Below are 111,308 nucleotides of genomic sequence, written 5' to 3' on the forward strand. Positions count from 1 at the left end.
TGCGGATATGCTCCATGAAGTCGATGTTGAACTTCTGGGCGATGTCGCGCGTCAGCTCCAGGTGCTGCTTCTGGTCGTCACCGACAGGAACATGGGTGGCGCGATAGACGAGGATGTCGGCCGCCATCAGGCTCGGATAGGCGAGCAGACCGAGCGAGGCGTTCTCGCGGTCCTTGCCGGCCTTGTCCTTGAACTGCGTCATGCGGTTCATCCAGCCGATGCGGGCGACGCAGTTGAAGATCCAGGCGAGTTCCGCATGCTGCGGCACGGCCGACTGGTTGAAAACGATGTGCTTCTTCGGGTCGATGCCCGAAGCGATGAAGGCGGCGGCGATCGAGCGGATCTGCCCCTTCAGATCCTCATGCACGAGCTGCGCGGTGATCGAGTGCAGGTCGACGACGCAGTAGATGCAATCGTTGTTTTCCTGCAGCGCCACGAACTTGCGGATCGCGCCGAGATAATTGCCGAGATGGAGATTGCCCGTCGGCTGAACGCCGGAAAATACGAGCGGCTTGAATTCGTTCATGTCGTCCTCAATAGGCTGGTGGAGGGCCCCAGGGCCGGCTGGCCCATGTTGCTAACGGCATGGCTTATGCACGCAGGATGCAAGGCAATCAAGGGGCCCGGCGAGGCACCCTCATGCCGCCGGCTGCAGCAGATCCCAATGGTTGCCGAACGGGTCGCTGAAGACCGCCACGGTGCCATAGGGCTCGTGGCGCGGCGCTTCGAGAAAGACGACGCCTGCGGCCAGCATCGCCGCATGGTCGCGGGAAAAATCGTCGGTGAACAGGAAGAAGCCGACCCGGCCGCCGGTCTGGTTGCCGATCGCCGCCTGCTGGCGCTCGCCGTCCGCCTTGGCGAGCAGCAAAGCCGTCTCGACAGCACCCTTGGGACGAACGACGACCCAGCGTTTGGTCGCATCGAGGACGGTGTCTTCGACGAGATCGAAACCGAGCTTGCCGCAATAGAAGGCGATGCCGGCATCGTAATCCGGCACGACCAGGGCAATGCGTGCGATGGTCTGGCGCATCAGTCGCTCGCCTCAGGTGCTGCGTCGGGCGCTTTCGCCCCGCGCTTGATGTTGCGGCGGATCATCCCGAGGCTCGCGCCACCGAGCCCGAAGGCAAGCGCAAAGTAGATCACCATGGCGACCGCGACGAGACCCGTCAGCGTCGTTGCCCGCGTGAAGAGCGAGGCTGCCGAGGACAGCTCGAAGGCGAACCAGTCGACAGCATAATACAGCGCCGCCGCCATGCCCGCCGCGGCGAGGACGAGACGCGGGATACGGGTCAGAAGCGGGATGTCCCTGCCCCAATGGCCGCGCCAGACAAGCGTTGCGAACAGCAGCACGGCATTGACCCAGCCGGCAACGATCTCGGCGGTAGCGATGCCGCTGGCGCCAAGCCGTGGAAACAGGGTGAGCGCCAGGGACACGTTCACGACGACGGAAATCGCAGCGAAGATCATCGGCGTGCGCGTATCTTCACGCGCGAAGAAGCCGGGAATGAAGGCTTTGATCAGCACGAAAGCCGGCAGGCCGAGACCGTAGATCGCCAGAATATGACCGACGATGACGGTCGAATCGGCCGAGAACTTGCCGCGCTCGAACAGCAACCGGACGATCGGCTCGGACATGACGAGCAAGGCGGCCGCGGCTGGCAGTGTCAGGAACAGCGTGAACTCGACCGAGCGGTTCTGCAGGTTCGAGGCCTCGTTGACGTTGCCCGAACGCAGCGCCCGGGCAAGTTCCGGCAGAAGCACGGTTGCGACAGCAATGCCGACGACACCGAGCGGAAGCTGATAGATGCGGTCGGCATAGACGAGCGATGACACCGCACCTTCCTGCGCCGAGGCGATGTTGGTGTTGATCAGGAGGTTGATCTGGGTGATGCCGCCGGTGATCGCCGCCGGAAGCGCCAGCACCAAAAGACGCCGGACATTGGCGGTCATCTTCGGGCGGCGAAGGCCGATCTTGATACCGGCGTCGCGCACGGCGATCCAGACGATCGCAAGCTGAACGAGACCGGCGGCCATGACGCCCCAGGAAAGTCCGTAGCCGACCGCGATCGGATCCTGACCCGCATACCAGGCATAGCCGAGCACGCCGATGAGGATGAAATTGAGGAAGACCGGTGCGATCGCCGCTGCGAAATAGCGGTGTAGCGAATTCAGCATGCCCGCCATCATCGCCGCCAGCGACATGCAGGCGAGATAGGGGAACATGATCGCCGCAAAGACGATGGTGCTGCCGAGCTTTTCCGGGTCGTCGGCAAAGCCGGGCGCAATCAGGTTGCTGACGATGAAGGGCATCGTCAATTCCATCGCGATCGTCAGGAACAGGAGCACGGTGAAGAGGACGCCGAAGACCTCCTCGGAGAAACGCCGGGCGCCGTCCATGCCGTTCGCCTCGATCTCCCGGGCAAAGAGCGGCACGAAAGCGGAATTGAAGGCGCCTTCGGCAAAGAGGCGCCGGAAGGTGTTGGGCAGGCGGAAGGCGGTGTTGAAGGCGTCGGCAACGGGGCCGGTGCCAAGCGCTGCCGCCATGAAGGTTTCGCGGATGAAGCCGAACAGGCGGCTTCCGAGCGTCGCGCCGCCGACGGTTGCAAATTTCTTGACCAGACTCATGTTTCGGCTTTTGTCGTTCTGTGAGCGGAGGAAACGCCCGGGGGCGGCGCGATGATGCCCGAGGGCATGCGGTCGCGCGCTTCGTCCCCCTCCCCGGCCATGACGGCCTTGAGGCGTGCGGCAATGTTCATCTGACGGTTTTCACTCGTCACCTTCTGGCCGACGAGGTCGGTGACGTAGAAGGTGTCGATCACCTTCTCGCCGAAGGTGGTGATGTGCGCCGAGGCGATGTCGAGCGAAAGATCGGACAGCACCGCGGTGATCTCGGACAGGAGGCCCGGACGGTCGAGGCCTTCGACCTCGATCACCGTGAACTTGTTCGACAGCGTGTTGCTGATCGTCACTTCCGGCGTGACGGTAAACGCCTTGGTGCGCTTCTTCATCTTGGTGCGGCTGGCAATCACTTCCGGCAGGCGCTTGCGGCCCGAAAGCACGTCCTCGATCAGCTTGCCGATGCTGGCAGCCCGGCGCATCTCGTCCTCGTCGACGGCGAACTCGCGGTTGACGAGAATAGTGTCGAGAGCGCGTCCGTCCGAGGTCGTGAAGATCTGCGCGTCGACGATGTTGGCGCCGGCGGCCGCACAGGCCCCGGCAATGACAGTCAGAAGTCGCGGATGGTCCGGCGAAAGCACGGTGATTTCGGTGATCGCATGGAACTGGTGGGTGCGCACCATGGTCGCGAGAGCCTTGCCGGCGGCATCCGCCTCGCGGATGAAGCGCGCATGCCGGATCTGGTCTTCCAGCGCCACCGTCAGGAGATAGGGCTGGTAGTGCAGGCGCACATAGTCGTCGCGCTCCTTTTCGGACCAATCCGTCAGGGCCTCGCCGAGCATGATCGCGGCATGGGCCGCACGTTCCTTGCGCGACAGTTCCGAGAAGCCGCCCGACAGCAACAGCTCGGTCTCGTAATAGAGCGTGCGCAGGAGCTGGCCCTTCCAGCCGTTCCAGACACCCGGGCCGACGGCGCGGATATCGCAGACGGTCAGGACGAGCAGCATCTTCAGCCGGTCGAGCGACTGCACTCGCTCGGCGAAATCGACGATCGTCTTGCGGTCGTTGAGGTCGCGCGTCTGGGCGACCATCGACATCAGCAGATGCTCCTCGATCAGCCAGGCGACCAGTTCGGTCTGCTTCGGCGACAGTCCGAAGCGCGGGCAGAGCTTGCGCGCCACCTTGGCGCCGGCGGTCGAGTGATCCTCGGGCCGGCCTTTGGCGATGTCGTGCAGCAGCACGGCGACATAGAGCGCCTCGCGATCCTCGATCCCCGGCATCAGCTTGGCAACGAGCGGATGGGCCTCCTCCTCGATGCCGCCCTCGATGCGCGACAGCACATCGACGGTGCGCAGCAGGTGCTCATCGACCGTATAGTGATGATACATGTTGAACTGCATCATCGAGACGATCTTGCCGAAATCCGGAATGAAGCGGCCGAGCACGCCCGCCTCGTTCATGCGGCGCAAGATCAGTTCCGGCTTGCGGCGCGAGGTGAGGATCGACAGGAAGAGCCGGTTCGCCTCCTCGTTTTCGCGTAGCGCCGGCTTGATCAGGCTCAGCGAGCGCGTCACCTGGCGCAGTGCCGCCGGATGGAATTCCAGTCCGTTGATATCGGCGATGTGGAAGAAGCGCAGCAGATTGACCGGATCGCGCTTGAAGACATCGGGGCTTGCAAGCGCGATGCGACCGCCGTCGTCGACGAAATCGAGCGTACCGGCGATCTTGCGGCTGCGATGGGTGAAACGGCCGATGATGCCGGAAATGCCGGGCGCGTCCTTGGCCTGCTGGTCTTCGAGCGCTGCGCAGAAGATGCGGGTGAGATCGCCGACGTCCTTGGCCACCAGGAAGAAGTGCTTCATGAAGCGTTCGACGGCGGACAGGCCAGGGTGGTCATGGTAGCCGAGCGCCTCGGCGATCTCACGCTGGATATCGAAGGAAAGCCGCTCCTCGGATTTGCCGGTGAGGAAATGCATGTGGCAGCGCACCGCCCAGAGGAAGTCCTCGGCTTTCTGGAAGAGTTGGTACTCCTGCCGCGACAAGACGCCGAGCTTGACGAGGTCGGCAGTGTCCTTCAGCCGGTAGAAGTACTTGGCGATCCAGAACAGCGTGTGCAGGTCGCGGAGCCCGCCCTTGCCTTCCTTGACGTTCGGCTCGACGAGATAGCGCGTGTCGCCGGCCTTGCGGTGACGCTCGTCGCGCTCGGCCAGCTTGGCGGCGATGAAATCCGGGCCGGTGTTGCGGACGATCTCGTGGTCGAAGCGGGTTTCCAGTTCGGCGCAGAGCGTCTGCGAGCCGCAGATGTAGCGTGTCTCGAGGATGGCCGTGCGGATCGTCATGTCGGCGCGTGACAACCGGATGCACTCGTCGATGGTGCGGGTGGCGTGGCCGACCTTGAAGCCCAGATCCCAGAGAATATAGAGCATGAACTCGATCGCCGGCTCGGCCCAGACGGCCTTTTTCACCGGCAGCAGGAACAGAAGGTCGATGTCGGAACCGGGCGCCAGCGTGCCGCGGCCATAGCCGCCGACCGCCGTCACGGCGATCCGCGACGCCGGCGGTGCATTGGCGGCATCGAAGATCTCGTTCAGCACGAAATCATGCAGGACCGTGATCAGCTGATCCTGCAGCCAGGAAATACGCTCGGCGCAGAGAATGCCGGCACCGTCGGCATTGAACAGTTCACGGGCCTTTGCCCGGCCAGCGACGTTTGCCTGCTTGAAGGCCGCGAGCAGCGCCTGACGCATCGGGTCGCGCTGTTCGGCATGGGCCGAGGCGATGAAGTCGCATTTCGCCCGGAGCGCTGCGACGTCGAGAATTTCGGGAAAGGAAATGTCTTGTCTGCCCATGAAGTGCCGAGGGGCGCCCTGTCCGACTGGTTGCGTGGTCGTTCGCTGTCAAGCGCTCCTGCATGATCCTTGCGACCGAGGCCGAATAAAGACCAAACAGCAATCAAGCGCCGCGCCGGCAAAGGCGCGCGGCGCTGTATAGCCTTTTTACCGACGGCTTGCACAGGAAAAAGGCGCAGCGCATAGGCCAAGGTTGGAATGCGGGCGGGAAACCGCACGCACGTTCCTCACCCCGCCTTGGTCGCGCTCAATTCCTTCTTCAGCGCATAGAGCGCATCGAGCGCCTCGCGCGGCGTCATGTCGTCGGGGTTCAGCGCCTTCAGCGCCTCGTCGACCTTGGAATTTCCGGTGGGCTTCACCTCTTCGCGGCGGATCGCCACCTGGAACAGCGGCAGATCGTCGATCAGCTGGCTCGCCGGGTTCTTGCGGTCCGCATCCTCGAGCTTGGCGAGCACGTCCTTGGCGCGGGCCACGACCGAGGCCGGCAGGCCGGCGAGACGGGCGACCTGAATGCCGTAGGAGCGGTCGGCAGCACCCGGACCGACCTCATGCAGGAAGATCACGTCGCCGTGCCATTCCTTGACACGCATCGTCGCATTCGAGAGACGGCCGAGCTTTTCCGAAAGCACGGTCAGCTCATGGAAGTGGGTGGCGAAGAGACCGCGGCAGCGGTTCGCCTCATGCAGGTGCTCGACCGCCGCCCAGGCGATCGACAGGCCGTCGAAGGTGGCGGTGCCGCGGCCGATCTCGTCGAGGATGACCAGCGAGCGGTCGGTTGCCTGGTTGAGGATCGCGGCCGTCTCGACCATCTCGACCATGAAGGTCGAGCGGCCGCGCGCCAGATCGTCGGAGGCGCCGACGCGGGAGAAGAGCCGGTCGACGATGCCGATATGGGCGCTCGCGGCAGGCACGAAGGTGCCCATCTGCGCCATGATCGCGATCAGCGCGTTCTGGCGCAGGAAGGTCGACTTACCGCCCATGTTCGGACCGGTGAGCAGCCAGATCGCGCCGCCCTCCTCGCCTTCGGGCGGAGAAAGATCGCAGCCATTGGCGACGAAGGCATTCGACGCCTGACGCTTCAGCGCCTGCTCGACCACCGGATGGCGGCCGCCGTCGATCGCAAACATGCGCGAACGGTCGACCGTGGGGCGGGCATAGGCCTGTTCCTCGGCGAGAACCGCAAGACCGACGGAGACGTCGACGGTCGCAAGCGCCAGTGCCGCCGCCTTCAGCGTCTCGGCAGCAGCGACGACCTCTGCCGTCATCCGGTCGAAGGCTTCGAGCTCGATCGACAGCGCGCGGTCGGCGGCGTTGGCGATCTTGCTTTCAAGCTCGGCCAGTTCCGTCGTGGTGAAGCGCATCGCGTTCGCCATCGTCTGGCGATGGATGAATCGGGCGCGACCGGCATCCGTGTCGGTCATCGAACCGGCATTGCCCGCCGTTACCTCGATGAAGTAGCCGAGCACGTTGTTGTGCTTGATCTTCAGCGACTTGATGCCGGTCTCTTCGGAATATTGCAGCTGCAGCCCGGCGATCACCCGGCGCGACTGATCGCGCAGGCCCCGGACCTCGTCGAGCTCGGCATTGGCGCCTTCGCACACGAAACCGCCGTCGCGCTTCAGAAGCGGCAGCTCGTCGCCAAGCGTCGCATCGAGCAGGCCGAGCAGACCGGCAGGCAGCGCCTCGATCGAAGCGCGCGCACCTTTCAGCTCATCAGACAGCGTGCCGGTCGCCATCATCCGCGCAATCGACGCGGAGGCATGCAGGCCGGCCCGGATGGCGCCGAGATCGCGCGGGCCACCACGGCCAAGGGCCAATCGCGACAGGGCACGCGGCATATCCGGCGCGCGACGCAGCGCATCGCGCAGCTCGCCGGCAAAGGACGGCTGGTCTGCCAGGATCTCGATGGAATCGAGACGCTCATTGATACGGTCCGGGTCGGTCAGCGGCGACATCAGCCGCTCGGCCAGAAGCCGGGCGCCGCCGCTTGTCACGGTGCGGTCGAGCGCCTTCAACAGCGTGCCTTCGCGTGCGCCGGACAGCGTCTTTACCAGTTCCAGATTGCCGCGGGTCGCCGGGTCGATGAAGAGCGTCGAGGCGGCACTTTCGCGCTCGGGCGTACCGAGCGCCGGCCGCTCGGCAAGCTGGGTCTTTTCGACATAGGAGATCGCCGCAGACGCCGCCGCGAGTTCGGCGCGCGAGAAGGTGCCGAAACCGTCGAGTGTCTTGACGCCGAAGTAGCGGCTGATGCGGCCCTCGGCCGTCGCGCTATCGAACAGCACCGCCGGCTGCGGCACGGCCACGCGGCCGAGCACGTCGAAGACGGGCCTTAGTTCCGGGTCGTGAAAGACCGTATCGGCCAGGATCAGTTCGCGCGGCTCGATGCGCAGGATATCGGCAAGCAGCCGGCTCTCGGCGGTCTCGGCCAGCCGGAAGATGCCGGTGGAGATGTCGATCCAGGCAAGCGCGTAGGCAGGCTCCGAGCCGCTCTTGATCCGCGCCAGCGCCATCAGATAGTTGGTCTCGGACGGCGAAAGCAGTTTCTCTTCGGTGATCGTACCCGGTGTGACCAGGCGCACCACGTCGCGGCGCACCACTGACTTGGCTCCGCGCTTCTTGGCTTCCGCCGGGTCTTCCACCTGCTCGCAGACGGCGACGCGGAAGCCGAGGCCGATCAGCTTCTGCAGGTAATCATCGGCCGCATGCACCGGCACGCCGCACATCGGGATCTCCTGCCCCATATGCTGGCCACGCTTGGTCAGCGTGATGCCGAGCGCGCGCGAGGCTTCGACCGCGTCCTGGAAGAACAGCTCGTAGAAGTCGCCCATGCGATAGAACAGCAGCGAGTCCGGGTTGTTCGCCTTGATCTCGATGAATTGTTCCATCATCGGCGTCGCGGTGGAACGGCTTTCCTCGCTCGCCAATTCGGCTGCGGATAAAACCTCCCCCGCGCGGGTCGAATAGTCTGTCACGAAATTCATGATTGTTCCGAAAAAAGAGATGGCACACTATCGCCAAGCAAATATAGACGACAACCATAAAGAGGCGCGCCGCAAGGCTCGCCCACAGGAGGATAGAGGAAACATGCCGGCCACCGACAAGACCGATCGCACAATGACGAGCGTCACCGCGCAGGAAGCGCTTGATTTTCACTCGCAGGGTCGCCCCGGAAAGCTGGAGATTTCCCCCACCAAGGCGATGGCCACCCAGCGCGACCTGTCGCTCGCCTATTCACCGGGCGTTGCAGTCCCCGTGAAGGCGATCGCCGAGGATCCCAACACCGCCTATGACTATACGACCCGCGGCAACATGGTGGCCGTGATCTCGAACGGCACGGCCATCCTTGGCCTCGGCAATCTCGGCGCGCTTGCCTCCAAGCCGGTCATGGAAGGCAAGGCCGTGCTGTTCAAGCGCTTTGCCGACGTCGATTCCATCGACCTTGAAGTCGATACCGAAAACGTCGACGAGTTCATCAACTGCGTGCGTTTCCTCGGGCCCTCCTTCGGCGGCATCAATCTTGAAGACATCAAGGCGCCGGACTGTTTCATCATCGAGCAGAAGCTGCGCGAGGTGATGGACATCCCGGTGTTCCACGACGACCAGCACGGCACAGCGATCATCGCCGCGGCCGGCCTCATCAACGCGCTGGCGCTGACCGGCCGCGACTTCAAGACGACGAAGCTCGTCTGCAACGGCGCAGGTGCCGCAGCCATCGCCTGCATCGAGCTCATCAAGTCGATGGGCTTCAATCCGGAAAACGTGATCCTGTGTGATACCAAGGGCGTGATCTTCCAAGGCCGCACCGAGGGCATGAACCAGTGGAAGTCGGCCCATGCGGTCAAGACCGACCGCCGCACGCTGGCCGAAGCGATGGACGGCGCCGACGTGGTCTTCGGTCTGTCGGCCAAGGGCGCGCTTTCGGAGGACATGGTGCGCTCGATGGCGCCGCGGCCGATCATCTTCGCCATGGCCAATCCGGACCCGGAAATCACGCCTGAGGAAGTCGCCCGTATCCGCGACGACGCCATCGTCGCCACCGGCCGTTCGGACTATCCGAACCAGGTCAACAACGTGCTCGGCTTCCCCTACATCTTCCGCGGCGCGCTCGACGTGCGCGCGACAACGATCAACGACGAGATGAAGATCGCCGCAGCGGAAGCGCTCGCAAGCCTTGCCAAGGAAGACGTGCCCGATGATGTCGCCGCCGCCTACCAGGGCAACCGGCCGCGCTTCGGCCCGCAATACATCATCCCGGTCCCCTTCGACCCGCGGCTGATCTCGGCGATCCCGATGGCGGTCGCCAAGGCAGCGATGGAAAGCGGCGTCGCCCGCAAGCCGATCACCGACCTCGAAGCCTATGGCCGCCAGCTTTCCGCCCGCCGCGACCCGATCGCCTCGACGCTGCAGCGCATCTACGAGCGCGTCCGGCGCCAGCCGAAACGCATCGTCTTTGCCGAAGGCGAGGAAGTGCAGGTCATGCGCTCGGCCATCGCCTATGCCAACCAGCAGCTTGGCACCGCCATCCTGCTCGGGCGCGAAGAGCGCATGCGCGAGACGGCGGAGCGTGAAGGCATCGACCTCGACCGCCCCGGCATCCAGATCGTCAATGCGCGGCTTTCCAAGCGTGTCGGCGCCTATACGGACTATCTCTATGCCCGCCTGCAGCGGAAGGGTTTCCTCTTCCGCGACGCCCAGCGTCTGATCAACAACGACCGCAACCACTTCGCCGCCTGCATGGTGGCGCTCGGTGACGCCGACGGCATGGTGACGGGTCTCACCCGCAACTATTCGACGGCGCTCGAAGACGTGCGCCGCTGCATCGACCCGAAGCCCGGCCACCGCGTCATCGGCGTCTCGATCGCGCTCTGCCGCGGCCGTACCGTGCTCGTCGCCGACACGGCGGTTCACGACATGCCCTCTTCGGAGGAGCTTGCCGATATCGCCGAGGAAGCGGCCGGCCTCGCCAAGCGTCTCGGCTACGTGCCGCGCGTGGCGATGCTTGCCTATTCCACCTTCGGCCATCCCCAGGGCGAGCGTTCCGAGCGGGTGCGCGAGGCGGTCAACATCCTCGACAAGCGTCGCGTCGATTTCGAGTATGACGGCGAAATGGCCGCCGACGTCGCGCTCAATGCCCGGGTCATGGAGCAATACCCGTTCTGCCGACTTTCGGGCACGGCCAACGTGCTCGTCATGCCGGCGTTCCACTCGGCATCGATCTCGACCAAGATGCTGCAGGAACTCGGCGGCTCGACGGTGATCGGTCCGCTGCTCGTCGGCTTCGACAAGTCGATCCAGATCGTCTCGATGTCGGCCAAGGATTCCGACATCGTCAATATGGCGGCGATCGCGGCCTATAACGCCGGCATGTAGGACCGGAACCGGTCCGGCGGCTGCTCCATTTCAGTGCAGCCGTCTCCATTCGGATCAACGCGCGACCCCGATTGGTAGCAATTCGAAACAACTATAAAGAAGAAAAGCCCGCCTTCCGAAAAGGAGGCGGGCTTAATAACATGTAATGCATTTATGTTTAAGGTAATGAAAGACGGAGTCTTGGGAACCCTATGCCTGTCGATCCCCGGAAGATCGGCAGTTTCTCCATTTATTTTCTCTATTCGTTCGTCATGAAACTAGAGAAGAACATGACAATACATGTCTCTCTTTCGACCCTGAAAGTCAAACCCATCATTAATAATTGGTTAACCCCACCGGGACCCGGTCAGGAGGCGGCGCCACCGAAACGTCCGGCATCCGCGCCGTAGTAGTTGAGGTAGCGGCCCGAGATGTTGCTGATCGGCAAAACGATCAGAACGTCGGTGGTGCGGAACGCATGATCGACCACCGCTCCGTCGCCGACCATGGCGCCGAGCCGCATATAGCCCTTGATCAAGGGCGGCAGAGCGGCAAGCGCCTTCTTGGCATTGATCGCCTCGGCCGGCATCAGATCCATCGTCCGGTGCAGCTCGGGCCGTGCGCTGACGGCCCAGTCGTCGCGGGCGCGGATATTGTGGTGCAGGAAGGATAGCGCCAGCGCATGTTCGGCCGGAACGACACCGGGGAACGAACCGCAGCCGAACATCGCGTCCATGCCGTATTTGAGCGCATAGGCCCAGTTGCCCTGCCACAGGAGTTCGACTGTGCGCTTGGTCCGGTAGTCCGGCAGGACGCAGGAACGGCCGAGCTCCATGAAGCGCTTGGTCGGATGACGGGCGAGAAGCGCATCGATCGCGAATTCGGAAGACGAGTAGAAGCCGCCCGAGCGCTCAGCCACATCCTGGCGCAGCAACCGGTATGTTCCGACGATCTGATCCTCGGCGTCGCCTTCGATCGAGGTATCGAGAACCAAAAGATGGTCGCAGATCGCGTCCCAGCTGTCGACGTCGCGCTTGCGCCGATCGGCCTCGGGGCCGACCTGCGCCTTCATCTCCTCGACGAAAACCTTGTAACGCACGGCCTGAGCGGCATCGATTTCCGACGCCGTTCGGGCAAGCCGCGTCTCGAGATTGGCGATCCTGCCGAGAACGTCGGACGCCGGAGCGGCGGCTTTCTTGCCGATGCAAGCCTGAGAAGTGTCAACCACGTTCGCCGAATCCAGTAGCTCGATGGCCATCCGCGTAATCCCGAATCAAATCTGTCTGCGGGGGCTTAGACCACGTTTCTGCAACAACATAGTGACATGAACATTGCGTACAACCCCCGCTGTCCGATCAATACCGTAACCACCGCAAGAGTTACCGTTTGCGCAGCAGACGCGCGATCTCGGCGGTCAGCACCTGTGGTTCCACGGGCTTGGCGAGCACGACATCGGCACCGGCGGCAAGCAGGCGGTCGCGCATGTCCTCGCGGATATCCGACGTCAGAACGATCACCGGCAGCCGCGCCAGCGCGCGCGACGCCTCGTCCGCGCGTATCTGCCGTATCATGGAAAGCCCGTCGCCACCCGGCATGTTGAGGTCGGTGACGAGAAGCTCCGGCGATGTGTTACCGGCGGGCGCCCGTAGCGTCTCGGCGACCCCCGCGAAATCGCTGACCAGTTGAACCGCATGTCCCGAGCGCTGCAGCAGGGTGCGGATGATCAGTGCATTGATCGGGTCGTCCTCGGCCAACAGGATGCCGTGTCCCGGTCGACGGTCGGGTTCGACGACCGGCTCCTCGCGCAGGACCGGCCTGTTGTCGTTGATCGCGTCGCGCTTTTCGATGCCCTTCAGGCGGCCGAGCAGCACTTCGACCAGCGACTTTTCGCGCAAGGGCCGGATCAGCCAAGCCTCGTAGCCATCCATCTGGTTGACGGGATGACTGTTGCGCTCCTCCGGATTGATCAGATAGGTGCGGCGAACCTCCAGCCGCCCGATGGCCGGCTGCAGCGCCAGAAGCTGCTCGTACTGCTGTGCGTGCCGGTGATCGACGATCACGTCGGTGAGCGCCGCGCCGCCTGCCTGCACGTCGGCGAGAACATGCTGGGCTGCGGCAAGCGTCGTTGCGCGGTGGCAGCGCCCGCCAAGCGTCGCGATGGTTGCGGCCAGCGCCGCCGAGGCCGGGCCATCTGGGGCCATGACCAGCACATGCGATCCGGCAAGAGTGGAGCGGCGCTCCGGCGCGATCGCCTCGACCTCTGCAAGCGGCATGCGGATTTCAAAGCGGCTGCCGCGGCCGGGCGCGCTTGCGGCCGTGAGGCTGCCGCCGCAGGCCTGCATGATGCGCCTGGAGATCGCAAGGCCGAGCCCTGTGCCCTTGGCGCGTTGCTCGTCGTTGCCGGCCTGCTCGAACTCCTCGAAGATGCGCTTCAAATCTTCGGGCGACATGCCCGGACCCGTATCGTCGATGCGGATCCGCACGCCGTCTTCGATCGTGTCGGCGCTGACGAAGACGCCGCCGACTTCCGTAAATTTGACCGCGTTGCCGATGACGTTGAAAAGCACCTGGCGCAGACGCGCGGCATCGAAAGCCATCAGCGCGGGGACGTCGACGGAAACGGTGGCGCCGATCTCGATGCCCTTCTCGTGGGCGCGGTTGGAGAGCATTTCCACGACGCTCTCGATCACGCCACGCGGATCCTGGCGGCTCGGGCGAAACTGGAAGCGACCGGCCGAAAGCGACGAAAAGTCGATAAGGTCTTCGACGAGCTGGACCAGCGCGTGGCCGGATTGCTGCATTCCGGCGAGATAGTTCTTCTGCTCGCTCGACAGGCGGGTCTGGCCGAGCAGATGGCTCATGCCGAGAATGCCCGAAAGCGGCGTGCGGATCTCATGGCTGACGGTGGCAAGCAGTCGCGACTTTGCCTGGCTGGCCTCTTCAGCCCGCCGGCGCGCCGCCTCACGCTCGCGCGCCGCCCGCGCTTCCTCGGTGACATCGCGCGCAATGCTGTGGCGCATGAGCTTGCCGCTCGCCGGATCGCGGGCGATCACGTCATGCCAATCGAAAAGGCGGATGCCTTCGGCCGCGGCGATGCGCACGAGGTAATGATTGGGCGCGGCCTTCGGCTCGAAGCTCAGGCCAAGGGCGCCGCAGGCCATGCCCCGGACATCCGACCGGCCGCAGATCTGATGGAAGACGGCATTGGCGTGGACAATCTTTCCGTCCATGCCGCGCATGATCGCAAGGTCGCCCAGCGCATCGTGAATGGTCGAAAGCAGCGCCGAGGTTTCAGAGCGGCGCCAATCCTTGTCTCGCTCCGCCTCATCGGAAACCGGCACGCTATCGAACGCGCGGATGGCTTCAACGGCGAGCAGAAGCGCACCGACCACGCCGGCCGCGGCAATCGCCGCGGCGAACAAGTGGAAGCCGGCAGTCATGCCGACGACGAGGATAAGGCCGGAAGCGACTAGGCCGAGCAGCGCCAGGGATGCGTAATTAAGCGCAGAGCGCGTACCGGAAGCCGGCTGCGCCGACACCTCACGGGACGGCGCCCCATCGAGCGGAAGCGCCGAAACCGACGCAGCGCTACCCGCCCGGGCGTCTCTCCCGAAGCCGGTTTCGATCCGCTCTAGCAGTCGTGACGGTTCGCTCATGCGTTCCGGCTAACACGACAGGCGTTCCGAATGGCTTCAAGGCTTCGATAAAATCTTACCGATCCGCCTTTTTCGCGTGCAGAAGCTCGTCAAGGATGATCGCCCCGGCCCCGATGGTGATGAAGGTATCGGCCAGATTGAAGACGGCAAAGGACCACGTCTCCGTATAGAACAGGATGTAGTCGATGACGTAGCCGAAGATCACCCGGTCGACGAGGTTGCCAAGCGCACCGGCGATGATCAGCGCGTAGCCGAAATGGGCGAAGAACCGGTCCTTCGGCGTGCGCTTCCATAGCCAGAGCACGAAGGCGCAGACGGTGAGCCGCATGCCGACGATGAACCAGCCTTCCATGCCCGACAGCATCGAGAAGGCGACGCCGTAGTTGTAGGTGCGGTAGAGAGCCAGCATTGGCACCACATGGACCGCCTGGTTGAACGGCAGGTAAAGCTCGACCAGATACTTGATCACCTGATCGGCGATGAGCGCGAGAACGATGAAGACCGCGATCGGCAGCGGCCGCGAAAACAGCACCTGCTTCTCGCTCATGCACGGGCATCCAGGGTCAGAAGGTGACGGCGCGCCTCGAACAGCATGATGCCGGTGGCGATCGCTAGGTTGAGCGAGTCGGCGCGGCCGGCTTGCGGGATGCGGGCAAGCGCACCGGCCTCGCGGGCGAGCTCCTCCGGCAGACCCGACTGCTCGTTGCCCATCAAAAGCACGACCGGCTTCGACTTGTAGTCAATGGTGCGATAGTCGACGGCACCGGCGAGATGGGTCGCGACGACCTTCACGCCGGCGGATTTCTGCCAGCGGATGAAATCCTCGACGCTGGCGCGCGCCACCGGCATCGCAAAGACCGAGCCCATCGTCGCGCGCACGGTTTCGAGCGAAAACGGATCGGTGGTCTCGCCGACGAGAATGACGCCGGAGGCACCGGCGGCATCGGCCGTGCGGATGACGGTGCCGAGGTTACCGGGGTCACGGACGCGATCGAGCGCCACATAGGTTTCGCCGAGCTGCGGCTTCAGGTCCTTCAGCGACTGGTAGCGCTGCTCGAAGATGCCGACGACCATCTGCGGATTGTCGCGCCGGGTGATCGTCGACAGCACCTTTTCGCTGACTTCCAGCACCAGCCCGCCCTTGGCGAAGGTCTTTGCCGCCACCTGTTCGACATGCGGCTTGCCCTTGGCGGCCTTCGCATAGATCAGCGTCTTGATCTTCCAGCCGAGGTCGAGCGCGTCGATCACCAGCTTCAGGCCTTCGGCCATGAAGGAGCGCGTCTCGTCGCGGTGCTTCTTCTGCGTCAGCGCGCGAATATCCTTGATGATCGGGTTGGTGAGGCTCGTGACCTCCTTCACCTGACCGACACGACCGGTGCCGTGCTCGCTTCTGTCGTTCGTCATTGCGGTACCCAGCGGCTGAAGAGTGAAGTCGAAAGCGCCCTGCCCGGCTCGCGGCCGTCAAGCCCGCCCTCGCGGATGATGAGTTCGCCCGACTCCACCCGGCCGCCGCGGCCGCGCATCGTCTCGCGCATCAGTTCATGGATCGAGTAGAAGCTCGCCCGGATCGAATAGGCCGTCAGCACCAGGCCGCGCGCCTCCGGCGACAGGATCTCGCGGCAGATGTCGAGCATCGCGGCCAGGTGGTCGAAAAGCTGCCAGACCTCGCCGTTCGGCCCGCGGCCGAACTTCGGCGGGTCGGTGAGGATGATGTCGTAGCGGCTGCCGCGTCGCTCCTCGCGTTGGATGAACTTCATCGCATCGTCGCAGATCCAGCGGATCGGCAGGTTTTCGGCCCGCGCCAGCTGCTGGTTCTCGCGCGCCCAGCCGATCGCCTTCTTCGAGGCGTCGACATGGGTGACCTCGGCGCCGGCCCTGGCGGCGATCAGCGAGGCAACGCCAGTGTAGCCGAAGAGGTTCAGAACCTTCAGCGGCCGTCCGGCCGCCTCGACCTGCTCCTTCACCCAGCTCCAGTGCGCGAGCTGTTCGGGAAAGACGCCGACATGGCGGAACGAGGTGAAACGGCCGTGGAACTCCGTATTGAGAAGCTGCATCGGCCAGGTTTCGCCGAGCACGGCGCCGGGAAAGCGCCAGCGGCCCATGCCGTCTTCGTCGGTGTCGCCGGTGAAGATCGCGTCGGTTTTTTCCCAGACGCTGTCGGGCAGGTTGCGCGGCCAGAGCGCCTGCGCCTCGGGGCGAACGATGCGGTAGGGACCGTACTGTTCCAGCTTCTCGCCGGCGCCGCTGTCGATCAGGTGGTAGCCGGAAGCGTCGGACGTTTCAAGAATGAGCGGCACGCGCTCGGCCGGCTTGTCGCCGGTTCGCCGCGCGATCACCCGCGCCGGCGTTTCCTGCGCAGGCGCATGCTTTGCTGGCTTCTCGCGCGTCTCCGCGCCCTGCGCTACCGCCGGTCGCGCCGGCCGCTCCTTGAAGCCGCCGCCCTTTGGCGGCGCCGAACGCTTCTGATCGTGGCGGCCGCCGCCACGCGCTTCGGCACCACGGCCCTTGGCCGTCGTCACGGAGGCATTCTTCGACCGCCGGTCCTTTTCCTTCACGCTGAAATCCCTGGGCTTTGCTAGTGCATGGGCCGCCTGCCTACGCAGTATCCGGGACGGGCCGGCGGACGCCATGAGGTTTGTCGCCGCAGCCTGAAGCCGCGGCATCTCTTGAAGCTGCAAATAGCATCGCTGATGCTCTTGGCAAAGCCGTTTCCGTTTTGCGAAGATCAAGGCGCAAGAACCCGCTGCGAATTTCCATGGGCCGGAACCGGCTTCGCGACAAAATTCCGCGGCAGGTCTAGTGTGTCGAAGCGACATTTGCGCGTCGATATCGGGCGCGCGGCGTCGCATGGGGGGAGGAAAACGCATGGACATGACCGGCGAAGAGCGGATTGCGGCTGGGCGCGACGCGGTGTGGCGCGGCCTCAACGACCCGGAGATCCTCAAACGATGCATCCCCGGATGCCAGTCGCTGGAAATGACGTCGCCGACCGAGCTTGCGGCCGTGGTGAAGATCAAGATCGGCCCGGTCTCGGCCTCCTTCACCGGCAATGTCGTGCTCTCTAACCTCAATCCGCCAGAGAGCTATACGATCTCGGGCGAAGGCAAGGGCGGCATCGCCGGCTTTGCCAAGGGCGGCGCCGATGTCGCTTTGACCGAGGACGGGGAAGAAACGGTGCTGCGTTACGACGTCAAGGCGGAGATCGGTGGGAAGCTCGCGCAGCTCGGCTCGCGTCTGATCGACTCGACCGCCAAGAAATTGGCGCAGCAATTTTTCGCCGATTTTAGCGCCGCCGTTGGCGGCACGGCGGAAGCTGCGAGCTGAAAACGCAACGCGGCCGGGGCATCCCGTCTCGGCCTTCGCAGGCTTGTGAGCGTCTGATCAGTTCTGCGGCGCTGCCAGCGTCGCCTGGGTTGCGAGCTTTTCCGCCTGGCTGCGGTGTTTCTCCGCCTCGCGGTGCCACTTCACTGCTTCGTTGGCCTCGTTGCGCGCGCGCCGCCGGTACTTGCCCTGGCTGAACCAGGTCGCGGCGGCACCGAGAATGACGCCGACGATGACCGCAAGGAACAGGAAGACGAAGAACGGCGCGCTCACCGAAAGCACGCTGTCTTCCGGCCGGAAGGGGTTCAGTGCCAGCGTCACGCTCTGGCGGTTGGCTACGCTGAGCACAATCAGGATAATGGCGACCGGCACAAGAACAACGATGTTGATCAGTTTCTTGAACATTCAATCGCTCCATTTCGCCGACGCCCACACTCTTTGCCGGACACTTGCCGGCAACGGGCCTCGTTTACAGGGGGTCGCTGGGGGTCTCTGTAGACCGCCAAGGATAATCAATCCTCGTCGTCGCCGTTCATGCCCGGGTTGAGCCGCTCGCGCAGTTCCTTGCCGGTCTTGAAGAACGGCACCCATTTTTCCTCGACGAAGACGGAATCGCCGGTTCGAGGGTTGCGCCCGGACCGCGAGGGCCGGTTCTTGACTGAGAAGGCGCCGAAGCCACGCAGTTCGACCCGGTTGCCTGCGGCGAGCGCGTCGGTGATCTCATCGAGGACCGCGTTGACGATATTTTCGACGTCGCGGTGGTAGAGATGCGGATTGCGAGCTGCAACAATCTGCACCAGTTCTGACTTGATCACTGTCGCCCCCTCAAATTCTTGTTTGTTTTGCTTTTTCGGTCTGCATTGTGATTTCCGCAAGGCGGTGCGCGGCATTTGCAAAATCACCGACATCGCTCGACGGCTCAGGCTGGGTATATGTCGCCTTGCTCATTGGCCATCAACCTGCCAAACCGAAACAAGACCGTCAAGAAACAACTTGTCGCCTGCAACTTTTTCGAGCCCGCTCATTGCCGGAAAAGCGTCATATCCCAACATCTTGATCCAGTTGCCGACCAGCGCGCCGAGGCCAAAAGGAAGGGTCTTGCGGGGGGCTTCCCAATCGACGATCGGTAGGTCCTTCGACACCTTTTTCTCGGTGAGGAAGGCGCGAATTTCGTCCTCGCCGCCGAGCTTGTCGACGAGCTTGGCCTTCAGCGCCTGGCGACCGGTGAAAATGCGTCCGTCGGCGAGCAGCAACGCATCGGGACGCGACAACTTGCGGCGCTCGGCAACCAGGTCGACGAACCAGGCGTAGCTGTCGTCGATCATCGACTGGATCATGGCCTTCGCCTCGTCGCTGGCCGGATGGAAGGGCGAAGGTTCCGCCTTCAGCGGCCGCGACTTGATCGATTCCAGGGAAACGCCGAGCTTGTCCATCAGCTCCTTGACCTGCGGGTACTGGAAGATGACGCCGATGGAGCCGGTGATCGAGCTTTCGCCGGCAACGATCGTATCGCCGCCGAGCGCAATCATGTAGCCCGCCGAAGCGGCAAGCGTGCGCACGTCGGAAACGACCGGTTTCTTGGCGGCGACCTTGCGGATCGCCTTATAGATAACCTCGCCGCCATAGGTGGTGCCACCCGGCGACGAAATGGTCACGACCAGCGCCTTGACGCTGTCGTTGTCGGCAATCTTCTGCAGGCGCTCGAGCAGCTCGCGGTCATCCTGGATCAGGCCGGTGATCGCGACACGCGCCACATGCTGCCTGTTGTGACCGACGTCGTCGGCAGCACCGGACCATGCAAAGATGGCGAGCGCGACGAGGAGAAGCAGGCCCGCCACCACAAAGCGCCAGAAGCTCAACTTCCGGCGCAGGCTGCGGCGATCGGCGATGGCGAGTTCGTCCATGTGGGTTTCTCCCGATTTGTTGGCGCTGCTTCTGTCAGTTTCCGCGGGAACGTGCTATCTGCGCGCGAAGAGGCATATTCCATAAACGCGCTTGGTCACGGTTGAAAGCCGCGGCGGGCGTTTTTGCGCCTTACCCGAGTTTTTTTGCGGCGCCATTGTGCGACAGCAAAAAATATCCATATTTGCGACGACTTACACCAATGTATGTAAATGACCCCTTCGCCGGGTCAGCGACAAAAGCAGTAGAACCGACAGGCCTTTTCATGTTGAACCACGCGCCAGCGCCGGGCATCTTTGCCGATACGGGTGCGAGCTCCGCCGACGCCTACGCGCTCGCCGCGCGGCATTCCGCGCGCGTGCGTCGCCTGAAGATCATCCTGCCGATCATCGCCGGCGTCATCGCCGTCATTTTTGCCGCCGTGTCCTTCGTGCGCGCCTTCATGCCCGTCGACCTGCAGATCGAGACCGCGACGATCGAGGATGGCAAGATCGTCATGAAGAACCCGGCGATCTCCGGCCGCAACAAGCAGGGCATCAGCTATTCGATGAAGGCCCAGCGGGCGCTTCAGGACATCGCCAATCCCGACATCATCACGCTGCAGACGATCCACGCGGAAATGCCGATGAAGGATTCGATGATGGCAACCGTCGATGCCACCAACGGCATCTACGATCGCGGCGCCAATACGCTCGACATGAACGCCCCGTTCACCATTTCCGTCAATAATGGCATCAACGCCGACTTCCAGTCGGCCTATCTGGACATCAATGCCGGCGAGATGGAAACGAAGCAGCCCGTTGCGATCAGCATGAAGGGTGGTTCGATCATTGCGCAGACGCTGCGAATGACGGATAAGGGACGTATTGTAATTTTCGAGGGCATGGTGAGGGTGAACGTCGAGCCCACCGCCATCCGCAAAAACGCGAAATAGGACCCGGTGCACTCCATGTCGGTCACAACCGCATCATTTTTCAAGATTTCCGCCAGCCTGGCCATTGCCGGAGCCGGCGCTTTGATTATTGCCTCCGGCGCTTTTGCGCAGGCCACGTCGAGCAAGATGAAGGGCCTTGAGCTGTCCAACGACAAGCCGATCCAGATCGAGAGCGACAAGCTCGAAATCAAGGACCCGGAAAGCAAGGCGATCTTCAGCGGCAACGTCAAGGTCGTGCAGGGCACGACGACGCTGCAGGCGGGCAACATGGTCGTCTTCTACAAGTCCGGCGGCGGCTCGGTTTCGAGCGGCGACGCCGACATCGACCGCATCGAGGTCAGCAACAAGGTTTTCCTGAGCTCCGGCACCCAGCAGGCGACGGCCGACACCGGCTCGTTCGACATGACCAAGCAGGTCTTCGTTCTCAAGGGCGACAAGGTCGTCCTCTCGGAAGGCAAGAACGTCTTCGTCGGCTGCCAGCTCAACGTCCAGATGGAAACCGGTGAGGCCCAGCTCGAAGCCTGCGGCGGCCGCGTGCAGATCCAGCTCGACCCGAAGTCCCGCAAGACGAACTGACGTAGACCGCTCGTGCAACTTCCCTTCCTCCACAAGCGCAAACGGGTCCGCAAGCCGTCGGCGACCGCTGCGGTCGCCTCCGGCCATGCGGTCGACAAGGCGCGCTATGACGGCACGCTGATCGCCCGTGGGCTGACCAAGGCCTATCGCGAGCGCCGGGTCGTCAACGGCGTATCGCTCGTGGTGCGGCGCGGCGAAGCCGTAGGCCTGCTCGGGCCGAACGGCGCCGGCAAGACCACCTGCTTCTACATGATCACCGGCCTCGTCCCCGTCGACGAGGGCTCGATCGAGATCAACGGCAACGACGTGACGACCATGCCGATGTATCGGCGTGCACGCCTCGGCGTCGGCTACCTGCCGCAGGAAGCGTCGATCTTCCGCGGGCTGACGGTCGAGGAGAACATCCGCGCCGTGCTCGAGGTCCACGACAGGAACCTGGAGCGACGCGAGAGCAAGCTCAACGACCTGCTCGGCGAGTTCAACATCACGCATCTGCGCAAGTCGCCGGCGATTGCGCTTTCCGGTGGCGAACGCCGCCGTCTCGAAATCGCCCGCGCGCTTGCGACCGACCCGACCTTCATGCTGCTCGATGAGCCCTTTGCCGGCGTCGATCCGATCTCGGTCGCCGACATCCAGGCACTTGTCCGGCACCTGACATCGCGCGGCATCGGCGTTTTGATCACCGACCACAACGTTCGCGAGACGCTCGGCCTCATCGACCGTGCCTACATTATCCATGCCGGCGAAGTGCTGACGCATGGTCGCGCCAACGACATCGTCACCAATCCTGACGTGCGCCGGCTCTATCTCGGCGACAATTTCAGCCTCTGAGACCGCCTCGCGGGCGATTCCGCCCGCGATCGCGCTTGACCAAACCTTTCCGATAAGCAATTTTTGGGCCAATTAAGAAAAGGGCCCGATCGGCGACCGGAGAAGCACCGCGGCCCCTGGAGATTTCTCGGGAGTTTCGCGTCAGCATGGCCCTGTCCGCCAGCCTTCATCTGCGCCAATCCCAGTCCCTGGTGATGACGCCACAACTCATGCAGTCGATCCAGCTGCTGCAGATGACGCATCTTGAACTCAACCAGTTCATCGCCCAGGAAGTCGAAAAGAACCCGCTGCTCGAATTTCAGGCAAATGACGATCAGCTCACCCCGGAGCGGGGCGAGATGGCCGGCGGCGACGAGAGTGGCGGAAACGACGACGGCGGCGGCCAGGCGGATCTCTATGACAGCGCCACATCGCAGAGCGGCGAGCGGCTTGACGACCAGCTCGATGCCGATTTCGCCAATGTCTTCCAGGACGACACGACGCCGCAGCGCGCCGACGCGCCGGAATTGCTTGGCCAGTGGAAATCGATGCCCGGCGGCGGCGAGGGCGAAGACTACGACCTCGACGACTTCGTGGCCGGCCGCAAGAGCTTGCGCGAAACGCTTCTGGAACAATTGCCCTTCGCGCTGCCAGCGCCGTCAGACCGACTGATCGCGCAGCACCTCATCGACCAGCTGGACGACGCCGGCTACCTGCAGGCGGACCTCGGCGAGGTCGGCGAACGGCTGGGTGCCGCGCATGCCGACGTCGTCAGGGTGCTGCTGACGCTGCAGCAGTTCGATCCGCCGGGCGTCTTTGCCCGTTCGCTCGGCGAATGTCTCGCCATCCAGCTGCGCGCCCGCGACCGGCTCGACCCGGCGATGGAGGCGCTGCTTGCCAATCTCGAACTTCTGGCGCGACGGGATTTCGCAACGCTCAAGAAGATCTGCGGCGTCGACGAGGAAGACCTGATCGACATGCTGGCGGAAATCCGCAAGCTCGACCCGAAGCCGGGCACCAGCTTCGAGACCAGCGTCAGCGAGGCGATCGTGCCCGATATCGTCGTGCGGGCAGCGCCCGACGGGTCGTGGCTGGTCGAGCTCAATCCGGACGCTTTGCCGCGCGTTCTGGTCAACCAGGACTACTTCGCTTCGGTTTCGCGCGGCACGCAGAAAAACAGCGCCGACCAGGCCTTCCTCAACGAGTGCCTGCAGAATGCCAACTGGTTGACGCGTAGCCTCGACCAGCGCGCCCGCACGATCATGAAGGTCGCGACCGAGATCGTGCGCCAGCAGGACGCCTTTCTCGCCAACGGCATCGGGCATCTCAGGCCGCTGAACCTCAAGACCGTGGCCGACGCCATCAAGATGCATGAATCGACCGTCAGCCGCGTCACCTCGAACAAGTACATGCTGACGCCGCGCGGGCTGTTCGAACTCAAATATTTCTTCACCGTCTCGATTGGCTCGGCCGAAGGCGGCGACAGCCATTCGGCGGAATCCGTCCGCCACAAGATCCGCACGCTGATCCAGGAGGAGACCACCGAGGCCGTGCTTTCCGATGACGACATCGTCGACATCCTCAAGAAGGCCGGCATCGACATCGCGCGGCGCACGGTCGCCAAATACCGGGAGGCGATGAACATCCCCTCCTCCGTGCAGCGCCGGCGGGAGAAGCGCGCGCTCGCCAAGGCCTCCGGTTTCTGAGCCCCGAACGTTAAGGCGCATTAACTTTTTTGCGACCTTCGATTGACTCTCTCCGACACAGGCGATATGAGCCCGCCGCAATTGCCGGGGACATGCTCGCCCCGGAGGCGACCGGTGCGACCGGTGGCTGCGACAGAGGCGCGCTCGCAAGTCTGAAAGGCTTGGATGACGGGACCGCTTGGAATAGACTGGCTGCGCAAATCACGAACGAGAGAGGAAACTCCATGAGTGTGCGTGTATCCGGTAAACAGATGGAAATCGGCGATTCGTTCCGCGCCCGCATTGGCGAGCAGATCGAGCAGGCCGTTACCAAATATTTCGACGGAGGATATTCAAGCCAGGTCACTGTGGAAAAATCCGGGCCGCGCTTTAGCGCCGACTGCAAGCTTCATCTCGATACGGGCGTGGTAATGCAGGCGAATGGCCAGGCGAACGATCCACAGGCAGCCTTCGACGCGGCGTCGGACCGCATCGAAAAGCGCCTGCGTCGCTACAAGCGCAAGCTGAAGGATCATCACAACGGCAACGGACAGAACGCTGCCGAAGTGGCCTACACAGTGATGGATTCGGTGCCCTTCGAGGATGACGAAGTCCCCGAGGATTACGCACCGACGATCGTCGCCGAAAGCTCGAAACAATTGAGGACGATGTCTGTCGCCAGCGCCGTGATGGCACTCGACATGACGGATGAACCCGTCCTCATGTTCCGCACTCCCGGCAAGGCCGAACTGAATATCGTCTACAGACGCAACGACGGAAATATTGGCTGGATCGACGCTGCCAATATCAAAGCATGAGCGAAAAAGAGGGATGCCGGCATGCCGGCGTCCCTCTCCCGCAACTCAGCGGCCAGGCCGGAAAATGTGACTTTTCTGTGCATGGAACCCGCCATGACAAAGATGGTTAGAGCCATTGCGACGCATTTATGATGATGTTGTCCGGCTCTAACCGGCGAACGAGGACAAAAGAATGGCATTGGCAGGTCTACTGCATCAAAATGCGATCATCCCGGCCATGAGGGCCAACTCGAAAAAACAGCTCCTTCAGGAATTGGCGGCAAAAGCTTCTAAGATCACCGGGCTTCCGGAGCGTGAAATCTTCGACGTGATCCTGCAGCGCGAGCGCCTCGGTTCCACCGGCGTCGGCAACGGCATCGCCATCCCGCACGGCAAGCTCAACAACCTTCCCTCGATCATCGGCATCTTCGCGCGTCTCGACACGCCTGTCGATTTCGAGGCGCTCGACGACCAGCCGGTCGATCTCGTGTTCCTGCTGCTTGCTCCGGAAGGCGCCGGCGCGGACCACCTCAAGGCCCTGTCGCGCATCGCCCGCGTGCTTCGCGACCAGGACATGGTGGCCAAGATCCGCTCGAGCGATTCCGCCAGCGCGATCTACACGCTGCTCGACGACGACGCGACCTCGCACGCCGCCTGAGCTTGAACAACGGGGCGCATCCGGCAGGATGCGCACAGTCGCCCGAACCTTGCGTCAATAGAGCTGACGCCCGTTCAAATGATCGATGAAAATCCGGAACAGCGCACCCTGGCTCGAAATGCCGAGCCGGCGATAGATGTTCTTGCGATGGATGCGCACCGTCCCTTCGGCAATATTCATCACCTTGCCGATCGACAGGTTGCTGTGGCCCCTGAGGATCAGGCGCACGATGTTGCGCTGCTGCTTGGTCAGCCGATCTGAACAGAGGCTCTCGAACGCCACCTCCATCGCGTCGTCGCCCTCCTCGGAAGGCGGCGGCGCGACCGGCTGGCCCTGCTGGCGCCAGTTCGACCGGATGGCCTCGCGCACGATCGGCTCGTAGACGCGGAGCCGCGCCAGTTCCGCCTCGCTGAAAGGTTCGCCGCCGCGGCCGCGCATCAGCGAATAGGTCGCCTGCAGGCCGCCATCGAGCGGGATGACGAAGCCCACCTCCTCGACGAGAACGCCGGATTCCATCGACACGCAAGGATGCACTTCCGCCGACGACGAGAAGTCGGACTGGAAGAACTGGTCCGGCGCCAGCTCGCGCATTCGCCAGAGGCCCGCAGGCTGGCCGGCGCAACAGGCGACATAGAAGGGATCGAGCAGATAGGCGCCGCCGAGATAGGCGGAAAGCGCACTTGCCGACACCTTGGCCGTATAGCCGTCATGCAGGACGATCGGCCTGGCATCGTAGGGGTAGGCAAACACGACCGAGAGATCAAAGCCGGTGACCGACCGGAGCATCCGGTCGAGCGCCCGGCCGAAATCCTCGGTGCCGATCAGGCCGATCATCGCCGAGATATCGGCGGACTCGCTTGCGAGCATTCCCTTGTCATCCCCCAACCCTACGTATCCCCCATGGGATATCGACAGCCCCTCACTCGTCAACAATAATTCCCGGGGAGTGAGAAACCGGATCCATCGCGGGTCGTCATTGGCGACCGCTGCGAAGGACGCCCAAGGGGGAGGATGACGATGGCAGGCAGGCTTTCAGGCAAGGTGGCGCTGATCAGCGGTGGCGCGGGAGGCTGTGGTCTTGCCGCATCCGAGCTGTTCGCGCGCGAAGGCGCAAAGGTCGCGATCGTCGACCTGCCGCGCAGCAAGGGCGAAGAGGTGGCCGCCTCGATCCGCGCCAATGGCGGCGAGGCGATTTTCGCCCCCGCCGACGTCTCGGTGTCGGCCGAGGTGACGTCCGCCGTCAAGGCGGTCGAAGCGGCCTTCGGTTCCATCACCGTGCTCTTCAACCACGCCGGCATCCTTGCCGTCGGCCCCTTCCTCGAAACGGAGGAGGACGAGTGGGATCGGCTGATGGCGGTCAATGTGCGCAGCATGTTCCTGATGACCAAGGCAGTGTTGCCGGGCATGCTTGCGGCCGGCGGCGGCAGCATCGTCTGCACCTCGTCGATCTCGGCCGTGGCGGCCACGCCGATGGAGGTGCTCTACGACACCACAAAGGGCGCCTGCCACATGTTCGCCCGCGCCATCGCCGTCGAGTTTCGCGACCGCGGCATCCGCTGCAACGCCGTCTGCCCGGGCTTCATCGCCACCGACCACGGCAAGCGCGAGCTTGTCGGCCTCAGCAAATATGGCGTCGACGTTTCGGAGGCGGCGATCGCCGCGCAGCAGGGCCGCATGTGCGATCCGAAGGAAGTGGCGAACGCGGCATTGTTTCTGGCGAGCGACGAGGCGAGTTTCGTCAACGGCACGCATCTGTTCGTAGACAATTGCTTCACCGCGGTTTGAGGGAGGGGAAAATGCTTCAGGCAGGTGGCCACTGGCGCAACTGGGTCGGAAACCAATCATGCATCGTGCGCCATCGCGGCGCGCCGGAGAGCGAGGCGGCGCTGGCCGAAATGGTGCGCGATGCGACAGCGCAGGGGCTGAACGTCCGTTGCGCCGGGTCCGGCCATTCCTTCACACCGGTGGCACTGACGAGCGGGCTGCATCTGACGCTTTCCAGCATGCAAGGTGTCGTCGGGATCGACAGCGCGCGCAAGCGCGTCGCGGTCAGGGCCGGCACCACCATCAACCAGCTCGGCAAGGTGCTCAAGGAAAACGGCCTGTCGCTGATCAACCAGGGCGACATCGACAGCCAGGCGCTGGCCGGCGCGCTGACGACCGGCACCCACGGCACCGGCGCCAGACTTGGCAACATGGCCTCGCAGATCGTCGGCATGCGCCTCGTGCAACCGGACGGCAGCATTCTCGTGGTCGACGAGACGACGCCGGACCTGCTCGAGGCGGCGCGCGTCTCCGTCGGCATGCTCGGCGTGATCTCGGAGATCACATTGCAGGCGATGGAGAGCTACAATCTCCATGAAAAGCTCTGGCGCTGCACCTTCGACGAAATGATCGAGCAGCACGACGAGCTTGCCGCCAAGCACCGCCATTTCGGCTTCTTCTGGTGCCCGGTGCCCGAGAGCCGCCACTGCTATTGCCTGCCGGATACGGCCTCGGTTTCGACCACCGACAAGACCTCCGACGTCTGCGAGATGAAGGTGATCGACATCACCGGGGAAGCGCCGATGGAGCGCGGTTTCGAGAAGATCGCCTATTCCTCGGAGATCTACCCGATCGAATACGTGCCGAACTTCCACGAGCTCGAATATGCGGTGCCCGTCGCCCACGGCAAGGAAGCGGTCAAGGCGGTGCGCAAGCTGATGCTGGAAAAGCACCCGACCTGCATCTATCCGATCGAGTATCGTTTCACCGCCGGCGACACCGGCTGGATCAGCCCGTTCTTCGAGCAGGACTCGATCACGCTTTCGGTCTCCGGCGAGCCTGGCACCGACTATTGGGAATATCTGAAGGACGTGGACACGATCCTCAGGCAGTACGGCTCGCGGCCGCACTGGGGCAAGCTGCACTTCCTCGGCGCCGAGGATGTAACGGCACTCTACCCCCGCGCCGGCGACTTCCGGGCGCTGAGGGCCAAGGTCGATCCCGAAGGACGCTTCCTCAACGATCATCTGCAGCAATTGTTCGGGTAGCACTTGCCCGCAGCTGTCGAGCCGCGCACCAAACAAAAACGCCGCGCGAAGTTCGCGCGGCGTTTTTGTTGAATTCCGTTCAGCAGGATCAGGCGGCCGGCGTGTCGCCGTTCTCGCCGGCAACGACCTTGGGGCCGCCCTTGGAAACGCCGACCATGGCCGGACGCAGGACGCGGTCGCCGATGGTGTAGCCGGCCTGGACGACCTGTAGCACCGTGTTGTTCGGCACATCCGCATTCGGGATTTCGAACATTGCCTGATGGAAGTTCGGGTCGAACTTCTGGCCTTCCGGCTCCAGCTTCTTCACGCCGTGGCGCTCGAGCGCCGAAAGCATCGAGCGCTCGGTCATCTCCACGCCTTCGATCAGCGCGTTGAGACCGGCTTCGCCAGCTTCCTTGGCTTCCGCCGGAATAGCGTCGAGCGCGCGGCGCAGGTTGTCGGATACCGCCAGCATGTCGCGGGCAAAGCCTGCAACCGAATAGGACTTGGCATCCTTGACGTCGCGTTCGGTGCGACGGCGCAGGTTGTCCATCTCGGCGGCAAGCCGAAGGTACTTGTCGCGCAGTTCGGCGCTCTCGGCCCGGGCGAGTTCCAACGGATCGGGCTCGGCAACGGCCGCTGCCTCGGCAGCGTCCGGTGCGGCGTCGAATACCTCGTCGGTGGCCTCGGGTCCGTGCTTGTTCGTATCGTCGGTCATGACGTTCTCCGCAGTGTCGTCTCTATTGTCCTTCGCATTTCCACACCGCAAGCGCGAGCCTGCGTTTCAGCAAAAATGCTCAGGAACTGGATTTGAAGCCGATATCGAGGTTTGGGGCCGAAAAATCAAGGGTTCAATGGCGCACGTCAGCTAAAGGCGCGCTCCTAGCGCGAAAGCCGCGACATCAGCTGCGCGGTGTAATCGACCATCGGCACGATGCGCGAGTAGTTGAGCCGCGTCGGACCGATGACGCCGACGGCGCCGACGATGCGGTCCTCGCCATCGCGATAGGGTGCGACGATCAGCGAGGAGCCGGACAGCGAGAACAGCTTGTTTTCCGAGCCGATGAAGATCCGCACGCCCGGGCCGCTTTCGGCAAGATCGAGCAGCTCGATCATGCTGTCCTTCTTTTCGAGATCATCGAACAGCATTCTAAGCCGGTCGATATCCTCGGCGCCTTCGAGCCCTTCGAGCAGGTTGGCACGGCCGCGCACGATCAGGCGCGCCGGCTTTTCGTCGCCCTCGTTGCCCGACCAGATGGCGAGGCCGCGCTCGACGAGATCCTGCGACAGCGCGTCGAGTTCGCCGCGCACCGTCAGCTTCACCCTTTCGAGCTGGGCGCGCACCTCGGCGATCGTCTGTCCGGCGAGATGGGCGTTGAGGAAGTTTGCGGCTTCCGTAAGCTGCGAGCTGGTGACGCCTGCCGGCAGCTCGATGATGCGGTTTTCCACCTGGTCATGTTCGCCGACGAGCACGGCCAGCGCCTTGGTCGGCGCCAGGCGGATGAACTCGACATGCTTCAGCACCGGATCGGCCTTGGCGGTGATGACAAGACCCGCGCCGCGCGACATGCCGGACAGCATCTGGCTCGCTTCGGTCAAAAGCGCATCGACCGGCTGGGTATGGTCGTCGCGCCGGACATGCCGGTCGATCGAGGCGCGGTCTTCAGGTGAGAGATTGCCGACCTGCATGAAGGCGTCGACGAAGAAGCGCAGGCCCGTCTGGGTCGGCAGGCGACCGGCGCTCACATGCGGCGAATAGATGAGCCCGAGGTCTTCGAGGTCGCTCATCACGTTGCGCACGGAGGCAGGCGACAGCGCCATCGGCAAAAGCCGCGACAGGTTGCGCGAGCCGAGCGGCTCGCCGCTCGTCAGATAGGTCTCCACGATGCGACGGAAAATTTCGCCCGAGCGCTCGTCGAGCGCCGCGGCGATTTCCTTTGCTCCGGGATTGCGCAGTACCATGTCACTCCACATATGCAGGCACATCCTGCCGTGGCCGGAATATAGTGTCCCTGCGAGCCGTTGGCAAAAGGGAAAAAACGGTCGATTGCCCGGCTTTCCACCGGTTCCCTTTGCCCGCGCCATGTTCTGCAGCGCCGCGCGTCCTTGGACGCGCCAAAGGTCGCTGCAGCACCATAAACTGCTGCACAATTTTGTCCCTAAATCGATTTCGATTTAGGGAATTATGCAGTAGAAGGCTCACGAGATACGATAGGAGTTGACGATGCGGCCATCCGGCAGAAAAACCGATCAAATGCGCAAGGTTTCTTTCGAGCGCAATTTTTCCAAGCATGCGGAAGGCTCCTGTCTGGTGCGGTTCGGCGACACGCATGTGCTGTGCACCGCCAGCCTTGAGGAAAAGGTTCCGGCCTGGCTGCGCAATGGCGGCAAGGGCTGGGTGACGGCGGAGTACGGCATGCTGCCACGCGCCACCGGCGAGCGCATGCGGCGCGAGGCGGCAAGCGGCAAGCAGAGCGGCCGTACCCAGGAAATCCAGCGGCTGATCGGCCGATCGCTGCGCGCCGTCGTCGATCTGCCGGCGCTCGGCGAACGCCAGATCTCGATCGACTGCGACGTCATCCAGGCTGATGGCGGCACGCGCACGGCCTCGATCACCGGCGCCTGGATCGCGCTCCACGACTGCCTGAAGTGGATGGAAGCCCGCAACATGGTCAAGGTCGAGAAGGTCCTGAAGGATCATGTCGCCGCCATTTCCTGCGGCATCTTCGCCAGCCAGTCGGTGATCGATCTCGACTACCTCGAAGATTCTGCTGCCGAGACCGACGCCAACTTCGTCATGACCGGCTCGGGCGGCATCGTCGAGATCCAGGGCACGGCGGAAGGCAAGCCGTTCTCGGAAGAAGAATTCGCAAGCCTGATGGGCCTTGCCAAGAACGGCATTGCCGAACTGGTGGCGCTGCAGAAGCAGGCGATCGCCGGCTGAGGAAGGAACGTCAAGATGGCCCCGGCGCTGGAAGGCATTCTCGAGACCGCCCTCTACGTGGGTGACCTCGATGCCGCCGAGGCCTTCTACGGTGGCATTCTCGGTCTGCAGAAGATCACGCGCGCCGGTAATCGTCACGTCTTCTATCGCTGCGGACCGGGCGTGCTGCTGATCTTCAATCCGGACGAAACGCTGAAGCCGCCAATCCCGCACGGCACAAGCGGCCAGGGTCACATGTGCTTCCGGGTTTCCGCCGCAGCGCTGGACGCCTGGAAGGCGAAACTGGAAGCATCGGGTATCGCGATCGAAGCGGACACCCGCTGGCCCAATGGGGCGCGGTCCTTCTATTTCCGCGACCCGGCCGGCAACAGCCTTGAATGTGCGGAACCGGGCCTCTGGTCCATCGAATGAACACGAAACGAGACACCATGCGCAAACTGGACAACAAGACGCTGATCGTGGCCAGCCACAATGCCGGCAAGATCCGCGAAATCCGCGATCTCATCGGCCCGCTCGGCTTCGAGGCGAAGTCGGCCGCCGACCTCAATTTCGTCGAGCCCGACGAGACCGGAACGACCTTCGAGGAGAACGCCACGATCAAGGCGCTTGCCTCGGCCAAAGCCTCCGGCCTGCCGGCGCTTTCGGACGATTCCGGTCTGGCGATCGACGCGCTCGGTGGCGCACCCGGCGTCTATACCGCCAACTGGGCCGAGCGCGAGGATGGCAGCCGCGACTTCGCCATGGCCATGCAAAAGGTCGAAGATGCGCTGCAGGAGAAAGGCGCCAAGACGCCTTCCGAGCGCACCGCCCGCTTCGTCTCGGTTCTCTGCCTTGCCTGGCCGGACGGCCATGTGGAACTCTTCCGCGGCGAAGTCGAAGGCTTCGTCGTCTGGCCGCCGCGTGGCAGCCAGGGCTTCGGCTATGATCCGGTGTTCCAGCCCAAGGGCTACGACACCACCTTCGGCGAGATGAGCGCCGACGAGAAGCACGGCTGGAAGCCGGGCGACGAAGAGGCTCTGTCGCACCGCGCCCGCGCCTTCAAGATCTTTGCCGAAACCTGCCTCGGAGCGTGATCGGAGCGGGAGGAGGAAACCGCGGATTTATCCGCCGCGTCCCCGCTCCCTATGAAATGTGACCATGAGAGACGCAATAATGCAGACTGCCACGCTATCGGCGATCGGTGACGGCATGGACCCCGGTTTCGGGGTCTATGTGCATTGGCCGTTCTGCGCGGCCAAATGCCCCTATTGCGACTTCAACAGCCATGTGCGCCACCAGCCAGTGGACCAGCCGCGCTTCGTTGCCGCTTTCCTTAAGGAAATGGAAGAAGTGCGCGAGCTTTCCGGCCCGCGTACCGTCACCAGCGTCTTCATGGGCGGCGGCACGCCGTCCTTGATGGAACCCGCCACGGTCGACGCCATCCTCCAGGGTATCGCTCGCCATTGGCATGTGCCCGACGGCATCGAGATCACCATGGAGGCGAACCCGTCGAGCGTCGAGGCGACACGCTTCCACGGCTACCGCGCCGCCGGCGTCAACCGCGTCTCGCTCGGCGTCCAGGCGCTGAACGACCGAGACCTGAAATTCCTGGGCCGGCTGCACAATGTCGAGGATGCGCTGAAGGCAATCCGGCTGGCGCGCGAAATCTTCCCGCGCATGTCTTTCGACCTGATCTATGCCCGCCCGAACCAGACGGTCGAGGAGTGGGAGCGCGAGCTTAAGGAGGCCGTCTCCTACGCGGTCGACCATCTGTCGCTGTACCAGCTGACGATCGAGGAAGGCACGCCCTTTTTCGGCCTGCACAAGGCCGGCAAGCTCATCGTTCCCGACGGAGAACAATCGGCGGTGCTCTACGAGGCGACGCAGGACATCACGGCTTCGATCGGCATGCCCGCCTATGAGGTTTCCAACCACGCCCGCCCGGGTGCCGAAAGCCGCCACAACCTGACCTACTGGCGCTACGGCGACTATGCCGGTATCGGTCCGGGCGCGCATGGGCGTCTCGGCATCGGCAATGGCAAGATCGCGACCTCCACGGAGCGCAAGCCCGAGGAATGGCTGCGCCTCGTCGAAACCCATGGCCACGGCATGATCGAACGGGAATCCCTCGATCTCGAGGCGCAGTCCGACGAGTTGCTGCTGATGGGCCTGCGCCTGAAAGAAGGCGTCGATCTCGCCCGCTGGCAGACCCTTTCCGGCCGCGATCCGGACCCGGAGCGGGAACAGTTCCTGATCGATCACGGCTTCATCGAGCGGCTCGGCAATTCCCGCCTGCGCTGCACGCCGGCGGGCATGTTGATCCTCGACGCGGTGGTTGCCGATCTCGCCTGCCCGTAAGGTGGTAAGGACGCGATTTCCAACGGAAAACCGCGTCGCACTTTTCCTGGGATTGCTTCTGGTAGGGTTTCGCCGGCTACAGGCTCAATCGAACGTTTCACCCGAGAGCGGCGTTGCGACCATTGAAGGGCGCTGTTCGAAAGCGTCGAACCAGCGCGTCAGCTGTGGGCGGTTACGAAAGGACGGCAGGTCGCGGAACGCCATCCACGAGAGCGTGGTCGCAAGCGCGATCTGGCCGATATCGACGTCTTGTTCCGGGCGCAAGGTCGCTTCGAGCCAATCATAGGTCGCCTCGATCTTCTCGGCATAACCATCGGCAAGCGCCGGATAACGCAGATGCTCCGGCCGGCGCTCCCATTCCCAGCGCAGGCCGATGCCGGTCTGGGCCAAGACCTGTGCCACCGACTGCAGCCTCAGCGCCCGCCAACGCGGCTCACCGGCCTCCGGAATCAGCTTGCGGCCCTCATGGAGCGTGTCGAGATAGGCGCAGATCACGTCGCTGTCGAAGATCGGCTCCTGCCCCTCACGCAACAGGATCGGAACCTTGCCGAGCGGGTTTTCGGCATAGACCTCATCGTTGCGCCGTGTCGGGCTCGTTTCGTGGTGAATGACCTCGAGCCGGTCGGCAAGACCGATCTCATGGGCAAAGACGAGCGCCTTTCGAGCGAAGGGGGAATGGGTCTGGTAGTAGAGGATCATGTCTATCTCGCGGGATCTGGTGTAAATTCCTGGTCCCGTAAAGAGATATTGCATCGCGGCCGATAAAGGCGCTCTGTTTCCTCGGTCGCGCTGCAAGTTTGTTGCGTCTAGGCCACCTTCGTCGGATCGCCCTTGAGGCGATTGAGTTCGATGCCCCTGGCAACGAGCCGGGCGACCTGTGCTGCGTCGACGTCATCGGTGCTGCGCAGGCGGATATAGGCCATGTCACCCTTGCCGCCGCCCTTCTCCATGCGAGGATCAAGATCGAGCATGTCGGCTCCGCGCCAGAAGCCGAAGGTGACGGAGTCCTTTGTGCCCTTGAGCAGGCAGACAGCGCCGCCGGCGTCGTAGACCGGATGCCCCCATTTGACGATGTCCGTCAGCCCGCCCACCGCGAGGATGGCATCATGCAGGCGTTTCGCCACGTCGGCGGGAACGCCGGAAAGGCCGGCAATGTAGTCCTTGACAGTCTTGGTCATGGTCGTCTTCCTGTCGCTTGCCGTTAGTTCTTGAGCGGGATGAGGGCGCGCAGGCGCGGATCCCGAAGCCAGAGGCCGCCCCAGGCGATCACGCCGAGATAGAAGCCGAAAAGCAGATGGGTGAAGAGCGGGCTGCCGGCCCGAAGATGCGTCGCCATCGCGCCACCGAGATAGCCGGTGAGCAGAATGGCGCCGAGGATCGAGGTGCGCGGGATCACATAGAGCACCGTGCATAGCAATGTGAGGATGCCGAGCAGACGTGCCAGGCCCTGGTCGGCCGAGTAGCCGAGCGCGACCATGGTTTCGGTGACGACAGCAAGCGGCACGAGCTTGATGACGGCATCGAAAATCAGGAAGGCGACTAGCACGCCGCTGAGGAAGCGGCCGAGGATGATCGACTTTGCCGTTGGGGCGGGCATAACGAGGCTGGTGGTCACTGATTTCTCTCCTTGGATTTCGTTCTCGGTCCAAGGACGAAAGCGCATGAGGGATCCCGACAGGCACCGTCAGATTTTTCTTTCGGAGATCTCGATACCAGGCGTTTCATCGAGCTTGTCGAGCTGCATGCGGATGTAAGCGCATTCGGCCGCGTTGGTCGCAAGCGCAATCGCATGGTCGAAGGCCACACGCGCCTCGCGGACCTTGCCGAGCTGCTTCAGGAGATGGCCGCTCAGGCCATGGAAATAGAAATAGCCGGAGAGCTTTTCCGCCAAGGGCGCGATCATCGCCAGCGCGGCTTCCGGCCCCTGACGCTTCGAAACCGCCACTGCGCGATTGAGCGTGATCACCGGAGAGGGCTGCAGCCGCTCGAGCGCCTGGTAGAGCAGGTCGATCTGGGCCCAGTCGGTCTCATCCGCACGCTCGGCGCGGGCATGCAGCGCCGCGATCGCCGCCTGGATCTGGTAGGCGCCCGGTTGGCGGTACTGCATCGCCCTGTCGATCAGCGCCAAGGCCTCGTCGATCAGCGGGCGGTCCCACAGGCTGCGGTCCTGGTCATCAAGCAGGATGACGGCGCCATCGGCGTCGAAGCGGGCGCGCGCCCGCGAATGCTGGATCATCATGAGCGCCGTAAGCCCCTTGATCTCCGGCTCGGCCGGGAAAAGCTGAAGCAACAGGCGTCCGAGCCGGATCGCCTCCTGGCACAGGTCGGCCGAGACGCTTTCCGGGCCGTTCATCGCCGAATAGCCCTCGTTGAAGACGAGGTAGATCATCGTGGCGACGGCGGCGAGCCGATCTGACCGGTCGGCCGCATCCGGGGTCTCGAAGGCAAGGCCGGCGGCCGCGACACGCGACTTGGCCCGCGTGATCCGCTGTTCCATCGCCGCCTCGCTGACGAGGAAGGCGCGGGCGATTTGCTTGACCGAAAGGCCCGAGACGATGCGCAGCGCCAGCGCGATCTGCTGCGTTGCCGGCAGCGCCGGATTGCTGCAGACGAACAGCAGGCGAAGAATGTCGTCGCGATAGTGGGAGCCGTCGAGCTGGTCGGCGAGCGCGCCCTCCTGATCCTCGAGGTCGGAAAGAATTTCCTCCGGCGGCAGCGCCGTCTCGCGGGACTGGCGGCGCACCTTGTCGATGCCGCTGTTGCGGCCGACGAAGATCAGCCAGGCGGCGGGGTCGCGCGGCGGGCCGCTCTTCGGCCAGGTCTTCAAAGCCCGGATACAGGCCTCCTGAAACGCTTCTTCGGCAGTGTCGAGGTTGCGGAAATAGCGCAACAGCGCGCCCACGGCCTGCGGCCGGGCCGAAACGAGAGCGAGGTCTATCCAGGCTGTGTCTGTCATGAAGCAAGCTCACTGGGTTTGTAGATGGCAAGGGGACGGATTTCGTAGGAGCCAGCGGCCGGATTGGCAGAACTCAGATCACGGGCGAACTCGAGCGCATCATCGAGAGACGCACAGTCGATGACATAGAAACCGAGCAGTTGCTCTTTCGTTTCGGCAAACGGGCCATCGATTACGATCGTCTCGCTGTGACTGTGCCGGAGCGTCGTCGCCGCCGTCGTCGGCATTAAGCGCGCCACCGGCCCAAGCCGGCCTGCCTCCGCATATTTGCTCTGTACGGCCAACAGATCATGCATGACTTTTTCGTCCTGCTCCTTGGTCCAGGCGTTCGTGACATCTTCTTGATTGTAGCAAAACACGGCGTAAAGCATCGGAACTCCAGCTCCTGAAACAAAGACGGTGGCGGCAAGCAATAGCCGACAACCCGGATGAAAAAAACAGGGCCGGTGGTGCTTTCGCCCACCGGCCCGCAATGCGTGCAAATCAGAAATGCTCAAGCGTTGTCGCGGCACTCTAACTTGGTGTCGATGGCCGGTCGGGAAAAGAGGTGCAGAAGCCGCCCATCGATCGCCGCCAGACCGGCCGCGATCAAGGTCATGCCCAGGAAGTGCTTGGGTTCCAGCGTTTCGCCGAGGAAAAGGGCGCCAAGCAGGATGGCGCTGACCGGGATCAGGAAGGTCACCAGCATCAAGTTGGTGACGCCGGCCGTTTCCAGGATGCGGAAGAACAGGACGTAAGCGAGCGCCGTGGAAATCAGCGCGATGCCGACGATCGCCGCCCAGACGTCGAAGCCGGGCATGGGAAGCGTCCAGGGATGATCGATCAGCAGCGACAGCGGGACCAGCATGATGCTTGCGGCCGAGACCTGACCGGTCGCCGTCACGATCGGCACCACGCCCATGCGCTTGAAGCGGCGGGCAAAGACACCGGCGAGCGCATAGGAGAGCGCTGCGCCGAGCACGGCGACCTGGGCAAGCAGGTTCGAACCGAGCCCACCGAGCGCTGCCGGCCCGATCATCATCGCAACCCCGAGGAAGCCGACGACGACACCGGCAAACCGATTGGCTGTCAGTTTCTCGTCATCGGTCAGGAGATGCGCGACGATCACGCCGAACAGCGGCGTGGTGGCGTTGAGGATCGAGGCAAGGCCGCTTGCGATATGCGTCTGCCCCCAGACGATCAGCGAGAAGGGGATGAGATTGTTAAGCAACCCCATCCCGAAGAAAGCGAGCCAAACGCGCGGGTCGCGCGGCATCGACAGTCCCATCAGTCGAACGAAGGCGAGCAGCGCGAGCGCCGCGAGACTGACGCGCAGCGCCACGATCGTGACCGGCGGCAACGCCTTGACGGCGACGCCGATGAAGAAGAACGACCCGCCCCACAAAATGGAGAGCAGGATCAACATGCCCCATTCCCGGGCGCCCATGACCTTGGCCTGCGTTGCTTGTGTCATTGCCTTAACCCTCGTTTGTTTGTCAGGCTAAACCGTGATGGCATCGACCATCTTGACTTTGTGCCATTATTCTCAAGATATTGAGCTTTGAACAAACGATCATTTCTCGCCGCATGATTGAGTTTGGCTAAACCATGGCTACATCCCTTCCCTCCCTCGCCTCGCTGCGCGCCTTTGAGGCGACGGCGCGCCATTCGAGCGTGACGAAGGCCGCACAGGAACTCAACGTGACGCCTGGCGCCGTCAGCCTGCAGGTGCGCGAACTGGAGCAGGCGTTAGCAGTGACGCTGTTTGAGCGCCGGCCGAGACAGTTGGCGCTGACGGAGGACGGCAGCACCTATTTCGCGACGCTCAGGCGCGCGTTCCGAATGATGCGCGAGGCGACCGAGGAACTGACGGCGCGCAAGCGTGCGCCGGTGCTGACGGTCAGCTGCACGCCCACCTTTGCCGCGCAATGGCTGGTGCCGCGCATCGGCGCCTTCGAGTTACAGGTGCCCGGCATCGACGTGCGCATCAGCACCACCAATCGGCTGACGGACTTCAACACCGACGGTGTCGACATCGCCATCCGTCATGGTCTTGGCCGCTATGACGGTCTTGTGAGCGAACGATTGATCGATGACGACCCGGTGCCGGTCCTTCACCCGGCACTACGCGCCAGGAACCCACTCGACACGCCGGGCGACCTTGCCGCGCATGTGCTCCTGCACGACGTGCACCGTCAGGATTGGAGGCTGTGGCTGGATGCGGCGGGCGCCGACGGGGTGGACGCAGGACGAGGGCCAGTCTTCGTCAACAGCAACGGCGCCATCGAGGCGGCCAAGGCCGGCGACGGCGTTGCACTGGTGCGCCTGTCGCTGGTCACGCGCGAGCTTGCGGAGGATGTGCTGGAAGCCCCCTTCCCTGAGGGCGTGATGACCGGGCTTGCCTACCATCTCGTCTACCCGCCGGCCGCACTCGACCGCCCGCCGGTCACGGCCTTTCGCGCCTGGATCATCGAACAGGCACGAGCCGAGCAGGGTGTGGGGAATGCGGCGACCAAGCGTCCGCCGCAGCCGGCACTGAAAGCGATCCGGTAAAACAAAAGAGCCCGGGCGAACCCGGGCTTTTTTTGCGACAATGCGCCTCGACTATTCGTTGATCAGGCGCTTCAGCAGCTCGATCTCATGGCTGAGCTTGGTGTCGCCCGAAATCAGCTCCTCGATCTTGCGCACGGCGTGCAGCACGGTCGTATGGTCGCGTCCGCCGAAGCGACGGCCGATCTCCGGGAAGGAGCGCGGCGTCAGCGTCTTCGACAGATACATCGCGATCTGGCGCGGCTTGACGATGACACGGGTGCGGCGATTGGAGACGAGCTCCTGGCGCGAGACGTTGTAGTGCTTGGCGACGACGCGCTGGATGTCCTCGATGCGCACGCGGCGGGGTTCACCGGCGTTGACGAGGTGGCCGAGCAATTCATCGACGCGCTCAAGCGAGAGCTGTGGCTCGAAGGAGCGGCGGAACAGGAGCTGGTTGAAGGCACCTTCCAGTTCGCGGCCGCTGGCGGTCACGTTGCGTGCCACGTGGCTCAGGATTTCGCCGGGAATGTCGAGCGAACCGTCGTCCTGACGGGCCGTGTCCAGGCGGCGCTTCAGCATTTCCAGGCGCATGTCGTAGTCCGGGCCGTCCATCTCGATGGCGACGCCGCCCTGGAGACGCGAACGAACGCGGCTGTCGAGCGATTCCAATTCCCACGGTGCGCGGTCGGCTGCGACGACGACCTGCTTGGCGGAATCGAGCAGCATGTTCAGCAGGTGGCAAAACTCATGCTGGATCGACTTGCCCTGAAGGAACTGCATGTCGTCGATGATCAGGAGATCGATGTTGCGCAGCGACTCCTTCAAGGACAGCGCGTCGTTGTCGCGGATCGCGGTGGCGAAACGCCACATGAAGTATTCGGCCGTCAGGTAGACGACGCGCGGCGCACGCGCGCTCTGCAGCGCCTGGATGGCGATCGCCTGCAGAAGGTGCGTCTTGCCGAGACCGACGCTCGAATGGATGAAGAGCGGGTTGAACCGCACCGCACCGGCGCCGGCTTCCGCAATCGTCCGGGCGGCGGCAAGCGCCACGCGGTTCGAGGAACCCTCGACGAAGTTTTCGAAATTGTAGCGCTGGTCGAGCGGCGAGCCGAAGAGCGGCGCCTGGGTCGGCCTCTGCATGCTTGCGACAGTCGCCGCGGCAACGGTTGCCACGGGCTGGGCTGCGGCCGGACGGCGCGCGGGCTGAGCCGGAGCTGCTTCTACCGCCTGCGGCAGCGCTTCTTCCTGGGTGGTCGGACGGGCGCCACGGGTTGCTGTGCGCACCAGGATCTCGATCTTCATGATCTCGCCGTCTTCCTGCTGGAAGATCGAGGTGATGAGGTCAAGATAACGGTTGTTGATCCAGGACTTCAGGAACGTGGTCGGCACCGAAAGGCGCACAACGCTCTTGGATACGGAATGGAGCTTCAGACGCCCAAACCAGCTTGCAAAGACATCCGGACCGACTTGAGCTTTGAGACGCGCACTTACCCGCTCGAACAGTGCGTCGTGCCTCATGTCGGTTTTTTCCCCCGCCGCCTGAGATAGATTGCTTCCGGCTTGAAATGCGTCTCCTTCTTTCTGAAGTGCGCCCGCCGTCACCAAATTCATCTGCATTTTGCCGCCTTCCAATTCATGTTCAGATGCCGTCATCGCTGCCGGCCTCATCTCTTATGTCCGCCGCCCGCGGCGCCCGTATGGGCCATGCCGCTTACGCCGAACGTCACAGTCACAGACGACGCCGGGCTCCTCATCTCCCGCCTCGCTGCGCGCTACGCGCACCCACCTGCCCTTCGGGCCGGAGGATGTCCCCTCGCGCCTCTTGTCAACAATCCCATCGACGCGCTCCCGCGCCGTACCGGATCCTCCTCCTCGTCAACAGCTCCTCGCACCCTCGTACGAAGCGATGAGCCGCGCGTTGGACCTTGGCCTCGCGTCGGGCGCCGCTTGCACCCTCCATCGAGACCGCCTGCATGTTTCCTTTGTCGTAGCCGATCAAAGGGCAGGATAGGCAGCCGTCAAAGCGCCGCAGCGACCTTCAGGCGTCCGACCGGACGCACGGTGCTGCAGATGGCCGCCTCACAATCACAGGACGAAAGTTTCTCGTCCGGAGTGGTCTGAACCATCCGGTTTTTCACCTTCGACTTGTCTGATTGAACGACGCGGAGCCGCCCTGATACAAAGGACAGAAACATCGAAACCATTTCTTCGAAATGGCCTCTTTTGCTTCCTTTTACAGATGTGGTCCGTGTCCCCTGTGGAGGGCATTTAGGCAGGATCGATGGGCAAGATCAATCGCGATTTTTACGCAACCTTAAGCGCCGGCCGTTGACTCTCCGGCCGCCATTTGCTTGCCGCATTCCGAGTCCGAGAAGAATCCCTGTTGAATCAAGGGTTTTGATTTTTCGCCCTTTGCTTAGCTGGCGAAAAAGAAAAAAAATAAAAATTCGCTTGACTCAGAATGGGCCTAACAGACCCCCAGCCAGAGACATCCTTTTGATAAGGACCTCTCACAAGTCATTGAAATAATTATATAAATTTTGTCGTCGCACTGACATAAGCCCAAGCCGCTAGATTAACCATCGCAATGACAGAAGTATGAATCCGAAAAGCCCGGCGCAAGGGCCGGGCTCTCGATTAACAGATTTTTCTTAGCCGGATTAGGCCGAAAGCGACTTTACGCGCTGTGCAAGACGCGAAACCTTACGCGATGCAGTGTTGGCGTGCAGGACGCCCTTGGTTGCGGCGCGCATCAGCTCGGGCTGAGCTGCCTTGAGCGCTGCGGCTGCAACAGCCTGGTCGCCGGTGGCGATCGCTTCTTCGACCTTGCGGATGAAGCCACGGACGCGCGAACGACGGGCCTTGTTCACTGCAGTGCGGCGTGCGATCTTGCGGGTCGCCTTTTTCGCCGAAGTTGTATTGGCCATTGGTGCCTCTCTTCGAAAACTGATATGAACTCCGCCCTCGCCGTGCCGGGTCACTGCGACCTGTCATCAAAGCAATTCGGGAGTATTTCCGGAAAGCCCAGGATGGCGTTCCAAACTGAGGGCGGCGTATAGCGGGAAACGGCCGCCCCGTCAACGCGCATTTTCCAGAATCTGCGCGCCTTCCCTTGAGCTAGCGATGCTTGAAGTCCGGCTTCCGCTTGGCGACGAAGGCGGCCATGCCCTCCTTCTGGTCCTCGGTCGCAAACAGCGAGTGGAAGAGACGCCGCTCGAAACGCAGGCCTTCGGCAAGCGTCACCTCCAGCGAGCGGCTTACGGCCTCCTTCGCCATCATGACCGCTGGCAACGAGAAGGAGGCGATCTTCTGGGCAGCGGCCAGCGCTTCCTCCATCAGTTTCTCCGACGCCACCACACGCGAAACGAGTCCCGCACGTTCGGCCTCGGCCGCATCCATCATCCGGCCGGTCAGAACCAGGTCCATCGCCTTCGCCTTGCCGACGGCGCGCGTCAGGCGCTGGGAGCCGCCCATGCCGGGAATGACGCCGAGGGTAATTTCCGGCTGGCCGAACTTGGCTGTCTCCGACGCGATGATGAAGTCACACATCATCGCAAGCTCGCAGCCGCCGCCGAGCGCATAGCCGGAAACGGCAGCGATCAGCGGCTTGCGGGCTGCCGCCACCTGGTCCCAGCCGCCGATGAAGTCGCCGAGATAGCTGTCAACGAAATCGAGCGTCTGCATCTCCTTGATATCGGCACCGGCGGCAAAGGCCTTCTCCGAGCCGGCGAGGACCACGGCGCCGATCTCCTTGTCGGCGTCGAAGGCCTTCAGCGCCGCGGCAAGCTCGCGCATCACGGTCGAGTTAAGCGCATTCAGCGCCTGCGGACGATTGAGCGTCACCAGGCCGACGCGGCCGCGTGTTTCGACCAGCAGCGTTTCGTAGGTCATTTCTGTTTCCTCCGGTTCATGCACCAGACCGCTCACGGACTGGCGTTCATTTCTGGCAGTGCGGGCAATAGAAGGTCGAGCGACCCGCCTGCACGATGCGGGCGACCGTACCGTCGCAGCCGGGCGTGCGGCAAGCCTGTCCTTCGCGGTCGTAGACGGAGAAGGAGTGCTGGAAGTAGCCGAGCGAGCCGTCGGCCTGGATATGGTCCTTCAGCGACGACCCTCCGGCGGCTATGGCATCGGCGATGACCTCGCGGATCGCATCCGTCAGGCGCACAAGCCCGTCCTTCGGCTTGCCGCGCTTGTCGACGAGCGCGCCTGCCGGTTTCAGCGGCGACAGGTGCGAGCGCCACAGCGCCTCGCAGACATAGATGTTGCCGAGACCGGCGATGTTCTTCTGGTCAAGCAACGCCGCCTTCAGCGGTTGCGCCTTGCCGGAAAAGCGTGCGGCGAGATAGGCGGCATCGAGCACGTTGCCGGTCGGCTCCTCGCCGAGCGCGCGGAAATAGGCGTGGCTCGCCACCGTGTCGCGGCGAGCAAGGTCCATGAAGCCGAAGCGGCGCGGGTCGTTGTAGATCACCCGCACCGGGCCTTGCGCGCCGTCGAGATGGAAAATGACATGATCGTGCTTTTCGTCCTTGCCGCGCGGATGGTGGAATTCGCCCGGCGTTGCGGCCGCCGGTCCCACCTCGATGCGGAAGGAGCCGGACATGCCGAGGTGGGCGATGATCACGTCACCAGCTTCCAGATCGATCATCAGATACTTCGCGCGGCGCGACAGCGAGACGATGCGCTGGCCGGCGACGGTCGAGGAGAAATTCTCCGGGAAGGGGAAGCGCAGATCCGGACGGCGCAGTTCCGCATTGACCAGCAGCGCCCCCTCCATGGTTGGCGCCAGGCCGCGCTTGACGGTTTCGACCTCGGGCAACTCCGGCATGAATGCACTCCTTCGATCTCAGCCACCGGATGCGGTGGTTGGCATTTCCTTGGCGGCCTTCTTATCCTATAGGGGTGCGCTATGCCGCAGCCGCGGTCCCGCCCACGAGATAGCGCGTGGCGGGCCTTTTCGCTATGGTGCCGGAAAAATTGGTTCAGGTGGAGTTCTTCGTATGACGGATCAGCGCGTATCGGCCGATGGCGGCATGGAAACATCCTTCGGTTTCCGCAACGTCGGCACGGGCGAGAAGCAGCCGCTCGTCAACGACGTGTTCCACAAGGTCGCCAAGCGCTACGACATCATGAACGACGTGATGTCGGCCGGCCTGCATCGCGCCTGGAAGGACGCGATGATCGCCGCGCTCAACCCGCCACGCCGCGAGGGCTACAGGACGCTCGACGTTGCCGGCGGCACCGGCGATATCGCCTTCCGCATTATCGAGGCCTCCGACCGCAAGGCGCATTCGACCGTGCTCGACATCAACGGCTCGATGCTCGCCGTCGGCGCCGAGCGGGCCGAGAAGAAGAAGCTCTCCGCCAATCTCGATTTCGTCGAGGCCAATGCCGAGGACCTGCCCTTCGAGGCCAACACCTTCGATGCCTATACGATCGCGTTCGGCATCCGCAATGTGCCGCGCATCGACGTGGCGCTGAAGGAAGCGTACCGGGTGCTGAAGCGCGGCGGCCGCCTGCTGGTGCTGGAATTTTCCGAAGTCGAAATGCCGCTGCTCGATCGCTTCTACGACGCATGGTCGTTCAACGCGATCCCGAAGTTTGGCAAGCTGATCACCGGCGACGAAGCGCCCTACCAGTATCTGGTGGAATCGATCCGCAAGTTCCCGAACCAGAAGGACTTCGCGGCGATGATCAAGGAAGCGGGCTTCTCCCGCGTTTCCTTCACCAATTACACCGGCGGCATCGCAGCGCTGCATTCCGGCTGGAAAATCTGATCCCGATGAGCACGCCTGGAGCATATATCCGCCTCGCGCGGATCGGCTGGGTTCTCGTGCGCGAAGGCGTCGTCTCCGCCGTCCCGACCGAACATCTGCCGCCCTTTGCCCGTTTTGCCCAGAAGGCGGCCGGACTTTTGGCGCGCCGCAGGGTTCCGGGAGAAGAGCGCAGCGACCGGCTGTCGCGCGCCGTCGCCCGGCTCGGCCCTTCCTATGTGAAGATCGGCCAATTCCTTGCAACCCGCCCCGACGTCGTCGGCGCGGAGTTTGCCGCCGATCTGTCGCTGTTGCAGGACCGTATGGCGACCTTCCCGCAGAACGAGGCGAAGGCCGCGATCCAAGGCTCGCTCGGCCGGACGGTCGACGATCTCTACGCCGAATTTTCCGAGCCGATGGCCGCGGCCTCGATCGCGCAGGTGCATCCGGCGATCGTGATGCGCGACAGCGGCCCTGAGAAGGTCGCGGTCAAGGTCATCCGTCCCGGCGTGCGGCAGCGTTTCGCCTCCGATATCGAGGCGATGTATCTCGTCAGCCATATGCAGGAGCGGTTCCTGCCCTATACCCGCCGGCTGAAGCCGGTCGAGGTGACCAAGACGCTGGAGCAGACGACGAAGATAGAGATGGATCTTCGCCTGGAGGCGGCCGCTCTTTCCGAACTTGGCGAGAACACCAAGGACGACTCCGGTTTCCGCGTGCCGAAGGTCGACTGGGAACGGACCGGGCGTGACGTCGTCACCATGGAATGGATCGACGGCGTCAAGATGTCGGATATCGAGGGGCTGAAGGCGGCCGGCCACGACCTCAACCTTCTTGCCGAAGTGCTGATCCAGTCCTTCCTGCGCCACACGCTGCGCGACGGCTTCTTCCATGCCGACATGCACCAGGGCAATCTTTTCGTCGACGATGCCGGCCATATCGTCGCCGTCGACATGGGCATCGTCGGCCGCCTCGGCAAAAAGGAGCGCCGGTTCCTGGCCGAAATCCTCTTCGGCTTCATCACCCGCGACTACCAGCGGGTCGCCGACGTGCATTTCGAGGCGGGCTACGTGCCTTCGCACCACGATGCTGCGAGTTTCGCCCAGGCGATCCGCGCGATCGGCGAACCGATCCACGGGCAGCCGGCCGAAACCATCTCGATGGCGAAGCTTCTGACGCTGCTTTTCGAGGTCACCGAACTCTTCGACATGCAGACGCGCCCCGAGCTCGTCATGCTGCAGAAGACGATGGTGGTCGTCGAAGGTGTGGCCCGTACGCTCAATCCGCGCTTCAACATGTGGAAGGCGTCTGAACCGGTCGTCGGCAAATGGATCCGAGACAATCTCGGACCGAAGCGCATCGTCACCGACCTGCGCGACGGCCTGCATGCCGCACTGCGGCTGGCCGAAGCCGTGCCTGAAATCGCCGCACGTACGGAGAAGTTCTCGAGCGAGATTATGGCGATGAGCGAAAACGGCCTACGCTTCGATGCCGAGACCGCGCATGCGATCGGTAAGGCGGAGGCGAAACACACACGCTCCGGCCGCATCGCGCTTTGGCTGATCGCCGCCACCCTCGTCTACATCGCCTGGCAGGTGACCTGACCGTCGGCAATCCGGTCGCCGAACCGGCTTGCTTTTCTACCCTCGCTTGCTATCGTCCCCTCATGGACAATCGCTCGATGCTCGCAATGGTGCTTTGCACGCATACCCCGGGGGTGTGCGGGAGACCTGTTGCGCTGACTTAAGGCGAAATGTCCCCCCACCAACCCTGCCGAGGCGAGCAGGGTTGGGACCTGTTTCCTCGGAACCAAAGAGAGGAAACAATGACCGACGCAAACGACCCTTCAGATATCAACATCCGCGCGGCCCGCGTCGTCGATTTCGAAGCGATCGCGGCGCTGATGAGCCAGCCGGGCATCCGCTCGGGCACGCTGCGCCAGCCGTTCGCCACCCCGGAACAGACACGCAAGTGGTTGGAGAGCCTCTCGGACGACAGCGTCGTCATCGTCGCCGAGCGCGCCGACCGGATCCTCGGCATGGCCGGACTGCATCGCGGCAAGGGGCGCCGGCATCATTCGGCAGCACTTGGGATCAGCGTCGACGACAATCATCGCGGCGAAGGCATCGGTAAGTCGTTGCTGACCGCTCTGATCGATGCCGCCGACAACTGGCTCGGCATCAGCCGCATCGAGCTTACGGTCTTTACCGACAACGAACCCGCAATCGCGCTCTACCGCAGGGCCGGCTTCGAGATGGAGGGTACGCACCGGGCCTATGCGCTGAGGAACGGTGTGCTGGCCGACGTGTTCGCGATGGCCCGCATTCGTGAGCCTGGGGCGCCGAAGGCCGCTTGAAGGCCGCAACGGCCGGCAACCGGCACGGACTGTGGCCGGCCGATTGCGATCCAGCGCAACCGCCGGCAGCATCCTGTTCCATCCGGAACTGCGAATATCTCGGCTTTATGCGACTTTCGTCTCATGGATGACAAAGGTTCATCCCAACCCATCCGGAGGAGAGATCATCATGCGCAAGTTCATCGTCGCAGCCGCTGTCGCCATTACCGCCGCCATCTCCTTTGCAGCACCTTCGCAGGCCGGTGGTATTTCGATCGGCTTCGGCAACGGCTACTACGGTCATGGCTGGAGCGGCCGTGTCGGCTACGTCGGCAGCTATTATGGCGGACCCTACTACTACGAGGACGAACCCTATTGCTTCCTGAAGACTGTGAAGCGCTACGACAGCTACGGCAACCGCTACTACAAGAAAATCCGCATCTGCCGCTAAGCGACAGAATGAGGGAGGGCGCTTGAGAGCCCGGTCGCCATGCGGCCGGGCTTTTGCATTCCCATCCCCACCGGCGTCAAAACGATTCCTCTGCGCGGAAATCTGGTGTAGCTCGGATGCTGAGCCATTCTGAATTCCGCAATCGAGGAGGGTCGGCCATGGATCTTGGCATCGCTGGAAAACGCGCGCTGGTGCTCGGCGGCAGCAAGGGGCTGGGGCGCGGCATTGCCGAGGCTCTTGCCGGCGAAGGCGTCATCGTAGCGCTGACCGGCCGCGACGCGGCATCGGCCGCCAAGGTGGCAGCCGACATCAGCCCTTCGGCGCGCGGCTATGCCCTCGACCTCTCGAAACCCGAAAGCCTCGATGGCCTGCTGGACCAGCTCGAAGCCAATTTCGGTGCGATCGACATTCTGGTGCTGAATGGCGGCGGGCCGCCGCCCTCGCCTGCGTCGGTCATCGAACCGGACTTCTGGCGGGCGCAATTCGAGACCATGGTACTGGCTGGCATGCGCATCACCGGACGACTGCTGCCCGGCATGCGGGAACGCCAGTTCGGGCGCATCATTGCCGTCGCCTCCACCAGCATCCGCGAGCCGATCGTCGGGCTCACCGCGTCGAACGCGCTCAGAAGTGCGGTTGCCGGCTGGCTGAAGACGCTTGCCGGCGAAGTCGCGGCCGACGGCGTGACCGTCAACCTGCTTCTGCCGGGGCGGCTTGCCACCGACCGCACGCTCAGCTTCGACCGGATGGACGCCGAAAGCGAAGGGCTCGATATCGCGACGGTCGCAGCCCGCAGCCAACGCGACATCCCGATCGGCCGCTACGGCACACCGGCGGAATTCGGGGCGGCCGCAGCCTTCCTTGCCGGCCGTCAGGCAGGCTACATCACCGGCGTGGCGTTGCCCGTCGATGGCGGCCTCAGCCGTTCGATGCTCTGATACGGTTCAGGACATTTCCGCCGACGGATTGGGGTGACCCACGAAGGCGAGGTCATGCCTCGTCCCGGCTGTCATCGCCGATGAGCGCTGAGAGATCCTCTGCAAGCCGCGTGACCAGAGCGCCGGCCTCCGGCCGGTAATAGAGTCCGATCTCCATCGTCTCGACCATCGGCAGCCCGTCCTGCGGCTTCACCACCCGGTGCCCGTCATGGACGACGCGGGCCGGCAGCAGGCTGATACCGAGCCCATCGGCAACCGCCGACTGAATGCTGGCAAGGCTGGAGCTGGTATAGCTGACGCGCCAGCGGCGCCCTGAGGCGTCCAGCGCCGCCACCATGTCGTCGCGATAGAGGCCGCGTGGCGGAAAGACGACGAGCGGCAGAGGATCGAGCGCCAGAACAGGATGGTCGGCGCTATCGATCCAGCACAGGGTCTCCTGCCACCGCTGCACCGCCTCGCCTGACCCACGGCGCTGCTTGACGACGACGATATCGAGCTCGCTGCGATCATAGAGTGACCGCAGCTCGCGGCTGAGCCCACTCGTCACTTCGAGCCTGACATTGTCATACCGGCGGGCAAAGGCCGAAAGCATGCGGGTCGTGCGGCCGGCGGCAAAGTCTTCAGGTAGGCCGAGGCGCAGCGTCGCGGCGACCGATGCGCCGGAGAGAAGCTGCCGCGCCTCTGCATCGAGCGCCAGCATGCGCCGCGCATAACCGATCAACTGCTCGCCCGCTTCCGTCAGGCGGACCTGACGATGGCTGCGTTCGAGCAACCGATGGCCTGCCTGTTCTTCCAGCCGCAGGACTTTCTGGCTGACGGTCGACTGGGTGGAATTGAGCCGGCCGGCGGCGGCAGTGAAACCACCGCAATCGGCCACCGTCGCGAAAGCTCTCAGCAGATCCAGATCGAAAGGCTGACCATTCATATTTCCACTTGATAGCATTCATACATTTAATTTCCAAATGAGTGCGGCAGTGCCTAAGGTCGCGGACGGGAGGGCCATGCCGGGCGCGGGAGACGTTCGGCGACGACGCGTGTCTTGCGCCCTTGAAAAGGTCACGGATCGGCTCAAGTAGCCAAGAGATCGCGATGAGCGAGAGCGGCATGGACGGAGCCCCTTCCGGGTTTCCTCGTTTCGCTCGTAACCGGAACCATTGCGATCGGTCGATCCATTCGACCGGCCTGCATGATCGGAAAGACCAAATGCGACCAAGACTTTTCGGCTCGCTGATCGGCGCATCGATTGCCGCATTCAGCCTTGCACCTCAAACCGTGGTGGCTTCGATGCTTGAAAACCAACTGATCTCCGCCGCCGAGACCGGCAATCCAGACAAGGTCAAAGCGCTGCTCAAGGAAGGCGCGAGCATCGAAGCGCGCGACGCCAGCGGTGCGACGGCGCTGCTCGCCGCCACCCATGAAAATCGCGTCGATGCGGCGCGTGCCCTGATCGAGGCCGGCGCCGATGTCAACGCCAAGGACAAGATAGAGGATAGCCCCTATCTCTATGCCGGCGCCCGCGGCCATCTCGAAATCCTGAAGCTGACGCTTGCCAATGGCGCCGACCTCAAGAGCACCAACCGCTATGGCGGAACGGCGCTGATCCCGGCCGCCGAGCGCGGCCATGTCGAGACCGTCAAGACCTTGATCGAAGCCGGCATCGACGTCGATCACGTCAACCGCCTCGGCTGGACCGCGCTGCTCGAAGCCATCATCCTCGGCAGTGGCGGTGAAAAGCACACCGAGATCGTACGCCTGCTGATCAAGGCCGGCGCCGACGTGAACCTTGCCGATGGCGAGGGTGTCAGCCCGCTGACCCATGCCCGCCAGCGCGGCTATGGCAAGATCGAGAGGCTGCTGGCCGACGCCGGCGCACGCTAGAAAGAACTCTCATGGCCCAGGAACAGACCTATCTGGCCGAGGCAGTAACGCTTGCCCGGCGCAACATCGAGAAAGGCGGACGCCCCTTCGGCGCCGTAGTCGTCAAGGATGGCGAGATCGTCGGTCGCGGCGTCAACGAGATGCTGTCATCCGGCGACCCTACCTCGCATGCGGAACTGAACGCGTTGCGCTCCGCCGCCCAAAACCTTCGTTCCCCGCGGCTTGAAGGCGCCTCCGTCTATGCCAGCGGCCAGCCCTGCCCGATGTGTCTGGCGGCCATGCGCATGGCCGGGATCACCGAGATCGCCTATGCGAACTCGAATGCCGACGCCGAACCCTTTGGCCTCTCGACCGCAGCGATCTATGCGGAACTGGCAAAACCGCTCGCCGAGCAAGCCATGCGCTTCCGCCATGTGCCGATCGACGATGCCGAAACGACACCGCTTTACGCCGCCTGGCAAGAGCGACAGGCCAAGACCTGAGCCGCCGGGTCAACGCCCGGCCATCCGGATGTGAACAGCCGGGGCGGCCGACGGCGGCCTCGGGCCTTCTGTTCAGTCCAGAGGATCGGGGCAACGACGCCCCTTGCCGAACACACGTGCCGGCTGTAATCGCATAGGCGTTTCTTCCTTTTATGTCGCCCCATCTCTTAAGGAGACCGGGCGGTTTCCAGCCAGCAGGTGCCCGTGATGACTGCCTATTCCGAAAAAGCCGGCCGCTTCGTCGCACTGCTTCTCATCGCAGGCTCCGGTTTGGTGACGATCGCCAAGGGCATGAGCCTGACCTTCCTTGCAATCCGCCTCCAGCGTGACTTCGGCCTCAACCCTGCCAGCATCGGCGCGTTGATCGGCGTGGGTCCGCTGCTCGGCGCGATCGTCAGCCCCTTCGCCGGCACGCTCTCCGATCGGATTGGCCGAAAAGCCGTGTTGACCGTCGCACTCTTCATGGCCGGACTGGCGCTGGCCGGGCTCGGACTGGCACAATCGATCGCCGCCTTCGCGCTGGCCCACATCGTCTCCGCCGTTGCCGCCGCCGTTTTTGAACCGGTCGCACGCGCCTTGATGAGCGATGCGGCGCCTGAACATCTGCGTCTCAAGGTTTTCTCCTGGCGTTATCTCGCCATCAATGCCGGCTGGGCGATCGGGCCATTGATCGGCGTATGGGTCGGCGCTGCCTATGTGACGCTTTTCGTCATCGCGGGCGTCATCCACGCAGCCTTCGGTCTCGTGATCTTGCTCACGGTACCCGAGGCGAGCAGCAGGCAGGCTATCGAAGCCGAACGAACGTCAGGGAGTGCCGGTGGCTGGCGCGGACTTGTCGCCGCCTTGCGTGACCGGCGCCTGGTCTTCTTCGTCGTCGGCGGCACGCTGCTTCTCGCCGTTCACGGTCAGTGGTCGGTGACCCTGTCGCAGTATCTCAATACCGGCTTTGAGGACGGCGTCACGCTCTTTGCGCTGCTGGTTTCGACCAACGCGGTAACGGTGCTGGTCGCCAGCACGCCGGCCCGCTTCGTCATCGAACGGATCGGCGCCCTGCACGCGCTGTCGCTTGGCAGCCTGCTGTTCCTGATCGGCGAGATCGGCTTTGCCGCCTCGTCCGGAATGGAAATGCTCGTCGCCTCGATGATCCTTTTCACCATAGGCGAGGTGCTGGTCGTGCCGTCGGAATATGTGCTGGTCGACGGAATTTCCAACGCCGGCAACCGCGGCACCTATTTCGGTGCCCATTCACTCTCGACGTTTGGAAACTTCCTCGGGCCGCTCACCGGCGGCCTTGCGCTTGGCGCCGTCGGCGGCGCCGGCATGTTCCTGCTGTTCGGGGCATTTGCGGCGGCAGGTGCGCTTCTGTTTGCGATCGGCCATTCCATGCCGCCGCCGCGTCCTGAGGCTGCGCGCACCACAGCGCTCGACGATGGCGCCGCCACGGGAGACCTGCTGCGGCTGGGGCAGTTTGCTTGAGACCGGTTATCCGCCGGTCGCGGGCGACGCGTTGATCTGCTCCTGTACCCGTTCGAGTGGCCCCGGCGCCAGTGCTGCCGGCGGCTGATACGGATTGGAGAAGGCGTAGATCAGGAACAGGATGATGCCGGTATAGGCGCCGAAGAGGCAGAGCAGCAGCAGGTTACGCCGTCTCGGCGGATAGGCATAATAGGCGAGCGCGATGAAGATCACGCCGGAGAGTGCCGCGAACCAGAAGATGCTGTCGATCGAGTCCGCGACGTTGCTTTCCCGCTTGGTTCGGCTCTGCGAAACGTCGTGCAGCCGCTCCAGCATCTGGCTGCGCAGGCTCTCCTGACGCTTGTCGGCCGGCACGAGGTTCAGCACATGCTGGTAGGCCTTGTCCCAGAACGCCCAGGCCTCATTTGAAAGACGGCCCTTGTCGGCCAATGACTGCCACTCGCCGTCGATCACCTGGGACACGTAGGCGGAGATCGCCTGCTGGATCGGTGCCTTGAAGCTTTCGCCGTAGCGTGCGGCATCATAGTAGATGTCGGCGATAGCGCCGGCTTCGGTCGCCATTTCGTATTTGAGCTGCTGGTACTCGACCATCTCCTGCGCGAATACGAGAGCAAGGATCAGGCCATGCAGTGCCGAGATCCGGAAGATGACCGAACTGGCCAGCTCCTTGTCATGACCCTCGGCCTCACCGCCCATGATCAGCCGCATCAGGAAGTACGCAGCAAGCGTCAGTGCGACCGTGCCACACACGAAGAGTGCACCGAGCAGCATCTCGACGATCATGTCCCCTCCACAGCCCATTCTCCTGCCGCGGGCCTTCGTCAATTCTGAGCCCACGACCGCCGAAAGACAACTGCACGCCCCGGACCAGGCCCTGGGCGGCTGTCTTGCGGCTGGCCGAAACGCTATGCTTGCAGCGCCATCCACCCGTCTTGCCACCATTTCGACACTGCCAACGCCTAAGCACCGCGCCAAAACTGGAGTAAAAACAAGATCATGAGTGCGCCAAGCGAACAGACAGTCCTCAAACAATCGATCGCGGCCACCGTGGTCGTCGGGGTGACGGGCGTTATCTTCGGTCTGCTATCGGGCTCGGTTTCCATCGTGTTCGACGGCGTCTTCTCGGCCGTCGACGCCTCTATGACCCTGCTTGCGCTTGGCGTGACGCAGCTGATCCCGAAGCCGAGCAAGCGCTTCCAGATGGGCTTCTGGCACATTGAACCGATGGTGCTGCTCTTCAATGCCGGCCTTCTGACCCTGCTTTCCTTCTACGCGATGGTGAACGCCGTGGGCTCCATTCTGTCGGGCGGCAATCACCTCGCCTTCGACTGGGCGATCGCCTATGCCGCCGTCGTCGTGGTGATCTGCGCCTTCATGTTCTTCTATGTACGCCGGGCGAACCGGCCGATCGGCTCGGAGTTCCTGGCGCTCGACGTGCGCGCCTGGGCGATGTCCGGCGCGATTACCTCCGCCCTGCTCGTCGCCTTTGCGATCGCCGCCGCCCTGAAGGGCACGGCTTACGAATACGTCACGCCCTATGTCGACCCGGCGATCCTGATCGTGCTGACGCTCTGCCTGATCCCGCTGCCGATCCGCGCGGTCTTCCAGGCATTGAAGGAGATCTTCCTCGTCGCACCCGCCGAACTCGACGAGCGGGTGCGGCAAGCAGCGGCGAACGCCGTCACACGCCATGGCTTTGCCGATTACCGCACCTATGTCGCCAAGGTCGGGCGCTCCAAGACGATCGAGGTCTATCTGATCGGAACGCCCGAAACCAAGGTCGGCACGCTCGCCGAACTCGACCGGATCCGCGCCGAGATCGGCGAGGAGATCGGTGATCCCGGCCCTGACCGCTGGCTGACGATCGCCTTTACCGGCGATGCGCGCTGGGCGGAGTAATCCTCATTCAGGAAAGTTCGATCCGCCTGGTGATGCCGATCGCCTCCAGGAAGGCCTGGTCGTGGCTGACGACGAGCAGCGCGCCGTCATAGGCCCTGAGCCCCGCCTCGACCGCCTCGATGGAATCGATGTCCAGATGGTTGGTCGGCTCGTCGAGGATGAGGAGCTGCGGCGGCTTGCTGCCGCTGAGCACACAGGCGAGACCGGCCCGCAACATCTGGCCGCCGCTGAGACTTGAGACGATCTGCAGCGCCGCGTCCGCCCGGAACATGAAGCGGGCGAGCGCCGCCCGGCAATCGTTCTCGCTGGCCTCGGGATTGAGGCGCCGGAAATTGTCGCGGATCGACAGACGAGGATCGAGCAGGCTTACCTTCTGGTCGAGCATGGCGTGATCGACCAGGACGCGCACCGTGCCGGACCATGGCTGGAGATCACCCGTCAGCAGCGACAACAGCGTCGTCTTGCCCGAACCGTTGCGACCGGTGAGTGCCACGCGCTCCGGCCCGACGACCGAAAGCGACAGCCGGTCGACGACCGGCTTCCCCCGCTCATAGCCGACGCCGACGTTATCGACCTGCAGGACGCTGCGACCGGCAGGCAGTCCGGTCGGCGGTAGGCGAACAGTCAGCGGCTGCAGGATTTCGATGCGCTCGCGCGCTTCGACGAGATCGCCGACCGCCTGGTTCCGTCGCCGTTCCGCAAGGCGGGTATTGTCGCCGCCGGTCTTTTCGCTCCGCTCCTTCCTGGCGTCGAGCAGGAGCAGCGGTTCGTCGCCCCTGGCCCGCTTGCGGCGGCCGGCGGCATCTTTGCGCGCCTTGCGTTCGGCCGTCTCCTGGGTCTTGCGCTCGACCTCGGCCAGACGACGCTCGGCATCGGCGAGATCGTGGCGAGCAGACGCCAGCTCGATCGCCTTGCGTTCCCGATAGTGGCTCCAGTTGCCGCCGTAGGTGGTGGCGCCGAGCGTGGTCAGTTCGACGATGGCGTCCATCTCTTCCAGGAGTTCGCGATCATGGCTGACGACGATGGCGCCGCCGCGCCAGCCCGCCATCAGCGCAGCGACGGCCGCCCGCCCCTCGCGGTCGAGATTGTTGGTGGGTTCGTCAAGCAGGATGAAGTCCGGCTCCTTGAAGACGAGCGCGGCAAGCTTCACGCGGGTCATCTGCCCGCCGGACAAGGCGGCAAGGCGCGTTTCCGCCGACGCGTCCAGACCGACGCGCGCCAGCGCTTCCTCCGTGCGGGCCTCCAGCGTCCAGTCGGCGGAAGCCAGTTCGTCCACGGAGGCTTGCCCCTCGTCCGCTTTCTGCAGAACCGCAAGTGCGTCGGTGACGCCGAAGAGATCGGCGACGGTCTCGTCGGCCGCGACCTGAACGGTCTGGCTGAGCATACCGAGGCTGCCGACAACAGTGACCTTGCCGCCCTGCGGTGTCAGCGTGCCCTCGACCAGTCGCAGCAGTGTGGATTTGCCAACGCCATTGCGGCCGACAAGGCCGGTGCGGACAGGACCAAAGGTCAGGTCGAGACCGGAAAGGAGGCTTCGGCCCTCAGGCGTGGACCACGAAATTTGGAAGAGTGAAATCGAAGCAGGCATGGATACGGTTTTCCCTGATGGCAAGTCGGTTCGGCTTGGCGGTCAGGGTGAAATCCATTGATGCGTGTATCCTGTTCAAATTTCTATCGCGGTCATAGATAGCATCGAATGCGCCCGTTTCAAGGCGGGGCATGCGATACAGTGTTTCGGAAGCCAGGGGATCAGGCGAGGCTGCGACGCGCCTCGTCGTCGCCGAAGGCGAGCCCCGAGGCGCGCACGCTCCGGTTTCGGCCGTGGTTCTTGGAGTCGAGAAGAGCGGCATCGGCCCGGGTCAAAAGCGTGGCAACGGGCCCATCGTCCGGCGCCGCTGCAACGCCGACCGAGACCGACACCGTGCCCAGAATGCGGCCGCGATGCGAAAGCGGCGTCGTACCGATCCGGGTCCTCAGCCGCTCGGCAAGCTCAAAGCCCGCCGCTTCGCCGGCGTCGGGCATGAGCACGGTGAATTCCTCGCCGCCGAAGCGGTAGGCACTGCCGGCATCGCCGACCGTGTCGACGATGATCTGGGCGACATATTGCATCACGACGTCGCCGGCATCGTGGCCGAACTCGTCGTTGAAGCGCTTGAAGTGGTCGATGTCGATCATCAGGCAGCTGAGCGGCTTGCCGTCCTGCCCGCGTGGCTGCCGGTTCAGCGCCTCGTCGAGGCAGCGCCGGTTGAGCAGGCCCGTCAGTGCGTCGCGGACGGCGAGATTGGTGAGCTTTTCGCGCAGTTGAAGATTGGCGACGGCAAGCCCGATGTTTTCGGCGATCAGCTCGAGATAGAGGCGCGACGCCTCGACCGCGAACTCCTCCTCAGACCGTTCCTCGAAATAGAGGAGCCCGATCGTGTCGCCCTGGGCCGTCAGCGGCACGCAGAGGCCGATCACGCCTTCATCGTCGAGGTGCTGGCAGGCAATGTCGCTGTGGCCGCGGTTGCTGACATGCGGCCGGCCGCGGCGAAGCCCCCAGCAAGCGCTGGACGGAAACGTCGGCGCTGAATGCTGCGGATCGAGCCAGGTGCCGACGCGAGTCAAATGCGTCCGGCTATCGTTCAGCACATAGAGATGGCCGGCAAGATTGGGAAAGACCTGCGGCGCGAAACGGGCGACGACCTCGGCCAGTTCGTCCTGGCTCTGGCAGGCCTGCAGCCGGTGCATCATCTGCAGGATGAGATCCTTGGTCTGCTGGTCCAGCCGCCGCTCCGCGTCCAGACGGTCCCGCTCCAGGCCGTTTTCGCGGAAGATATGGATCGCCTTGTTCATCTCGCCGATCTCGTCGCTGCGGCGATCGAGCGGGACTTCCACGGCGTAATCCTGCTCGGCAAGCCTTGTGACGATACCGCTCATGCGGGTAAGCGGCATGGCGACGCGGCGCTTGAGGATGAAATAGAGCACGCTCAGGAACAGGGCGGCGGTGATGCCGAGCATCGTCTTGGCGGCGGCCGCATACCAATCGCTGCGCTCCTGCGCCTCGTTGAGGGCCGCGCCGGTGCGGACGTTGGTCAGGTCCCTGAACCGCGCCACCGTCTCAAGAAGGGCGGTCTGCAGACGCTCGTGCTCGGGCCCAAAGAGCTTTTCCTGCGCGCCGGCGCGGTCACCCTTCTGATAGGCATCGATGGCGGCAACCTCGACCTTGTCGAGCGCTTCCGCCTCGCGAACGATATCCTGCAAGGCGGCGATCTCCGCCGGCGTCGCGCCAAGATTGGTCGCGGTCTTGGTCGCCTCCTCGCGGCGGCGTTCTTCTTCCTCGGCGCGGTGGAAGGCTTCGAGATGGCGCTCGTCGCCGCGCATCACATAAAGACGTGCCTCGTCACTTCGCGTTTCAGCCCCGAGCGCAAGCTCTTCGCCGAGCGTATCAAGCACCAGATGTTGCTCAACCGCCTGGCGTTCCTTGATCGCGCTGTCGGTCGACAGGATGAAGGCGGCACCAGAAAGCCCCGTCAGAAGGACGGTCACGCCATAGGCCCAGTTTGTGATCGCATTTATTCGCATGGAAGAAGCTTAGCCCCCGCGGATTGAGAGCGGATTAACCGCATTATCAGGCTTCGGCAACAGCCCCTGCCCCGGTTGACGCAAGCGGCGCGGCTTTTGTTCCGCCGCATTTCCTCGATCCGCTGGGCGCAACGCGTGTCCGCCAGCGGCACACGTTGCGCCTGACGGATCGCTCAAGTAGGTTCAATCCAGAGACGCTGGCAAAGCCAGCCGTCCCAAATGTTCTGGTATCGCGTAGGCTCGGCAGCCCATGCCGGGCAAGAGGACGGCCGAAGGGCCGGGTGCAAATGACACTGTCGGGCAAGCGTATTCTCCTCATCATCTCCGGCGGCATCGCGGCCTATAAGAGCCTAGATCTCATCCGGCGCCTCAGGGAACGCGGCGCGAGCGTGCGGCCGGTCATGACGGCGGGCGCACAGCAGTTCGTGACGCCGCTTGCCGTCGGCGCGCTTTCGGCCTCGCATGTCTATCTCGACCTGTTTTCGCGCGAGGACGAGCAGGACGTCGGCCACATTCGGCTGGCGCGCGAATGCGATCTGATCGTCGTGGCACCCGCGACCGCCGACCTGATGGCGAAGATGGCGAACGGCCATGCGGACGATCTCGCCTCGACCATTCTGTTGGCAACGGACCGCCCTGTGCTGGTCGCGCCGGCGATGAACCCGAAGATGTGGGCGCATCCGGCGACCCGCCGCAACCGGGCGACGCTTGCGAAGGACGGCATCCGTTTCATCGGCCCGGAAGCGGGCGAGATGGCGGAAAGCGGCGAAGCCGGCGAAGGCCGCATGAGCGAGCCGCTGGCGATCGTCGCGGCCGTTGAAGACCTGCTCTTAGGCGCGCCAAAACCGCTTGCCGGGCGCAGCGTCGTCGTCACCTCAGGGCCGACGCATGAGCCGATCGACCCGGTGCGCTACATCGCAAACCGCTCCTCGGGCAAACAAGGCCATGCGATCGCCGCGGCGCTCGCGAAACTCGGCGCCGACGTGACGCTGGTCTCCGGCCCGGTGACGATCCCGGATCCGGCCGGCGTCAAGGTCGTGCATGTGGAACGGGCCGAAGAGATGCGCGACGCGGTGCTTGCCGCCCTTCCCGCCGATGTCGCGGTCATGGTCGCCGCCGTTGCCGACTGGCGGGTGGCGACGGCCGCCGGCAACAAGATCAAGAAGAAGCCGGGCGAGGCGCCGCCGCCGCTGCTGCTTGCCGAAAACCCCGATATCCTGAAGACGGTCGGCCACCATGCCAGGCGACCGAAGGTCGTCATCGGCTTTGCCGCCGAGACCGAAAACGTCGCCGACAACGGCCGCGCCAAGCTCGAACGCAAGGGCGCCGACTTCATCCTCGCCAACGACGTGTCACCGGCAACGGGCATCATGGGCGGCGACCGCAACAAGGTGAAACTGATCTCGGCCACCGGCAATGATGATTGGCCGGAGATGGACAAGGACGCGGTGGCGGAGAAGCTTGCGGCCATGATCGCCGACGAACTGGCGCGGAAAGATCGGGGCTGATCCACCATCGCCCCTCTCCTAGGGTTAAATCCGAGGACTAACCCTACCCCGCCGGCGGGGCGAGGGGACGTGCCCTACCCAGCGACGGTGAGGTAGAGTGAAGACGGCGCTATCCTGTCCCTTCGCTCCGCCTGCGGGGAGAAGGCGGCGGCAACCTGATGAGGGGTCGACGACAAGTGCTGCAGTCGTGGATGCGATATCTCAAGCCAGCTGGCGCGACCGAACCGGCGTACCCTTGGTCGAAAACAACCGGACATCGACGCCATTCTCGCCGACGATGACCGCCGTACCGTCGGGGATTTCCACCCAGGCGCTGTCGTCGTCGTTGAGCGGCTCGGAAACCAGGCAATAGCCGCCGCTCGGGCCCATCGGTGCGGCATAGAGCGTCGGCGCCTTCCAGTCGGAGGCGTAGCGCACGGCGTAGAGATCCCGGCCGTCGGAGAAAGCGGCGGTGAAGCGCACCAGCACCTGGCGCTCCAAATGCTCGGCAAGCTGCTCGATGAAGGCCAGCGCCTCGGCGATGGCGCCGAGCGGATCGCGGTCGAGGCCGAACTGCATCGCGAGCAGGAACAAAAGCTCCGAATCCGTCGTGCCGGTGCGCGCCGAGTAGAGGTCGTTGTCGAGCATGCTCTCCATCGGCCGGCGCAGATGCTCGAAGTCGCCGATCTGGCCGTTGTGCATGAAAGACCAGCGGCCAAAGACGAAGGGATGACAATTGTCGCGCCTTGTGCCACCGCCGGTCGCGGCGCGCACATGGGCAAGGAAGAGCGGCGAGCGGATCTGCCTCGCAATGCTCTTCAGGTTGCAGTCGGACCAGGCGGGCAGGATATCGCGGTAGCGTCCGGGCTCCGGGTGATCGCCATACCAGGCGATGCCGAAGCCGTCGCCGTTGGTGGCGGTCTTGGCCCGTGTCGCGCAATGGGACTGTTCGATCAGCGAGTGCGCCGGAGAGGTCACCAGTTCCTCGAGATACAGCGGCTCACCGCGATAGGCTGCCCAGCGGCACATGCTGATTTCACTCCAGCTCCGCCCGGTTCACTCCGGAGCGATTCGTTAACCATGACGAAATGAGATGTTCCAACGGAACATGGTAAAAATGCGTTAACACATTCCCCCTTCGTCAAGGTGAGGGTAGCCGGAGTTCACAGTTTTGGCTGTTTCGAGCGGCACAGGGCGTGCACTTCGCCCTATTTCGAACAAATATTCCATATTGACAAATCTTGCACAATTCATTTCATTTCGAGCCAATACGGCAGCGCCGCCAGGGAGGAATTCGGCATGGGCAGCAAGCGCAAACTCGGCATCGGCCTGATCGGCACGGGCTTCATGGGCAAGGCCCATGCGCTCGGCTTCACCATTGCCGCGCGGGTCTTCGACCTGCCCTTCGAACTCGACCTGGTTTCCGTCGCCGACGTGACCGTCGAAAGTGCCGAGCGCGCCCGCGGCCAGCTCGGTTTCCGCAAGGCGACGGTCGACTGGCGGGAACTCCTGACCGATCCGGATATCGACATCATCGACATCACCACGCCGAACCTCTTGCACAAGGAGATGGCGCTGGCGGCGATCGCCCATGGCAAGCACGTCTATTGCGAAAAGCCGCTGGCCCCGACCGTTGCCGAATGCCGCGAGATGGTCGAAGCGGCGGAAAAGGCCGGCGTCGTCACCCAGGTCGGCTTCAACTATCTGAAGAACCCGCTGATCTTCCTTGCCAAGGACATCATTGAAAGCGGCGAGATCGGCGAAATCCGTTCGATGCGCGGCATTCATGCGGAAGACTTCATGGCCGATGCGCAGGTTCCGTGGGGCTGGCGCCTGAACCCGGCCAGCGGCGGCGGCGCGCTTGCCGATATCGGCAGCCACATCATCGCCTCCATGCGCCACCTCGTCGGCTCAATCAGCCGGGTGCTCGCCGAGACCATCATCCAGATCCCCGAACGCCCGGTTTCCGCCGGCTCCAGTGAAACCCGCGCCGTCGAGGTCGACGACATCACCCGCGCCTTCGTGCGCTTCGAAAACGGTGCCACCGGCAGCTTCGAGGCAAGCTGGATCGCAACGGGCCGCAAGATGCAGCACGATTTCGAGATCTACGGCTCGAAGGGCAGTATCGTCTTCACCCAGGAGCGGTTGAACGAAATTCGCCTCTACAAGACCGGCGACGACATCCGCACCCGCGGCTTCCGCACCATCTGGGCGGGGCCGGAGCATCCGCCCTATGGCGCCTTCTGCGTGGCGCCGGGCCACCAGATCGGCTTCAACGACCTGAAGGCCATCGAGGTCAAGGAGTTCCTCGATGCCATCGCCGGCGGCAAGGCGCCTTCGACGGATTTCCGCGAAGGCTACGAGGTGCAGAAGGTGCTCTCGGCGACCTATCAATCGGCCAAGACCAACGAATGGGTGCAGATCTAAGCGGTGCCGTGCTGCGCGTTGCGGGCACAAGACCGCTGCGTGCTTTTGCTGGAAATGCTCTCTGTTTTGCTGCGCATTCCCGGACGCAAAACCGCGGCGCACTTTTGCTGGAAATGCTGGAGGAAAAATAGAACGCCTGTTCTATCCCGTTCCCGACTAATCGATTAGGGTGAGGCCGAAAGCCAGACTGATATCGAGGGAGACGAGCGAGACATGGCCATGCCGGAAACGACGACAGAGGTGCCGCAGGATTTCGAGGCGCTGAAGGCCGCCATTCTGGAACGCAAGGCGGAGCTGCCGAAACGGCTGCGCCAGGTCGCCGCCTATTCGCTCGACAATCCCGATGAAATCGCCTTCGGCACAGCCGCCAGCATCGCCACCTCGGCCGAAGTGCAGCCGTCGACTCTGGTGCGCTTCGCCCAGCATTTCGGCTTCGAGGGCTTCTCCAGCCTGCAGCAGATTTTTCGCGCCCGGCTACGCGAGCGCACGCCCGGCTATGAGGACCGGCTGAAGGCGCTGAGCGCCAACGATCACAGCAAGCTCGAAAGCGGCTCGATCTTCAACGGCTTCGTCGCCGCCGCCCACCGCTCGCTCGACAACATCGCCTCCTCGGTCGCTCCGGAAGCCTTTGAGCGCGCCGTCGATATCCTCGCCAAAGCCGACACGGTCTACCTGATCGCCAAGCGCCGCTCCTATCCGATCTCCAGCTACATGGCCTATGCCTTCGGCAAGCTGAAGGTGAAGTACCAACTCGTCGGCACCGCCGCTGGCATCGACGAAGACATGCTGGCCATGGCGACGAAGAACGATGCCGCCTTTGCCGTCAGCTTCTCGCCCTATGCGTCTGAAAGTGCCGCCCAGGCGCGGCTTCTCGCCGAACGCAAGGTGCCGGTCGTGTCGCTGACGGACTCGGCCTTCTCGCCGCTCGCGGAATCCTCGAAGGTCTGGTTCGAACTGGTCGAGGCCGACCATGCCGGCTTCCGTTCGCTTTCAGCCAGCATGGCGTTTGCCATGGCCCTGACGGTCGCCATTGCCGAGAAGCGCCAGCGCCTCGCCGAGGGCGATTAGGCGAAACGGAACAGATAGAATGAAAATTCCATATTGACGAAACGTCGGAATTTATGTTTCATACAGCCATCACCCACAGTACGGAAATGGTCGGGCCCGCCAAGGTGTCCGCGGGGAGGAAGCAGTGAGCCAGAACGTTTCGGCACAGGGAGCAAAGCCGCTCGACCTGATCACCATCGGCCGGGCCTCGGTCGATCTCTACGGCCAGCAGATCGGCACGCGGCTTGAGGATGTTTCGAGTTTTGCGAAGTCCGTCGGCGGCTGCCCGTGCAACATCTCGGTCGGTACGGCGCGCCTCGGTCTGAAGTCAGCACTTCTGACCCGCGTCGGCGACGAGCAGATGGGCCGCTTCATCCGCGAGCAGCTTACCCGTGAAGGCGTCGAGACCCGCGGCATTGTCACCGATCCGGAGCGGCTGACGGCGCTCGCGATCCTCGCGGTCGAAAACGACAAGACCTTCCCGCTGCTCTTCTATCGCGACAACTGCGCCGACAACGCGCTTTGCGAAGACGACGTTTCGGAAGAATTCATCCGCTCCGCCCGCGCCGTGCTTGTCTCCGGCACGCATTTTTCCAAGCCGAACACCGACGCTGCCCAGCGCAAGGCGATCCGCATCGCCAAGGAAAACGCCGCGAAGGTCGTCTTCGACATCGACTACCGCCCGAACCTCTGGGGCCTTGCCGGCCATGACGCCGGCGAGAGCCGATACATCGCGTCGGATCGCGTTTCGGCGCACCTGAAGACCGTTCTCGCCGACTGCGACCTGATCGTCGGGACCGAAGAGGAAGTGCTGATTGCGTCCGGCGAAAGCGACCTCTTGCAGGCGCTGAAGACGATCCGTTCGCTGTCCAAGGCGACGATTGTCTTGAAGCGCGGGCCGATGGGCTGCATCGTTTATGACGGTCCGATCACCGACGACCTCGAAGACGGCATCGTCGGTAAGGGCTTCCCGATCGAGGTCTATAACGTGCTCGGAGCCGGCGACGCCTTCATGTCCGGCTTTCTGCGCGGCTGGCTGAAAAACGAACCGCACGCGACGTCGGCCACCTGGGCCAATGCCTGTGGTGCCTTCGCCGTCTCTCGCCTTCTCTGCGCGCCTGAAATCCCGACCTGGACGGAACTGCAATTCTTCCTGGAAAAGGGCAGCAAGGAGCGAGCCCTGCGCAAGGACGAGGCGATCAACCACGTTCACTGGGCGACCACCCGCCGCCGCGACATTCCGCTTCTGATGGCACTGGCGATCGACCACCGCAGCCAACTCGAAGACATGGCCGCCGGCGACCAGTCCTTGCTGGACCGCATTCCGGCCTTCAAGGTGCTGGCGGTGAAGGCCGCCGCACAGGTCGCGGCCGGCCGCTCCGGCTTCGGCATGCTGATCGACGACAAATACGGCCGTGACGCGCTTTACGCCGCCGGCGCCCATCGCGATTTCTGGATCGGCAAACCGATCGAGCTTCCGGGCTCGCGGCCGCTGCAATTCGAATTCAGCCAGGATCTCGGCAGCCGCCTGATCGACTGGCCGGTCGATCACTGCATCAAGGTCCTCTCCTTCTATCACCCGGATGATCCGGCAGAGCTGAAAGCTCAGCAGGTGGCAAAGCTGCGCTCGGCCTTCGAGGCGGCGCGCAAGGTTGGCCGTGAGATCCTGATCGAGATCATTGCCGGCAAGCATGGCAAGCTCGACGACCAGACCATTCCGCGGGCGCTGACCGAGCTCTACGATGCCGGCCTCAAGCCGGACTGGTGGAAGCTCGAGCCGCAGGCAAGCCGCGGCGCCTGGGCAGCGATCGATGCCGTCATCGAAGCCCGGGATCCGCTCTGCCGCGGCGTGGTGCTCTTGGGCCTCGAGGCGCCCTATGAGCAGCTGAAGGACGGATTTGCCGCCGCTCGCACCTCGAAGACGGTTCGCGGCTTTGCCGTCGGCCGCACGATATTCGCCGATGCCGGCCGAGCCTGGCTCGGCGGCACGATGAGCGACGACCAGGCGATCGCCGACATGGCCGGAAAATTCAAGGCCCTGGTCGATCTCTGGCTGCAACTGGGTGAAACAAAGGCGGCATAGGATCGACGCCAAACGTCGGACGATGCAGCAAGCAGGGTGGAACGGGACGATTCCGCCACGAGGAGGAAACAGATTATGAGCCAGAAGACCGTGCGCCTGACCATGGCACAGGCCGTGGCGCAGTTCCTGACCCGCCAGATGACCGTCATCGATGGCAACAAGGTGCCGATCTTCGGCGGCGTCTTCGCCATCTTCGGTCACGGCAACGTCGCCGGCGTCGGCGAAGCGCTGCATGCGATCAAGGACACGCTGCCGACCTACCGCGCCCAGAACGAGCAGGGCATGGCCAATGCCGCGATCGCCTTTGCCAAGGCGAGCTTCCGCCGCCGCTTCATGGCCTGCACCACCTCGATCGGCCCCGGCGCGCTCAACATGGTGACCTCGGCGGCGCTTGCCCATGTCAACCGCCTGCCGGTGCTATTCCTGCCGGGCGACGTCTTTGCCAACCGCCGTCCCGATCCGGTGCTGCAGCAGGTGGAAAGCTTCGGCGACGGCACTATCTCGGCGAACGACTGCTTCCGCCCGGTATCGCGCTACTTCGACCGCATCACCCGCCCCGAGCAGATCATCCCGGCGCTGCGCCGCGCCATGCAGGTGCTGACCGACCCGGCCGATTGCGGCCCGGTGACGCTGTCGCTCTGCCAGGACGTTCAGGCCGAAGCCTATGACTATCCGGAAAACTTCTTCGACGAGAAGGTCTGGGTGCCGCGCCGCATAGAGCCCGATCTGGATGAAGTGGCGACGGCAATTGCGGCGCTGAAGGCAGCGAAGAAGCCGATCATCATCGCCGGCGGCGGCGTGCTTTATTCGGAAGCGAGCAAGGAACTCGGCGATTTCGCCGAACGCCACGGCATCCCGGTCGTCGAGACCCAGGCCGGCAAGTCGGCGCTGCCGCATTCGCATACGCTCAACATGGGCTCGGTCGGCGTTACCGGAACCTCCGCCTCCAACGCGCTTGCCGAGGATGCCGACGTGGTCCTCGCTGTAGGCTCGCGCCTGCAGGACTTCACGACCGGCTCCTGGGCGCTCTTCAAGAACGAAGGCTTGAAGATCATCGGCCTCAACGTCCAGCCTTTCGACGCCGGCAAGCACAACGGACTGCCGCTGATTGCCGACGCGCGCGCCGGCCTTAACCGCATCTCCGGCGGGCTCGGCAGCTACAAGGCCGATCCGAGCTGGACCGCCAAGGCCAAGTCCGGCAAGGCTGAATGGCTGGCGGTTGCCGACAAGGCAACGGCCACGACCAATGCGGCCCTTCCCTCCGACGCCCAGGTGATCGGCGCCGTGCAGCGCGCCCGCGGAGCCAAGAACACGACGCTCGTCTGCGCTGCAGGTGGTCTGCCGGGTGAGCTGCACAAGCTGTGGCAGGCGGAAGAGCCCGGCGGCTACCACATGGAATACGGCTTCTCGACCATGGGCTACGAAGTGGCCGGCGGCCTCGGCGTCAAACTCGCCAAGCCTGACAGCGACGTGATCGTCATGGTCGGTGACGGCAGCTACATGATGCTGAATTCGGAGATCGCCTCTTCGATCATGCTCGGCGCCAAGTTCACCATCGTGCTGCTAGACAATGCCGGCTACGGCTGCATCAATCGGCTGCAGATGGGCACCGGCGGCGCCAACTTCAACAATCTCCTGAAGGACACGCATCACGTCGAACTACCGCAGATCGACTTTGCGGCGCATGCCGGCGCGATGGGCGCCGTCACCCGCAAGGTCGGCTCGATCTCCGAGCTCGAAGCAGCGCTCAAGGAGACCGCGAGCGAGACGCGCACGACCGTGATCGTCATCGACACCGATCCGCTGATCACGACCGAGGCCGGCGGCCACTGGTGGGATGTCGCAGTGCCCGAGGTCTCGGGCCGCGCCCAGGTCAACGCGGCGCGCGAGGGTTATGAGAAGGCGCTCGCCGCACAGCGCTTCGGCTAAGATTGCCCTTTCGGCGCCCACGTTTTCGCGCGGGCGCTTTTCCCGTTTATGCTCACAAGATATCCGCTTTGCGCGGATGGCATCAGAAAGTGAAAGACATGATCCGCTACGGAACCAACCCGATCGCCTGGAGCAACGACGACGATCATTCGATCGGCGCGCATTTGACGCTCGAGGACTGCCTGTCCGATTGCCAGAAGATCGGCTTCGACGGCATCGAGAAGGGCCACAAGATGCCGTCCGATCCGGAGGCACTGAAGCAGAAGCTCGGCGCTTATGATCTCGTCTTCGTTTCCGGCTGGCACTCAACCAACCTGCTCACCCATGACGTCGAAGCCGAGAAGAAGGCGATCCAGCCGCATCTCGACCTCCTGAAGCACAATGGCTGCAAGGTGGCGATCGTCTGCGAAACCTCGAACGCCATCCATGGCGACGACGGAAAGTCGGTCGCCAACGACAAGCCGGTCCTGCCGGCCGACCAGTGGAAGAAGTTCGGCGCCGATCTCGAAGCGATCGCTCAGTATTGCGCCGACCAGGGCATCGACCTCGTCTACCACCACCACATGGGCACGATCGTCCAGACCGGCGAGGAAATCGACCTCTTGATGCAGAACACCGGCCCGGCGACCAAGCTGCTGCTCGACACCGGCCACGCCTGGTTCGGCGGTTCCGATCCGGCCGAGGTCGCGAAGAAATACATGCACCGCGTCCGCCACATCCATTGCAAGAACGTGCGGCCCGCCGTCCGCAAGGTCGTCGAGGGCGAAGGCCTCTCCTTCCTCGAAGGCGTGCGCCGTGGTGTCTTCACGGTTCCGGGCGATAGCGAAGGCGGGGTCGACTTCCTGCCCGTGCTGAAGATCGCCGCAGAACACAACTATTCAGGCTGGCTGGTGATCGAGGCGGAGCAGGATTCGGCGGTGCGCAACCCGTTCGAGTACCAGTCGCTCGGGCTGAAGTCGCTGAAGGCCTTTGCCAAGGAAGCCGGGCTCGACAAGTAAGCCCAGACTTTCGGTCGCCGGGTTCGATGGGACCGGCCCGTCATCCGCACGGTGAGGAAAGCCCTCATCCGGCTAACGCCACCTTCTCCCCGCGAGCGGGGAGTGGGCTAGCCTTCGGGTTAAACCCGAGGAGAGGGGCAGACCGCACGACCGGCACCCCATGATAAAGAGTTAGGGAGATCGACATGTCCAGGCTGCTCGTCAAACCGAAGGCCAAATCGGGCCTCATGCAAAACGTGACACCGGAAAGCGCCGGCTGGACCTATGTCGGCTTCGCGCTGGAACGGCTGAAAGCGGGCGAGACGACCGAGGGCGAGACCGGCGACAAGGAAATCTGCCTGGTGCTGGTGTCCGGCAAGGCAAAGGTCGCCGTCGACGGCGAAAGCTTCGGCGAACTCGGCGAGCGCATGACGCCGTTTGTGGGCCAGCCCTATGCCGTCTACGTGCCGAAAGGCAGCCGCTGGCAGGCAACGGCAACCTCGGATCTCGATCTCGCCATCTGCTCGGCCCCGGGCGGTGACGGCTTCAAAACGAAGGTCATCGCGCCGGGCACGCATCCGCAGATGACCCGCGGCAAGGGCACCAATACCCGTTACGTTACCAACATCATGCCGGAAGACGACGGCTCGGCGCAGTCGCTGCTCGTCGTCGAGGTGATCACGCCCGGCGGCCACACCTCCTCCTATCCGCCGCACAAGCACGACCAGGACGACCTGCCGGCCGAGAGCTATCTGGAAGAGACCTACTACCACCGCATCAACCCGCCGCAGGGTTTTGCGATGCAGCGCGTCTATACCGACGACCGCTCGCTCGACGAAACCATGGCTGTCGAGGACGGTGACGTGACGCTGGTGCCGAAGGGCTATCATCCGGTCGCCGCCGTGCATGGCTACGACGTCTACTATCTCAACGTCATGGCCGGGCCGAAGCGCATCTGGAAGTTCCACAACGCCCGCGAACACGAGTGGCTGTTCACTGGCGTGTAAGCGGCGGCGAACCAAACGGCATCGCACCATCGCCCGTCCTCCCTACGCCACAGGGGGGGAACGAAGCGTCGCAACCGTCGAGCCCCATCACTCGCTGAGGTTCAGGGGCGGATGAGAACGGCATACACTTTTTGCGGCTCCGCCCTAGCTCTCCCGCTTTCAGGGAGGGCTTCATGCACATCGACGGGCAATGCCATTGCGGCTTCGTGACCTATGAGGCGGAGATCGATCCGGCCGATGTCGGCATCTGCCATTGCACCGATTGCCAGCAACTGACGGGATCGGCCTACCGCGTCACAGCCGGCACCGAGCGAGAGAACTTCCGGCTGACCGGCGGCGAACCGAAGCTCTATGTGAAGATCGGCGCAAACGGCCGGCAGCGGCTGCAGTTCTTCTGCCCCAACTGCGGCTCGCCGATCTATACGACCGGCACGGACGAGGACGCCCTGGAGGTCGGCATCCGGGTGGGAACGATCAATCAGCGCCGGCAGCTCCGGCCACGCTCACAGATCTGGTGCGCCTCGGCACTGCCCTGGATTGGCGACGTCAGGAAGCTGCCGGGCCGCGATCGCGACGGGCCGCCGCACACTTAGCCGCCTCGGGCGTAACCATCATGCCGCAACGAGCAGGCGTTCCTTGAGCGGTGCCCAGGCTTCGCCGATCACCACCGATGCGGGCGTTGCCGTCATCTGCGACGGGCGCGCATCCGGGTTCGCCGCCAGATAGGTCTTCACGAGGTGATAGCCGATCGTGTAGCCGGCCCAACGCGGCAGGGAGCGACCGGTGCCGAAAAACCAGCCCGCATGATCATAGGTCTCGGCCCAGAGCTCTCGCTCGGCGCGCTCCAACAAGCCTTCCCAGTCTGCAGCCTTGAGCGCATGATTCCACGCGTGGCCGTCGCCGCCGTTGATTTCCGCATCGAAGGCATCGGCTAGCCCCTCGCTGACCAAAGCTTCGCCGAGCTTGGAACCATAACCGCAGGCGCCGTGGCGGAAGGAATGATGCAGCTCGTGCGTCAGCAATTTGCGCACTTCTCCTGCAGCAAGGCTTGCCTCGAAGTTCTCGTTGCCGGGATCGACCGTGAAGAAGACCAGCGCCCTGCGATAGCAGGCGCCTGCAACACCGAGTTCGGGAATCGTCTCACCCGCACGATGCTCGACGAGGACATCGATGGGTGCGGCGCTCTCCGAGGCAGAAACCGCCGCGCCGATCCGCTCGGCGGTCTCGCGCACGGACTCCAGTATCCGTTCGCGCCACGGCGCCAGAGATCCGTCCGCTTCGAGGAAGTGAACACGCAGATCCAGCATTTCGATCATCTCCCTTTCGCGCCGCTTGGGATCGCAACGTAAGGATGCGGCCGGTGATTGCAACGTCGAAAAGATGAAAGTTTCCGTGAGCCGCGGATGCGGGCCCGAGGACGCGTCATTGCGATGGCCGGCGGCGGCGCTGCGGTGTACAAGACGAAGCTGGAGACCGGAGCAGGCGCGCGAGATGTCGAAGGGCAAGATCAGGATGCTGCACAGCGCGGCCGCGGGCATAGACGCGGTCGAGGCCGAAACGCGCCAGTCCTTCGCCCGTCACACGCACGATCAGTTCGGCATCGGTCTCATCTATGAGGGCGCGCAGAAGTCGCTCAGTGGCCGTGGCATGGTCGAAGCCGGCGCTGGCGACATGATCACCGTCAACCCTGGCGAAGTGCATGACGGCATGCCGATCGGCGATGCCGGCCGCGCCTGGCGCATGCTCTATTTCGATCCATCCGTCATCGCCACTGCCGCCGAGGATATCAGCCAGGGCCGTGCGGATTCCGGCGAGTTCACTGCCCCCGCCTTTCACGACCGGGAGGTGGCAGATCAATTTCGGGTGCTGTTTGCGGCCATCACCGACCCAACGGCTAGGGCCCACGCCATCCGGCATGAAGAACAGCTCCTCATGCTGCTGGCAGGCGTTCTTGCCACCGGCAAGCGACACCAGGGTGAGAGGCCGGCAACAGTCACGGCGGCCAAGACGATGATCGACGACGACCCGACGGCCGCGATCACGCTTGCCGATCTCGCCGCTGAAGCCGGGCTCAGCCGGTTCCAGCTGGTGCGCAATTTCGCAAGCGCGGTCGGCCTGACGCCACATGCCTATATCGTCCAGCGCCGGATCGATCTCGCTCGCCGCCTGATCGGTGGAGGCATGCCGCTGGCGGAGGCTGCGTTTACGGCCGGCTTTGCCGACCAGAGCCACATGACCCGCGTCTTCGTCAGCAAATATGGCCTCTCGCCCGGCATTTATGCCGAGGCCAAAAAGTAACACCCGCAATTCCGTTCAAGACCGGAGCCCTCCCCCGGGCGCATTGCTGCACCGGCCGCGCAGCGACAAGCGTGGCGCAGCAACGGAGAACGGACGTGTCGGGAAAATTTCAAGGCTATCTCTACCTGTCGCTCGCGATGATCCTCGTCGGCAGCACCGTCATCGCCAGCAAGATCATCGCAGCGGGCCTGCCACCATTCACTGCCACCGCGCTGCGCTTTGCCGTCGCCTTCCCGCTCTTCCTGTTGTTGATGTGGCTCACCAGGACGTCATGGCCGAAACTGAAAGGCCGCGACTGGCTTCTCCTCATCGCCCAGGCGGGCGCCGGCAGCGTCGGCTATACGACGCTCTTGATCGCCGGCCTGAGCCTGACGTCGGCAACCGATGCGGGCGTGGTGATCGGCACCCTGCCGGTGGTTTCCGCCGCCATCGCCATCCTTCTTCTCGGCGAGCGCCCGGACCGCAAAGTGCTTGCGGCGATCGCGCTTGCCGCAGCCGGCGTGCTCACCATCGTCTTCAAGCCCGGTGAAGGCGGCACCCATTCGCCGCTCGGCATCGCCCTTATCTTCGGCGCCGTCATCTGCGAGGGCCTTTTCATCCTCCTCAACAAGCGCGTGAAGACGGAGATCTCGCCGCTCGCGCTTTCGACGCTGATGGCCGGCCTCGGCTTCGTGGTCGCCCTCATCCCCGCGCTCTTCGAGACGCATGCAACGGCCGCGATCGACAGGGACGCAATCGTTGCGGTTCTCTACTACGCCCTCATCCCGACCGTTGCCGGCTTCCTGCTCTGGTATGCGGGGGCGGCCAAAGTGAGCGGCACCGAGGCCTCCGTCTTCACCGCGCTGGCGCCCGTTTCAGCCGTCGCCTTTGCCTTTCTGTTGCTCGGCGAGCCGGTCGGCGTCCCACAATTGCTTGGGATCGGCTGCGTGCTCGCCGCCGTCCTCGGCATGACCCTACCCCAGATCCGCGCTGGCCGAAGGACAGCACGCGCCCTTCCCACCGCAAAGGCCTGAACCAGAGTGAACGCACCCAATTCGAGGACTTCCATGCACTTCCAGCACGTAGACGACATCTGGCGCGATTTCCCGGAGCTGAGCGCCGGCGCGCTTTTCATCGATGGCATCAGCGGCGGTGTCTCGATCGGGGACCATGTTCGCCATTTCCAGGCGATCGCGAACGATCGCCTCGGTTCAGGTTCGGAAAGCGACCTGCCCGAGATCCAGGCCTGGCGCCGGACCTTTGCCAAGATGGGATTGAAGCCGACGCAGTATCGCTCGGCGTCCGAAGCCTTGCTCCGGCGCTTCCGCAAGGAAGGCGACCTACCCTCAATCCACCCGCTGATCGATCTCTGCAACGCCGCGTCGCTCGCCTTCGCCATTCCGATCGCGGTCTTCGACTTGGCGCAGGTTGCCGGCCATCTGCATGTCTGCCGGGCATTCGGCAACGAGAGCTATCTGACGTTCTCAGGAGAAACAGAAAATCCGGAACCAGCCGAAGTGGTCTTCACTGACGCCGAGGGGCGGGCGCATGCGCGACGCTGGACCAACCGGCAGAGCGGCCTTTCGGCGATACGACCTGAGACAACGCGAGCGCTGATCGTAGCGGAAGCGCTGCACGAGACGGCACGCGAGGACATCGCACGCCTGCTTACAGCACTTTCGCCGGCCATCGAACAGAGTTGGGGCGCTCGTAAAAGCATGGCCATGCTCGATCGTTCGTCGCCGCGTTTCGATTTTTCGGTTTAGGGATTTCGTCCCGAAACGGCGCTTGAGCGCCGAGAGGCCGGCCGATGCCTTGGCACCGGCCGGACGCAAACAATCAGGCCGCCTTGGCGACGTGATATTCCTTGATCGCGACCATCTTGATCGCCGGGTAGCGCTCGGCCTCGTAGCGCAGCGAGAAGCTGTCCTGCGCCAGGAACACCGGGTCGCCGTCGAGATCGCGGGCGATGTCGCCGCGGCGCGCCGTGACGAACTTGTCGAGTTCGGCAGGCTGGTCGGACGAGATCCAGCGGCAGACGGAGAAGCGCGACATTTCGAAGGAGACCGGCAGGCCGTATTCGGCGCTGAGGCGCTCCTTCAAGACGTCGAGCTGCAGCGCACCGACGACACCGACGATCGCCGGAGAACCGTCTTCCGGCGAGAAGAGCTGCACGACGCCCTCTTCGGCCATCTGCTGCAGCGCTTCTTTCAGCTTCTTTGCCTTCATCGCATCTTCCAAGCGCACGCGGCGCAGGATTTCAGGCGAGAAGTTCGGCACGCCCTGGAACACCAGCGGTTCGCCCTCGGTCAGCGTGTCGCCGATCCGGAGCGTGCCATGGTTCGGGATGCCGACGACGTCGCCTGCGTAGGCCGTGTCGGCGAGCTGGCGCTGCGAGGCGAAGAAGAACTGCGGGGCGCTGAGGCCGAGCTGCTTGCCGGTGCGCGACAGGCGCGCCTTCATGCCGCGCTCGAGCTTGCCGGAGCAAACGCGGGCAAAGGCGATGCGGTCGCGATGGTTCGGGTCCATGTTGGCCTGGATCTTGAAGACGAAGGCCGTCATCTTGTCGTCGGTGGCATGCACCGTGCGGACATCCGCCACCTGATCGCGCGGCGGCGGCGCGATGTCGCCGAGCGCATTGATGAGATCGCGGACACCGAAGTTGCGCAGCGCCGAGCCGAAGAAGACCGGAGTCAGGTGACCTTCGAGGAAGGCCTTCTTGTCGAAGGGCTTGCACGCCTCGATCGCCAGCATCAGCTCTTCGGTAAAGGCATCGCGCTCGTTTTCCGGCAGGCGATGGGAGGCCATTTCCGGGCCGTTGACCTTGGTCGGGATTTCCTGCGTGTCGGACCCGCGCACGGTGTTGTCGGCGAGGTTGTAGGAGCCGCAGAAGGTCTTGGAGCGCCCGATCGGCCAGGTCACCGGCGCGCAGTCGAGCGCCAGCTTTTCCTCGACCTCGTCCAGGATCTCGAAGGGATCGCGGCTTTCACGGTCCATTTTGTTGACGAAGGTGATGATCGGGATGTCGCGCATGCGGCAGACTTCGAAGAGCTTCAGCGTGCGCGGCTCGATACCCTTGGCGGCGTCGATGACCATGACGGCCGCATCCACCGCCGTCAGCGTGCGGTAAGTGTCGTCGGCGAAGTCCTCGTGACCGGGCGTATCGAGAATGTTGAAGACGTTGCCGCCATACTCGAAGGTCATCACCGAGGTGACGACCGAGATGCCGCGCTCGCGCTCGATCTTCATCCAGTCCGAACGGGTCTGGATGCGGTCCTTCTTGGCCTTGACCTCACCGGCGAGCTGGATCGCACCGCCGAACAGCAGCAACTTTTCCGTGAGCGTGGTCTTACCGGCGTCCGGGTGGGCGATAATCGCAAATGTGCGGCGGCGGGAGACCGCCTCGGCGAGAGTTTCAGCCATATCGTAAAATCCTGTGAGTTGCCGCGTCCTTTACAGGCTCGGCCCCGATTATGCAATTGACCGAGGCGCCCGTGGCCCGGCTTATGCGGGCATGAGCACGCACACGCCCCTATCCCGCCCAACCCTCAACCTCGTTCGCCTGCCGCACGGCGAAGGCCTGGAGCTTCCGGCCTACGAGACCGCAGGCGCTGCCGGCATGGATTTGCGCGCGGGCGTTCCCGCCGATCGGCCGCTGATGCTTAACCCAGGCAAGCGCGCCCTCGTTCCGACCGGCTTCATTTTCGAAGTGCCCGCCGGCCACGAGGCGCAGATCCGCCCACGCTCTGGCCTTGCCTTCAAGCACGGCATCACCTGCCTCAACACGCCCGGCACGATCGACAGCGACTATCGCGGCGAAGTGAAGGTGCTGCTGGTCAATCTCGGCGACGAGGAGTTCATCATCGAGCGCGGCATGCGCATCGCCCAGATGGTGATCGCACCGGTCACGCAGGTGACTGTTCGCGAGGCCGAAGGGGCAAGCGAGACGGCACGCGGCGCCGGCGGCTTCGGCTCGACCGGCGTTTAAGACAGATTTCCCATTAAAGGAGCGGCGGCAGGCGGCGCTTGACCGGCGTCGACTTGACGATTGAGGTGTTGGTCTGCGCCTTCTCGGCGATCCGGTCGAGGATCGTGTCGAGCTGCGCCATGTCACGCACGTAGAGCTTGGCGATGAAACAGTCGTCGCCGGTGACCTTGTCGCACTCGACGAATTCCGGCGTCTCCTGGATCAGCCGTTCGACGATGTGCAGCATGCCCGGCATCGGCCGCACGCGGATGACCGCCTGCAAGGGATAGCCAACCTTCGCCGGATTGAGGGCGATGGTGAAACCGTCGAGGACGCCGCGCTCTTCCAGCTTGCGCAGCCGATCCGCAGCACTCGGCGATGAGAGCCCCGCCTCCTGCGCCAGCTCCTTCAGCGACACCCGGGCATTGGCTGCCAGTATGTCGAGGATTCGTCGGTCTATCTCGTCCAGCATCACGACACCATAAGCCACAACAACAATCAGAACTTCGATAATTAGGCAATATAGCACAACTGCCTTCGTTCATCCATGGGAAAGGCCATGAGTACCGGCTATTCTGCGATCACCAATAGGAGAGCAGTGACCATGAATACCGAGCTCGCACGCGGCAGTATCGAGATGACGGCAGCAATGCTGATCTCCGGTACCATCGGCTGGTTCGTGCTGATGTCGGGGCAGCCGGTGACGAGCGTGGTGTTCTGGCGCTGCGTCTTCGGGGCCGTGACACTCGTTGCCATCGCCGGGGTGCTCGGGCTTCTCGACCGTCGTCACTTCAGCCGGCGGATGCTGCTGCTGTCGGTCGTCGGCGGCATCGCCATCGTCGTCAACTGGCTGCTGCTGTTCGCCGCCTATTCCCACGCATCGATCTCGATCGCGACCATGGTCTACAACACCCAGCCCTTCATGCTCTTGGGGCTTGGCGCCGTGTTCCTCGGCGAAAAGATCACTGTCACCAAGATCTTCTGGCTGCTGGTGTCGTTTTCCGGCATGCTCGCGATCATTTCGGCCAAGCCCGGCCAGGGCTTCGCGCCCGAAGACTACCTGATCGGCGTTGCTCTTTCGATCGGCGCTGCCTTCTTCTACGCGATCGCGGCGATTGCGACCAAGCTGCTCAAGGGCACGCCGCCGCATCTGATCGCGCTGATCCAGGTGATCACCGGCACCGTGATGCTGGCACCGATGGCGCTTGCCGCACCCGCCCCGTCAGGTGCAACGCAGTGGTCGATCGTCCTGACCCTCGGCATCATCCACACCGGGCTCATGTATGTGCTGCTTTACGGCGCGATCCAGCGGCTCCCGACACATATGACCGGCGCGCTTTCCTTCATCTATCCGATCGCCGCGATCGTCGTCGACCGCTTCGCTTTCGGGCACCAGCTGCAGCCGATCCAGATCGCCGGCTCGGTCGCGATCCTCGTTGCGGCCGCCGGCATGACTCTTGGCTGGAAACTTCGGTTTCCGTCTTCTATCAAGCGGGAACGCGAAGGGAGAACCGCATGATCACCTGCTACCTGAAATACGTTATCGACCCTTACAAGGCGGCCGAGTTCGAGCATTATGCCAAGCTCTGGATCCCGCTCGTCAATCGGCTGGGCGGCACGCACCACGGCTACTTCCTGCCGCACGAGGGGGCGAACAATATTGCGCTGGCGCTCTTCAGCTTTCCGAGCCTGGCCGCATACGAGGCCTACCGCAAGGAAATGGCCGCGGATCCCGAATGCCAGGAGGCCTTCGCCTATGCCGAGAAGACGCGCTGCATCCTCAGCTACGAGCGCAGCTTCATGCGGCCGGTTTTCGAGTAAGCCCGTTCCGGGATTGAAGAAGGCATCGGCAAACGCGCGTTAGCGCCGTGCTTCCGAGGCCATGCTCAGCGCGAAGCCGAACAGCGCCGTGCCCATCGCCCAGCGCTGAACCACCATGAACAACGGCCGCCCGGCAAGGAAGGCGGCGATGCCGCTGGCGGCCAGCGCGATCATGGCGTTGACGGTCACGCTGGTCGCAATCTGGATCGAGCCGAAGACCAGCGACTGGCCGAGCACGTTGCCGAGCTCCGGCCGGATGAACTGCGGCAGCAGCGAGAGATAGAGCACCGCCACCTTGGGATTAAGCAGGCTCGTCAGGAAGCCCATGACGAACAGTTTCTTCGGCCCATCCTTCGGCAGGTTCTTGACCTGAAAGGGCGAGCGTCCGCCGGGCCTAACCGCCTGCCAGGCGAGATAGAGAAGGTATGCCGCACCGGCGATGCGAAGCGCATCATAGGCGAAGGGCACGGCCAGGAGCAGCGCCGTGATCCCGAGTGCCGCCGAGACCATGTAGACGACGAAGCCGAGCGCCACGCCGCCGAGCGAGATCAATCCGGCGCCAGGCCCCTGGCTGATCGAGCGCGAGATCAGGTAGATCATGTTCGGCCCCGGCGTCAGCACCATGCCAAGGGCCAGGAGGGCAAAGCCGATCATATCCTTCAACTCGGGCATGGAGAGGCGCCTTTCGCTCGTTTTCAGCAAGCTCTACGCATTTCGCAGCAGCGGACAACGCCAGACTTGTCACCCGATCAATTTCGCCAGCAGACGCCCGCCGATCGCAGTTCGGTGATTTCCTTTTTCGGTCGCTTGCGGTAAAAATCGGTATCATCTTCGCAAGGACGTTCCATGACGCTCGCGGCCCTCATCGCCTATAGCGGCGCGCTCTTCATCGCCGCTGCCATCCCCGGCCCCGGCGTGACGGCGCTGGTTGCGCGCGCGCTCGGCTCCGGTTTCCGCGAAACCTTTTTCATGGGTCTCGGCATCGCGCTTGGCGACATGATCTATCTGACGGCCGTTATCCTCGGGCTCGCGCTGATCGCCCAGACCTTCACCACAGCCTTCCTGGTGGTGAAGTTTGCCGGGGTTCTCTATCTCGCTTACATCGCCTGGAAGCTCTGGAGCGCGGGGCTGCTGCCCGAGGACATCAAGGCAAAGCCCTCGACGAGTGCGGCGATGTCCTTCCTGTCCGGCCTGCTGATCACGCTCGGCAATCCGAAGACGATGCTGTTTTACGTGGCGCTCGTGCCGACGCTGATCGACATCAGGGCGATCGGCCCCGGCGATTACGGCCTGCTGCTGACCGCCACCTTCCTGGTGCTCCTAAGCGTGCTCGTACCCTATATTCTGCTCGCCTCGCGTGCGCGCCTGTTGCTCAAGCAACCGAAGGCCCTGAAAGCGCTGAACCGGGTCGCCGCCAGCGTGCTTGCCGGAACGGCGGCCTATATCGCCGTTCGCGCCAACTGAAAAAACTTTTCCCGAACAACGACTTCGCCGGTGGTTTTTCCTTCGGCGGATCACCGCGCGGTGTTTGTCGTTCTGGAATTGCGCGTTCATTGTTCCTATTCTCATAGCACGACACTTCACGCCCAAGGGAGAAACCCATGTCCGACACACGCAAGCCCGGCCGCGGCCGCGTCTACTCCTCGATCACGGAAACGATCGGCGACACGCCCATCGTGCGGCTGGACAAGCTTGCCAAGGAAAAGGGCGTCAAGGCGAACCTGCTGGCCAAACTCGAGTTCTTCAACCCGATCGCCTCCGTCAAGGACCGTATCGGCGTGGCGATGATCGAGAGCCTGGAAGCGCAGGGCAAGATTACGCCCGGCCGCACGACGCTGGTGGAGCCGACCTCCGGCAACACCGGCATCGCGCTCGCCTTCGTCGCGGCCGCCAAAGGCTACAAGCTGATTCTGACGATGCCGGAGACCATGTCGGTCGAGCGGCGCAAGATGCTGGCGCTGCTCGGCGCCGAGCTGGTGCTAACCGAAGGTGCCAAGGGCATGAAGGGCGCGATCGCCAAGGCGCAGGAACTGGTCGAGACGCTGCCGGACGCCATCATCCCGCAGCAGTTCGAAAATCCGGCCAATCCGGAAATCCACCGCAAGACGACGGCCGAGGAAATCTGGAACGACACGGACGGCGCGGTCGACATTTTCGTCTCCGGCATCGGCACCGGCGGCACGATTACCGGCGCCGGCCAGGTGCTGAAGGCGCGCAAGCCCTCGGTCAAGGTGATCGCCGTCGAGCCGGAAGAATCGCCGGTTCTTTCCGGTGGCGCCCCCGGCCCGCACAAGATCCAGGGCATCGGCGCAGGCTTTGCCCCGGCGATCCTCGACACCACGGTCTACGACGAGATCGTCACCGTCAACAGCGCGGAAGCGATCGAGGTCGCCCGCCTTGTCGCCAAGCTCGAAGGCGTACCGGTCGGCATCTCCGCAGGTGCCGCGCTCACGGCGGCGATCGAGGTCGGCCAGCGTGAGGAAAATGCCGGCAAGACCATCGTCGTCATCATCCCGTCCTTTGCCGAACGCTACCTCTCGACGGTGCTGTTCGAGGGCCTGGGCGGCTAATCGGGCTGGCATCACTTGCAATTGGAAAGGGCGCCACGGGCGCCCTTTTTGTTTGTCGTTAATGCGTGGTTCTGCTTCAGCCAGCCTGCTCCGTGAAGCCTGCAAGATTGGCGAGCGTCGAGCGCAGGCCGGCGTCGTGATCTTCCTTCGAAATGCCCTCCGGCACGTTTTCGCAGGTGACGCTGACGCGGGTGCCATCTGCCACCGGCTCCAGCGCCCAGGTGATCCGCATCGTCCCGGCAAAAGCCGGATCGTCGGATTGAAACTCCGTCTCCTGCACCACGCACCGATCCGGCTCCAACGCGACGAAGCGACCGGAAACGATGTCGGCATCCTCCGAGCTCTTGCCCTGCGTCCTGTCGTCCGGCGTCTCGTAGATCAGCGTCATCCGGAAGACGCCGCCGACGTGCGGCTGAAAGGCATGCACCTGCCCCTTCATGCCTTCGGGCGGCAACCAGACCGCCACCGCATCGGGATCGACCAGCGCGGCGTAGATCGCCGACGGCGACGCCTTGATCCGACGTTCGGCGCGATCCGTTCTTCTGCCATTTGGAGTATCTGTCATCCAGTTCACTCCCCGCCGGCCAAGCTGGTTCAAGAAAGCTTGGACGATCCGCTTCAACTCCAGCATCATGCGTGCCCGAGACGGCGAGAGCTGGGCATGCACAGTCGTGTCTGCCCTCGTCAGGCAGCCGCCTGCAGCCGTTCGCCGGCGATCCGGTAGGAAATCGCCTCGGCGAGATGAATGCGGCCGACGGTTATCGAGCCATCGAGATCGGCGAGCGTGCGGGCAACCTTCAGTACACGGTGGTAGCCGCGGGCGGAGAACTTCATCTTTTCGGCAGCGTCCCTGAGCAGCTGCAGCCCGGCCGCATCGGGTGCCGCGATCTTCTCGATCAGCGAGGTCGATGCGCGGGCATTGCTAGTCAACTCCGCATGGCCGAGGGCGGCAAAGCGGTCGATCTGTATGGCGCGGGCGCGGGCGACGCGACGGGCGACGACCTCGCTGCTTTCGGCCGCTGCCGGCTTCAAGAGGTCGGCGGCGCTGACGGCCGGCACGTCGATGCGGATATCAATGCGGTCCATCAGCGGGCCGGAGATGCGCGCCTGGTAGTCGGACATACAGCGCGGGCCCCGGGCGCAGCTACGGCCCGGCTCGCCGGCCATGCCGCAGCGGCAGGGGTTCATGGCGGCGACAAGCTGGATCGCAGCGGGATAGCTCACCCGGTGATTGGCGCGGGCGATGATGCATTCGGCCGTTTCGAGCGGCTGGCGCAGCGCATCGAGTACCTGCGGCGTGAATTCCGGAAACTCGTCGAGAAACAGCACGCCGTTATGGGCGAGCGACGCCTCGCCGGGCTTGGCGCGAAGGCCGCCACCAACCATCGCGGCCATGGTGGCGGAATGGTGCGGCGTGCGAAACGGCCGTCGGTCCGAAAGCTTGCCGCCCGGCAGTTGCCCGGCGATCGAGTGGATCATCGACACTTCGAGCAATTCGGCCGGATTGAGCGGCGGCAGGATCGACGGCAGGCGGGCAGCAAGCATCGACTTGCCCGATCCGGGCGGGCCGACCATCAAGAGATTGTGGTTGCCGGCAGCAGCCACCTCGAGCGCCCGCTTGGCGCTCTCCTGTCCCTTGATGTCGGCGAGATCGGGCAGGTTAGACGCGCCCGAGCGGATGGCGGCTTCAGGCCGCGAAAGCACCTGCGTGCCGCGGAAATGATTGGCGATCGCGATCAAACTGCGCGGCGCAAGAATATCGATATCGGCGCCGGCCCAGGCCGCCTCGGGTCCGCTTTCGGCCGGGCAGATCAGCCCCTTGCCGAGCGCATTGGCGCCGATCGCGGCGGGAAGCGCTCCGGCAACGGCGGCAATGGTGCCATCGAGATTGAGTTCGCCGATCACGACGTAAGGCGCCAGTGCATCGCCGGGGATGGCGCCGAGGGCTGCCATAAGCCCGAGTGCGATGGCGAGGTCGAAATGGCTGCCTTCCTTCGGCAGGTCGGCGGGCGCGAGATTGACAGTCACCCGCTTGGCCGGCAGGGCGAGACCGGAGGCATGCAGGGCCGCCTGTACCCGCTCGCGGCTTTCGGCGACGGCCTTGTCCGGCAGGCCGACGATCTGCATGCCGACCTTGCCCGGCGCGACCATCACCTGCACGTCAACAGGCAGTCCCTCGATACCCTGAAATGCCACCGTGCTGACGCGCGCGACCATGCTTGCCCCCTCGCCCAGGCAGCCCGGCTATCGGGCGCCGCAACCGCCCAGGGTTGCAGGCAGAAGCCTTGCACGGATCACGCACAAAAACAAGAACAATAACAGAACGTTTGAAAGGGGTGCACGCACCGGCAAGGGCGTTCCAGTAAACGGCCGCGGGCGGAAGCCCGCGGCAGCGCCATCGACCCGCGATGAATCCTCAGCCGAGGTATTGATCAGGCGCGCTTGCGCTCGATCGCATCCCAGAGAAGGCTGGCGACATCGGCGCCGCCGAACTTCTTGACTTCGCGGATGCCAGTCGGCGAGGTCACGTTGATCTCGGTCATGTAGTCGCCGATGACGTCGATGCCGACGAAGAGGAAGCCGCGCTCCTTGAGTGCCGGCGCGATGCGCGCGCAGATTTCCTTCTCGCGCGCCGTCAGTTCGGTCGGCTCCGGGCGGCCGCCGGCATGCATGTTGGAGCGGGCGTCATGGTCCGCCGGAACGCGGTTGATGGCGCCCACCGGTTCGCCGTCGACGAGCAGGATGCGCTTGTCGCCCTTGCGCACCGCCGGCAGGTATTCCTGGGCGATGAAGGGCTCTCGGAACATCTGGCCGAACATTTCCAGCAGTGAGGACATGTTGCGGTCGTCGCGGGTCGAGTGGAAGACCCCGGCGCCGCCGTTGCCGTAGAGTGGCTTCAGGATGATATCGCCCATTTCCTGGCGGAAGCTGGCGATTTCGGCGGGATCGCGGGTGATCAGCGTCTTCGGCATCAGGTCGGCAAATTCGGTGACGAAGATCTTCTCCGGCGAGTTGCGCACCCAGGCCGGATCGTTGACGACGAGCGTCTTCGGATGCAGGCGCTCCAGAAGATGCGTCGAGGTGATGTAGGCCATGTCGAAGGGCGGGTCCTGGCGGAGCAGGATGACGTCCATGGTCGAGAGATCGACGCGCTCGGCTTCGCCAAGCGTGAAGTGATCGCCCTTGACGTCGCGCAGCGTCATCGGCTGCGCGCTCGCATAGACCTTGCCGTCGCGCAGCGACAGCTTTTCGGGCGTGTAGTGGAAAAGGCGATAGCCGCGCGACTGTGCCTCGAGGCTCATGGCGAAGGTGGAATCGCCCGCAATGTTGATGCCCGACACATGGTCCATCTGGACCCCGACATTGACGATTTTCGCCATCTACCCATCCCTCATGGATCACGGACAGCCGTGATCGATTTCAAACTACCGGAACGGAAGAGGGAAAACCGCTGCCCCCTGCCGCACTGGTAAAGTCCTCGACATGTAGAATGCGGGCGGGCCTTAGGCAAGGAGAGCCGGGCCTATTCGAAGCCTTCGACGACGCAGGTGATGAGATCGTGGTCCGAAAGCGGCCGGCCGGTCTTGTCGAGCGACGGGATGATGCGGGTCTCGCCAATTTTCAGACCGCGCGACAGGAACCAGTCGAGCTTCATCGCCCGTTCCGGCCATCGCGTGATGAGGCTCGGACGCGTGGTCATGATGTCGAGCGAGCCGCCGTGGCGGGTAAAGCCGCGTGCGGCACTGACGGCAAAGAGACCTTCGGCCTCGAAGTCGCCGCCGGCATGGTTGCCGGTGTTGAGGTCCCCGCCGATCAGCAGCGGCAGGCCCGGGAAGGCTTCATCGAGCGCGTCGATCAATTCCTTGACCTGGCGCTCGCGATAGACGGCGGTCGTTGCGCTTTCGAGATGGGTGGAGACGGCGACGAAGGGACCATCCTCGGTCTCGATGACGGCGCCGATCGCCATACGTTCCCCAAGGCGCGGCTGCTCGCCATCGGTGAACCACAGGCGTTCACCCCAGAGGCGCAGCATGAAGGGTCGACCGAGCGGTACGGATGCCATCAACGCATTGCCATGGAAACCCTTGGCGTTGAAATCGTCCTCGCAGAATTCGCGCTCGGTGTCGGAGCCGAGGCCAAGCTCGATGAACTCGATGCCATAGGCGTATTGCATGCCGAGCGTATCGGCGACTTCGGCGGTCGGATGACGCTGGCCGGTGCGGGCCATGCCGTTGTCCATTTCCGAAAGCAGGACAACCGGCGCGCCCGTTTCTGCCAGATGTGCAGCACTTTCCGGCGCAAACAGGCAGCGCTCCAGATTCCAGGCAGAGACGGTGAACGGAAAGGCGAGCGACGTCTCGGAGGACGGCGCACCACCGACCTCGACGCTGTTCATCTCCGGCCGGGCAGCCATGGCGGCGTCATGGGCGGCGATGGTGCGAACGATCTCGGCAAAGCTGGCGCAGGTTTCAAGCGAGGGAACGGCAAGTTGCTCGACGGTTTCGAAAATCACGATGCGGTCTCCAGGCGAAGGGTCTGCGCCGGGGCTTCATTGGCAAACGACGTGCCGCGCTCCAGCCGCTTTCCGGTCTCGAGCGAGAAGAAGTGCAGGCGGTCGACCGCGATGGTCACCGCGAGATCGCCCGATAGCGGCGTTTCCGGCGAAAGCGCGATGGTCAGCGCCTGGCCCTCGATGGTGCCATGCACGAGCCGCTGCGCGCCCAGTTCCTCGACATAGTCGACCTGAAGCAGCATGGCGTCCTCGCCGACGCCAGCAAGCCGGAGATCCTCGGCGCGAAGGCCAACGGTGACGGCCCCCTCCACCGGCGCGCGGCCGGCGAGGTCTATCCGGTAGAGACCGATCTGCAGGCCACCGCCATCGATGTGCCCCTTGATCAGGTTCATAGCCGGCGAGCCGATGAAGCTCGCGACGAAGGTCGAGGCCGGGCGGTGGTAGACGTCGAGCGGACGGCCGATCTGCTCTATCCGGCCACCATTCAAAACCACGAGCCGGTCGGCGAGCGTCATCGCCTCGAGCTGGTCGTGGGTGACGTAGAGCGAGGTGGTGCCGAGGCGCTTCTGCAGGCGCTTGATCTCGCCGCGCATCGACACGCGCAGCTTGGCGTCGAGGTTGGAGAGCGGCTCGTCGAAGAGGAAGGCCGCCGGTTTGCGCACGATGGCGCGGCCCATGGCGACGCGCTGGCGCTGGCCGCCCGAGAGCGCGCGGGGCTTGCGGGAGAGATACGGCTCGATCTCGAGCATGCGCGCGGCTTCGGCGACACGGGCGTCGATCTCCGCCTTCGGCGTCTTGCGGTTCCTCAGACCGTAGGCGAGGTTCTCGTAGACGGTCATATGCGGATAGAGCGCATAGTTCTGGAAGACCATGGCGATATCGCGCTCGGCCGGGTCGACGTCGTTGATCACGCGCGAACCGATCGACACATTGCCCTTCGAGATCGTCTCAAGCCCTGCGACCATGCGTAGAAGCGTGGACTTGCCGCAGCCCGAAGGGCCGACCAGCACGATGAACTCGCCGTCCTCGATATCGATCGAGACGGATTTCACCACCTCGACATTGCCGTGATAGATCTTCGAGACCTCGGCGATGGTAATGGCCGCCATGGCTGCCTCCGTAAAATTGGTGTCGTTTCAGGAGCGGGCGGGACCTTTGTCCCGCCCTCACCTCCGCTTACTTGTCGCTTTCGGTCAGCCCCTTGATGAACCAGCGCTGGAAGATCACCACGATCATGACCGGCGGGAGCATCGCGAGGATCGCCAGCGCAAAGGCCTCGTTATAGTCGGGGATGTTCGAGCCGACCCAGACGAGCAGGATCTGCTTGATGCCGCGCACCAGCGTGAAGAAGCCTTCGTCCGTCGTCATCAGGGTGGGCCACAGATACTGGTTCCAGCCATAGACGAACATGATGATGAAGATCGCCGCCATCATCGTGCGCGACAGCGGCACCAGGACGTCGATGAAGAACTTGAACGGCCCGGCGCCGTCGATGCGCGCGGCTTCCAAGAGCTCGTCCGGCACCGACTTGAAGAACTGCCGGAAATAGAAGGTGCCGGTCGCCGAAGCGAGCAGCGGCACGATCAGGCCGGTATAGGTGTTCGTCAGCTTCAGCGTGTTCATCACTTCGTAGGACGGAAGGATGCGCACTTCGAGCGGCAGAAGCAGCGTCGTGAAGATCACCCAGAAGAAGAAGGTCGCGAGAGGAAAGCGGAAATAGACCAGCGCATAGGCGGCCAGCATGGACAGCACGATCTTGCCGACGGCAAAGCCCAAGCCCAAGATCATCGAGTTCAGCATCATGTTGAAGCCGGTGATCTTGCCAGTGAAGCCGCCCTCGCGGGTCAGCACGGTCTGATAGGTTTCGACGAAATGGCCGCCCCAGGTGAGGCTGAGGCCGTTGCGGTGGATATCGGCGGCCTCGTGCGTCGAGGTCATGAAGGCGACGACAACAGGCGCCACCATGATGAAGACGCCGAAGAGCAGGATGATGTGGTCGAAAATCTTGGTGCGATGCATCGGCCCCGCCTCAATTGTAGTGCACGCGCCGCTCGATGAAGCGGAACTGGAAGATTGTGAGAACGAAGACGATCAGCATCAGGATCACCGACTGGGCCGACGAGCCGCCGAGGTCGTTGCCGCGGAAACCGTCCATGTAGACCTTGTAGACAAGGGTGATCGGGTTGTTGGCCGCCTTGTCCTTCACCATCACGTCGATGACGCCGAAGGTGTCGAACAGCGCATAGGTGACGTTGATGATCAGAAGGAAGAAGGCGGTCGGCGCCAGAAGCGGCAGGATGACGGTCCAGAAGCGGCGGAAGCCCGAGCGGCAATCGATCGCCGCCGCCTCACGCACCGCCACCGGAATGCCCTGCAGGCCGGAGAGGAAGAAGATGAAATTGTAGGGGATCTGTTTCCAGACCGACACGACCACCATGGAAAAGGCGGTGTCGAAGTAATTCAGGCCGACCTTGATGTCCCAGCCGAACCAGCGGGCGAGCTCGACGATCGGGCCGATATGCTGGTCGAAGAACATCATCCCGATCAGACCCGCAACCGGCGGGGCGATGGCATAGACCCAGATCAGCAGCGTCTTGTAGGCGGCGTTGCCGCGGATGACGCCATCGGCCTTGACGGCGAGCAGCAGGCCGATCGACAACGCAAAGAACGTGACGAGCGCGGTGAAGACCGCGGTAAAGCGGGCGATGCCGAGATATTCGCCTGACTTCAGCACGTCCGTATAGTTGGTCATGCCGACGAAGGTCGATCCAAAGCCGAAGGGATCTTCGAGATAGAAGGACGACTGGATCGCCTGAACCGAGGGCCAGTAGAAGAAGATGAAGATGATCGCGAGCTGCGGCGAGAGGAAGACGTAAGGCAGGAACCGCGATGAGAACTGCACGCGCTTTGCAGCACTTTCCTCTCCGCTATTCGACTGGCCACCGAAAAGCCGGAAGGCGCCGAAGCGACGCCCCCCGGTCTTTGTTCCGGTCCCTCCCCGCGATGCGGGGAGGAGATCTGTCACGGTCGACATGGAGATCAGCCGGCGGTCTTGGCGAAGCGAGCGAGCAGCTCGTTGCCTTCCTTCTCGATCGTATCGAACGCGTCCTTGACGGTCGTTTCGCCCGAGAAGATGCGGCCGTATTCGCGTTCCATGATTTCGCGGATCTGCGGGTAGAAGCCGAGGCGGTAGCCCTTCGACCAGTCGCCCGCCGGCAGCATGAGCTGCTTGATGCCGACTTCGGCAACCGGCTTCTCCTTGTAGTAGCCATCCTTCTGGGCAAGCTCGTAGGCTGCCTTGGTGATGGCAACGTAGCCGGTGGCCTTGTGGTAGAAGTACTGGATCTCAGGCGAGGTCAGGAACTGGAAGAAGTCGGCAACGCACTTGTTTTCTTCATCCGACTTGCCGGACATGGCAAACAGAGCAGCACCGCCGATGAACGAGTTGGTGCCCGCACCCTTGATCGAGCCCCAATAGGGCAGGAAGGTTGCCGAGAACGGCATCTGCGCCGTCTTCTGCAGGCCGCCGAAGGAGCCCGACGAACCGATCCAGAAGGCCGCCTTGCCTTCTTCGAAGACCTTCTGGTTGTCGTTCCAGCCGGCGCCGTAGAACGCGAAGTAGCCTTCGTCCTTCCAGGCCTTGAGCTTGTCGAACATCATGACGAGGTTCGGGTCGGTGACCTTCAGCTCAGTGTCGACGACGGCGTCGTAGCCGTTGTTGTTGGTGGCGAACTGGATGTTGTTGCGCGAGAAGAAGTTCTCGGTGAACTGCCAGGTCAGCTGCGACTGGACGAGCGGGATGTAGCCGGCTTCCTTGAGCTTGGGGGCGGCAGCTTCGAACTCTTCCCAGGTCTTCGGCGCTTCGACGCCGGCCTTCTTCAGCGCTTCGTCGTTGATGTACATGATCGGCGCCGAAGAGTTGAACGGCATGCCGACGAACTTGCCTTCGCTGTCAGCGTAGAAGTAGCGGACGCCGTCGATGAAGGCGTTGCGGTCGAAGTTGTGGCCGGCCTTGATGATGAGGTCTTCGGCCGGGATGACCGCGCCCTTGGCATTGATGATGGTGGCGGCACCGGCGTCGAAGACCTGCAGGATGTTCGGCTGCTCGCCCGAGCGGAAAGCGGCGATGCCGGAAGCGAGCGCTTCCTCATAGGTGCCCTTGGAAACCGGGGTCAGCGCGCAGGCGCTCTGGGCTTCGTTGAACTTCTTGGAAACTTCATTGATGACTTCGCCGTTGCGGCCGGCCATGCCGTGCCACCAGGTAATATCGGTCGCGGCGAGCGACGAGGTCGCCGAAAAGGCAAGGGTAAGGGCTGCGAGCGTAAACTTCTTGAACATGACTAATCCTCTCCACCGGGTTGCGGATGGCAGTGGACTAGTGACCTTCGATGACAGGCTGGTAACGCTTTTATGTCGGAACGATTACAAATCCGCGAATATGTTCCAACGGGAGACCCGGACGGAACAAGACGATCATTTTCCGTCATCCGGTACCGGCTCAGAACGCATCCGGCAGGTGCCGCGGCCAGCCCCAGGGCGTCACCGTGACGATGTCGTAACGTACGGAAAGCCTGTTGAAATCCGGCTGTTTCGCCAGCCAGAGATCGCTTGCGGCACGAATGCGCCTCTGTGCCGTCGCCGTCACGGCGAAGACGCCGTCTTCGGCCGAGCGGCGGGCCTTGACCTCGACGCAGGCGATGAGATCGCCCTGCCTTGCGATGATGTCGATCTCGCCAAGCTTGGTGCGATGGCGCATCGCGACGATGCGGTAGCCCTTGAGCAGGAGACAAAGCGCGGCGCGGTATTCGGCAAGGTATCCTCGCCTCAGCGCCTTCAGCTTCCGCCTGTCGCCGCCATCAGTCGTCATGGCGCTCCTTCAGTTGCAGCAGCCGATCATAGAGTTCCTTGCGCGGCAGGCCCGTCTGGCGGGCGGCTTCGGTTGCCGCCTTGCCGGTGGGCATGTCGGCAACGAGGCTTTGCAGCAGCGCGTCGACATCGGCCGCCTCCGGTTCGGGCGCGGCGTCAGGAGGGCCGATGACGAGCACGATCTCGCCCTTGACCGGCCCCGCCTGTTCATAATGAACGGCAAGTTCGCCGAGCGTGCCGCGGCGAAACTCCTCGAAGGTCTTGGTCAGTTCGCGGCAGACGGACGCCCGCCGGCCCTCCCCCAAAACGTCGGCCGCCGCGGCAACCGTCGCAGCGATCCGGTGCGGAGATTCGAAGAACAGGATGGTTGCCGGCACGGCGGCGAGTTCCCTGAGGCGATCGCGCTTGGCCTTGTCCTTGGTCGGCAGGAAACCGGCAAAGAGGAAAGCGTCGTTCGGCAGGCCGGAGCCGACGAGGGCTGCCAGCGGCGCCGAGGCGCCGGGGATCGGCACGACGCGATGTCCGGCTTCGATCGCAAGCTGGCCCAGCCGGTAGCCGGGGTCGGAGACCAGCGGTGTGCCGGCATCGGAGACCAGCGCGACCGAACGCCCCTCCGCAAGTGCTGCCAGCAGGCGCGGCCCGACCTCGTCGGCATTGTGCTCGTGGTAGGCGTAGGGACGATTGACGATGCCGTAGCGGTCGAGCAGCACACGCGTGACCCGGGTGTCCTCGCAGGCCAGCACATCGGCGCCGGCCAGCGTTTCCAGCGCCCGCAACGTAATATCGCCGAGATTGCCGATCGGGGTCGCCACCAGATAGAGCGCGGCATCGAGGGGGCGGGCCGGAACGCTCACATTGTGCAGCCGGTAGCTGCGCTCCCTCTGTCCGCCTGCCGGTTCCGCTGTCTTCTGCTTTTCCACCTGTAACGTCCTGATCGTGCTGACCGATGTGTCTATCGGGCCTTTATGAGTGAGCCACCATGACAGAGCAAGGGCAAGACGGCGGGCCTACGTGCTGCATCTGGGGACAGAAGCCCTCAAACCCCTTGCTTTCCGGGCGCTCTTTCTGCCATTTTGCCGGTCCACATCTATCCGGTCGGTCGGCCGGGGCACTCGCAGTTGACGCTCAGGCGGACGTTCGCCCGCCGGGCAATGGTTGAAAGCGGCATCCCATGCGCATTACTCTCGAGCGATCCAACCTCCTGAAATCGCTGAACCACGTGCACCGCGTGGTGGAGCGGCGAAACACGATCCCGATCCTCTCGAACGTGCTCCTGCGTTCCGACGGCGCCAGCCTCGAAATGAAGGCGACCGACCTCGACCTCGAAATCACCGAGGCGACGCCGGCGCAGGTGGAACAGGCGGGCGCGACCACCGTGCCGGCACACCTGCTCTATGACATCGTGCGCAAGCTGCCCGACGGTTCGGAAGTGCTGCTCGCCACCAACGCCGAAGGCACGGCGATGACCGTCGCCTCGGGCCGCTCCAAGTTCTCGCTGCAGTGCCTGCCGCAATCCGACTTCCCGGACCTGACCGCCGGCAGTTTCTCGCATTCGTTCCGCCTCAAGGCGACCGACCTCAAGATGTTGATCGATCGCACCCAGTTCGCGATCTCGACCGAGGAAACCCGCTACTATCTCAACGGCATCTTCGTCCACACGGTCGAAAGCAAGGGTGAACTGAAGCTGCGCGCCGTCGCAACCGACGGCCACCGTCTGGCGCGCGCCGACGTCGAGGCGCCGTCCGGCTCCGAAGGCATGCCGGGCATCATCATCCCGCGCAAGACCGTCAGCGAATTGCAGAAGCTGCTCGACAACCCGGATCTCGTCGTCACCGTCGAAGTCTCCGACGCCAAGATCCGCCTGACAATGGGCTCGATCGTCATGACCTCGAAGCTGATCGACGGCACCTTCCCCGACTACCAGCGCGTCATCCCGGCCAACAACGACAAGGAACTGCGCGTCGATTGCCAGTCCTTCGCCCAGGCCGTCGACCGCGTATCGACGATCTCGTCCGAGCGTGGCCGCGCCGTCAAGCTGGCGCTGAACGAAGGCCAGATGACGCTGACGGTCAACAATCCGGATTCCGGCAGTGCTACGGAAGAATTGCCCGTCGGCTACGACCACGATCCGCTCGAAATCGGCTTCAACGCCAAGTACCTGCTCGACATCACTTCGCAGCTGACCGGCACCGATGCGATCTTCATGCTGGCAGACCCGGGCTCGCCGACGCTCGTCCGTGATCTGGCCGCTGAAGATGCGCTCTATGTGCTCATGCCGATGCGCGTGTAGCCGGGCCTGACGCGGCACGAATTGCCAACCCGTCGCGCCCGCGCGTGGCGGGTTTTTTGTTGACCGCGGCATTTGCGGGCTGTTGATAAGCGAACGCTTTCAGGCGCAGACAGACTTGTTTTTGCCGCAGATGGGGACACATTATGTTGACGCCGCCGCAACCGGCTCGAATCACCGGGTGGGGAATTTTGCGCGGACGGCCTGTGCGAGGAGAGGACAGCGGTTTTGAGGGGTTCAATGAATTTGCGCGTGAAGGTGAAGGAACGGCTCGGACGGAAGTTCGACGAGGAGATTCGCTTTTTCAAGGGATGGATGAGCAACGCCAAGGCCGTCGGCGCGATCCTGCCGACCTCCTCCGTCACCGCGCGCCGAATGGCGAGCGTGATCAACCCGGCCTCGGGCCTTCCGGTTCTTGAGCTCGGCCCCGGCACTGGCGTCATCACCAAGGCGATCCTGGAACGTGGCCTTGAGCCGTCCAATCTCGTGTCGATCGAGTATTCGACCGATTTCTACAATCAGCTCAAGACCAACTTCAACGGCGTCAACTTCATCAACGGCGACGCCTTCGATCTGGAACACACGCTCGGCGAACTCAACGGCCAGACCTTCGACAGCGTCGTCTCGGCCGTGCCGCTTCTGAACTTCCCGATGCACCGGCGCGTCGAACTGATCGACGATCTGCTGTCGCGCATTCCGGTCGGCCGGCCGGTCGTGCAGATTTCCTACGGACCTTTGTCGCCCGTCGTTGCCATGCCGGACCGCTACAGCATCCAGCATCTCGACTTCGTCGTGCGCAACATTCCGCCGGCGCAGCTCTGGGTCTATCGCCGGGCGCACTGACAGGATGTTCGGCGTCTACGTCACCCATCCGCAGGTCCAGATCGATCCTGATGTGCCCGTCCCGCAATGGGGCCTTTCCACCGTTGGCCGCGAACGCGCTGTCATCACCGCCGCGTTGCCCTGGGTGCGTTCGCTCGGACGGATCGTTTCGAGCGACGAAACCAAGGCGATCGAGACCGCACAACTGATGGCCGATGCGGCCGGCGTGACGGTCGAGGTCCATCACGACATGGGCGAGAACGATCGGTCGGCCACCGGCTTCCTGCCGCCGCCGGAATTCGAGAAGGCGGCCGACTGGTTCTTCGCCAATCCCACCGAGAGCTTCAAGGGCTGGGAGCGCGCGATCGACGCCCAGGCCCGCATCTCGAATGCGGTCTTTCGGATCCTCGGCGATCACGACCCGAATATCCCGATCGCCTTCGTGGGCCATGGCGGCGTCGGCACGCTTCTGAAATGCCGGCTCACCGGCGCGCCGATCTCGCGCGCCGCCGACCAGAAGGGTGGCGGCGGCGGCAATGTCTTTGCTTTCCGCCTTGCGGATCGAGCCGTCGCATGCGACTGGACCCCGATGGAACACTGGCAGGGGATTTAGACGATGACCGAAACCGCGCGCGACAGACTGATCGTTGGCCTCGACCTTCCGACGATTGCGGATGCCGAGAAGATCGTGTCGACGCTCGGAAACGACGTCTCCTTCTACAAGATCGGCTACCAGCTGGTCTTTGCCGGCGGCCTGGAATTCGCGCGCGACCTGACCAAGAGCGGCAAGAAGGTCTTCCTCGACATGAAGCTGCTCGACATCGACAACACTGTGGCCAAGGGCGTCGAGAACATCGCCAAGATGGGCATGTCGATGCTGACCCTGCACGCCTATCCGAAGGCGATGAAGGCGGCAGTCGAGGCCGCGAAGGGCTCCGATCTCTGCCTGCTCGGCGTCACCGTGCTCACCTCGATGGACGAGCAGGACGTGATCGATGCCGGCTACGAATACGATCCCCACACGCTGGTGCTGCGCCGGGCCGAACAGGCGCGCGCCGCCGGCATGGGCGGCATCGTCTGCTCGGCGGAAGAATCTTCGGCCGTGCGCAAGATCATCGGCCCCAACATGGCGCTCGTCACGCCGGGCATCCGCCCGGCCGGCGCGGACAAGGGCGACCAGAAGCGGGTGATGACGCCCTCCGAGGCGCTCAAGGCCGGATCCAGCCATCTCGTCGTCGCGCGCCCAATCGTCGCAGCCGCCGAGCCGCTTGCCGCTGCCCGCGCCATCCTTGCCGAAATGAACGGCGCGCTTGCCCGCTGATGCCGGGCGGTACCCCTCGGACCCGCGCGGCCGGCCGATCCGCTTGACCTCGGCCCAAATTTGCCGGAAGTAACACTCCCGTCAGCCTTTCGTGCTGCAAGACGAGGAGCTCAGTATGGCCAAGGGATACTGGATCGCACGGGTCGATGTCCGCGACCCCGAGCGCTACAAGGACTATGTGGCGGCCGCAAAGCCGGCCTTCGAGAAGTACGGCGCCAATTTTCTGGCACGCGGCGGTGTGCATCACCGGCTGGAAGGTGGCGTTCGCGCCCGCAACGTGGTTATCGAATTTCCATCTCTGCAGGCGGCGATCGACTGTTATAACTCGCCCGAGTACCAGATTGCCGCTGCGATCCGCCAGGAAGTCGCCGACGCCGAGATGGTGGTCGTCGAAGGGATCTGATCCCCACCGCCTCCAACCTTCAGCGGGCTCTGCACGCAGGCGTCGATTGGCCTTCACCTCTCGCGGCTGTTGGGCTATGTAGCAATCAATTCTTTCCTATCCGATCAGGAGTGCACATCCCATGACCTTGTCCAACCTTCCGCCGCTGGTGACGATTTTCGGCGGATCCGGGTTCGTCGGCCGTCATGTGGTGCGCGCGCTCGCCAAGCGTGGCTATCGCATCCGCGTCGCCGTTCGCCGTCCGGATCTTGCCGGCCATCTCCAGCCGCTCGGCAATGTCGGCCAGATCTCCTTCGTCCAGGCGAACCTGCGTTACCGTAAATCGGTCGACCGCGCCGTCGAAGGCTCCGATCACGTCATCAACTGCGTCGGCGTGCTGTTCGAAAGCGGCCGCAACACCTTCGATGCCGTCCAGGATTTCGGCGCCCGTGCGGTGGCTGAAGCCGCCCGCGGCGTCGGCGCGACGCTGACCCACATCTCCGCCATCGGCGCCGACGCATCGTCCGCCTCGAACTACGCCCGCAGCAAGGGCCGCGCCGAGGCTGCGATCCTGGAAACGAAGCCCGACGCGATCATCCTGCGTCCGTCGGTCGTCTTCGGTCCCGAGGACGGCTTCTTCAACAAGTTCGCCAACATGGCCCGCTTCTCGCCGGCCCTGCCGTTGATCGGTGGCGGCGAGACGAAGTTCCAGCCCGTCTACGTGACCGACGTAGCCGAGGCCGTTGCCCGCGCCGTCGACGGCAAGATCGCCAAGGGCAAGATCTACGAACTCGGCGGCCCGGACGTCTTGAGCTTCCGCGACTGTCTCGAGATCATGCTCAACACGATCGACCGCAAGCGCGCACTCGTCTCGCTGCCCTTCGGCGTTGCGTCCCTCATCGGCAGCGTTTCGTCGCTGATCCCCTTCGTCACGCCGCCGCTCACCGCCGACCAGGTGGTGTTGCTGAAATCCGACAATGTCGTCTCGGCAAAGGCCGTTTCGGAAGGCCGCACGCTTTCGGGCATCGGCATCGACCCGACGATGCTGGAACCGATCCTGCCGACCTACCTCGTGCGCTACCGCCCACAGGGCCAGTACACCCGCAGCGGCCGCGCCGCCTGATCGGCAGCGACCCAGCGATTTTTTGAACGGCCGTCGGAACCTCCGGCGGCCGTTTTCTGTTGTATTGCGGTAACAGCGTTGCAGTTCTGCCGCACTGGCAAAAGCGATTGGCATTTACCGCAAATTCAACATGTCCTGATATTGATCATGTCATATCCACCAACTAAACACCGCCTCGCGCCCCCGATCCCAAGGCATGACGGCGGGCGGCGGCATCAATCTCGAAAGGCATAGCGTCCATGGGCAAGTCGATCGCAATCTTTTTTGCGTGTGCGGCACTGATCATTCTGGCTGGCTCGTTCATGGCGCCGAACACGGTCGCCAGCAGCGGCAAGGATTGCGCACCGGCCTATGGCGTCGATCCGTGCACCACGGCATCGATCGACCTTTCCGGCCACTAAGGGCCGGCGCCTCGACGAGGCATCAAAAGTTATTGGCGGGGGCCAGTAGCCGCGTGCGTTTCACCATGAGACGCACGCGGCTTTGTTTTTAGGGCCTGACAACAGGTAAAAGAAAAAGGCGCGTCCAGGGCGCGCCTTTTGTCATTCTGAGATCGTCGGTTCTGCTCAGCCTACCAGCCAAAGACCGATGAGCCCAGCGGTACCAACGATGATGCGCCAGATGGCAAACGGGGTGAAGCCGCGCCGCGAAACGAAGTCGAGCAGCGAGCGCACGACGAAGATGCCGGCGACGAAGGCCGCGATGAAACCGACGGCAATCAGGGTGAAATCGTCGAAGGACAGCGCGTCGCGGTTCTTGTAGAGGTCCAGCGTGAAGGCGCCGAGCATGGTCGGCATCGCCAGGAAGAAGGAGAACTCGGCGGCCGAGCGCTTGTCGGTGCCCATCAGCAGCGCACCGGCGATCGTCGCGCCCGAACGGGACGTGCCGGGGATCATCGCCAGGCACTGGAACAGGCCGATCTTCAGCGCCAGCGACGGCGGATAGTCCATCACGTCGGTATAGCGCGGCTTCAGCGGCATTTGGTCGATCGCATAGAGGATGACGCCACCGACGATCAGCACGACGCAGATCAGCACAGGCGTCTCGAACAGCACCGTCTTGATGAAATCATGGGCGATGGCGCCGATGACGGCCGCCGGCAGGAAGGCGAGCAGCACTGACACGACGAAGCGGCGCGCCTTGATGCTTGTCGGCAGCGCCAGTGCGATCGACAGAAGCTTCTGGAAATAGACGAGCAGGATCGCCAGAATGGCGCCAAGCTGGATGAGAACGGCGAAGGTGTTGCCCGGCGACTTGAAGCCGAGAAAGTGGCCGGCGAGGAGAACATGCGCCGTCGACGAGACAGGGATAAACTCCGTCAGGCCCTCGATGAGCCCGAGGACCAGCGCGCTGATGATCGATTGATCCGCCATATATGAGATTTTCCTGACAAGTTTTGAAGTGGGGGGAAAAGGCTGATTCGCTTGTGTTTGCCACCACAAATTTCTATAGCTCTTTCTTATGAGCCGTGGCCAGACGCTTGCGCCGCCACGCTGATGCCCCCAGCAAAAAGCCTCTGAGAAACCAGATCATCGATGCCGACACTGTATCATCACCCAATGTCCTCCGCCTCACGGTTCGTTCGCCTGATCCTTTCGGAATACGGCTATCAGACGGAACTGACGGATGAGCAGCCCTGGGAAAATCGGCGCGACTTCCTGGCGTTGAACCCGGCCGGCACGCTACCGGTCTATGTTGACGATAGTATGAGGGCTCTCTGTGGGGCCACGATCATCTCGGAATATCTCGACGAGACGAACGGCATCATGAAGCGGGATCGCCGGCTGCTCGCGGAAGATCCGTTCCAGCGCGCCGAGATCCGCCGGCTGGTCGAGTGGTTCCTGCAGAAGATGGAAGCCGATGTGACCCGGCCGCTGGTGCGCGAGCGTATCTTCAAGCTGCAGATGACGCCGGACCAGGGCGGCGGCGCGCCCGACAGCAAGATCCTGCGCACGTCCCGCGCCAACATCCGCCAGCACATGAAATACCTCTCGTGGCTCGCGGGCACGCGCACCTGGCTTGCCGGCGACCGCATTTCCTATGCGGATCTCGCCGCGGCCGCGACCGTGTCCGTGCTCGACTATCTTGGAGAAATCGACTGGTCGGACGCTCCGAGCGCCAAGGAATGGTACCAGCGGCTGAAGTCCCGCCCCTCGTTCCGCCCGCTGCTTGCCGAACGCGTGCGCGGCGTGACCCCCGTTCCGCACTATGCGGATCTCGACTTCTGAGGCGAACAGCGTGCCCGGCATCGATGCCAAGGCAGACAGTGAGGAACGGCGCCGGCTGAAGCTGACGGCGTTCCTGAAGGCTGAAGCGGCAGACAAGGGCTTCGATCTCTGTCGCATCACCCGGCCCGATGCCATTCCGCAAGCCCCAAGCCGGCTCAGGGATTTCCTCGACGAACGTTTTCACGGCACGATGGACTGGCTCGAGGAGACGGCCGAGCGCCGTTCCGATCCGCGCACGCTCTGGAGCGAGGTGCGCTCCGTCGTGATGTTCGCGATGAACTACGGGCCGGAACACGATCCGCGCGGCATCCTGGAGCAGACCGATCGCGGCGCGATCTCGGTCTATGCCCAGAACCGCGACTATCACGACATCATCAAGGGCAAGCTGAAGGAAGTCGCGACCCGCTTTGCCGCCCGCGCCGGCGAGGATGTGAAAGTCTTCGTCGATACCGCCCCTGTCATGGAAAAGCCGCTCGCCGAAAAGGCCGGCCTTGGCTGGCAGGGCAAGCACACCAATCTCGTCAGCCGCGAATACGGTTCGTGGCTGTTTCTCGGCAGCCTGTTCACCACGGCCGACCTTGCGTTCGACGAGGCCGAGCGCGACCATTGCGGCTCCTGCCGCGCCTGTCTCGACGCCTGTCCGACCGACGCCTTCCCGGCGCCCTACCGGATCGACGCGCGCCGTTGCATTTCCTACCTCACGATCGAGCACAAGGGGCCGATCGATCCTGAATTCCGGCCGCTGATCGGCAACCGCATCTATGGCTGCGACGACTGTCTTGCCGCCTGCCCTTGGAACAAGTTCGCGCAGGCGGCCTCGGAAATGAAGCTCAGAGCACGCGACGACCTGAAGGCGCCGTCGCTCGAAACCCTGCTTGACCTCGATGACCCGAGCTTCCGCAGCCTGTTCTCAGGCTCGCCGGTCAAGCGCATCGGTCGCGACCGCTTCGTGCGGAACGTGCTGATCGCCGCCGGCAACTCCGGCAGTGAGGCGCTGGTGCCCGCAGTCAAGGCCCGCGTCAACGACACCTCTGCCGTGGTGCGGGCGATGGCGGTCTGGGCGCTGTCACGATTGGTCGCGCCTGCGGCGCTTGCGGAATTTGCCGAACAATGCGAGCCAGAGACGGACGAAGACGTCCTCAACGAATGGCAGATCGCGGGAGTGAGCCGATGCATGTCCTGATCCTTGGCGCCGGTTACTCCGGTACGGCAATCGCAAAAGCGATGGCCCCGACGGCCACAAGTGTCATCGGCACCACCCGGACCGAGGAGAAGGCGGCAAAGCTCGAAAGGGCCGGCATCCGCCCGGTCCTCTTCGACGGCGAGACGATCGCTGACGAACTGGCCACCGCCCTTGGCAAGGCAACCCATTTGATCCAGTCGATCGCGCCCGGTCGCGACGGCGATCCCATGTTCCGCGCCACGAGCCCGGACCTCGCGCAGATCGCGCCGAACCTCAAATGGATCGGCTACCTCTCGACGGTCGGCGTGTATGGCGACCACGGCGGAGAATGGGTCACCGAGGACATGCTGCGCAAACCGGTCTCGGCCCGCTCTGTCGAGCGGGTGGAAGCGGAGGACGCCTGGATCGCCTTCGGCAAGAAGCAGGATATTCCCGTCGCGGTGCTGAGGCTCTCCGGCATCTACGGCCCCGGACGCAACGCCTTTTGCAATCTCGAAAACGGCACGGCACGGCGGCTGGTCAAGCCCGGCCAGGTGTTCAATCGCATCCGCGTCGAGGATATCGGCGCCGCGGCGCTGTTCCTCGCCAACACTGGCACCGGCGGTGTCTTCAACATCACCGACAACGAGCCGGCGCCGCCGCAGGACGTGGTCGCGGAAGCCGCCCGGCTGATGGGTGTCGAGCCGCCACCGGAAACGCCCTTCGAGCAAGCCGAACTGTCACCCATGGCCCGCACCTTCTATGGCGAAAACAAACGGGTTTCGAACGCCCGCATGCGCGAAACCGGTTTTGAATTCGCGTTTCCGGATTATCGCGTCTCGCTTGCACAGCTCTGGCAGTCGGGCGCTTGGCGCGGACAGTGAAACGAAATATGGCGCGCGCCAGATAGCATAACCCGTAATGCTTATAGAACGTCGACAGTCAGTCCGTCAGTAATGGTCAGGGCTGGGCGAGCGCAATTGTGACATTCTTTGGATATTCGTTCGATACTTGGCTAATTTCACACAACCTGTGCGCTAGTAACGAATTTTCGACCATCCGGATTCCGGACAATTGGTCCAATTCGAAATTTTTAATGTTTTTTTTCGTTTACCGGCGAGTTCGGCCCGCGTGCGGAAGTTGGCGAGCGCTCAACCCCTGATTCCAAAGAACTTCCAGCGCAGGCTTAAACTATTTCAAACAATCTTCGTTTTTGAAATTTCGTCATTTTTTAATAAATCCTAATAGAGCGTAAATGGTTGAAGCACGTTTTTGCCATTTTTCGCCCCAATTAGCGGTTCCCAGAAGTTTTTAACCAAGTGTTTTGACCGAGGGGATCGCCAGTTTGACGCCAGCGAAGATCAAGACTGCTGCCGCTGCAGCGCTATTCACGGCCACTATCGGTCTCGTTTCCGTTTCCGATAGCCATGCAGCCGGCGCCGGCTGCGGCGGCGCATCCTGGTATGCGCTGAGCTCCAAGACCGCGTCCGGCGAGCGCATGAATGCCGCTCACCTGACGGCCGCCCATCGCAGCCTGAAATTCGGCACTAAGGTGCAGGTCACCAACAAGCGCAACGGCAAGAGCGTGATCGTTCGCATCAACGATCGCGGCCCGTTCATCCGCGGTCGCGTCATGGATCTTTCCAAGGCTGCAGCTTCGCAGATCGGCATGGTTCGCTCCGGTACTGCCAGCGTCTGCTACCGCGTCGTCAACTCCTGATCTTGAAATACTGCTACCCGGCCTGCGTTCGGGTGGATCTACTTCGCTAAAGGCCGTTCTCGGCGGTTAATCTTCTCCGCCGTCTTGCTCTTCGATGCCATCGCCGTTACCACGGCGAAAAAGGAGTTGATCGAAGATGCGTTTGGGCGGCAGGCTCGCTGGAGCCATTGAGGTTCTTGAGGATATCGAAAAGCGGAAGCGCCCGGTCGCCGACGCGCTCAAGGATTGGGGCCTTGCCCACCGTTTCGCCGGATCCGGCGATCGCTCGGCGATCGGCAACATCGTCTACGACGCTCTTCGCATGAAACTCTCTCACGCTTACCTCATGGACAGCGACAGCGCCTCGGCGCTCGGCCATGCGGTGATGTACCGCCAGTGGGGCTTTTCGCCAGAAAAGCTGGCCGCCGAACTCGATGGCGACAAGTTCGCGCCGGAGGCACCGGCCGAACAGCTTCAGGCCTTCAGGTCGCGCCGGATCGAAGACGCCCCGGCCCATGTGCAGGGCGATATCCCGGAATGGGTGCAAGCCTCCTTTGAAGAAAACTTTTCCGACGACTGGCTGGAAGAAGCCAAGGCGCTCGCAGGCCGGCCGACGCTGGACCTGCGCGCCAACACGCTGAAGGCCTCGCGCGCCAAGGTGCTGAAGGCACTGGAGCGCAGCGGCGCCGAGGCAGCAACGATCGCCCGCAACGGCATCCGCATTCCCGCCGGCGAAGGCGCCTCGCGCCTGCCGAACGTGACGGCCGAGCTCTCCTTCCAGAAGGGCTGGTTCGAGGTCCAGGACGAGGGATCGCAGATCGTCGCCGACCTCGCCTATCCGCAGGAAGGCGAACAGGTGCTCGACTATTGCGCCGGCGGCGGTGGCAAGACGCTCGCCATGTCGGCGGCAATGAACAACAAGGGCCAGGTCCACGCCTATGACACCGACCGCAAGCGGCTTGCCCCGATCATCGAGCGGCTGAAGCGCGCCGGTACTCGCAATGTCCAGGTGCATGAATCGACCGAAAGCCTCGCGCCGCTGGCCGGCCGTTTCGACCGCGTGCTGGTCGATGCGCCCTGCACCGGGACCGGCACCTGGCGCCGTCGCCCCGACACCAAGTGGCGGCTGAACCAGAAGAACCTCGAAGAGCGCATCTCACAGCAGGAAGAGGCGCTCGCAAGTGCGGCGCAGTTCGTCCGACCCGGCGGCCACCTGATCTACGTCACCTGCTCGGTTCTGCCTGAGGAAAACGAGGCGCAGGTCTACGGCTTCTGCGAGGACAATCCGGAATTCGAGATCCTGTCGGCCGCCGATATCTGGGCTTCGCTGTTCGGCACCGACAAGCCGCAGCCCTGGTCTGCGGACATGAAGACGGTGACGCTGACACCCGCTTCCACCGGCACGGACGGCTTCTTCTTCTGCCTGATGCAACGCAAGGGTTAAGGCCTTTTGACGATCGGCAAAAGGCGCGCATCAGATTGAAAGCGTTCTAAACTATACACTTTGACACAAGTTTGCTTTTGGTTCATGAGAAGCGGGCTCGGCGGGGCCTTTTCTGATGGCTCGACGGCTGAACGACGCCATGTTTTGCGGCGCGTTCGACGGCGCCGGGGGACACAACAGGAGAGGGTCATGACCAAGAAATTTTTCCGCGGCGCCGCGCTGGCGCTGATGACGGCGACCTCGGCGATGGCCCTGCAGCCGGCCCATGCCGCGACCGATGCCGCCGCCGTGGTGAAGCACTACACCGCCGTCGCTCACGCCAAGTTCGAAGATGCGCTGACGACCGCAGAAGCGCTCGACAAGGCGGTCGATGCGCTGATCGCGACGCCGAGCGAAGAAACGCTGAAGGCCGCGCGCGACGCCTGGAAGAAGGCCCGCAACCCCTACCAGGAAACCGAAGTCTACCGTTTCGGCAACGCGATCGTTGACGAGTGGGAAGGCAAGGTCAACGCCTGGCCCCTCGACGAAGGCCTGATCGACTATGTCGATCCGAGCTATGGCACCGAGAGCGACGAGAACGCGCTGTTCACCGCCAATGTCATCGCCAACAAGACGATCAAGATCGACGGCAAGGACGTCGACGCCTCCAACATCACGCCGGAATTCCTGGCGGGCACGCTGCAGGAAGCCGGCGGCATCGAGGCAAACGTCGCGACAGGCTACCACGCGATCGAATTCCTGCTCTGGGGCCAGGACCTGAACGGCACCAAGGCCGGCGCCGGCAACCGCCCCTACACGGACTACGACACCAAGGCCTGCACCGGCGGCAATTGCGACCGCCGCGCCGCCTATCTGAAGGCTGCGACCGAGCTGCTCGTTTCCGACCTCAAGGAAATGGTCGCCAACTGGACGCCGGATGGTGCCGCGACCAAGGCGGTCGGGGCCGACCCGAAGGCTGGCCTCGTCGCCATCCTCACCGGCATGGGCTCGCTCTCCTATGGCGAACTGGCCGGCGAACGCATGAAGCTCGGCCTCTTGCTGCACGATCCGGAAGAAGAGCATGACTGCTTCTCCGACAACACGCACAACTCGCACCTGCACGATGCGATCGGCATCCAGTCGGCCTATACGGGCGAATACACCCGCGTCGACGGCACCAAGATGACCGGCCCGTCGCTCTCCGAACTCGTCGCGGCCAAGGATGCCGCGCTCGACAAGGAGATGGCGGGCAACCTCGCCACCACGGTCGAGAAGATGCAGGCGATGGCCAAGCGCGCGGAAACGACCGAGGCCTACGACCAGATGATCGGCGAAGGCAATGCCGAGGGCAACGCCACCATTCAGGCGGCGATCGACGGCCTGATCGCCCAGGCAAAGACCGTACAGCGTGTCATTGCGTCGCTGGATCTCGGCACCGTCGAGCTTGAAGGTTCCGACAGCCTGGATAATCCTAACGCCGTCTTCCAATAAGCTGAAAAGGCGGGCCGCATCGACAAAGATGCGGCCCGATCCTCCTGAGATGAAACTCGGCGCTTCCCGCCTTTACGCGCTTCTTCTCGTGCAAGCGCTTTCCACGGCCCTGCCCGCCTTCGCAGGCGATGGCCTTTTGACCGAACGCTCCGATCTCGACGACAAGGACCGCCAGCGCGTGCAGGCGGTGACCCAGCCTGCGACCGATTTCTCCAACGCGGAAACCTTCGAGGCCATGTCGGGGGGCGCCGCGACCTCGATCGCGCCCGTCAATGCCGACAGTTTTTCGCAGTTTTCGGCCAACCTCACCTTCCAGGAGGAAGAGGGCTTCAAGCTCGGCAACGCGCTCTTTCGCAAGCTTTGGGTTTCCTCCCCCTCCTCCACCCAGGCCTCCGACGGGCTCGGTCCGCTCTACAACGCCCGTGCCTGCCAGAGCTGTCACCTGAAGGACGGGCGCGGCCGTCCGCCGGAGGGTGCCGTCGATACGACCTCGATGTTCTTCCGCCTGGCGCGGCCGCCCCGCGACGACGAGGAGCGCCGGATGATTGCGGCGCACGAGGTGGTGAACTTCGGCGACCCTGTTTATGGCGCCCAGCTTCAGGATAGCGCCGTGCCCGGCCTTGCCGCCGAAGGCCATCTGAAGGTCAGCTACACCGAAGAGCCCTTCACCTTTCCTGATGGCGAAGCCGCGTCTCTGCGCCGGCCCAGCTATTCCGTCACCGACCTTGCCTACGGACCGCTCGATCCGGCAACGACGCTCTCGCCCCGCGTGGCGCAGCCGATGATCGGCCTCGGCCTGATAGAGGCGATCCATGAGGCGGATATTCTGGCGAAAGCCGACCCCGACGATAGGGATGGTGACGGCATCAGCGGCCGGCCGGCGCTGACGCGGGATGCCAAGACCGGCAAGCTCATGCTCGGCCGCTTCGGCTGGAAGGCGCAGAACGCCACCGTTCGGCAGCAGAGCGCCGATGCTTTCGCCACCGATATCGGCATCTCGTCTCCCGACGCCGACCGGCCGCACGGCGATTGCACCGCAGCCCAGAAAGAATGCCTGACCATGCCGACCGGCGAGCAGGCGCGCCTCGGCCCCACAGAGGCGCCCGACCCGGTGCTCAACCTCGTGACCTTCTACTCGGAGAACCTCGCCGTGCCGGCACGGCGCAAGGCGAGCTTTGCCGAAACGCTCCGCGGCAAGAAGGTCTTTTACGATCTCGGCTGCACCAGTTGCCACACGCCGAAATTCGTCACCCGCCGCGATGCGGTGGGCAAGGCGCAATCCTTCCAGCTGATCTGGCCCTATTCCGATTTCCTGCTGCACGACATGGGCGAGGCTCTTGCCGACGGACAGCAGGTGGGTGTGGCTACCGGCCGCGAGTGGCGCACGCCGCCGCTTTGGGGCATCGGCTTGACGAAGACCGTCAGTGGGCACACTTTTCTGCTACACGACGGACGCGCCCGCAATTTCACCGAAGCGATCCTGTGGCACGGCGGCGAAGGGCAGAAGGCCCGTGATGCCTTTGCCGCCCTTGCCGCAGGCGATCGCCGAGATCTCCTTGCCTTCCTGGAGTCACTCTGATGCCCCGCACGCATACGCTTACTCTCGCTTTTGCCCTGACCCTGACGCCCGTTTTCCCCGCAGTGGCCCAAGAAGGAAGCGCGCTCTCGCCGCGCGTCGTCAACGAGGCGGCCGTGCCTACGGTCATGGCCAAGGCCGTCGACGACTTCATCATCCCCGGCTACCGCAACCTCACGGAAAAGACCGCTGCCGCTACAAAGGCCACGGCCAAGCTCTGCGCGGCGCCGTCACAGGCGACGGTCGACGGCGCTCGCACTGCGTTTTCCGAGGTGGTCGGCGCCTGGTCGGCGATCGAGGTGGTGAGGCTTGGTCCGGCGCTTGAGCAGAATCGCTTCGAGCGGTTCCTGTTCTACCCCGACCGCAAGAGCACGGGCTTGAAGCAGGTGCAGGCGATCGTCTCGAAGAGGGACGAAAGCGCTGCGGACGAAGCCAAGCTCAAGGGCAAAAGCGTTGCAGCGCAAGGCCTCGGCGCGCTCGAATACGTGCTCTACGGCACGGGCGCCGAGACGCTTCTGAACAAGGACGGCGATTTCCGCTGCCGCTACGGCCTGGCGATCACCAAGAACCTCGACACCATCGCCAACGAGTTCCTGGCCGCGTGGCAAAAGCCCGACGGCATTCAGGCGGCCTGGAAACATCCGGGGCCCGACAATCCCGAGTTCCGCGACAACCGCGAGGCGGCCACCGAACTGCTCGGCATTCTCGTCCATGGCGTCGAGACGGTGAAGGACCAACGGCTGAAGCCCTTCTACGAGGGCAAGGACGACAAGGGACATCCGAAGCTCGCGATCTACTGGCGCTCCGGCAACACCATGCCGTCGATCGCCGCGAACGTCCGGGGGCTGAAGACCCTGTTCGATGTGGCCGACATGCAGAGCCTGCTGCCGGAAGACAGCCGCTCGGTCGCGGGTTCGGCCGACTTCGTCTTCAAGTCGGTGATCAGCATGGCCGGCAATGTCGACGGGCCGATCGACGCCGCCCTTGCCGACGAAGGCAAACGCGGCAAGCTCGCCTTCCTGTCGCTCAACGTCAACGACCTGCTCAACCGCCTGAACAACGATTTCGGCGGCGCGATCGGCCTTGGCGCCGGCTTCTCCTTCGCCGATGGCGACTGAGAAATCCGGCGGCGCGACCGGGTGTTGACAAGGACGATTTTTGGGCGCAAAGCGCTTCCCGTGTCCGCTTTCGCGGGCACGTTTCACCACAAGGACCAACTCCCAATGAACCCCGACAGTCGAAGTCGAGCCTTCACGCTCACGACCGTCCGGTCCTGATTTGATCAGGGCTTCACGGCGGTCGGATGACTCGCCCTATGGAGCCCAATATGCTGCGCATCTTCAAAAGCCAGAACAGCCACCTCGTGCTTGTCGACATGCTCGATGGCATCGCGCTACCGACCCCTGCCATCTGGTACGACCTTCTCAATCCCTCCTCCGAGGAGACGCGCCTGGTCGAGGGCCAGCTCGGCATCGAGATCCCGACCCGCGACGAGATGCAGGAGATCGAGCTTTCCGACCGGCTCTACCAGGAAGCCGGCGCGGAATTCATGACGATGACCGCAGCGGCCAAGCTCGACAGCGACTATCCGGTCAAGGTGCCGGTGACCTTCATCCTCAAGGGCACGACGCTGGTCACGGTGCGCCATGCGGACCCGAAGCCGTTCCAGACCTTTTCCCACCGCATCCAGAAGGCCAACGGCCAGATCTGCGAGAGTGGCGAACTTGTGATGCTCGGCCTCCTGGAAGCGATCATCGACCGCACGGCGGACGCGCTGGAGCGCGCCGGCAGCGAGGTCGACGCGATCTCGCGCGAAGTGTTCCGCAAGACCAATGCCAGCGCTACCAAGAAGACGCGCAACCTGCAGTCGCTGATCGAGCAGATCGGCCAGAAAGGCGATCTGTTGACGGTCATTCGCGAAAGCCTGGTCAGCATCGGCCGGCTCGTCGCCTATCACGTGGCGCTCGAAGGCATGGGGCCGCGCAAGGCCGGCAAGGAGAGCCGTCAGCGGATCAAGCTGATCCAGCGGGACGCGACCTCGCTTGGCGACCACGCGCTGTTTTTGTCGAACAAGATCAACTTCCTGCTCGACGCAACGCTCGGCCTTATCAATCTCGAGCAGAACCAGATCATCAAGATCTTCTCGGTTGCCGCCGTCGTCTTCCTGCCGCCGACGCTGGTCGCCTCGATCTACGGCATGAACTTCGGGGTAATGCCGGAACTGCAGTGGGAATTCGGCTACCCTGCGGCACTGATGCTGATGGTGATCTCGGCGATCGTGCCCTATTTCTACTTCAAGCGCCGGGGCTGGCTCTGAGCGTTTAAGGTGCCAAGACAAACGGCGGCACAGCCGCCGTTTGTGCGGAAATTCCATGACTGGGGACAATGGCATGACAGCCGCCACAGGCCTGATCGACCGACGCAGTTTCCTGAAAATGGCGGGCGCTGCCTGGATGGCGAGCCTTGCGCCCGACCGGGCCTTCGCTCTGACCCGGGCGGATGCGGTCTTCGCCTCGGCCTTCATGGCGCCTGATGGCAGCTATGGCGTTGCGACGCTGACGGAAGCCGGCGAGATCATCGACCGCACGGCGCTGCCGGCCCGAGCCCACGGCATGGCCTATTCGCCGGCCAGCCGCCGCGCCGTCGCGTTTGCCCGCAGACCCGGCACCTATGCGATGATCCTTGCGACCGATGGCTCGGCCGAGCCGGTGGTCATTGTCGCGGCCGACGGCCGGCATTTCTACGGCCACGGCTGCTTCTCAGGAGACGGCAAGCTGCTCTATGCCACCGAGAACGACTTTGCCGCCAACCGCGGCATGGTCGGTATCTATGACGGCAGCGATAACTTCGCTCGCATCGGCGAATTCCCGACCTATGGCATCGGCCCGCACGACATGACGCTGAGCGCCAACGGGAAACTGCTGGCGATCGCCAATGGCGGCATCGAGACCCATCCGGATTTCGGCCGCACCAAGCTCAATCTCGACCACATGCAGCCGAGCCTGACGCTGGTCGATACCACGACCGGCGCGTTGGTGCAGAAGCACGGTCTGCCGGATGATCTCAGCCGTCTGTCGACCCGGCATGTCGACATCGGCCCGAAGGGCGAAATCTGGTTTGCCTGCCAATACGAAGGTGCGCGCAACGATCTGCCGCCGCTCGTCGGCTCGTTTTCCCAGGGAGAGGACCTGAAGTTCCTGTCGCTGCCCGAGCGCACGACGGAAGCGCTGGCGAACTATGTGGGCGCCATCGCCGTCAACCGGAACGAGGGACTGATCGGGCTGACGTCTCCGAAGGGCGGCGTGGCGGTGACGCTCGACGCACGAACCGGCGCGGTGCTGAAGCAAGAGCGCGTCGTCGATGCGGCGGGGGTCGCCAGCGCCGATCACGGCTTTGCCGTTTCCTCCTATGACGGTCACTTCAAGGCCAACAAGAGCCGCGTGGCCTGGGACCAGCACATCGTGCGGCTGGTTTAGCGCCAAAGCGATCTCAGGCCGAAAAGCGGCCGTCGCCCGAGAGCTTTGCCAGATCGTTCCAGCGATAGGCGGTCTGGTCGTGGTTTTCGCCACCGAGACTCACCTGTCCCTGGCCGACGGCAACGGCGCCGAGGCGCTCGTAGAAACCCCGGCTCGGGTTGCTGGAAAGCACCCAGGCAAAGAGCGACTTGCCGCCCAGTTCCCGGCAGTGGCCGGCGACGCTGCGCACGAGTGCCGAGCCGATGCCGGCCCCCTGGAACTCCTTGAGGATATAGAGCGCATAGAGTTCCCGGTCGAACCGCGGCGGCATCGAGCGCGCTTTGCCGTAATTGGCAAAGCCGATCACCCTGTTCGTGCTCATGTCAACCGCAACCAGATGGAACACATCGGCGATGCGCATGCGCCTTGCGTGACGCAGCGCCTGTTCCTCGCTGCTCATGCCGTCGAGAAAGGCATCGGAAATCAGCCCGCGGAACGTCGATCGCCAGGTTTCGACGATAACGGAGGCGATCATCATGATGTCATCCGGGCCGGCCGAGCGGATGTCGATGCGTCTGAAGCTCTTCATGGCGATGATATAGGTGACACATCGCGGCTTCAAAACGGCAAGGCCGCTGGAAAGCGTCAAAGTTTGTTCTATCTGTCGAAGCCATGAACAGACCGATCGTTTACACAATCTTCATCGCCGCCGTTCTCGGCCTCGGCCTTCTCATCGGCTACAACAACATCCCCGGCGAATGGTACCAGTCGCTGGCAAAACCCGCCTTCAATCCGCCGAACTGGGTCTTCGCGCCCGTCTGGTCGATCCTCTACGTGATGATCGGCATCGCCGGTGCCAGGATCTTTCTCGACCATCGCCGTACCGCCGCCATGCGCCTGTGGCTGGCGCAGATGATCCTCAACTTCCTCTGGTCGCCGCTGTTTTTCGGCATGCAGGATATCTCGTCGGCGTTGATCGTCATCCTTGCGCTCGTGATCGCGGTCGCCGGCTTCGTCGTCGCAAGCTGGCAAAGAGACCGTCTTTCGGCCCTGGTGTTCCTCCCCTATCTCGCTTGGGTTGCGTTTGCGACCGCACTCAACAGCGCGATTTTGCTCATGAATTGAACTTGTCGGACCTTCATGAGCGTGCCACTGTCCGCCCAGCATAATGATGCCGCGCGACACAAAGGCCCATGGACTGATGGACGACCGTGATCCCCCCGATTTCCGAAACCGCATCCGCAACAGTTTTGCGCGGCAGGCGGCGATGCGCACGATCGGCGCCGAACTGACACTGGTCGAGCAGGGCACGGTCGAAATCGAGCTGCCCTTCGACGACAAGCTGACGCAGCAGCATGGCTTCCTGCACGCCGGCGTGATCTCCGCAGCACTGGATTCGGCCGGCACCTATGCGGCCTATTCGGTGATCGACCCGGAGGCCTCGATCCTGACGATCGAGTTCAAGGTCAACCTGCTTTCGCCCGGACGCGGCGAGCGGTTCCTGTTCCGCGGCGAGGTGACCAAGCCCGGCTCGACGATCATCGTTTCCGACGGCCGCGGCTATGCGATCCGCTCCGACGGACCGGCAAAGCTGATCGCCTCGATGACCGGAACGATGATGGTGGTGCGCGGACGCGAAGGGATTGAAGGATGAGTTTTGCCGTCAAGGACGTTGCCGGACGCAAGGTGCTCTACGTCATGGCCGTGGATGCCGAATACGGCCCGCACCTGAAAGACCGGATCAAGCCGCTGATGACCGGCGTCGGCCCGGTCGAGGCGGCCGTCGTGTTGACGCGCACGCTTGCTGAACTTGCGGCCGAACGGGCCCTGCCCGATCTCGTCGTTTCCCTCGGTTCGGCGGGTGCGGCCAAGCTCGAACAGACGGAAGTCTACCAGGCTGTTTCCGTCGGCTACCGCGACATGGACGCCTCGCCGCTCGGCTTCGAGAAGGGGAGAACGCCGTTTCTCGACCTTCCGGCCGTGGTGCCGCTGCCGCTGCGCATCCCCGGCGTGCCCGAGGCGCGGCTTTCGACTGGCGCCAACATCGTTTCGGGCGCTGCCTATGATGGGATCGACGCCGACATGGTGGAGATGGAGACCTTCGCGGTCTTACGCGCCTGCCAGTCCTTCGGAACTCCCTTGATTGCGCTTCGCGGCATTTCCGACGGCAAGGCCGAACTGAAGCATGTCAACGACTGGACGGAGTATCTTCACGTCATCGACGAGAAGCTTGCAAGCGTGATCGACCGGTTGGAGAATGCGGTCTTGGGTGGCGCGATCCCGCTCTAAAACCCCGGAATTGTCCGGGTGCAATTGAATCGTTGCGTCGATGGCGGGCTTTCATTAAAGGCTCGCCATGATCAAGCTTGTTTGAAGGCACCCAATGACCCAGACAGCCCATCCCGACACCGTCCTCATCGTCGACTTCGGCAGCCAGGTGACGCAGCTCATCGCCCGACGCGTCCGCGAATCCGGTGTCTATTGCGAAATCGTGCCGTTCCAGTCGGCCGAAGAAGGTTTTCAGCGGCTGAAGCCGAAGGCCGTCATCCTCTCCGGTAGCCCGGCCTCCACCCTCGACATCGGCTCGCCGCGTGCGCCCTCGGTGATCTTCGATTCCGGTCTGCCGGTCTTCGGCATCTGCTATGGCCAGCAGACCATCTGCGCCCAGCTCGGCGGCAAGGTCGAGAGCGGCCATCACCGCGAATTCGGCCGCGCCTTCCTCGAAGTCGAGAAGGACTGCCCGCTGTTCGAAGGCCTCTGGTCGGTCGGCTCGCGCCACCAGGTCTGGATGTCGCACGGCGACCGCGTGACCGCGATCCCCGAGGGCTTCGAGGTCGTCGCGACCTCCGCCAACGCGCCCTTCGCCTTCATCGCCGACGAAAAGCGCAAGTACTACGCCGTGCAGTTCCATCCGGAAGTGGTGCACACGCCCGACGGCGCCAAGCTGATTTCCAACTTCGTGCACAAGATTGCCGGCATCAAGGGCGACTGGTCGATGTCGGCCTACCGCGCCAAGGCGGTCGAAGCGATCCGCAAGCAGGTTGGCGACAAGAAGGTCATCTGCGCGCTCTCGGGCGGCGTCGACAGCTCGGTTGCGGCCCTGCTGATCCATGAAGCGGTTGGCGACCAGCTCACCTGCATCCTCGTCGACCACGGCCTGATGCGCAAGGACGAGGCGAAGAACGTCGTTGCGATGTTCGAGGAGCACTACAACCTGCACCTCCTGCACGTCGACGCATCCGACCGTTTCATCGGCGAACTGGAAGGCCAGAGCGATCCCGAGACCAAGCGCAAGATCATCGGCCGCCTGTTCATCGAAGTGTTCGAAGAAGAGGCGAAGAAGCTCGGCGGCGCCGACTTCCTCGCTCAGGGCACCCTCTATCCCGACGTCATCGAAAGCGTTTCCTTCACCGGCGGCCCGTCGGTGACGATCAAGTCGCACCACAATGTCGGCGGCCTGCCCGAACGCATGAACATGCAGCTCGTCGAGCCGCTGCGCGAACTCTTCAAGGACGAAGTGCGCGTGCTCGGCCGCGAGCTCGGCCTGCCCGACAGCTTCATCGGCCGCCACCCCTTCCCGGGTCCGGGCCTCGCCATCCGTTGCCCGGGCGGCATCACCCGCGAGAAGCTTGAGATCCTGCGCGAAGCCGATGCGATCTATCTCGACGAGATCCGCAAGGCCG

Annotated in this window: 108 protein-coding genes (2 of these 108 only partly in view); 61 read left to right on the top strand and 47 right to left on the bottom strand. The window is 63.6% G+C overall.

Annotated elements, in window-relative coordinates; genetic code table 11:
- The 5 genes from trpS to mutS all read right to left on the bottom strand — a co-directional run.
- Positions 1-526: the 5' end (the start) of a tryptophan--tRNA ligase gene (gene trpS, locus IB267_RS13310; RefSeq protein WP_192448015.1), read on the bottom strand. It extends 539 nt beyond the left edge of the window; 526 of the gene's 1,065 nt are visible here — the first part of the coding sequence; its start codon is at positions 524-526; its stop codon lies beyond the left edge, outside the window.
- Between the two features lie 111 nt (positions 527-637).
- Positions 638-1,030: a VOC family protein gene (locus IB267_RS13315; RefSeq protein ID WP_192448016.1), complete on the bottom strand. Its 393-nt coding sequence runs from the start codon at positions 1,028-1,030 to the stop codon at positions 638-640.
- Positions 1,030-2,625, bottom strand: coding sequence for a murein biosynthesis integral membrane protein MurJ (gene murJ, locus IB267_RS13320; RefSeq protein ID WP_192448017.1), 1,596 nt, complete (start codon positions 2,623-2,625; stop codon positions 1,030-1,032). Before murJ ends, IB267_RS13315 begins: the two co-directional genes overlap by 1 nt.
- Entirely contained in the window at positions 2,622-5,465 is a 2,844-nt protein-coding gene (locus tag IB267_RS13325; RefSeq protein ID WP_192448018.1) for a [protein-PII] uridylyltransferase, read from the bottom strand. Before IB267_RS13325 ends, murJ begins: the two co-directional genes overlap by 4 nt.
- 227 nt (positions 5,466-5,692) lie before the next feature.
- Complete coding sequence (mutS, locus tag IB267_RS13330) at positions 5,693-8,446, bottom strand: DNA mismatch repair protein MutS (protein ID WP_192448019.1); 2,754 nt, start codon at positions 8,444-8,446, stop codon at positions 5,693-5,695.
- A 103-nt stretch (positions 8,447-8,549) separates the two neighbouring features.
- Between mutS and IB267_RS13335 the strand changes: the two genes are divergently transcribed.
- A complete protein-coding gene (locus tag IB267_RS13335; RefSeq protein WP_192448020.1) occupies positions 8,550-10,835 on the top strand; it encodes an NADP-dependent malic enzyme in 2,286 nt (761 codons plus the stop codon).
- 346 nt (positions 10,836-11,181) lie between these two features.
- Here IB267_RS13335 and IB267_RS13340 read toward each other — a convergent pair whose 3' ends face one another.
- The 5 genes from IB267_RS13340 to IB267_RS13360 form a co-directional block, all read right to left on the bottom strand.
- Positions 11,182-12,072 (bottom strand): GNAT family N-acetyltransferase, encoded by an 891-nt coding sequence (locus tag IB267_RS13340; protein WP_043615637.1) that lies wholly within the window; start codon positions 12,070-12,072, stop codon positions 11,182-11,184.
- A 121-nt stretch (positions 12,073-12,193) separates the two neighbouring features.
- Positions 12,194-14,470, bottom strand: coding sequence for an ATP-binding protein (locus IB267_RS13345; protein ID WP_192448021.1), 2,277 nt, complete (start codon positions 14,468-14,470; stop codon positions 12,194-12,196).
- A 55-nt stretch (positions 14,471-14,525) separates the two neighbouring features.
- Entirely contained in the window at positions 14,526-15,017 is a 492-nt protein-coding gene (lspA, locus tag IB267_RS13350) for a signal peptidase II (protein ID WP_043615632.1), read from the bottom strand.
- Positions 15,014-15,874, bottom strand: a complete 861-nt coding sequence (locus IB267_RS13355; protein ID WP_192448022.1) for an RNA methyltransferase — start codon at positions 15,872-15,874, stop codon at positions 15,014-15,016. Before IB267_RS13355 ends, lspA begins: the two co-directional genes overlap by 4 nt.
- The gene (locus IB267_RS13360) at positions 15,871-17,025 is read right to left on the bottom strand and encodes a class I SAM-dependent rRNA methyltransferase (protein ID WP_192448023.1); all 1,155 of its coding nucleotides are present in this window, start codon (positions 17,023-17,025) and stop codon (positions 15,871-15,873) included. Before IB267_RS13360 ends, IB267_RS13355 begins: the two co-directional genes overlap by 4 nt.
- 310 nt (positions 17,026-17,335) lie before the next feature.
- Between IB267_RS13360 and IB267_RS13365 the strand changes: the two genes are divergently transcribed.
- Positions 17,336-17,794 (top strand): carbon monoxide dehydrogenase subunit G, encoded by a 459-nt coding sequence (locus IB267_RS13365; protein ID WP_192448024.1) that lies wholly within the window; start codon positions 17,336-17,338, stop codon positions 17,792-17,794.
- A 57-nt stretch (positions 17,795-17,851) separates the two neighbouring features.
- Here the strand turns inward: IB267_RS13365 and IB267_RS13370 are convergent, their stop codons facing one another.
- From IB267_RS13370 to sppA, 3 genes are all read right to left on the bottom strand, one after another.
- Positions 17,852-18,196 (bottom strand): lipopolysaccharide assembly protein LapA domain-containing protein, encoded by a 345-nt coding sequence (locus IB267_RS13370; RefSeq protein WP_034797442.1) that lies wholly within the window; start codon positions 18,194-18,196, stop codon positions 17,852-17,854.
- A gap of 107 nt (positions 18,197-18,303) precedes the next feature.
- Positions 18,304-18,699 (bottom strand): integration host factor subunit beta, encoded by a 396-nt coding sequence (locus tag IB267_RS13375; protein WP_371742532.1) that lies wholly within the window; start codon positions 18,697-18,699, stop codon positions 18,304-18,306.
- A 36-nt stretch (positions 18,700-18,735) separates the two neighbouring features.
- The gene (gene sppA / locus IB267_RS13380; RefSeq protein ID WP_043615623.1) at positions 18,736-19,695 is read right to left on the bottom strand and encodes a signal peptide peptidase SppA; all 960 of its coding nucleotides are present in this window, start codon (positions 19,693-19,695) and stop codon (positions 18,736-18,738) included.
- 263 nt (positions 19,696-19,958) lie between these two features.
- Between sppA and lptC the strand changes: the two genes are divergently transcribed.
- The 6 genes from lptC (at position 19,959) to ptsN (ending at position 25,153) form a co-directional block, all read left to right on the top strand.
- Positions 19,959-20,627: an LPS export ABC transporter periplasmic protein LptC gene (lptC, locus tag IB267_RS13385; protein WP_043615620.1), complete on the top strand. Its 669-nt coding sequence runs from the start codon at positions 19,959-19,961 to the stop codon at positions 20,625-20,627.
- Between the two features lie 15 nt (positions 20,628-20,642).
- Positions 20,643-21,203 (top strand): LptA/OstA family protein, encoded by a 561-nt coding sequence (locus tag IB267_RS13390; RefSeq protein ID WP_192448025.1) that lies wholly within the window; start codon positions 20,643-20,645, stop codon positions 21,201-21,203.
- A 12-nt stretch (positions 21,204-21,215) separates the two neighbouring features.
- Positions 21,216-22,034, top strand: coding sequence for an LPS export ABC transporter ATP-binding protein (lptB, locus tag IB267_RS13395; RefSeq protein ID WP_192448026.1), 819 nt, complete (start codon positions 21,216-21,218; stop codon positions 22,032-22,034).
- A gap of 146 nt (positions 22,035-22,180) precedes the next feature.
- Positions 22,181-23,719, top strand: coding sequence for an RNA polymerase factor sigma-54 (rpoN, locus tag IB267_RS13400; protein WP_192448027.1), 1,539 nt, complete (start codon positions 22,181-22,183; stop codon positions 23,717-23,719).
- A 224-nt stretch (positions 23,720-23,943) separates the two neighbouring features.
- Entirely contained in the window at positions 23,944-24,516 is a 573-nt protein-coding gene (hpf, locus tag IB267_RS13405) for a ribosome hibernation-promoting factor, HPF/YfiA family (protein ID WP_034797455.1), read from the top strand.
- A gap of 172 nt (positions 24,517-24,688) precedes the next feature.
- Positions 24,689-25,153, top strand: a complete 465-nt coding sequence (ptsN, locus tag IB267_RS13410) for a PTS IIA-like nitrogen regulatory protein PtsN (RefSeq protein ID WP_043615607.1) — start codon at positions 24,689-24,691, stop codon at positions 25,151-25,153.
- A gap of 54 nt (positions 25,154-25,207) precedes the next feature.
- On the opposite strand, the gene IB267_RS13415 is transcribed toward ptsN, so the two are convergent.
- Positions 25,208-26,020, bottom strand: coding sequence for a helix-turn-helix transcriptional regulator (locus IB267_RS13415; RefSeq protein ID WP_192448028.1), 813 nt, complete (start codon positions 26,018-26,020; stop codon positions 25,208-25,210).
- Between the two features lie 150 nt (positions 26,021-26,170).
- Between IB267_RS13415 and IB267_RS13420 the strand changes: the two genes are divergently transcribed.
- Both IB267_RS13420 and IB267_RS13425 read left to right on the top strand, forming a co-directional pair.
- Positions 26,171-26,938, top strand: coding sequence for an SDR family NAD(P)-dependent oxidoreductase (locus IB267_RS13420; protein ID WP_192448029.1), 768 nt, complete (start codon positions 26,171-26,173; stop codon positions 26,936-26,938).
- A gap of 11 nt (positions 26,939-26,949) precedes the next feature.
- Positions 26,950-28,185 carry a D-arabinono-1,4-lactone oxidase gene (locus IB267_RS13425; protein WP_192448030.1) on the top strand — a complete coding sequence of 412 codons (1,236 nt, stop codon included), beginning with the start codon at positions 26,950-26,952 and terminating at the stop codon, positions 28,183-28,185.
- A gap of 88 nt (positions 28,186-28,273) precedes the next feature.
- Here the strand turns inward: IB267_RS13425 and grpE are convergent, their stop codons facing one another.
- Both grpE and hrcA read right to left on the bottom strand, forming a co-directional pair.
- Positions 28,274-28,882 carry a nucleotide exchange factor GrpE gene (grpE, locus tag IB267_RS13430; protein ID WP_192448031.1) on the bottom strand — a complete coding sequence of 203 codons (609 nt, stop codon included), beginning with the start codon at positions 28,880-28,882 and terminating at the stop codon, positions 28,274-28,276.
- A gap of 164 nt (positions 28,883-29,046) precedes the next feature.
- Complete coding sequence (gene hrcA, locus IB267_RS13435; RefSeq protein ID WP_104662632.1) at positions 29,047-30,126, bottom strand: heat-inducible transcriptional repressor HrcA; 1,080 nt, start codon at positions 30,124-30,126, stop codon at positions 29,047-29,049.
- A 262-nt stretch (positions 30,127-30,388) separates the two neighbouring features.
- On the opposite strand from hrcA, the gene rph reads away from it, so the two are divergent.
- The 4 genes from rph (at position 30,389) to hemW (ending at position 33,445) form a co-directional block, all read left to right on the top strand.
- Complete coding sequence (gene rph, locus IB267_RS13440; RefSeq protein ID WP_192448032.1) at positions 30,389-31,108, top strand: ribonuclease PH; 720 nt, start codon at positions 30,389-30,391, stop codon at positions 31,106-31,108.
- 15 nt (positions 31,109-31,123) lie between these two features.
- The gene (locus tag IB267_RS13445) at positions 31,124-31,519 is read left to right on the top strand and encodes a VOC family protein (protein ID WP_192448033.1); all 396 of its coding nucleotides are present in this window, start codon (positions 31,124-31,126) and stop codon (positions 31,517-31,519) included.
- 17 nt (positions 31,520-31,536) lie between these two features.
- A complete protein-coding gene (gene rdgB / locus IB267_RS13450) occupies positions 31,537-32,181 on the top strand; it encodes an RdgB/HAM1 family non-canonical purine NTP pyrophosphatase (protein WP_192448034.1) in 645 nt (214 codons plus the stop codon).
- Between the two features lie 79 nt (positions 32,182-32,260).
- Positions 32,261-33,445, top strand: a complete 1,185-nt coding sequence (hemW, locus tag IB267_RS13455; RefSeq protein ID WP_192448035.1) for a radical SAM family heme chaperone HemW — start codon at positions 32,261-32,263, stop codon at positions 33,443-33,445.
- A gap of 84 nt (positions 33,446-33,529) precedes the next feature.
- Here the strand turns inward: hemW and IB267_RS13460 are convergent, their stop codons facing one another.
- The 6 genes from IB267_RS13460 to IB267_RS13485 all read right to left on the bottom strand — a co-directional run bounded on the left by IB267_RS13460 (position 33,530) and on the right by IB267_RS13485 (position 37,854).
- A complete protein-coding gene (locus IB267_RS13460; protein ID WP_192448036.1) occupies positions 33,530-34,144 on the bottom strand; it encodes a glutathione S-transferase family protein in 615 nt (204 codons plus the stop codon).
- 107 nt (positions 34,145-34,251) lie between these two features.
- Positions 34,252-34,623: a DUF1801 domain-containing protein gene (locus IB267_RS13465; protein ID WP_192448037.1), complete on the bottom strand. Its 372-nt coding sequence runs from the start codon at positions 34,621-34,623 to the stop codon at positions 34,252-34,254.
- A 23-nt stretch (positions 34,624-34,646) separates the two neighbouring features.
- Positions 34,647-35,042 carry a DoxX family protein gene (locus tag IB267_RS13470; RefSeq protein ID WP_060608316.1) on the bottom strand — a complete coding sequence of 132 codons (396 nt, stop codon included), beginning with the start codon at positions 35,040-35,042 and terminating at the stop codon, positions 34,647-34,649.
- 87 nt (positions 35,043-35,129) lie between these two features.
- Entirely contained in the window at positions 35,130-36,401 is a 1,272-nt protein-coding gene (locus IB267_RS13475) for an RNA polymerase sigma factor (protein WP_192448038.1), read from the bottom strand.
- Positions 36,398-36,772, bottom strand: coding sequence for a YciI family protein (locus tag IB267_RS13480; RefSeq protein ID WP_034797485.1), 375 nt, complete (start codon positions 36,770-36,772; stop codon positions 36,398-36,400). Before IB267_RS13480 ends, IB267_RS13475 begins: the two co-directional genes overlap by 4 nt.
- A 122-nt stretch (positions 36,773-36,894) precedes the next feature.
- Entirely contained in the window at positions 36,895-37,854 is a 960-nt protein-coding gene (locus IB267_RS13485) for a DMT family transporter (protein WP_246810621.1), read from the bottom strand.
- Between the two features lie 134 nt (positions 37,855-37,988).
- Here IB267_RS13485 and gcvA point away from each other — a divergent pair, with 134 nt between their 5' ends.
- Positions 37,989-38,933 carry a transcriptional regulator GcvA gene (gene gcvA, locus IB267_RS13490; protein WP_192448039.1) on the top strand — a complete coding sequence of 315 codons (945 nt, stop codon included), beginning with the start codon at positions 37,989-37,991 and terminating at the stop codon, positions 38,931-38,933.
- Between the two features lie 51 nt (positions 38,934-38,984).
- Here the strand turns inward: gcvA and dnaA are convergent, their stop codons facing one another.
- The 4 genes from dnaA to mutM all read right to left on the bottom strand — a co-directional run bounded on the left by dnaA (position 38,985) and on the right by mutM (position 43,740).
- Complete coding sequence (gene dnaA / locus IB267_RS13495; RefSeq protein WP_246764914.1) at positions 38,985-40,430, bottom strand: chromosomal replication initiator protein DnaA; 1,446 nt, start codon at positions 40,428-40,430, stop codon at positions 38,985-38,987.
- A 1,142-nt stretch (positions 40,431-41,572) separates the two neighbouring features.
- A complete protein-coding gene (rpsT, locus tag IB267_RS13500) occupies positions 41,573-41,839 on the bottom strand; it encodes a 30S ribosomal protein S20 (RefSeq protein ID WP_043615568.1) in 267 nt (88 codons plus the stop codon).
- A 190-nt stretch (positions 41,840-42,029) separates the two neighbouring features.
- Complete coding sequence (locus IB267_RS13505) at positions 42,030-42,803, bottom strand: enoyl-CoA hydratase (protein ID WP_192448040.1); 774 nt, start codon at positions 42,801-42,803, stop codon at positions 42,030-42,032.
- Positions 42,804-42,849: 46 nt separating this feature from the next.
- Entirely contained in the window at positions 42,850-43,740 is an 891-nt protein-coding gene (gene mutM, locus IB267_RS13510; RefSeq protein ID WP_192448041.1) for a bifunctional DNA-formamidopyrimidine glycosylase/DNA-(apurinic or apyrimidinic site) lyase, read from the bottom strand.
- A 172-nt stretch (positions 43,741-43,912) separates the two neighbouring features.
- On the opposite strand from mutM, the gene ubiE reads away from it, so the two are divergent.
- The 5 genes from ubiE (at position 43,913) to IB267_RS13535 (ending at position 48,389) form a co-directional block, all read left to right on the top strand.
- A complete protein-coding gene (gene ubiE, locus IB267_RS13515) occupies positions 43,913-44,689 on the top strand; it encodes a bifunctional demethylmenaquinone methyltransferase/2-methoxy-6-polyprenyl-1,4-benzoquinol methylase UbiE (RefSeq protein WP_192448042.1) in 777 nt (258 codons plus the stop codon).
- A gap of 5 nt (positions 44,690-44,694) precedes the next feature.
- Positions 44,695-46,269 carry a 2-polyprenylphenol 6-hydroxylase gene (gene ubiB, locus IB267_RS13520; RefSeq protein ID WP_192448043.1) on the top strand — a complete coding sequence of 525 codons (1,575 nt, stop codon included), beginning with the start codon at positions 44,695-44,697 and terminating at the stop codon, positions 46,267-46,269.
- A gap of 221 nt (positions 46,270-46,490) precedes the next feature.
- Positions 46,491-47,021 carry a GNAT family N-acetyltransferase gene (locus IB267_RS13525; protein WP_192448044.1) on the top strand — a complete coding sequence of 177 codons (531 nt, stop codon included), beginning with the start codon at positions 46,491-46,493 and terminating at the stop codon, positions 47,019-47,021.
- A 169-nt stretch (positions 47,022-47,190) separates the two neighbouring features.
- A complete protein-coding gene (locus IB267_RS13530; RefSeq protein WP_034797516.1) occupies positions 47,191-47,451 on the top strand; it encodes a hypothetical protein in 261 nt (86 codons plus the stop codon).
- 158 nt (positions 47,452-47,609) lie between these two features.
- A complete protein-coding gene (locus tag IB267_RS13535) occupies positions 47,610-48,389 on the top strand; it encodes an SDR family oxidoreductase (RefSeq protein WP_192448045.1) in 780 nt (259 codons plus the stop codon).
- A gap of 52 nt (positions 48,390-48,441) precedes the next feature.
- Here the strand turns inward: IB267_RS13535 and IB267_RS13540 are convergent, their stop codons facing one another.
- Entirely contained in the window at positions 48,442-49,314 is an 873-nt protein-coding gene (locus tag IB267_RS13540) for a LysR substrate-binding domain-containing protein (RefSeq protein ID WP_192448046.1), read from the bottom strand.
- Between the two features lie 359 nt (positions 49,315-49,673).
- Between IB267_RS13540 and IB267_RS13545 the strand changes: the two genes are divergently transcribed.
- From IB267_RS13545 to IB267_RS13555, 3 genes are all read left to right on the top strand, one after another.
- A complete protein-coding gene (locus tag IB267_RS13545) occupies positions 49,674-50,267 on the top strand; it encodes an ankyrin repeat domain-containing protein (RefSeq protein ID WP_192448323.1) in 594 nt (197 codons plus the stop codon).
- Between the two features lie 11 nt (positions 50,268-50,278).
- Positions 50,279-50,749, top strand: a complete 471-nt coding sequence (locus tag IB267_RS13550; RefSeq protein ID WP_192448047.1) for a nucleoside deaminase — start codon at positions 50,279-50,281, stop codon at positions 50,747-50,749.
- Between the two features lie 207 nt (positions 50,750-50,956).
- Entirely contained in the window at positions 50,957-52,225 is a 1,269-nt protein-coding gene (locus tag IB267_RS13555) for an MFS transporter (RefSeq protein ID WP_210335837.1), read from the top strand.
- 6 nt (positions 52,226-52,231) lie between these two features.
- Here IB267_RS13555 and IB267_RS13560 read toward each other — a convergent pair whose 3' ends face one another.
- Positions 52,232-53,008 carry a DUF4239 domain-containing protein gene (locus IB267_RS13560; RefSeq protein WP_192448049.1) on the bottom strand — a complete coding sequence of 259 codons (777 nt, stop codon included), beginning with the start codon at positions 53,006-53,008 and terminating at the stop codon, positions 52,232-52,234.
- Between the two features lie 213 nt (positions 53,009-53,221).
- Here IB267_RS13560 and IB267_RS13565 point away from each other — a divergent pair, with 213 nt between their 5' ends.
- Positions 53,222-54,124: a cation diffusion facilitator family transporter gene (locus tag IB267_RS13565; RefSeq protein WP_192448050.1), complete on the top strand. Its 903-nt coding sequence runs from the start codon at positions 53,222-53,224 to the stop codon at positions 54,122-54,124.
- Positions 54,125-54,131: 7 nt separating this feature from the next.
- On the opposite strand, the gene IB267_RS13570 is transcribed toward IB267_RS13565, so the two are convergent.
- Together IB267_RS13570 and IB267_RS13575 are read right to left on the bottom strand one after the other, a co-directional pair.
- A complete protein-coding gene (locus tag IB267_RS13570) occupies positions 54,132-55,712 on the bottom strand; it encodes an ABC-F family ATP-binding cassette domain-containing protein (protein ID WP_192448051.1) in 1,581 nt (526 codons plus the stop codon).
- Positions 55,713-55,873: 161 nt separating this feature from the next.
- A complete protein-coding gene (locus IB267_RS13575) occupies positions 55,874-57,685 on the bottom strand; it encodes a diguanylate cyclase (RefSeq protein ID WP_192448052.1) in 1,812 nt (603 codons plus the stop codon).
- Between the two features lie 287 nt (positions 57,686-57,972).
- On the opposite strand from IB267_RS13575, the gene coaBC reads away from it, so the two are divergent.
- Positions 57,973-59,193, top strand: a complete 1,221-nt coding sequence (coaBC, locus tag IB267_RS13580) for a bifunctional phosphopantothenoylcysteine decarboxylase/phosphopantothenate--cysteine ligase CoaBC (RefSeq protein ID WP_192448324.1) — start codon at positions 57,973-57,975, stop codon at positions 59,191-59,193.
- 201 nt (positions 59,194-59,394) lie between these two features.
- On the opposite strand, the gene IB267_RS13585 is transcribed toward coaBC, so the two are convergent.
- Positions 59,395-60,201, bottom strand: a complete 807-nt coding sequence (locus IB267_RS13585; RefSeq protein WP_192448053.1) for a class II glutamine amidotransferase — start codon at positions 60,199-60,201, stop codon at positions 59,395-59,397.
- Between the two features lie 270 nt (positions 60,202-60,471).
- Between IB267_RS13585 and IB267_RS13590 the strand changes: the two genes are divergently transcribed.
- The 7 genes from IB267_RS13590 (at position 60,472) to IB267_RS13620 (ending at position 69,235) form a co-directional block, all read left to right on the top strand.
- Positions 60,472-61,599: a Gfo/Idh/MocA family protein gene (locus IB267_RS13590; RefSeq protein WP_192448054.1), complete on the top strand. Its 1,128-nt coding sequence runs from the start codon at positions 60,472-60,474 to the stop codon at positions 61,597-61,599.
- 213 nt (positions 61,600-61,812) lie between these two features.
- A complete protein-coding gene (locus tag IB267_RS13595) occupies positions 61,813-62,667 on the top strand; it encodes a MurR/RpiR family transcriptional regulator (RefSeq protein ID WP_192448055.1) in 855 nt (284 codons plus the stop codon).
- A 124-nt stretch (positions 62,668-62,791) separates the two neighbouring features.
- Entirely contained in the window at positions 62,792-64,729 is a 1,938-nt protein-coding gene (gene iolC, locus IB267_RS13600) for a 5-dehydro-2-deoxygluconokinase (protein WP_192448056.1), read from the top strand.
- Between the two features lie 75 nt (positions 64,730-64,804).
- Positions 64,805-66,658: a 3D-(3,5/4)-trihydroxycyclohexane-1,2-dione acylhydrolase (decyclizing) gene (gene iolD / locus IB267_RS13605; RefSeq protein ID WP_192448057.1), complete on the top strand. Its 1,854-nt coding sequence runs from the start codon at positions 64,805-64,807 to the stop codon at positions 66,656-66,658.
- A gap of 98 nt (positions 66,659-66,756) precedes the next feature.
- On the top strand, positions 66,757-67,656 hold the full coding sequence (gene iolE, locus IB267_RS13610) for a myo-inosose-2 dehydratase (protein ID WP_192448058.1): 900 nt from the start codon (positions 66,757-66,759) through the stop codon (positions 67,654-67,656).
- 185 nt (positions 67,657-67,841) lie between these two features.
- Positions 67,842-68,642: a 5-deoxy-glucuronate isomerase gene (iolB, locus tag IB267_RS13615; protein ID WP_192448059.1), complete on the top strand. Its 801-nt coding sequence runs from the start codon at positions 67,842-67,844 to the stop codon at positions 68,640-68,642.
- A 173-nt stretch (positions 68,643-68,815) separates the two neighbouring features.
- Positions 68,816-69,235, top strand: coding sequence for a GFA family protein (locus tag IB267_RS13620; protein ID WP_192448060.1), 420 nt, complete (start codon positions 68,816-68,818; stop codon positions 69,233-69,235).
- A gap of 18 nt (positions 69,236-69,253) precedes the next feature.
- On the opposite strand, the gene IB267_RS13625 is transcribed toward IB267_RS13620, so the two are convergent.
- Positions 69,254-69,949, bottom strand: a complete 696-nt coding sequence (locus tag IB267_RS13625; protein ID WP_192448061.1) for a DUF2268 domain-containing putative Zn-dependent protease — start codon at positions 69,947-69,949, stop codon at positions 69,254-69,256.
- A 184-nt stretch (positions 69,950-70,133) separates the two neighbouring features.
- On the opposite strand from IB267_RS13625, the gene IB267_RS13630 reads away from it, so the two are divergent.
- From IB267_RS13630 to IB267_RS13640, 3 genes are all read left to right on the top strand, one after another.
- Positions 70,134-70,940 (top strand): AraC family transcriptional regulator, encoded by an 807-nt coding sequence (locus IB267_RS13630; RefSeq protein WP_192448062.1) that lies wholly within the window; start codon positions 70,134-70,136, stop codon positions 70,938-70,940.
- A gap of 95 nt (positions 70,941-71,035) precedes the next feature.
- Complete coding sequence (locus tag IB267_RS13635) at positions 71,036-71,953, top strand: DMT family transporter (RefSeq protein WP_192448063.1); 918 nt, start codon at positions 71,036-71,038, stop codon at positions 71,951-71,953.
- A 33-nt stretch (positions 71,954-71,986) separates the two neighbouring features.
- Complete coding sequence (locus tag IB267_RS13640) at positions 71,987-72,685, top strand: B3/4 domain-containing protein (protein WP_192448064.1); 699 nt, start codon at positions 71,987-71,989, stop codon at positions 72,683-72,685.
- 73 nt (positions 72,686-72,758) lie between these two features.
- On the opposite strand, the gene IB267_RS13645 is transcribed toward IB267_RS13640, so the two are convergent.
- The gene (locus IB267_RS13645; protein WP_043615500.1) at positions 72,759-74,342 is read right to left on the bottom strand and encodes a peptide chain release factor 3; all 1,584 of its coding nucleotides are present in this window, start codon (positions 74,340-74,342) and stop codon (positions 72,759-72,761) included.
- Positions 74,343-74,433: 91 nt separating this feature from the next.
- On the opposite strand from IB267_RS13645, the gene dut reads away from it, so the two are divergent.
- On the top strand, positions 74,434-74,907 hold the full coding sequence (gene dut, locus IB267_RS13650; protein WP_192448065.1) for a dUTP diphosphatase: 474 nt from the start codon (positions 74,434-74,436) through the stop codon (positions 74,905-74,907).
- A gap of 13 nt (positions 74,908-74,920) precedes the next feature.
- Here the strand turns inward: dut and IB267_RS13655 are convergent, their stop codons facing one another.
- Positions 74,921-75,358 carry an Lrp/AsnC family transcriptional regulator gene (locus IB267_RS13655; protein ID WP_043615495.1) on the bottom strand — a complete coding sequence of 146 codons (438 nt, stop codon included), beginning with the start codon at positions 75,356-75,358 and terminating at the stop codon, positions 74,921-74,923.
- 132 nt (positions 75,359-75,490) lie between these two features.
- Between IB267_RS13655 and IB267_RS13660 the strand changes: the two genes are divergently transcribed.
- Together IB267_RS13660 and IB267_RS13665 are read left to right on the top strand one after the other, a co-directional pair.
- Positions 75,491-76,405, top strand: coding sequence for a DMT family transporter (locus IB267_RS13660; protein WP_192448066.1), 915 nt, complete (start codon positions 75,491-75,493; stop codon positions 76,403-76,405).
- Positions 76,402-76,707, top strand: a complete 306-nt coding sequence (locus IB267_RS13665; protein WP_192448067.1) for an NIPSNAP family protein — start codon at positions 76,402-76,404, stop codon at positions 76,705-76,707. Before IB267_RS13660 ends, IB267_RS13665 begins: the two co-directional genes overlap by 4 nt.
- A 39-nt stretch (positions 76,708-76,746) precedes the next feature.
- Here IB267_RS13665 and IB267_RS13670 read toward each other — a convergent pair whose 3' ends face one another.
- Positions 76,747-77,379: a LysE family translocator gene (locus IB267_RS13670; protein ID WP_043615486.1), complete on the bottom strand. Its 633-nt coding sequence runs from the start codon at positions 77,377-77,379 to the stop codon at positions 76,747-76,749.
- A gap of 174 nt (positions 77,380-77,553) precedes the next feature.
- Between IB267_RS13670 and IB267_RS13675 the strand changes: the two genes are divergently transcribed.
- Positions 77,554-78,171 carry a LysE family translocator gene (locus tag IB267_RS13675; protein WP_192448068.1) on the top strand — a complete coding sequence of 206 codons (618 nt, stop codon included), beginning with the start codon at positions 77,554-77,556 and terminating at the stop codon, positions 78,169-78,171.
- A gap of 137 nt (positions 78,172-78,308) precedes the next feature.
- Complete coding sequence (cysK, locus tag IB267_RS13680; protein WP_192448069.1) at positions 78,309-79,277, top strand: cysteine synthase A; 969 nt, start codon at positions 78,309-78,311, stop codon at positions 79,275-79,277.
- 76 nt (positions 79,278-79,353) lie between these two features.
- Here cysK and IB267_RS13685 read toward each other — a convergent pair whose 3' ends face one another.
- The 10 genes from IB267_RS13685 to rsmI form a co-directional block, all read right to left on the bottom strand.
- On the bottom strand, positions 79,354-79,842 hold the full coding sequence (locus tag IB267_RS13685; RefSeq protein ID WP_192448070.1) for an SRPBCC family protein: 489 nt from the start codon (positions 79,840-79,842) through the stop codon (positions 79,354-79,356).
- A gap of 119 nt (positions 79,843-79,961) precedes the next feature.
- Positions 79,962-81,494 (bottom strand): YifB family Mg chelatase-like AAA ATPase, encoded by a 1,533-nt coding sequence (locus tag IB267_RS13690; protein WP_192448071.1) that lies wholly within the window; start codon positions 81,492-81,494, stop codon positions 79,962-79,964.
- 215 nt (positions 81,495-81,709) lie between these two features.
- On the bottom strand, positions 81,710-82,657 hold the full coding sequence (gene gshB / locus IB267_RS13695; RefSeq protein ID WP_192448072.1) for a glutathione synthase: 948 nt from the start codon (positions 82,655-82,657) through the stop codon (positions 81,710-81,712).
- Between the two features lie 143 nt (positions 82,658-82,800).
- On the bottom strand, positions 82,801-83,790 hold the full coding sequence (locus tag IB267_RS13700; protein ID WP_192448073.1) for an endonuclease: 990 nt from the start codon (positions 83,788-83,790) through the stop codon (positions 82,801-82,803).
- On the bottom strand, positions 83,787-84,899 hold the full coding sequence (locus tag IB267_RS13705) for a sn-glycerol-3-phosphate import ATP-binding protein UgpC (protein ID WP_192448074.1): 1,113 nt from the start codon (positions 84,897-84,899) through the stop codon (positions 83,787-83,789). Before IB267_RS13705 ends, IB267_RS13700 begins: the two co-directional genes overlap by 4 nt.
- Before the next feature lie 67 nt (positions 84,900-84,966).
- Positions 84,967-85,809 carry a sn-glycerol-3-phosphate ABC transporter permease UgpE gene (ugpE, locus tag IB267_RS13710; protein ID WP_192448075.1) on the bottom strand — a complete coding sequence of 281 codons (843 nt, stop codon included), beginning with the start codon at positions 85,807-85,809 and terminating at the stop codon, positions 84,967-84,969.
- A 10-nt stretch (positions 85,810-85,819) separates the two neighbouring features.
- On the bottom strand, positions 85,820-86,824 hold the full coding sequence (locus tag IB267_RS13715) for an ABC transporter permease subunit (protein ID WP_246810623.1): 1,005 nt from the start codon (positions 86,822-86,824) through the stop codon (positions 85,820-85,822).
- Positions 86,825-86,829: 5 nt separating this feature from the next.
- Positions 86,830-88,128, bottom strand: coding sequence for an extracellular solute-binding protein (locus tag IB267_RS13720; RefSeq protein ID WP_192448077.1), 1,299 nt, complete (start codon positions 88,126-88,128; stop codon positions 86,830-86,832).
- 160 nt (positions 88,129-88,288) lie between these two features.
- Entirely contained in the window at positions 88,289-88,657 is a 369-nt protein-coding gene (locus IB267_RS13725) for a YraN family protein (protein WP_192448078.1), read from the bottom strand.
- A complete protein-coding gene (gene rsmI, locus IB267_RS13730; RefSeq protein WP_192448079.1) occupies positions 88,647-89,576 on the bottom strand; it encodes a 16S rRNA (cytidine(1402)-2'-O)-methyltransferase in 930 nt (309 codons plus the stop codon). The genes IB267_RS13725 and rsmI overlap by 11 nt, the downstream gene beginning before the upstream one ends.
- Positions 89,577-89,827: 251 nt before the next feature.
- Between rsmI and dnaN the strand changes: the two genes are divergently transcribed.
- The 7 genes from dnaN to IB267_RS13765 all read left to right on the top strand — a co-directional run bounded on the left by dnaN (position 89,828) and on the right by IB267_RS13765 (position 94,992).
- Positions 89,828-90,946 (top strand): DNA polymerase III subunit beta, encoded by a 1,119-nt coding sequence (dnaN, locus tag IB267_RS13735; protein ID WP_192448080.1) that lies wholly within the window; start codon positions 89,828-89,830, stop codon positions 90,944-90,946.
- Between the two features lie 237 nt (positions 90,947-91,183).
- On the top strand, positions 91,184-91,786 hold the full coding sequence (gene pmtA / locus IB267_RS13740; RefSeq protein ID WP_082005986.1) for a phospholipid N-methyltransferase PmtA: 603 nt from the start codon (positions 91,184-91,186) through the stop codon (positions 91,784-91,786).
- A 4-nt stretch (positions 91,787-91,790) separates the two neighbouring features.
- Positions 91,791-92,378 (top strand): histidine phosphatase family protein, encoded by a 588-nt coding sequence (locus IB267_RS13745; protein WP_192448081.1) that lies wholly within the window; start codon positions 91,791-91,793, stop codon positions 92,376-92,378.
- A 3-nt stretch (positions 92,379-92,381) separates the two neighbouring features.
- Entirely contained in the window at positions 92,382-93,086 is a 705-nt protein-coding gene (pyrF, locus tag IB267_RS13750) for an orotidine-5'-phosphate decarboxylase (protein WP_192448082.1), read from the top strand.
- A 115-nt stretch (positions 93,087-93,201) separates the two neighbouring features.
- The gene (locus IB267_RS13755) at positions 93,202-93,489 is read left to right on the top strand and encodes a DUF1330 domain-containing protein (RefSeq protein WP_192448083.1); all 288 of its coding nucleotides are present in this window, start codon (positions 93,202-93,204) and stop codon (positions 93,487-93,489) included.
- 121 nt (positions 93,490-93,610) lie between these two features.
- Positions 93,611-94,591, top strand: a complete 981-nt coding sequence (locus IB267_RS13760) for a complex I NDUFA9 subunit family protein (protein WP_043615439.1) — start codon at positions 93,611-93,613, stop codon at positions 94,589-94,591.
- Positions 94,592-94,830: 239 nt separating this feature from the next.
- Complete coding sequence (locus IB267_RS13765; RefSeq protein WP_034804494.1) at positions 94,831-94,992, top strand: hypothetical protein; 162 nt, start codon at positions 94,831-94,833, stop codon at positions 94,990-94,992.
- Positions 94,993-95,157: 165 nt separating this feature from the next.
- On the opposite strand, the gene IB267_RS13770 is transcribed toward IB267_RS13765, so the two are convergent.
- Entirely contained in the window at positions 95,158-95,964 is an 807-nt protein-coding gene (locus tag IB267_RS13770; protein ID WP_192448084.1) for an undecaprenyl-diphosphate phosphatase, read from the bottom strand.
- Positions 95,965-96,126: 162 nt separating this feature from the next.
- On the opposite strand from IB267_RS13770, the gene IB267_RS13775 reads away from it, so the two are divergent.
- The 10 genes from IB267_RS13775 (at position 96,127) to IB267_RS13820 (ending at position 107,646) form a co-directional block, all read left to right on the top strand.
- Entirely contained in the window at positions 96,127-96,819 is a 693-nt protein-coding gene (locus IB267_RS13775) for a glutathione S-transferase family protein (protein ID WP_043615432.1), read from the top strand.
- Positions 96,800-98,002, top strand: coding sequence for a tRNA epoxyqueuosine(34) reductase QueG (gene queG / locus IB267_RS13780; RefSeq protein ID WP_192448085.1), 1,203 nt, complete (start codon positions 96,800-96,802; stop codon positions 98,000-98,002). Before IB267_RS13775 ends, queG begins: the two co-directional genes overlap by 20 nt.
- Positions 97,990-98,865: an SDR family oxidoreductase gene (locus IB267_RS13785; RefSeq protein ID WP_192448086.1), complete on the top strand. Its 876-nt coding sequence runs from the start codon at positions 97,990-97,992 to the stop codon at positions 98,863-98,865. Before queG ends, IB267_RS13785 begins: the two co-directional genes overlap by 13 nt.
- 461 nt (positions 98,866-99,326) lie before the next feature.
- A complete protein-coding gene (locus IB267_RS13790; RefSeq protein WP_060519659.1) occupies positions 99,327-99,701 on the top strand; it encodes a septal ring lytic transglycosylase RlpA family protein in 375 nt (124 codons plus the stop codon).
- 136 nt (positions 99,702-99,837) lie between these two features.
- On the top strand, positions 99,838-101,124 hold the full coding sequence (locus IB267_RS13795; RefSeq protein WP_192448087.1) for an RsmB/NOP family class I SAM-dependent RNA methyltransferase: 1,287 nt from the start codon (positions 99,838-99,840) through the stop codon (positions 101,122-101,124).
- 189 nt (positions 101,125-101,313) lie between these two features.
- Positions 101,314-102,594, top strand: a complete 1,281-nt coding sequence (locus IB267_RS13800; RefSeq protein ID WP_192448088.1) for an imelysin family protein — start codon at positions 101,314-101,316, stop codon at positions 102,592-102,594.
- A gap of 28 nt (positions 102,595-102,622) precedes the next feature.
- On the top strand, positions 102,623-104,173 hold the full coding sequence (locus IB267_RS13805; RefSeq protein ID WP_192448089.1) for a di-heme oxidoredictase family protein: 1,551 nt from the start codon (positions 102,623-102,625) through the stop codon (positions 104,171-104,173).
- Entirely contained in the window at positions 104,173-105,288 is a 1,116-nt protein-coding gene (locus IB267_RS13810) for an imelysin family protein (RefSeq protein ID WP_192448090.1), read from the top strand. Before IB267_RS13805 ends, IB267_RS13810 begins: the two co-directional genes overlap by 1 nt.
- Before the next feature lie 209 nt (positions 105,289-105,497).
- Positions 105,498-106,487 (top strand): magnesium transporter CorA family protein, encoded by a 990-nt coding sequence (locus IB267_RS13815; RefSeq protein ID WP_192448091.1) that lies wholly within the window; start codon positions 105,498-105,500, stop codon positions 106,485-106,487.
- A 73-nt stretch (positions 106,488-106,560) separates the two neighbouring features.
- Entirely contained in the window at positions 106,561-107,646 is a 1,086-nt protein-coding gene (locus IB267_RS13820; protein WP_192448092.1) for a DUF1513 domain-containing protein, read from the top strand.
- 13 nt (positions 107,647-107,659) lie between these two features.
- Here the strand turns inward: IB267_RS13820 and IB267_RS13825 are convergent, their stop codons facing one another.
- Complete coding sequence (locus IB267_RS13825) at positions 107,660-108,214, bottom strand: GNAT family N-acetyltransferase (RefSeq protein WP_192448325.1); 555 nt, start codon at positions 108,212-108,214, stop codon at positions 107,660-107,662.
- A gap of 83 nt (positions 108,215-108,297) precedes the next feature.
- Here IB267_RS13825 and IB267_RS13830 point away from each other — a divergent pair, with 83 nt between their 5' ends.
- The 4 genes from IB267_RS13830 to guaA form a co-directional block, all read left to right on the top strand.
- Positions 108,298-108,750: a TspO/MBR family protein gene (locus IB267_RS13830; protein ID WP_192448093.1), complete on the top strand. Its 453-nt coding sequence runs from the start codon at positions 108,298-108,300 to the stop codon at positions 108,748-108,750.
- 76 nt (positions 108,751-108,826) lie between these two features.
- Entirely contained in the window at positions 108,827-109,279 is a 453-nt protein-coding gene (locus IB267_RS13835) for a PaaI family thioesterase (RefSeq protein WP_192448094.1), read from the top strand.
- Positions 109,276-109,914: a 5'-methylthioadenosine/S-adenosylhomocysteine nucleosidase gene (locus tag IB267_RS13840; RefSeq protein WP_192448095.1), complete on the top strand. Its 639-nt coding sequence runs from the start codon at positions 109,276-109,278 to the stop codon at positions 109,912-109,914. Before IB267_RS13835 ends, IB267_RS13840 begins: the two co-directional genes overlap by 4 nt.
- A 94-nt stretch (positions 109,915-110,008) precedes the next feature.
- A protein-coding gene (guaA, locus tag IB267_RS13845; RefSeq protein ID WP_192448096.1) for a glutamine-hydrolyzing GMP synthase crosses the window boundary here: on the top strand, positions 110,009-111,308 show its 5' portion. 263 nt of this gene lie beyond the right edge of the window; only the first 1,300 of its 1,563 coding nucleotides appear in the window; its start codon is at positions 110,009-110,011; its stop codon lies off the right edge, out of view.

This window comes from Ensifer sp. ENS09, assembly GCF_014852425.1.
Lineage (GTDB): Bacteria > Pseudomonadota > Alphaproteobacteria > Rhizobiales > Rhizobiaceae > Ensifer.

Excerpts from the sequence above, each read along its gene's own strand:
- IB267_RS13315 (WP_192448016.1), bottom strand. The coding sequence starts at position 1,030 with ATGCGCCAGACCATCGCACGCATTGCCCTGGTCGTGCCGGATTACGAT.
- murJ (WP_192448017.1), bottom strand. The coding sequence starts at position 2,625 with ATGAGTCTGGTCAAGAAATTTGCAACCGTCGGCGGCGCGACGCTCGGA.
- IB267_RS13325 (WP_192448018.1), bottom strand. The coding sequence starts at position 5,465 with ATGGGCAGACAAGACATTTCCTTTCCCGAAATTCTCGACGTCGCAGCG.
- mutS (WP_192448019.1), bottom strand. The coding sequence starts at position 8,446 with ATGAATTTCGTGACAGACTATTCGACCCGCGCGGGGGAGGTTTTATCC.
- IB267_RS13335 (WP_192448020.1), top strand. The coding sequence starts at position 8,550 with ATGCCGGCCACCGACAAGACCGATCGCACAATGACGAGCGTCACCGCG.
- IB267_RS13340 (WP_043615637.1), bottom strand. The coding sequence starts at position 12,072 with ATGGCCATCGAGCTACTGGATTCGGCGAACGTGGTTGACACTTCTCAG.
- IB267_RS13345 (WP_192448021.1), bottom strand. The coding sequence starts at position 14,470 with ATGAGCGAACCGTCACGACTGCTAGAGCGGATCGAAACCGGCTTCGGG.
- lspA (WP_043615632.1), bottom strand. The coding sequence starts at position 15,017 with ATGAGCGAGAAGCAGGTGCTGTTTTCGCGGCCGCTGCCGATCGCGGTC.
- IB267_RS13355 (WP_192448022.1), bottom strand. The coding sequence starts at position 15,874 with ATGACGAACGACAGAAGCGAGCACGGCACCGGTCGTGTCGGTCAGGTG.
- IB267_RS13365 (WP_192448024.1), top strand. The coding sequence starts at position 17,336 with ATGGACATGACCGGCGAAGAGCGGATTGCGGCTGGGCGCGACGCGGTG.
- IB267_RS13370 (WP_034797442.1), bottom strand. The coding sequence starts at position 18,196 with ATGTTCAAGAAACTGATCAACATCGTTGTTCTTGTGCCGGTCGCCATT.
- IB267_RS13375 (WP_371742532.1), bottom strand. The coding sequence starts at position 18,699 with ATGTCGGTGATTTTGCAAATGCCGCGCACCGCCTTGCGGAAATCACAA.
- sppA (WP_043615623.1), bottom strand. The coding sequence starts at position 19,695 with ATGGACGAACTCGCCATCGCCGATCGCCGCAGCCTGCGCCGGAAGTTG.
- lptC (WP_043615620.1), top strand. The coding sequence starts at position 19,959 with ATGTTGAACCACGCGCCAGCGCCGGGCATCTTTGCCGATACGGGTGCG.
- IB267_RS13390 (WP_192448025.1), top strand. The coding sequence starts at position 20,643 with ATGTCGGTCACAACCGCATCATTTTTCAAGATTTCCGCCAGCCTGGCC.
- rpoN (WP_192448027.1), top strand. The coding sequence starts at position 22,181 with ATGGCCCTGTCCGCCAGCCTTCATCTGCGCCAATCCCAGTCCCTGGTG.
- hpf (WP_034797455.1), top strand. The coding sequence starts at position 23,944 with ATGAGTGTGCGTGTATCCGGTAAACAGATGGAAATCGGCGATTCGTTC.
- ptsN (WP_043615607.1), top strand. The coding sequence starts at position 24,689 with ATGGCATTGGCAGGTCTACTGCATCAAAATGCGATCATCCCGGCCATG.
- IB267_RS13415 (WP_192448028.1), bottom strand. The coding sequence starts at position 26,020 with ATGCTCGCAAGCGAGTCCGCCGATATCTCGGCGATGATCGGCCTGATC.
- IB267_RS13420 (WP_192448029.1), top strand. The coding sequence starts at position 26,171 with ATGGCAGGCAGGCTTTCAGGCAAGGTGGCGCTGATCAGCGGTGGCGCG.
- IB267_RS13425 (WP_192448030.1), top strand. The coding sequence starts at position 26,950 with ATGCTTCAGGCAGGTGGCCACTGGCGCAACTGGGTCGGAAACCAATCA.
- grpE (WP_192448031.1), bottom strand. The coding sequence starts at position 28,882 with ATGACCGACGATACGAACAAGCACGGACCCGAGGCCACCGACGAGGTA.
- hrcA (WP_104662632.1), bottom strand. The coding sequence starts at position 30,126 with ATGGTACTGCGCAATCCCGGAGCAAAGGAAATCGCCGCGGCGCTCGAC.
- rph (WP_192448032.1), top strand. The coding sequence starts at position 30,389 with ATGCGGCCATCCGGCAGAAAAACCGATCAAATGCGCAAGGTTTCTTTC.
- IB267_RS13445 (WP_192448033.1), top strand. The coding sequence starts at position 31,124 with ATGGCCCCGGCGCTGGAAGGCATTCTCGAGACCGCCCTCTACGTGGGT.
- rdgB (WP_192448034.1), top strand. The coding sequence starts at position 31,537 with ATGCGCAAACTGGACAACAAGACGCTGATCGTGGCCAGCCACAATGCC.
- hemW (WP_192448035.1), top strand. The coding sequence starts at position 32,261 with ATGCAGACTGCCACGCTATCGGCGATCGGTGACGGCATGGACCCCGGT.
- IB267_RS13460 (WP_192448036.1), bottom strand. The coding sequence starts at position 34,144 with ATGATCCTCTACTACCAGACCCATTCCCCCTTCGCTCGAAAGGCGCTC.
- IB267_RS13465 (WP_192448037.1), bottom strand. The coding sequence starts at position 34,623 with ATGACCAAGACTGTCAAGGACTACATTGCCGGCCTTTCCGGCGTTCCC.
- IB267_RS13470 (WP_060608316.1), bottom strand. The coding sequence starts at position 35,042 with ATGCCCGCCCCAACGGCAAAGTCGATCATCCTCGGCCGCTTCCTCAGC.
- IB267_RS13475 (WP_192448038.1), bottom strand. The coding sequence starts at position 36,401 with ATGACAGACACAGCCTGGATAGACCTCGCTCTCGTTTCGGCCCGGCCG.
- IB267_RS13480 (WP_034797485.1), bottom strand. The coding sequence starts at position 36,772 with ATGCTTTACGCCGTGTTTTGCTACAATCAAGAAGATGTCACGAACGCC.
- IB267_RS13485 (WP_246810621.1), bottom strand. The coding sequence starts at position 37,854 with ATGACACAAGCAACGCAGGCCAAGGTCATGGGCGCCCGGGAATGGGGC.
- gcvA (WP_192448039.1), top strand. The coding sequence starts at position 37,989 with ATGGCTACATCCCTTCCCTCCCTCGCCTCGCTGCGCGCCTTTGAGGCG.
- dnaA (WP_246764914.1), bottom strand. The coding sequence starts at position 40,430 with ATGAGGCACGACGCACTGTTCGAGCGGGTAAGTGCGCGTCTCAAAGCT.
- rpsT (WP_043615568.1), bottom strand. The coding sequence starts at position 41,839 with ATGGCCAATACAACTTCGGCGAAAAAGGCGACCCGCAAGATCGCACGC.
- IB267_RS13505 (WP_192448040.1), bottom strand. The coding sequence starts at position 42,803 with ATGACCTACGAAACGCTGCTGGTCGAAACACGCGGCCGCGTCGGCCTG.
- mutM (WP_192448041.1), bottom strand. The coding sequence starts at position 43,740 with ATGCCGGAGTTGCCCGAGGTCGAAACCGTCAAGCGCGGCCTGGCGCCA.
- ubiE (WP_192448042.1), top strand. The coding sequence starts at position 43,913 with ATGACGGATCAGCGCGTATCGGCCGATGGCGGCATGGAAACATCCTTC.
- ubiB (WP_192448043.1), top strand. The coding sequence starts at position 44,695 with ATGAGCACGCCTGGAGCATATATCCGCCTCGCGCGGATCGGCTGGGTT.
- IB267_RS13525 (WP_192448044.1), top strand. The coding sequence starts at position 46,491 with ATGACCGACGCAAACGACCCTTCAGATATCAACATCCGCGCGGCCCGC.
- IB267_RS13530 (WP_034797516.1), top strand. The coding sequence starts at position 47,191 with ATGCGCAAGTTCATCGTCGCAGCCGCTGTCGCCATTACCGCCGCCATC.
- IB267_RS13535 (WP_192448045.1), top strand. The coding sequence starts at position 47,610 with ATGGATCTTGGCATCGCTGGAAAACGCGCGCTGGTGCTCGGCGGCAGC.
- IB267_RS13540 (WP_192448046.1), bottom strand. The coding sequence starts at position 49,314 with ATGAATGGTCAGCCTTTCGATCTGGATCTGCTGAGAGCTTTCGCGACG.
- IB267_RS13545 (WP_192448323.1), top strand. The coding sequence starts at position 49,674 with ATGCTTGAAAACCAACTGATCTCCGCCGCCGAGACCGGCAATCCAGAC.
- IB267_RS13550 (WP_192448047.1), top strand. The coding sequence starts at position 50,279 with ATGGCCCAGGAACAGACCTATCTGGCCGAGGCAGTAACGCTTGCCCGG.
- IB267_RS13555 (WP_210335837.1), top strand. The coding sequence starts at position 50,957 with ATGACTGCCTATTCCGAAAAAGCCGGCCGCTTCGTCGCACTGCTTCTC.
- IB267_RS13560 (WP_192448049.1), bottom strand. The coding sequence starts at position 53,008 with ATGATCGTCGAGATGCTGCTCGGTGCACTCTTCGTGTGTGGCACGGTC.
- IB267_RS13565 (WP_192448050.1), top strand. The coding sequence starts at position 53,222 with ATGAGTGCGCCAAGCGAACAGACAGTCCTCAAACAATCGATCGCGGCC.
- IB267_RS13570 (WP_192448051.1), bottom strand. The coding sequence starts at position 55,712 with ATGCCTGCTTCGATTTCACTCTTCCAAATTTCGTGGTCCACGCCTGAG.
- IB267_RS13575 (WP_192448052.1), bottom strand. The coding sequence starts at position 57,685 with ATGCGAATAAATGCGATCACAAACTGGGCCTATGGCGTGACCGTCCTT.
- coaBC (WP_192448324.1), top strand. The coding sequence starts at position 57,973 with ATGACACTGTCGGGCAAGCGTATTCTCCTCATCATCTCCGGCGGCATC.
- IB267_RS13585 (WP_192448053.1), bottom strand. The coding sequence starts at position 60,201 with ATGTGCCGCTGGGCAGCCTATCGCGGTGAGCCGCTGTATCTCGAGGAA.
- IB267_RS13590 (WP_192448054.1), top strand. The coding sequence starts at position 60,472 with ATGGGCAGCAAGCGCAAACTCGGCATCGGCCTGATCGGCACGGGCTTC.
- IB267_RS13595 (WP_192448055.1), top strand. The coding sequence starts at position 61,813 with ATGGCCATGCCGGAAACGACGACAGAGGTGCCGCAGGATTTCGAGGCG.
- iolD (WP_192448057.1), top strand. The coding sequence starts at position 64,805 with ATGAGCCAGAAGACCGTGCGCCTGACCATGGCACAGGCCGTGGCGCAG.
- iolE (WP_192448058.1), top strand. The coding sequence starts at position 66,757 with ATGATCCGCTACGGAACCAACCCGATCGCCTGGAGCAACGACGACGAT.
- iolB (WP_192448059.1), top strand. The coding sequence starts at position 67,842 with ATGTCCAGGCTGCTCGTCAAACCGAAGGCCAAATCGGGCCTCATGCAA.
- IB267_RS13620 (WP_192448060.1), top strand. The coding sequence starts at position 68,816 with ATGCACATCGACGGGCAATGCCATTGCGGCTTCGTGACCTATGAGGCG.
- IB267_RS13625 (WP_192448061.1), bottom strand. The coding sequence starts at position 69,949 with ATGCTGGATCTGCGTGTTCACTTCCTCGAAGCGGACGGATCTCTGGCG.
- IB267_RS13630 (WP_192448062.1), top strand. The coding sequence starts at position 70,134 with ATGTCGAAGGGCAAGATCAGGATGCTGCACAGCGCGGCCGCGGGCATA.
- IB267_RS13640 (WP_192448064.1), top strand. The coding sequence starts at position 71,987 with ATGCACTTCCAGCACGTAGACGACATCTGGCGCGATTTCCCGGAGCTG.
- IB267_RS13645 (WP_043615500.1), bottom strand. The coding sequence starts at position 74,342 with ATGGCTGAAACTCTCGCCGAGGCGGTCTCCCGCCGCCGCACATTTGCG.
- dut (WP_192448065.1), top strand. The coding sequence starts at position 74,434 with ATGAGCACGCACACGCCCCTATCCCGCCCAACCCTCAACCTCGTTCGC.
- IB267_RS13655 (WP_043615495.1), bottom strand. The coding sequence starts at position 75,358 with ATGCTGGACGAGATAGACCGACGAATCCTCGACATACTGGCAGCCAAT.
- IB267_RS13660 (WP_192448066.1), top strand. The coding sequence starts at position 75,491 with ATGAATACCGAGCTCGCACGCGGCAGTATCGAGATGACGGCAGCAATG.
- IB267_RS13665 (WP_192448067.1), top strand. The coding sequence starts at position 76,402 with ATGATCACCTGCTACCTGAAATACGTTATCGACCCTTACAAGGCGGCC.
- IB267_RS13670 (WP_043615486.1), bottom strand. The coding sequence starts at position 77,379 with ATGCCCGAGTTGAAGGATATGATCGGCTTTGCCCTCCTGGCCCTTGGC.
- IB267_RS13675 (WP_192448068.1), top strand. The coding sequence starts at position 77,554 with ATGACGCTCGCGGCCCTCATCGCCTATAGCGGCGCGCTCTTCATCGCC.
- cysK (WP_192448069.1), top strand. The coding sequence starts at position 78,309 with ATGTCCGACACACGCAAGCCCGGCCGCGGCCGCGTCTACTCCTCGATC.
- IB267_RS13685 (WP_192448070.1), bottom strand. The coding sequence starts at position 79,842 with ATGACAGATACTCCAAATGGCAGAAGAACGGATCGCGCCGAACGTCGG.
- IB267_RS13690 (WP_192448071.1), bottom strand. The coding sequence starts at position 81,494 with ATGGTCGCGCGCGTCAGCACGGTGGCATTTCAGGGTATCGAGGGACTG.
- gshB (WP_192448072.1), bottom strand. The coding sequence starts at position 82,657 with ATGGCGAAAATCGTCAATGTCGGGGTCCAGATGGACCATGTGTCGGGC.
- IB267_RS13705 (WP_192448074.1), bottom strand. The coding sequence starts at position 84,899 with ATGGCGGCCATTACCATCGCCGAGGTCTCGAAGATCTATCACGGCAAT.
- ugpE (WP_192448075.1), bottom strand. The coding sequence starts at position 85,809 with ATGCATCGCACCAAGATTTTCGACCACATCATCCTGCTCTTCGGCGTC.
- IB267_RS13715 (WP_246810623.1), bottom strand. The coding sequence starts at position 86,824 with ATGTCGACCGTGACAGATCTCCTCCCCGCATCGCGGGGAGGGACCGGA.
- IB267_RS13720 (WP_192448077.1), bottom strand. The coding sequence starts at position 88,128 with ATGTTCAAGAAGTTTACGCTCGCAGCCCTTACCCTTGCCTTTTCGGCG.
- IB267_RS13725 (WP_192448078.1), bottom strand. The coding sequence starts at position 88,657 with ATGACGACTGATGGCGGCGACAGGCGGAAGCTGAAGGCGCTGAGGCGA.
- dnaN (WP_192448080.1), top strand. The coding sequence starts at position 89,828 with ATGCGCATTACTCTCGAGCGATCCAACCTCCTGAAATCGCTGAACCAC.
- pmtA (WP_082005986.1), top strand. The coding sequence starts at position 91,184 with ATGAATTTGCGCGTGAAGGTGAAGGAACGGCTCGGACGGAAGTTCGAC.
- IB267_RS13745 (WP_192448081.1), top strand. The coding sequence starts at position 91,791 with ATGTTCGGCGTCTACGTCACCCATCCGCAGGTCCAGATCGATCCTGAT.
- pyrF (WP_192448082.1), top strand. The coding sequence starts at position 92,382 with ATGACCGAAACCGCGCGCGACAGACTGATCGTTGGCCTCGACCTTCCG.
- IB267_RS13755 (WP_192448083.1), top strand. The coding sequence starts at position 93,202 with ATGGCCAAGGGATACTGGATCGCACGGGTCGATGTCCGCGACCCCGAG.
- IB267_RS13760 (WP_043615439.1), top strand. The coding sequence starts at position 93,611 with ATGACCTTGTCCAACCTTCCGCCGCTGGTGACGATTTTCGGCGGATCC.
- IB267_RS13765 (WP_034804494.1), top strand. The coding sequence starts at position 94,831 with ATGGGCAAGTCGATCGCAATCTTTTTTGCGTGTGCGGCACTGATCATT.
- IB267_RS13770 (WP_192448084.1), bottom strand. The coding sequence starts at position 95,964 with ATGGCGGATCAATCGATCATCAGCGCGCTGGTCCTCGGGCTCATCGAG.
- IB267_RS13775 (WP_043615432.1), top strand. The coding sequence starts at position 96,127 with ATGCCGACACTGTATCATCACCCAATGTCCTCCGCCTCACGGTTCGTT.
- queG (WP_192448085.1), top strand. The coding sequence starts at position 96,800 with ATGCGGATCTCGACTTCTGAGGCGAACAGCGTGCCCGGCATCGATGCC.
- IB267_RS13785 (WP_192448086.1), top strand. The coding sequence starts at position 97,990 with ATGCATGTCCTGATCCTTGGCGCCGGTTACTCCGGTACGGCAATCGCA.
- IB267_RS13795 (WP_192448087.1), top strand. The coding sequence starts at position 99,838 with ATGCGTTTGGGCGGCAGGCTCGCTGGAGCCATTGAGGTTCTTGAGGAT.
- IB267_RS13800 (WP_192448088.1), top strand. The coding sequence starts at position 101,314 with ATGACCAAGAAATTTTTCCGCGGCGCCGCGCTGGCGCTGATGACGGCG.
- IB267_RS13805 (WP_192448089.1), top strand. The coding sequence starts at position 102,623 with ATGCGGCCCGATCCTCCTGAGATGAAACTCGGCGCTTCCCGCCTTTAC.
- IB267_RS13810 (WP_192448090.1), top strand. The coding sequence starts at position 104,173 with ATGCCCCGCACGCATACGCTTACTCTCGCTTTTGCCCTGACCCTGACG.
- IB267_RS13815 (WP_192448091.1), top strand. The coding sequence starts at position 105,498 with ATGCTGCGCATCTTCAAAAGCCAGAACAGCCACCTCGTGCTTGTCGAC.
- IB267_RS13820 (WP_192448092.1), top strand. The coding sequence starts at position 106,561 with ATGACAGCCGCCACAGGCCTGATCGACCGACGCAGTTTCCTGAAAATG.
- IB267_RS13825 (WP_192448325.1), bottom strand. The coding sequence starts at position 108,214 with ATGAAGAGCTTCAGACGCATCGACATCCGCTCGGCCGGCCCGGATGAC.
- IB267_RS13830 (WP_192448093.1), top strand. The coding sequence starts at position 108,298 with ATGAACAGACCGATCGTTTACACAATCTTCATCGCCGCCGTTCTCGGC.
- IB267_RS13835 (WP_192448094.1), top strand. The coding sequence starts at position 108,827 with ATGGACGACCGTGATCCCCCCGATTTCCGAAACCGCATCCGCAACAGT.
- IB267_RS13840 (WP_192448095.1), top strand. The coding sequence starts at position 109,276 with ATGAGTTTTGCCGTCAAGGACGTTGCCGGACGCAAGGTGCTCTACGTC.